General features: G+C 64.5%; 116 protein-coding genes and 2 pseudogenes (2 of these 118 only partly in view). 72 read left to right on the forward strand and 46 right to left on the reverse strand.

Features of this window, described 5'->3' with window-relative positions; translation table 11 throughout:
- Together V6U71_RS01495 and V6U71_RS01500 are read left to right on the forward strand one after the other, a co-directional pair.
- Positions 1-288, forward strand: the final stretch of a protein-coding gene (locus V6U71_RS01495; RefSeq protein ID WP_411340670.1) for a glycerophosphodiester phosphodiesterase. The gene continues 789 nt to the left of window position 1, outside the view; only the last 288 of its 1,077 coding nucleotides appear in the window; its start codon lies beyond the left edge, outside the window; its stop codon occupies positions 286-288.
- Positions 285-1,220: an aldo/keto reductase gene (locus V6U71_RS01500; RefSeq protein WP_411340671.1), complete on the forward strand. Its 936-nt coding sequence runs from the start codon at positions 285-287 to the stop codon at positions 1,218-1,220. Before V6U71_RS01495 ends, V6U71_RS01500 begins: the two co-directional genes overlap by 4 nt.
- A gap of 67 nt (positions 1,221-1,287) precedes the next feature.
- Here the strand turns inward: V6U71_RS01500 and V6U71_RS01505 are convergent, their stop codons facing one another.
- The 3 genes from V6U71_RS01505 to V6U71_RS01515 form a co-directional block, all read right to left on the reverse strand.
- The gene (locus tag V6U71_RS01505; protein WP_054724302.1) at positions 1,288-1,509 is read right to left on the reverse strand and encodes a helix-turn-helix transcriptional regulator; all 222 of its coding nucleotides are present in this window, start codon (positions 1,507-1,509) and stop codon (positions 1,288-1,290) included.
- Positions 1,502-1,927, reverse strand: coding sequence for a DUF2178 domain-containing protein (locus V6U71_RS01510; RefSeq protein ID WP_411340672.1), 426 nt, complete (start codon positions 1,925-1,927; stop codon positions 1,502-1,504). Before V6U71_RS01510 ends, V6U71_RS01505 begins: the two co-directional genes overlap by 8 nt.
- Positions 1,928-1,993: 66 nt before the next feature.
- Positions 1,994-2,413: a hypothetical protein gene (locus tag V6U71_RS01515; RefSeq protein WP_411340673.1), complete on the reverse strand. Its 420-nt coding sequence runs from the start codon at positions 2,411-2,413 to the stop codon at positions 1,994-1,996.
- Positions 2,414-2,541: 128 nt separating this feature from the next.
- On the opposite strand from V6U71_RS01515, the gene panB reads away from it, so the two are divergent.
- From panB to V6U71_RS01545, 6 genes are all read left to right on the forward strand, one after another.
- Positions 2,542-3,405, forward strand: a complete 864-nt coding sequence (gene panB / locus V6U71_RS01520; protein ID WP_054586593.1) for a 3-methyl-2-oxobutanoate hydroxymethyltransferase — start codon at positions 2,542-2,544, stop codon at positions 3,403-3,405.
- Positions 3,406-3,516: 111 nt separating this feature from the next.
- The gene (locus tag V6U71_RS01525; RefSeq protein WP_411340674.1) at positions 3,517-4,335 is read left to right on the forward strand and encodes a hypothetical protein; all 819 of its coding nucleotides are present in this window, start codon (positions 3,517-3,519) and stop codon (positions 4,333-4,335) included.
- 1 nt (position 4,336) lies between these two features.
- Positions 4,337-5,671: a PQQ-binding-like beta-propeller repeat protein gene (locus V6U71_RS01530; protein ID WP_054724308.1), complete on the forward strand. Its 1,335-nt coding sequence runs from the start codon at positions 4,337-4,339 to the stop codon at positions 5,669-5,671.
- Between the two features lie 47 nt (positions 5,672-5,718).
- Complete coding sequence (gene der, locus V6U71_RS01535) at positions 5,719-7,107, forward strand: ribosome biogenesis GTPase Der (protein WP_411340675.1); 1,389 nt, start codon at positions 5,719-5,721, stop codon at positions 7,105-7,107.
- Entirely contained in the window at positions 7,097-7,324 is a 228-nt protein-coding gene (locus tag V6U71_RS01540; protein WP_411340676.1) for a sulfurtransferase TusA family protein, read from the forward strand. The genes der and V6U71_RS01540 overlap by 11 nt, the downstream gene beginning before the upstream one ends.
- A gap of 116 nt (positions 7,325-7,440) precedes the next feature.
- A complete protein-coding gene (locus tag V6U71_RS01545) occupies positions 7,441-7,845 on the forward strand; it encodes an Hpt domain-containing protein (RefSeq protein ID WP_411340677.1) in 405 nt (134 codons plus the stop codon).
- Here V6U71_RS01545 and V6U71_RS01550 read toward each other — a convergent pair.
- Positions 7,839-9,089: a DUF418 domain-containing protein gene (locus V6U71_RS01550; protein WP_411340678.1), complete on the reverse strand. Its 1,251-nt coding sequence runs from the start codon at positions 9,087-9,089 to the stop codon at positions 7,839-7,841. The genes V6U71_RS01545 and V6U71_RS01550 overlap by 7 nt on opposite strands.
- A gap of 131 nt (positions 9,090-9,220) precedes the next feature.
- Here V6U71_RS01550 and V6U71_RS01555 point away from each other — a divergent pair, with 131 nt between their 5' ends.
- Positions 9,221-10,000: a Coq4 family protein gene (locus V6U71_RS01555; RefSeq protein WP_411340679.1), complete on the forward strand. Its 780-nt coding sequence runs from the start codon at positions 9,221-9,223 to the stop codon at positions 9,998-10,000.
- 63 nt (positions 10,001-10,063) lie between these two features.
- Here the strand turns inward: V6U71_RS01555 and V6U71_RS01560 are convergent, their stop codons facing one another.
- From V6U71_RS01560 to V6U71_RS01580, 5 genes are all read right to left on the reverse strand, one after another.
- Positions 10,064-10,474 carry a hypothetical protein gene (locus V6U71_RS01560; protein WP_411340680.1) on the reverse strand — a complete coding sequence of 137 codons (411 nt, stop codon included), beginning with the start codon at positions 10,472-10,474 and terminating at the stop codon, positions 10,064-10,066.
- Complete coding sequence (locus V6U71_RS01565; RefSeq protein ID WP_411340681.1) at positions 10,471-11,205, reverse strand: DUF72 domain-containing protein; 735 nt, start codon at positions 11,203-11,205, stop codon at positions 10,471-10,473. Before V6U71_RS01565 ends, V6U71_RS01560 begins: the two co-directional genes overlap by 4 nt.
- Before the next feature lie 110 nt (positions 11,206-11,315).
- Entirely contained in the window at positions 11,316-13,571 is a 2,256-nt protein-coding gene (gene purL, locus V6U71_RS01570; protein ID WP_411340682.1) for a phosphoribosylformylglycinamidine synthase subunit PurL, read from the reverse strand.
- A gap of 84 nt (positions 13,572-13,655) precedes the next feature.
- Positions 13,656-13,946 (reverse strand): hypothetical protein, encoded by a 291-nt coding sequence (locus tag V6U71_RS01575; RefSeq protein WP_054724322.1) that lies wholly within the window; start codon positions 13,944-13,946, stop codon positions 13,656-13,658.
- A 132-nt stretch (positions 13,947-14,078) separates the two neighbouring features.
- Positions 14,079-14,738, reverse strand: coding sequence for a hypothetical protein (locus V6U71_RS01580; protein WP_411340683.1), 660 nt, complete (start codon positions 14,736-14,738; stop codon positions 14,079-14,081).
- Between the two features lie 83 nt (positions 14,739-14,821).
- Here V6U71_RS01580 and V6U71_RS01585 point away from each other — a divergent pair, with 83 nt between their 5' ends.
- The 5 genes from V6U71_RS01585 to queA all read left to right on the forward strand — a co-directional run bounded on the left by V6U71_RS01585 (position 14,822) and on the right by queA (position 18,479).
- A complete protein-coding gene (locus V6U71_RS01585; RefSeq protein WP_411340684.1) occupies positions 14,822-15,085 on the forward strand; it encodes an exodeoxyribonuclease VII small subunit in 264 nt (87 codons plus the stop codon).
- 3 nt (positions 15,086-15,088) lie between these two features.
- Positions 15,089-16,006, forward strand: coding sequence for a polyprenyl synthetase family protein (locus V6U71_RS01590; RefSeq protein WP_411340685.1), 918 nt, complete (start codon positions 15,089-15,091; stop codon positions 16,004-16,006).
- Complete coding sequence (gene coaD, locus V6U71_RS01595; RefSeq protein ID WP_054724330.1) at positions 16,006-16,512, forward strand: pantetheine-phosphate adenylyltransferase; 507 nt, start codon at positions 16,006-16,008, stop codon at positions 16,510-16,512. Before V6U71_RS01590 ends, coaD begins: the two co-directional genes overlap by 1 nt.
- Positions 16,513-16,598: 86 nt before the next feature.
- Entirely contained in the window at positions 16,599-17,426 is an 828-nt protein-coding gene (locus tag V6U71_RS01600) for a peptidylprolyl isomerase (RefSeq protein ID WP_411340686.1), read from the forward strand.
- A gap of 24 nt (positions 17,427-17,450) precedes the next feature.
- The gene (gene queA / locus V6U71_RS01605; RefSeq protein WP_411340687.1) at positions 17,451-18,479 is read left to right on the forward strand and encodes a tRNA preQ1(34) S-adenosylmethionine ribosyltransferase-isomerase QueA; all 1,029 of its coding nucleotides are present in this window, start codon (positions 17,451-17,453) and stop codon (positions 18,477-18,479) included.
- 84 nt (positions 18,480-18,563) lie between these two features.
- Here the strand turns inward: queA and V6U71_RS01610 are convergent, their stop codons facing one another.
- From V6U71_RS01610 to V6U71_RS01630, 5 genes are all read right to left on the reverse strand, one after another.
- Complete coding sequence (locus V6U71_RS01610; protein WP_411340688.1) at positions 18,564-19,823, reverse strand: 5-methylcytosine restriction system specificity protein McrC; 1,260 nt, start codon at positions 19,821-19,823, stop codon at positions 18,564-18,566.
- Positions 19,824-19,835: 12 nt separating this feature from the next.
- Positions 19,836-20,657: an McrB family protein gene (locus tag V6U71_RS01615; RefSeq protein ID WP_411340689.1), complete on the reverse strand. Its 822-nt coding sequence runs from the start codon at positions 20,655-20,657 to the stop codon at positions 19,836-19,838.
- Positions 20,658-21,452 carry a hypothetical protein gene (locus tag V6U71_RS01620; RefSeq protein WP_411340690.1) on the reverse strand — a complete coding sequence of 265 codons (795 nt, stop codon included), beginning with the start codon at positions 21,450-21,452 and terminating at the stop codon, positions 20,658-20,660.
- A gap of 150 nt (positions 21,453-21,602) precedes the next feature.
- On the reverse strand, positions 21,603-22,688 hold the full coding sequence (locus V6U71_RS01625) for a DNA cytosine methyltransferase (RefSeq protein ID WP_411340691.1): 1,086 nt from the start codon (positions 22,686-22,688) through the stop codon (positions 21,603-21,605).
- Positions 22,685-24,007, reverse strand: coding sequence for a DNA cytosine methyltransferase (locus V6U71_RS01630; protein WP_411340692.1), 1,323 nt, complete (start codon positions 24,005-24,007; stop codon positions 22,685-22,687). The genes V6U71_RS01625 and V6U71_RS01630 overlap by 4 nt, the downstream gene beginning before the upstream one ends.
- 711 nt (positions 24,008-24,718) lie before the next feature.
- Here V6U71_RS01630 and V6U71_RS01635 point away from each other — a divergent pair.
- Together V6U71_RS01635 and V6U71_RS01640 are read left to right on the forward strand one after the other, a co-directional pair.
- A complete protein-coding gene (locus V6U71_RS01635; protein WP_411340693.1) occupies positions 24,719-25,648 on the forward strand; it encodes a DNA-processing protein DprA in 930 nt (309 codons plus the stop codon).
- A complete protein-coding gene (locus V6U71_RS01640) occupies positions 25,630-26,220 on the forward strand; it encodes an HAD family hydrolase (RefSeq protein ID WP_411340694.1) in 591 nt (196 codons plus the stop codon). Before V6U71_RS01635 ends, V6U71_RS01640 begins: the two co-directional genes overlap by 19 nt.
- Positions 26,221-26,410: 190 nt before the next feature.
- Here the strand turns inward: V6U71_RS01640 and V6U71_RS01645 are convergent.
- Positions 26,411-26,728, reverse strand: a pseudogene (locus V6U71_RS01645) (ATP-binding protein); the annotation flags it as partial.
- Positions 26,729-26,782: 54 nt separating this feature from the next.
- Here V6U71_RS01645 and V6U71_RS01650 point away from each other — a divergent pair.
- The 9 genes and pseudogenes from V6U71_RS01650 (at position 26,783) to tgt (ending at position 38,159) form a co-directional block, all read left to right on the forward strand.
- Positions 26,783-26,986 carry a plasmid partitioning protein RepB C-terminal domain-containing protein gene (locus tag V6U71_RS01650; protein WP_411340695.1) on the forward strand — a complete coding sequence of 68 codons (204 nt, stop codon included), beginning with the start codon at positions 26,783-26,785 and terminating at the stop codon, positions 26,984-26,986.
- Positions 26,987-27,166: 180 nt separating this feature from the next.
- Positions 27,167-27,310, forward strand: a pseudogene (locus V6U71_RS01655) (S-adenosylmethionine:tRNA ribosyltransferase-isomerase); the annotation flags it as partial.
- Positions 27,311-27,453: 143 nt separating this feature from the next.
- Positions 27,454-27,678, forward strand: coding sequence for a hypothetical protein (locus V6U71_RS01660; RefSeq protein ID WP_411340696.1), 225 nt, complete (start codon positions 27,454-27,456; stop codon positions 27,676-27,678).
- 109 nt (positions 27,679-27,787) lie between these two features.
- Positions 27,788-31,969 (forward strand): RHS repeat domain-containing protein, encoded by a 4,182-nt coding sequence (locus V6U71_RS01665; RefSeq protein ID WP_411340697.1) that lies wholly within the window; start codon positions 27,788-27,790, stop codon positions 31,967-31,969.
- A 644-nt stretch (positions 31,970-32,613) separates the two neighbouring features.
- The gene (locus V6U71_RS01670; protein WP_411340698.1) at positions 32,614-33,117 is read left to right on the forward strand and encodes an RNA polymerase sigma factor; all 504 of its coding nucleotides are present in this window, start codon (positions 32,614-32,616) and stop codon (positions 33,115-33,117) included.
- Positions 33,114-34,115: a FecR family protein gene (locus tag V6U71_RS01675; RefSeq protein ID WP_411340699.1), complete on the forward strand. Its 1,002-nt coding sequence runs from the start codon at positions 33,114-33,116 to the stop codon at positions 34,113-34,115. Before V6U71_RS01670 ends, V6U71_RS01675 begins: the two co-directional genes overlap by 4 nt.
- A gap of 151 nt (positions 34,116-34,266) precedes the next feature.
- On the forward strand, positions 34,267-36,453 hold the full coding sequence (locus tag V6U71_RS01680) for a putative bifunctional diguanylate cyclase/phosphodiesterase (protein WP_411340700.1): 2,187 nt from the start codon (positions 34,267-34,269) through the stop codon (positions 36,451-36,453).
- 48 nt (positions 36,454-36,501) lie between these two features.
- Positions 36,502-36,990, forward strand: a complete 489-nt coding sequence (locus tag V6U71_RS01685) for a hemerythrin domain-containing protein (protein ID WP_411340701.1) — start codon at positions 36,502-36,504, stop codon at positions 36,988-36,990.
- A gap of 44 nt (positions 36,991-37,034) precedes the next feature.
- A complete protein-coding gene (gene tgt, locus V6U71_RS01690) occupies positions 37,035-38,159 on the forward strand; it encodes a tRNA guanosine(34) transglycosylase Tgt (RefSeq protein WP_411340702.1) in 1,125 nt (374 codons plus the stop codon).
- 2 nt (positions 38,160-38,161) lie between these two features.
- Here the strand turns inward: tgt and V6U71_RS01695 are convergent, their stop codons facing one another.
- Complete coding sequence (locus V6U71_RS01695; protein WP_156343990.1) at positions 38,162-38,332, reverse strand: NepR family anti-sigma factor; 171 nt, start codon at positions 38,330-38,332, stop codon at positions 38,162-38,164.
- Positions 38,333-38,542: 210 nt separating this feature from the next.
- Between V6U71_RS01695 and V6U71_RS01700 the strand changes: the two genes are divergently transcribed.
- The 8 genes from V6U71_RS01700 (at position 38,543) to V6U71_RS01735 (ending at position 46,384) form a co-directional block, all read left to right on the forward strand.
- Positions 38,543-39,337 (forward strand): response regulator, encoded by a 795-nt coding sequence (locus tag V6U71_RS01700; protein ID WP_411340703.1) that lies wholly within the window; start codon positions 38,543-38,545, stop codon positions 39,335-39,337.
- 53 nt (positions 39,338-39,390) lie between these two features.
- Complete coding sequence (locus V6U71_RS01705) at positions 39,391-42,108, forward strand: bifunctional [glutamine synthetase] adenylyltransferase/[glutamine synthetase]-adenylyl-L-tyrosine phosphorylase (protein WP_411340704.1); 2,718 nt, start codon at positions 39,391-39,393, stop codon at positions 42,106-42,108.
- Positions 42,105-42,572 (forward strand): peroxiredoxin, encoded by a 468-nt coding sequence (locus tag V6U71_RS01710; RefSeq protein WP_411340705.1) that lies wholly within the window; start codon positions 42,105-42,107, stop codon positions 42,570-42,572. The genes V6U71_RS01705 and V6U71_RS01710 overlap by 4 nt, the downstream gene beginning before the upstream one ends.
- A gap of 17 nt (positions 42,573-42,589) precedes the next feature.
- The gene (locus tag V6U71_RS01715; RefSeq protein WP_411340706.1) at positions 42,590-43,381 is read left to right on the forward strand and encodes a ferritin-like domain-containing protein; all 792 of its coding nucleotides are present in this window, start codon (positions 42,590-42,592) and stop codon (positions 43,379-43,381) included.
- Positions 43,382-43,522: 141 nt separating this feature from the next.
- On the forward strand, positions 43,523-44,197 hold the full coding sequence (locus V6U71_RS01720; protein WP_411340707.1) for a M23 family metallopeptidase: 675 nt from the start codon (positions 43,523-43,525) through the stop codon (positions 44,195-44,197).
- An 88-nt stretch (positions 44,198-44,285) separates the two neighbouring features.
- A complete protein-coding gene (erpA, locus tag V6U71_RS01725) occupies positions 44,286-44,627 on the forward strand; it encodes an iron-sulfur cluster insertion protein ErpA (RefSeq protein WP_411340708.1) in 342 nt (113 codons plus the stop codon).
- A gap of 39 nt (positions 44,628-44,666) precedes the next feature.
- Positions 44,667-45,437, forward strand: coding sequence for an exodeoxyribonuclease III (xth, locus tag V6U71_RS01730; RefSeq protein ID WP_411340709.1), 771 nt, complete (start codon positions 44,667-44,669; stop codon positions 45,435-45,437).
- Between the two features lie 212 nt (positions 45,438-45,649).
- The gene (locus V6U71_RS01735; protein WP_411340710.1) at positions 45,650-46,384 is read left to right on the forward strand and encodes a TorF family putative porin; all 735 of its coding nucleotides are present in this window, start codon (positions 45,650-45,652) and stop codon (positions 46,382-46,384) included.
- A 45-nt stretch (positions 46,385-46,429) separates the two neighbouring features.
- Here V6U71_RS01735 and V6U71_RS01740 read toward each other — a convergent pair whose 3' ends face one another.
- Positions 46,430-47,995, reverse strand: coding sequence for a toll/interleukin-1 receptor domain-containing protein (locus V6U71_RS01740; protein ID WP_411342294.1), 1,566 nt, complete (start codon positions 47,993-47,995; stop codon positions 46,430-46,432).
- A 179-nt stretch (positions 47,996-48,174) separates the two neighbouring features.
- On the opposite strand from V6U71_RS01740, the gene creD reads away from it, so the two are divergent.
- The gene (gene creD / locus V6U71_RS01745) at positions 48,175-49,656 is read left to right on the forward strand and encodes a cell envelope integrity protein CreD (RefSeq protein ID WP_411340711.1); all 1,482 of its coding nucleotides are present in this window, start codon (positions 48,175-48,177) and stop codon (positions 49,654-49,656) included.
- A 45-nt stretch (positions 49,657-49,701) separates the two neighbouring features.
- On the opposite strand, the gene V6U71_RS01750 is transcribed toward creD, so the two are convergent.
- From V6U71_RS01750 to V6U71_RS01770, 5 genes are read right to left on the reverse strand one after another with little or no spacing between them, the layout of a single operon-like run.
- A complete protein-coding gene (locus V6U71_RS01750; protein WP_411340712.1) occupies positions 49,702-50,850 on the reverse strand; it encodes an alpha-hydroxy acid oxidase in 1,149 nt (382 codons plus the stop codon).
- A gap of 19 nt (positions 50,851-50,869) precedes the next feature.
- On the reverse strand, positions 50,870-52,141 hold the full coding sequence (locus V6U71_RS01755; protein ID WP_411340713.1) for an NAD(P)/FAD-dependent oxidoreductase: 1,272 nt from the start codon (positions 52,139-52,141) through the stop codon (positions 50,870-50,872).
- The gene (locus V6U71_RS01760; protein WP_411340714.1) at positions 52,138-52,971 is read right to left on the reverse strand and encodes a class I mannose-6-phosphate isomerase; all 834 of its coding nucleotides are present in this window, start codon (positions 52,969-52,971) and stop codon (positions 52,138-52,140) included. The genes V6U71_RS01755 and V6U71_RS01760 overlap by 4 nt, the downstream gene beginning before the upstream one ends.
- 4 nt (positions 52,972-52,975) lie before the next feature.
- Positions 52,976-54,622, reverse strand: coding sequence for an amidohydrolase (locus V6U71_RS01765; RefSeq protein ID WP_411340715.1), 1,647 nt, complete (start codon positions 54,620-54,622; stop codon positions 52,976-52,978).
- The gene (locus V6U71_RS01770; RefSeq protein WP_084758607.1) at positions 54,619-55,497 is read right to left on the reverse strand and encodes an NAD(P)-dependent oxidoreductase; all 879 of its coding nucleotides are present in this window, start codon (positions 55,495-55,497) and stop codon (positions 54,619-54,621) included. The genes V6U71_RS01765 and V6U71_RS01770 overlap by 4 nt, the downstream gene beginning before the upstream one ends.
- A gap of 57 nt (positions 55,498-55,554) precedes the next feature.
- On the opposite strand from V6U71_RS01770, the gene V6U71_RS01775 reads away from it, so the two are divergent.
- Positions 55,555-56,805 carry a threonine ammonia-lyase gene (locus V6U71_RS01775; RefSeq protein WP_411340716.1) on the forward strand — a complete coding sequence of 417 codons (1,251 nt, stop codon included), beginning with the start codon at positions 55,555-55,557 and terminating at the stop codon, positions 56,803-56,805.
- A complete protein-coding gene (locus V6U71_RS01780; protein WP_411340717.1) occupies positions 56,802-57,197 on the forward strand; it encodes an acyl-CoA thioesterase in 396 nt (131 codons plus the stop codon). Before V6U71_RS01775 ends, V6U71_RS01780 begins: the two co-directional genes overlap by 4 nt.
- A 27-nt stretch (positions 57,198-57,224) precedes the next feature.
- Here the strand turns inward: V6U71_RS01780 and V6U71_RS01785 are convergent, their stop codons facing one another.
- Positions 57,225-57,557, reverse strand: coding sequence for a hypothetical protein (locus V6U71_RS01785; protein WP_411340718.1), 333 nt, complete (start codon positions 57,555-57,557; stop codon positions 57,225-57,227).
- A gap of 154 nt (positions 57,558-57,711) precedes the next feature.
- Here V6U71_RS01785 and V6U71_RS01790 point away from each other — a divergent pair, with 154 nt between their 5' ends.
- The gene (locus V6U71_RS01790; RefSeq protein WP_411340719.1) at positions 57,712-58,140 is read left to right on the forward strand and encodes a VOC family protein; all 429 of its coding nucleotides are present in this window, start codon (positions 57,712-57,714) and stop codon (positions 58,138-58,140) included.
- Between the two features lie 68 nt (positions 58,141-58,208).
- Positions 58,209-58,415, forward strand: a complete 207-nt coding sequence (locus V6U71_RS01795; protein WP_411340720.1) for a hypothetical protein — start codon at positions 58,209-58,211, stop codon at positions 58,413-58,415.
- Positions 58,416-58,417: 2 nt separating this feature from the next.
- Here the strand turns inward: V6U71_RS01795 and V6U71_RS01800 are convergent, their stop codons facing one another.
- From V6U71_RS01800 to V6U71_RS01810, 3 genes are read right to left on the reverse strand one after another with little or no spacing between them, the layout of a single operon-like run.
- Positions 58,418-59,113, reverse strand: a complete 696-nt coding sequence (locus V6U71_RS01800) for a class I SAM-dependent methyltransferase (RefSeq protein ID WP_411340721.1) — start codon at positions 59,111-59,113, stop codon at positions 58,418-58,420.
- Positions 59,106-59,564 carry an Rrf2 family transcriptional regulator gene (locus tag V6U71_RS01805; RefSeq protein WP_411340722.1) on the reverse strand — a complete coding sequence of 153 codons (459 nt, stop codon included), beginning with the start codon at positions 59,562-59,564 and terminating at the stop codon, positions 59,106-59,108. Before V6U71_RS01805 ends, V6U71_RS01800 begins: the two co-directional genes overlap by 8 nt.
- A 32-nt stretch (positions 59,565-59,596) precedes the next feature.
- Positions 59,597-60,232, reverse strand: a complete 636-nt coding sequence (locus tag V6U71_RS01810; protein WP_411340723.1) for a class I SAM-dependent methyltransferase — start codon at positions 60,230-60,232, stop codon at positions 59,597-59,599.
- 258 nt (positions 60,233-60,490) lie between these two features.
- Between V6U71_RS01810 and V6U71_RS01815 the strand changes: the two genes are divergently transcribed.
- Positions 60,491-61,009: a GNAT family N-acetyltransferase gene (locus tag V6U71_RS01815; protein WP_411340724.1), complete on the forward strand. Its 519-nt coding sequence runs from the start codon at positions 60,491-60,493 to the stop codon at positions 61,007-61,009.
- On the opposite strand, the gene V6U71_RS01820 is transcribed toward V6U71_RS01815, so the two are convergent.
- The 7 genes from V6U71_RS01820 to V6U71_RS01850 form a co-directional block, all read right to left on the reverse strand.
- Complete coding sequence (locus V6U71_RS01820; RefSeq protein ID WP_411340725.1) at positions 60,988-61,764, reverse strand: esterase/lipase family protein; 777 nt, start codon at positions 61,762-61,764, stop codon at positions 60,988-60,990. The two genes, V6U71_RS01815 and V6U71_RS01820, sit on opposite strands and share 22 nt — an antisense overlap.
- A gap of 10 nt (positions 61,765-61,774) precedes the next feature.
- Complete coding sequence (locus V6U71_RS01825; RefSeq protein ID WP_411340726.1) at positions 61,775-62,950, reverse strand: PQQ-dependent sugar dehydrogenase; 1,176 nt, start codon at positions 62,948-62,950, stop codon at positions 61,775-61,777.
- A 74-nt stretch (positions 62,951-63,024) separates the two neighbouring features.
- Positions 63,025-63,438, reverse strand: coding sequence for a ribose-phosphate pyrophosphokinase (locus V6U71_RS01830; RefSeq protein WP_411340727.1), 414 nt, complete (start codon positions 63,436-63,438; stop codon positions 63,025-63,027).
- Entirely contained in the window at positions 63,405-64,232 is an 828-nt protein-coding gene (locus tag V6U71_RS01835; protein ID WP_411340728.1) for a DUF1295 domain-containing protein, read from the reverse strand. The genes V6U71_RS01830 and V6U71_RS01835 overlap by 34 nt, the downstream gene beginning before the upstream one ends.
- A complete protein-coding gene (locus V6U71_RS01840) occupies positions 64,229-64,861 on the reverse strand; it encodes a lysophospholipid acyltransferase family protein (protein WP_411340729.1) in 633 nt (210 codons plus the stop codon). The genes V6U71_RS01835 and V6U71_RS01840 overlap by 4 nt, the downstream gene beginning before the upstream one ends.
- A gap of 63 nt (positions 64,862-64,924) precedes the next feature.
- On the reverse strand, positions 64,925-65,743 hold the full coding sequence (locus V6U71_RS01845; protein ID WP_411340730.1) for a ferredoxin--NADP reductase: 819 nt from the start codon (positions 65,741-65,743) through the stop codon (positions 64,925-64,927).
- Positions 65,740-66,189: a hypothetical protein gene (locus V6U71_RS01850; RefSeq protein ID WP_411340731.1), complete on the reverse strand. Its 450-nt coding sequence runs from the start codon at positions 66,187-66,189 to the stop codon at positions 65,740-65,742. The genes V6U71_RS01845 and V6U71_RS01850 overlap by 4 nt, the downstream gene beginning before the upstream one ends.
- 229 nt (positions 66,190-66,418) lie before the next feature.
- Between V6U71_RS01850 and parC the strand changes: the two genes are divergently transcribed.
- Both parC and V6U71_RS01860 read left to right on the forward strand, forming a co-directional pair.
- Positions 66,419-68,722, forward strand: coding sequence for a DNA topoisomerase IV subunit A (gene parC / locus V6U71_RS01855; RefSeq protein WP_411340732.1), 2,304 nt, complete (start codon positions 66,419-66,421; stop codon positions 68,720-68,722).
- A gap of 89 nt (positions 68,723-68,811) precedes the next feature.
- A complete protein-coding gene (locus tag V6U71_RS01860) occupies positions 68,812-70,488 on the forward strand; it encodes a putative bifunctional diguanylate cyclase/phosphodiesterase (protein ID WP_411340733.1) in 1,677 nt (558 codons plus the stop codon).
- On the opposite strand, the gene V6U71_RS01865 is transcribed toward V6U71_RS01860, so the two are convergent.
- The 4 genes from V6U71_RS01865 to V6U71_RS01880 are packed head-to-tail and all read right to left on the reverse strand — an operon-like array spanning position 70,461 to position 73,387.
- Positions 70,461-71,669, reverse strand: a complete 1,209-nt coding sequence (locus V6U71_RS01865; RefSeq protein WP_411340734.1) for a CCA tRNA nucleotidyltransferase — start codon at positions 71,667-71,669, stop codon at positions 70,461-70,463. The genes V6U71_RS01860 and V6U71_RS01865 overlap by 28 nt on opposite strands.
- Positions 71,666-72,256, reverse strand: a complete 591-nt coding sequence (locus V6U71_RS01870) for a CoA pyrophosphatase (protein ID WP_411340735.1) — start codon at positions 72,254-72,256, stop codon at positions 71,666-71,668. The genes V6U71_RS01865 and V6U71_RS01870 overlap by 4 nt, the downstream gene beginning before the upstream one ends.
- Positions 72,256-72,840: a DUF1285 domain-containing protein gene (locus V6U71_RS01875; RefSeq protein WP_411340736.1), complete on the reverse strand. Its 585-nt coding sequence runs from the start codon at positions 72,838-72,840 to the stop codon at positions 72,256-72,258. Before V6U71_RS01875 ends, V6U71_RS01870 begins: the two co-directional genes overlap by 1 nt.
- 46 nt (positions 72,841-72,886) lie before the next feature.
- On the reverse strand, positions 72,887-73,387 hold the full coding sequence (locus tag V6U71_RS01880) for a GNAT family N-acetyltransferase (protein ID WP_411340737.1): 501 nt from the start codon (positions 73,385-73,387) through the stop codon (positions 72,887-72,889).
- A 90-nt stretch (positions 73,388-73,477) separates the two neighbouring features.
- Here V6U71_RS01880 and V6U71_RS01885 point away from each other — a divergent pair, with 90 nt between their 5' ends.
- Both V6U71_RS01885 and V6U71_RS01890 read left to right on the forward strand, forming a co-directional pair.
- Positions 73,478-73,861 carry a dihydroneopterin aldolase gene (locus tag V6U71_RS01885; protein WP_411340738.1) on the forward strand — a complete coding sequence of 128 codons (384 nt, stop codon included), beginning with the start codon at positions 73,478-73,480 and terminating at the stop codon, positions 73,859-73,861.
- Complete coding sequence (locus V6U71_RS01890; RefSeq protein ID WP_411340739.1) at positions 73,858-74,622, forward strand: SDR family oxidoreductase; 765 nt, start codon at positions 73,858-73,860, stop codon at positions 74,620-74,622. Before V6U71_RS01885 ends, V6U71_RS01890 begins: the two co-directional genes overlap by 4 nt.
- Positions 74,623-74,701: 79 nt before the next feature.
- On the opposite strand, the gene V6U71_RS01895 is transcribed toward V6U71_RS01890, so the two are convergent.
- Together V6U71_RS01895 and V6U71_RS01900 are read right to left on the reverse strand one after the other, a co-directional pair.
- The gene (locus V6U71_RS01895) at positions 74,702-76,135 is read right to left on the reverse strand and encodes an NAD-dependent succinate-semialdehyde dehydrogenase (protein WP_411340740.1); all 1,434 of its coding nucleotides are present in this window, start codon (positions 76,133-76,135) and stop codon (positions 74,702-74,704) included.
- Positions 76,136-76,289: 154 nt separating this feature from the next.
- Positions 76,290-76,889 (reverse strand): TIGR02466 family protein, encoded by a 600-nt coding sequence (locus tag V6U71_RS01900; protein ID WP_411340741.1) that lies wholly within the window; start codon positions 76,887-76,889, stop codon positions 76,290-76,292.
- 46 nt (positions 76,890-76,935) lie between these two features.
- Between V6U71_RS01900 and V6U71_RS01905 the strand changes: the two genes are divergently transcribed.
- Genes V6U71_RS01905 through V6U71_RS01915 form a run of 3 tightly spaced genes read left to right on the forward strand, consistent with a single transcriptional unit; the run spans position 76,936 to position 79,075 of the window.
- The gene (locus tag V6U71_RS01905; protein ID WP_411340742.1) at positions 76,936-77,856 is read left to right on the forward strand and encodes an SMP-30/gluconolactonase/LRE family protein; all 921 of its coding nucleotides are present in this window, start codon (positions 76,936-76,938) and stop codon (positions 77,854-77,856) included.
- Between the two features lie 27 nt (positions 77,857-77,883).
- The gene (locus V6U71_RS01910) at positions 77,884-78,348 is read left to right on the forward strand and encodes a GlcG/HbpS family heme-binding protein (RefSeq protein ID WP_411340743.1); all 465 of its coding nucleotides are present in this window, start codon (positions 77,884-77,886) and stop codon (positions 78,346-78,348) included.
- 37 nt (positions 78,349-78,385) lie between these two features.
- Positions 78,386-79,075: a VIT1/CCC1 transporter family protein gene (locus tag V6U71_RS01915; protein ID WP_411340744.1), complete on the forward strand. Its 690-nt coding sequence runs from the start codon at positions 78,386-78,388 to the stop codon at positions 79,073-79,075.
- On the opposite strand, the gene V6U71_RS01920 is transcribed toward V6U71_RS01915, so the two are convergent.
- Positions 79,072-79,455 carry a DUF488 domain-containing protein gene (locus tag V6U71_RS01920; protein ID WP_411340745.1) on the reverse strand — a complete coding sequence of 128 codons (384 nt, stop codon included), beginning with the start codon at positions 79,453-79,455 and terminating at the stop codon, positions 79,072-79,074. The genes V6U71_RS01915 and V6U71_RS01920 overlap by 4 nt on opposite strands.
- A 56-nt stretch (positions 79,456-79,511) precedes the next feature.
- Between V6U71_RS01920 and V6U71_RS01925 the strand changes: the two genes are divergently transcribed.
- Positions 79,512-80,633 carry a DUF2855 family protein gene (locus tag V6U71_RS01925; protein ID WP_411340746.1) on the forward strand — a complete coding sequence of 374 codons (1,122 nt, stop codon included), beginning with the start codon at positions 79,512-79,514 and terminating at the stop codon, positions 80,631-80,633.
- A gap of 43 nt (positions 80,634-80,676) precedes the next feature.
- Positions 80,677-81,336, forward strand: a complete 660-nt coding sequence (locus tag V6U71_RS01930) for an HAD-IA family hydrolase (protein ID WP_411340747.1) — start codon at positions 80,677-80,679, stop codon at positions 81,334-81,336.
- On the opposite strand, the gene V6U71_RS01935 is transcribed toward V6U71_RS01930, so the two are convergent.
- Positions 81,328-82,227, reverse strand: a complete 900-nt coding sequence (locus tag V6U71_RS01935; RefSeq protein WP_411340748.1) for a LysR family transcriptional regulator — start codon at positions 82,225-82,227, stop codon at positions 81,328-81,330. The genes V6U71_RS01930 and V6U71_RS01935 overlap by 9 nt on opposite strands.
- Positions 82,228-82,315: 88 nt before the next feature.
- Here V6U71_RS01935 and V6U71_RS01940 point away from each other — a divergent pair, with 88 nt between their 5' ends.
- The 6 genes from V6U71_RS01940 to V6U71_RS01965 all read left to right on the forward strand — a co-directional run bounded on the left by V6U71_RS01940 (position 82,316) and on the right by V6U71_RS01965 (position 87,547).
- A complete protein-coding gene (locus V6U71_RS01940) occupies positions 82,316-83,026 on the forward strand; it encodes a CoA transferase subunit A (protein ID WP_411340749.1) in 711 nt (236 codons plus the stop codon).
- A complete protein-coding gene (locus tag V6U71_RS01945) occupies positions 83,026-83,904 on the forward strand; it encodes an HAD family acid phosphatase (RefSeq protein WP_411340750.1) in 879 nt (292 codons plus the stop codon). The genes V6U71_RS01940 and V6U71_RS01945 overlap by 1 nt, the downstream gene beginning before the upstream one ends.
- Entirely contained in the window at positions 83,904-84,545 is a 642-nt protein-coding gene (locus V6U71_RS01950) for a CoA transferase subunit B (protein WP_411340751.1), read from the forward strand. Before V6U71_RS01945 ends, V6U71_RS01950 begins: the two co-directional genes overlap by 1 nt.
- Positions 84,546-84,555: 10 nt before the next feature.
- Entirely contained in the window at positions 84,556-85,836 is a 1,281-nt protein-coding gene (locus tag V6U71_RS01955) for a serine hydrolase domain-containing protein (protein ID WP_411340752.1), read from the forward strand.
- A gap of 65 nt (positions 85,837-85,901) precedes the next feature.
- The gene (locus V6U71_RS01960; protein WP_411340753.1) at positions 85,902-86,879 is read left to right on the forward strand and encodes an NAD-dependent epimerase/dehydratase family protein; all 978 of its coding nucleotides are present in this window, start codon (positions 85,902-85,904) and stop codon (positions 86,877-86,879) included.
- Positions 86,867-87,547 carry a glutathione S-transferase family protein gene (locus V6U71_RS01965; protein WP_411340754.1) on the forward strand — a complete coding sequence of 227 codons (681 nt, stop codon included), beginning with the start codon at positions 86,867-86,869 and terminating at the stop codon, positions 87,545-87,547. The genes V6U71_RS01960 and V6U71_RS01965 overlap by 13 nt, the downstream gene beginning before the upstream one ends.
- Before the next feature lie 105 nt (positions 87,548-87,652).
- On the opposite strand, the gene V6U71_RS01970 is transcribed toward V6U71_RS01965, so the two are convergent.
- A complete protein-coding gene (locus V6U71_RS01970) occupies positions 87,653-88,171 on the reverse strand; it encodes a sterol desaturase family protein (RefSeq protein ID WP_411340755.1) in 519 nt (172 codons plus the stop codon).
- Positions 88,172-88,380: 209 nt separating this feature from the next.
- On the opposite strand from V6U71_RS01970, the gene leuC reads away from it, so the two are divergent.
- The 5 genes from leuC to V6U71_RS01995 all read left to right on the forward strand — a co-directional run bounded on the left by leuC (position 88,381) and on the right by V6U71_RS01995 (position 92,142).
- Positions 88,381-89,811, forward strand: coding sequence for a 3-isopropylmalate dehydratase large subunit (gene leuC, locus V6U71_RS01975; protein ID WP_411340756.1), 1,431 nt, complete (start codon positions 88,381-88,383; stop codon positions 89,809-89,811).
- Positions 89,808-90,404, forward strand: coding sequence for a 3-isopropylmalate dehydratase small subunit (gene leuD, locus V6U71_RS01980; protein WP_411340757.1), 597 nt, complete (start codon positions 89,808-89,810; stop codon positions 90,402-90,404). The genes leuC and leuD overlap by 4 nt, the downstream gene beginning before the upstream one ends.
- A gap of 111 nt (positions 90,405-90,515) precedes the next feature.
- Positions 90,516-91,511 carry an NADPH:quinone oxidoreductase family protein gene (locus V6U71_RS01985; RefSeq protein ID WP_411340758.1) on the forward strand — a complete coding sequence of 332 codons (996 nt, stop codon included), beginning with the start codon at positions 90,516-90,518 and terminating at the stop codon, positions 91,509-91,511.
- Positions 91,512-91,543: 32 nt separating this feature from the next.
- Positions 91,544-91,786, forward strand: a complete 243-nt coding sequence (locus V6U71_RS01990; RefSeq protein WP_411340759.1) for a DUF167 domain-containing protein — start codon at positions 91,544-91,546, stop codon at positions 91,784-91,786.
- Between the two features lie 62 nt (positions 91,787-91,848).
- Complete coding sequence (locus V6U71_RS01995; protein ID WP_054588984.1) at positions 91,849-92,142, forward strand: hypothetical protein; 294 nt, start codon at positions 91,849-91,851, stop codon at positions 92,140-92,142.
- 278 nt (positions 92,143-92,420) lie between these two features.
- On the opposite strand, the gene V6U71_RS02000 is transcribed toward V6U71_RS01995, so the two are convergent.
- Positions 92,421-93,071 carry a sigma-70 family RNA polymerase sigma factor gene (locus tag V6U71_RS02000; RefSeq protein WP_411340760.1) on the reverse strand — a complete coding sequence of 217 codons (651 nt, stop codon included), beginning with the start codon at positions 93,069-93,071 and terminating at the stop codon, positions 92,421-92,423.
- Positions 93,071-93,325, reverse strand: coding sequence for a NepR family anti-sigma factor (locus V6U71_RS02005; RefSeq protein ID WP_054724460.1), 255 nt, complete (start codon positions 93,323-93,325; stop codon positions 93,071-93,073). The genes V6U71_RS02000 and V6U71_RS02005 overlap by 1 nt, the downstream gene beginning before the upstream one ends.
- A 168-nt stretch (positions 93,326-93,493) precedes the next feature.
- Between V6U71_RS02005 and V6U71_RS02010 the strand changes: the two genes are divergently transcribed.
- Together V6U71_RS02010 and V6U71_RS02015 are read left to right on the forward strand one after the other, a co-directional pair.
- A complete protein-coding gene (locus V6U71_RS02010; protein ID WP_411340761.1) occupies positions 93,494-93,898 on the forward strand; it encodes a BLUF domain-containing protein in 405 nt (134 codons plus the stop codon).
- A 142-nt stretch (positions 93,899-94,040) separates the two neighbouring features.
- A complete protein-coding gene (locus V6U71_RS02015; protein ID WP_411340762.1) occupies positions 94,041-94,595 on the forward strand; it encodes a sigma-70 family RNA polymerase sigma factor in 555 nt (184 codons plus the stop codon).
- Positions 94,596-94,800: 205 nt separating this feature from the next.
- Here V6U71_RS02015 and V6U71_RS02020 read toward each other — a convergent pair whose 3' ends face one another.
- Positions 94,801-95,592, reverse strand: coding sequence for a response regulator (locus V6U71_RS02020; RefSeq protein WP_411342295.1), 792 nt, complete (start codon positions 95,590-95,592; stop codon positions 94,801-94,803).
- A 250-nt stretch (positions 95,593-95,842) separates the two neighbouring features.
- Here V6U71_RS02020 and V6U71_RS02025 point away from each other — a divergent pair, with 250 nt between their 5' ends.
- The 8 genes from V6U71_RS02025 to V6U71_RS02060 all read left to right on the forward strand — a co-directional run bounded on the left by V6U71_RS02025 (position 95,843) and on the right by V6U71_RS02060 (position 105,488).
- A complete protein-coding gene (locus V6U71_RS02025; protein WP_411340763.1) occupies positions 95,843-97,318 on the forward strand; it encodes a sensor histidine kinase in 1,476 nt (491 codons plus the stop codon).
- A gap of 45 nt (positions 97,319-97,363) precedes the next feature.
- Positions 97,364-98,614: a putative DNA modification/repair radical SAM protein gene (locus tag V6U71_RS02030; protein WP_411340764.1), complete on the forward strand. Its 1,251-nt coding sequence runs from the start codon at positions 97,364-97,366 to the stop codon at positions 98,612-98,614.
- On the forward strand, positions 98,611-100,038 hold the full coding sequence (locus V6U71_RS02035; RefSeq protein WP_411340765.1) for a UdgX family uracil-DNA binding protein: 1,428 nt from the start codon (positions 98,611-98,613) through the stop codon (positions 100,036-100,038). Before V6U71_RS02030 ends, V6U71_RS02035 begins: the two co-directional genes overlap by 4 nt.
- Complete coding sequence (locus V6U71_RS02040) at positions 100,038-101,051, forward strand: ligase-associated DNA damage response exonuclease (protein ID WP_411340766.1); 1,014 nt, start codon at positions 100,038-100,040, stop codon at positions 101,049-101,051. Before V6U71_RS02035 ends, V6U71_RS02040 begins: the two co-directional genes overlap by 1 nt.
- Complete coding sequence (locus tag V6U71_RS02045) at positions 101,048-102,616, forward strand: cisplatin damage response ATP-dependent DNA ligase (RefSeq protein ID WP_411340767.1); 1,569 nt, start codon at positions 101,048-101,050, stop codon at positions 102,614-102,616. Before V6U71_RS02040 ends, V6U71_RS02045 begins: the two co-directional genes overlap by 4 nt.
- Positions 102,617-102,858: 242 nt before the next feature.
- Positions 102,859-103,473 (forward strand): superoxide dismutase, encoded by a 615-nt coding sequence (locus V6U71_RS02050; protein ID WP_411340768.1) that lies wholly within the window; start codon positions 102,859-102,861, stop codon positions 103,471-103,473.
- 173 nt (positions 103,474-103,646) lie between these two features.
- Positions 103,647-105,026 carry an L-serine ammonia-lyase gene (locus V6U71_RS02055; RefSeq protein ID WP_411340769.1) on the forward strand — a complete coding sequence of 460 codons (1,380 nt, stop codon included), beginning with the start codon at positions 103,647-103,649 and terminating at the stop codon, positions 105,024-105,026.
- 147 nt (positions 105,027-105,173) lie between these two features.
- Positions 105,174-105,488 carry a hypothetical protein gene (locus V6U71_RS02060; protein WP_137868563.1) on the forward strand — a complete coding sequence of 105 codons (315 nt, stop codon included), beginning with the start codon at positions 105,174-105,176 and terminating at the stop codon, positions 105,486-105,488.
- 27 nt (positions 105,489-105,515) lie between these two features.
- On the opposite strand, the gene V6U71_RS02065 is transcribed toward V6U71_RS02060, so the two are convergent.
- Entirely contained in the window at positions 105,516-106,409 is an 894-nt protein-coding gene (locus tag V6U71_RS02065) for a LysR family transcriptional regulator (RefSeq protein ID WP_411340770.1), read from the reverse strand.
- Between the two features lie 100 nt (positions 106,410-106,509).
- Between V6U71_RS02065 and V6U71_RS02070 the strand changes: the two genes are divergently transcribed.
- From V6U71_RS02070 to V6U71_RS02080, 3 genes are all read left to right on the forward strand, one after another.
- Positions 106,510-107,622, forward strand: a complete 1,113-nt coding sequence (locus tag V6U71_RS02070) for an S-(hydroxymethyl)glutathione dehydrogenase/class III alcohol dehydrogenase (RefSeq protein WP_411340771.1) — start codon at positions 106,510-106,512, stop codon at positions 107,620-107,622.
- A 71-nt stretch (positions 107,623-107,693) separates the two neighbouring features.
- The gene (gene purU / locus V6U71_RS02075; RefSeq protein WP_054724484.1) at positions 107,694-108,554 is read left to right on the forward strand and encodes a formyltetrahydrofolate deformylase; all 861 of its coding nucleotides are present in this window, start codon (positions 107,694-107,696) and stop codon (positions 108,552-108,554) included.
- Positions 108,555-108,608: 54 nt separating this feature from the next.
- Positions 108,609-108,668, forward strand: partial view of a VOC family protein gene (locus V6U71_RS02080; protein ID WP_054588964.1) — the 5' end (the start) only. 321 nt of this gene lie beyond the right edge of the window; only the first 60 of its 381 coding nucleotides appear in the window; it begins with the start codon at positions 108,609-108,611; the stop codon falls past the right edge of the window.

Consider the following 108,668-nt stretch of genomic DNA (forward strand, 5'->3'; position numbering starts at 1 on the left):
ATCGGCCCGAACAAGGCGATGGTGATCCCGCGCGGCGCGCTCGGAACGCTGGGCGAGCCGACGTCGCTGGTCCGCGATGCCCATGCTGCTGGGCTCAAGGTCCATCCGTGGACCTTTCGCCGCGAAAATTATTTCCTGCCGCTCGCCGACAAGGGCGGGATCAATCCGGCCGGACACGGCGATCTCGCGGCCGAGATCGAGACCTATCTGGCGTCAGGCATCGACGGATTGTTCAGCGACAATCCGCGCGAGGCCGTCGTCGCGGTGAAGAAAGGATCTGTACGATGACCGAACGCGCGCTGGGCCGGAGCGGCCTGTCGATCCGGCCTTTCGTCCTTGGCGGCAACGTCTTCGGGATGACCGCCGATCGGGCGGCGAGTTTCGCGATCCTCGACCGCTTCGTCGAACGCGGCGGCGGCATGATCGATACCGCCGACGTTTATTCGGCATGGGTGCCGGGGCACAAGGGCGGCGAGTCCGAAACGATGATGGGCGCCTGGCTCAAGGAAAGCGGCGCTCGCGACAGTGTGTTGATCGCGACGAAGGTGGGGATGATGCCGGGCGGGCTGCAGCCGGACAGCATCCGCAAGGCGGTGCAGGGTTCGCTCGACCGGCTCGGCACCGACGTCATCGACCTTTACTTCGCGCACAAGGACGACCCCGACGTGCCGCTCGACGAGGTGCTCGGTGCGTTCGGCGAACTGGTCGATGCGGGCACGGTGCGCGCGATCGGTGCGTCCAACTATTCGGCCGAACGGCTTGCCGAAGCGCTGCGTCTCGCCGACACCAAGGGACTGCCGCGCTTCACCGCGATGCAGCCCGAACTCAACCTGCTCGACCGCGACCAGTATGAAGGCGCGTTGCAGCGGCTGTGCATCGAAGAGAGGCTGGGCGTCGTCACCTATTTCAGCCTCGCTTCGGGCTATCTGTCGGGCAAATATCGCAGCGCCGACGATCTCGGAAAAAGCCCGCGCGGGGCGCGAGCGAAAGCCTATCTGGACGGCAACGGGCCGGCGGTGCTCGCGGTGCTGGACCGGATTGCCGCCGAAACCGGCGCGAGCCTGTCGCAGATCGCGCTGGCGTGGGTCGCGGCGCAGCCTGGCGTCACGGCGCCGATTGCGAGCGCGACATCGGTCGCACAACTCGATGATATCCTCGCCAGCGAAAATCTGGTTCTGACGGGCGACCAACTCGCGGCGCTGACGGCGGCTGGAGCCTAGGACGGCATATCGGCCCGGCATCTGCCCCGGGGAGAGCCTGATGCCGGGCCGGCGCGGCCGCGCGGTCTCAATTCGTACCTTCGCTCCACTGGAAAACGGCTTCGAGCGGCTTGTCGAAGCAGCGGGCGATACGGAAGGCGACCTCGAGCGACGGCGAATATTTGCCTTGCTCGATCGCCGCGATCGTCTGGCGTGTCACCCCGACCCGGTCGCCAAGCTCGCCCTGCGTCATTTCGCCGGCAAGAAAGCGCAAGGTGCGAATGTCGTTGGTGAAGGGAAGGCTAGCCATGCCAGCCCCTCCGGTAGCTCATGAGCACGACAAAGCTGTTTACCAGTTCGGCAACGACGATCGCGAACAGGCCGGTGTTCGCCAGCGGCACCCCGCTCTCGACGAAGGGCAAATAAACGCCGACGACCATCATTCCCACCAGGAGGACGTAATAGGCCATGGTGGCGCCGCGGCGACGGATGGCGCGGTCGCGCTCGTCGGCGCGCACGCGTTCGGACTTGGGTGCACGCGCCGACAGGATGATGGTGCCGACGATGACGATTACCGCATGCGCCACGGCGATCGATCCGAACAGCCACAGCATCGGAAACACCTCGCGCCCGGCGGGATGCCCCGAGAGGAGAAACCCGAAATAGACGCTGTAGGCGGCAAACATGGCGATGACGTTCAGCCAGGCGGTTTTTTCACGGAAGTTCATGGACGTATCTCCGGTATCGGCGTCGGCAAGCTGTCGTGGGGATGCGAGGATGGCGGGAGGCACGGTTCAATAGCCCCGGCGATAGAGATGAAGCTGGCTCGCGAGGCGCACGAGTTCGGCGGCGACGATCGATCCGAGCAGCCCGTTGAGGACCACGGCGAGATCTCCGATCCAATAACCCAACGCAAAGCAGCAGCTGGCCCCGATTATCAGCACATAATAGGCGCGTGTCGCCGCCTGGCGGGTAATCTCCCGGTCGCGTTCGTCGGCGGCGGCGTTCGCATCGCGCGGGCGGTGGAGCGCCAACAGGATTGCCGCGACGGTCAGGACCAACGACATCGCGACGAGCACGACGAGCAGCAGTCCCCCTTGCGCCGCAAGCGCGGGGACACCGCGCAGCCCCCAGGGAAAGACAATGGCGTACCAGCCGAAAGCAAGGGCGATCACCGTCATGGTCAGCCAGTCGATCTTTTCACGAAATACCATCTGCGAATCTCCTGATGTTCGCTCTGTATGACTTAATGTTAAAAATAACATACATAGAGTCAAGGAAAATTGACATTGGCGGAGTTCTGTCTTTCGCTGGGACGGGCAAAGGGCTAAGCCCCCGCCCCATGTCTACGCTCCCCAAAACGCTCACCCTCGACACCTCGACGAGCCGCGCCAATCCGACGCCGCAGCCGATGAAGCGGCTTACCGTGCCGCGCATCCGCCAGCGCAAGGGCGGCGAGCCGATCGTCATGCTGACGGCCTATACCGTCCGCATGGCGCAGTTGCTCGATCCGCATTGCGACATGCTGCTCGTTGGCGATTCGCTGGCGCAGGTGATCTATGGCCTGCCGCACACGGTCGGGGTGACGATGGATATGATGGCGCTGCACGGCGCGGCGGTCGTCCGCGGCAGCTATCATGCCGCGGTGATCGTCGACATGCCGTTCGGCAGTTATGAAGGCAGCCCGCAGCAGGCGTTCGACAATGCCGCGCGGCTGCTCAAGGAAACCGGCGCCGCGGCGGTGAAGGTCGAGGGCGGCAAGGTGCTGGCGCCGACGATCGAATTTCTGACCCAGCGCGGGATTCCGGTGATGGGGCATGTCGGTCTGACGCCGCAGGCGGTCAATATCCTTGGCGGCTATGGCGTGCGCGGCAAGAGCGAGGAAGAAGCGCGCTCGATCGTCGAGGACGCGGTCGCAGTTGCCCAGGCCGGCGCCTTTTCGATCGTTATCGAGGGCGTGCTCGAATCGATCGCGATCGAGATTACCGAGAAGGTCGCCTGTCCGACGATCGGCATCGGCGCGTCGGCCCAATGCGACGGCCAGGTGCTGGTGACCGACGACATGCTGGGCATGTTCGAACGCGTCCCGAAGTTCGTGAAGCGCTTCGGCGACATGGCGAGCGTCGTCAACGGCGCGGTCAAGGATTATGCCGACGAGGTCAGGTCCCGTTCATTCCCGACAGACGATCAGATTTACGCCGGTTGAAGCCCGGCAGCGCCGTCCCGGCGGGCCAAGCGTTTCGCTTGGCCTTTTTCGGCGTCGTCGCTAAAGGAAGCGACCGGCCCGGGGCCACGAACAGAGTTTATGGAGGTTTGATTGGCCCTGAGCCCGACGAACGACGCCGCGCTGTTACAGGAAGTCGACGAAGCCGTCCGCAAGGACCGGCTCGATACGATCATGCAGCGCTATGGCCGCTGGATCATCGGCGCGGTGCTCGCCGGCCTGCTGGCATTCGGCGGCTATCTCTACTGGTCGCACCGGCAGGACGTCGCACGCGGTGAAAATGCCGAAGTCCTCCTCGGCGCGCTCGACAAGGCTGAGGCAGGAACGAAGGACCTCAAGCAGCTCGAAGCCGGTAAGGCGTCGGCCTATCGCGCCGCCGCCATGATGCAGCAGTCGAACATGCAAGCCGGCAAGGGCGATCTCAAGGGCGCTGCTGCGCTGATGGCGAAGGTTGCGGCCGACACCAGCGTCGACAAGACGCTGCGCGATCTCGCGCTGATCCGCCAGACCGCGTTCGAATTCGACACGCTGAAACCCGAAACGGTGATCGCACGGATGAAGCCGATGGTCGATGCCAAGGACCCGGCGTCGAGCTGGTTCGCGAGCGCGGCCGAACTTTCGGCCATCGCGCATTACCAGCTCGGGCAATATGATCAGGCCGGCGCGCTTTACGGACGTATCGCCAAGCTGCCCGACGCCACCAAGACGCTGCAATCGCGGAGCGTCCAGATGGCGGGCATGCTGGGGGTCGATGCAGTCGCCGACCGGGCGGCAGACAGCGTCGCCGCCGAGAAGAAAGGGGCGGCGGAAGCCGCCGGGGTCGAAAAGAATGCGGCGCAGGCCGCCGCCGGGGACCAGAAAGGCGCCGCGCCGAAGGCAGCGGCCGCCGGAAACACTGAGGAAGCCAGATAATATGCTGAAGAGGCAGTATGTACTTTGCGCGGCGCTGTTCGCGTTGCCGCTCGCCGGTTGCGGCGTGTTCAAGGGTGACGGTGGCCCGAAGACGCCGACCGTCGGCGATCGCGTGTCGATCCTGTCGAACGACAACAGCGTCAAGGTCGACGATGCAACCGCGGCCATCGCCGTCGTCCTGCCCGAACCCGCCGTCAATGCCAACTGGAGCCAGTCGGGCGGCAATGCCTCTAAATCGATGGGGCATCCCGCGCTCGGCGCGACGCGTAGCCAAGTCTGGCAGGCGAGCATCGCCGGCAGCAACAAGAAGCAGCGCCTCGCCTCGTCGCCGGTAATCGCCGACAATCGCCTGTTCGTTGTCGATACGGATGCGGTGGTCACGGCACTGTCGGCCGACACGGGCGCGCCGCTGTGGCGGACGGCGATCGGCAGCACCGGCAAGGATTACAAGGATTCGCTGTTCGGCGGCGGCGCCGGCGTCGATGGCAATGTCGTTTACGCGACGAGCGGGGCTGGCGATGTCGCGGCGCTCAACGTCGCCGACGGTTCGGTGATCTGGAAGGTCAAACCAGCAGGCCCGCTGCGCGGTGCTCCGACTATTGCCTTCGGCGGCGTCTATGTGATCAGCCAGGACAATCAGATTTTCGCCCTGAACGCGGCCAATGGCGCGGTGCAGTGGCAGGCGACGGCGTCGCTCGAAGCCGGCAGCATCTTCGGCGCGGGCTCGCCCGCGGCGGGGCAGGGGACCATCGTCGCCGGCTTCTCGTCGGGCGAGGTGCAGGCCTATCGCTACGAGAACGGGCGCGATCTGTGGGAAGATGCGCTGGCGCGCACATCGATGGCGCTGTCGGTGTCGACCCTCTCGGACGTCGACGCCGATCCGGTCGTCGACCGCGGGCGCGTTTTCGCGCTGGGCCAGGGTGGACGCATGGCGAGCTATGAGCTCGTGACCGGCCAGCGCACGTGGGAAATCTCGATCGCCGGCATTTCGACGCCGTATGTGGTCGGCGAGTGGGTCTATGCGATGACCGACGACGGCAAGCTGCTGTGCGTTGCGCGCGGGACCGGCAAGGTGCGCTGGCTGCAGCAACTCGCGCGCTTCCGTGTCGAGACCGAAAAGAAGAAGAAGGACCCGATCCGCTGGACCGGTCCGGTCCTCGCGGGTGGCCGTCTGCTCGCGGTGAACAGCGAAGGACAGCTCGTCGAATTTTCGCCGACCGACGGGTCGACGCTCGCAACGACCGATTTCAAGTCGCCGCTGTCGCAGTCGCCGGTGGTCGCGAACAACATGCTGTACATCTTGGCGGACGACGGGCGGATCACCGCCTGGCGGTAACAGGGCGGAAGCGCGCAGGCGGTTCCGGCGAATGATAGGATAAGCAAATGTCGCGATTCGCGACGATCGCCATTGTGGGCCGCCCCAATGTGGGCAAATCGACGCTGTTCAATCGGCTGGTCGGCAAGCGCCTTGCGCTCGTCGACGACCAGCCGGGGGTGACGCGCGACCGGCGCGAGGGCGACGGCGAACTGTTGGGCCTGAAGTTCACGATCGTCGATACCGCGGGTTTCGAGGATTATGACGCCGCGACACTGCCCGGGCGGATGCGCGTGCAGACCGAAAAGGCGGTGCGTGAGGCCGATGCCGCGCTGTTCATGATCGACGGCCGCGCCGGGGTCACCCCGCTCGACGAGGAAATTGCCCGCTGGCTGCGCAGCGAGGACACGCCGATCATCCTGCTGGTCAACAAGGCTGAGGGGAAGCAGGGCGAAAACGGCCTCATGGAAAGCTATTCGCTCGGCTTCGACAATCCGATCGCGCTGAGCGCCGAGCATGGCGAAGGCGTCGTCGACCTGTTCGACGCGCTGCGTCCGATCGTCGAGGCCTATGATGCGGCCGAAGCGGAAGCCCTGCCGCCGCTGACGGAAGGCGAAGAGGATGAGGATGCGCCGCTTGGTCCGATGAAGCTCGCCATTGTCGGCCGTCCGAACGCCGGCAAGTCGACGCTGATCAACCGCATGATCGGCGAAGACCGGCTGATCACCGGGCCCGAGGCGGGGATTACGCGCGATTCGATCCGCGTCGACTGGCAGTGGGAACAGGACGGCGAGGTTCACGAAATCCAGTTGTTCGACACCGCAGGGATGCGCAAGCGTGCGAAGGTGGTCGACAAGCTCGAGAAACTGTCGGTCGCCGACGCGCTCCACGCAGTCGACTTCGCCGAGGTCGTCGTGCTGCTGCTCGATGCCACCAAGGGGCTGGAGGCGCAGGACCTGCGCATCGCCGACAAGGTGCTGCAGGAAGGCCGGGCGCTGATCGTCGCGCTCAACAAATGGGATATCGCCGAAGATCCTTCGTCGCTGTTCAACGGGGTGCGGGGTGCGCTCGACGACGGCCTGTCGCAGGTCAAGGGCGTGCCTGTGCTCAGCATTTCGGGGGCGACGGGCAAGGGGATCGATACGCTCGTCCGCGTCGCTTTCGAACAGCGCGCGATCTGGACCAATCGCGTTTCGACCGCGCGGCTCAATCGATGGTTCGAAGGTGCGGTCGAGAGCAATCCGCCGCCGGCGCCGGGCGGCAAGCGGATCAAGCTCCGCTACATCACGCAGGCGCGGACGCGGCCGCCAACCTTCGTCGTCTTCGGGACCCGCACCGATGCGCTGCCCGGCAGCTATGAGCGCTATCTGGTGAACGGTATGCGCAAGGAGCTGGGTTTTCAGGGCGTGCCCGTCCGGCTCAATTTCCGCAATTCGCGCAATCCGTATGACGAGTGACACGGCGGCGGTGATCGTCGATGCGCGCGGCATGCGTTGCCCGTGGCCGGCCTTGCGGCTGGCACGGGCGATGCGTACGGCGGCCGAGGTGCTGCTGATCGCCGACGATCCGCAGGCGGGCCGCGAAGTTGCGGCGCTTGCTGCCGAGCAGGGCTGGCGCTGGAGCCCCGAAACCGGTTCGACCGATGCGGAGCAATGGCGCGTCCGTCGCGACTGATCCCAATGGAGGCGGCATTCGTCGCTGCGGGGCGTCGGCGTAACCTCTTTTTTACCGGCCTTGGCGCATGGGATGTCCGGGACCACGGACCAAATAATTGCCAAGGAACGAAAGCAGTGGACGAAATCCTGGTCGATTGGGATGAATTTCGCGCCACGCGTACCCAGCTGGGGGCCGCGTTCGTGCGGATTCTCGGCTATTTTCGGGAAGACGGCATCAAGTCGGTCGCGGCGATCGAGGATGCGATGCGCGCCCGCGATGCACGCGGACTCGTCATGCCGGCGCACACGCTGAAAAGCGAAGCGCGGCAGTTCGGCGCCGAAAGGCTGGGCGCGCTGTCCGAAGATATCGAAATTTTTGCGCGCCATTGCCTCGAAAGCCAGATCAGCCCCGAAGAATATCTGCCGCGCGTCGTGACGCTGCGTCCGCTGTTCGAGGAAACGCTTGCCGCACTCGAGCGCGAGGCCAATCCGCTCGTCCAGCGTCGCGTGCCGGGTTTTGGACGCGCCGCCGGTTACTGAGTTGGCGAGCGCCGCATCGGCTGCCATTTTCCACGCGCAAGGCTGCGCCATAGCCATTCGAGTGGGCCATAATGGAAGCGGTCGAGCCACGGCTTCGACCAAAGCAGCATGAGGCCCCACGCACCGATGCAGACCAGATAAAGCGGCCAGCGCCCGACGTCGCCGAACAATCCAAGACCATAGCCGTAGAACAAAGTCGTCATCGCGATGCTGGTGCCGAGATAGTTGGAGAAGGCGGCGCGGCCCGCCGCCGCGACGCGGGCAAGCCATGCGCTGGCGTGCGCGTGCCGGATCAGGAGCAGGAGGAGCGCGGCATAGGCGACGGTCATCATCAGCCGTCCCGGTCCCGCCCACGCCATGAAGGCATTTACCCCGACAATATAGTCGAAGCCCGCCCGCCATTGGAGCCAGGCAATGGCGATGGTGAGCAGCAGCCCCGGCGGCAACCACCTCCACACGACCCGCCGGTAATCGCCCGGCGCCCAGCGGCCGGTCAGGAAGCCGTTCCGGAACAGCGCCATGCCGAGCATCATCAGCGGCAGCGTTTCGAGCATCGATATCAGCACCCCGACGAAGGGATTGGCGGCACTGTCCAGCCGTTTCTCCAGCATCGGCAGGTAGGGGCCGCGATAAAGCGCCAATTCCTCGATCACCTCATCGTCGATCTCGTCATAATCGTCGCGCAGTTCGCTTCCCGCCGCCGCAAAGGGCGACGCGGGATCGTCCGCAAAGCTGGCGAGCGCGAGCTGGCCACCGAAGAGGAGCGACGTCAGCAACGTCCCCAGCGTGAACAGCCCGATCGCCCATTTGATCAGCCGGCGCGCTTCCCAATGGCGAAAGCCAAAGGCGACGCAGCCGACGGCGGCGTAGAGAAACAGGATGTCGCCCCACCAGAGGAAGAAATAATGGCAGAGGCCGAAGATCGCGAGCCAGACCATGCGCCGGTAATGAACGGCGCCGGCGTCCTGTCCGGTAGCTTCGGCGCGGTCGACGATCAGGAGCATGCTGGCGCCGAACAGGATCGAGAACAGCCCGCGCATCTTGCCGTCGACGAGGATGAATCCGAACAGCCACGCCGCAATGTCGGCGGGCGTTTCGCCGCCATAGGCCTTGGGCGAGACATAGGCCATTTCGGGCATCGCGAAGGCGACGATGTTCATCGCGAGGATTCCCATCACCGCAAAGCCGCGTAACGCGTCGAGGGTGACGAGCCGGGTCGGTGCAATTTCCTGATCTTCGCGCATCGCTCCCGCTCACTGTATTATTAATATATAACAGTCAAGCACGCTCCCGCAGCCGATGCTGCAAATCACTATTGACATCACTGTCAGTAATGCTAGATGGGCAGCATCAACTGATTCGAACGAGAGCGACCATGACGCCGACCATCTTCTCCCATCCCGATCGCCAGCCCGCCAAATTTCGTCCGTTCAAGGCGCTGGGGCACTTCCGCAAGCTCATCAAGGACAAGGAAGACACCGAACAGGTCTTCCACATCTTCGAGAACCTGCCGCGCAAGGGTTTCCTCGACGACGCTCGCGCCTTTGTCGAAAGCGATCTCGGCAAGCGGCTGATCGCCAGCGAGCCCTATCTGCCCGACCTGCTCGACGATCATGCCTGGATCGACGAACTGCCCGAGGGGAGCGTCGGCCATGCCTATGTGACCTTCATGCGCCGCGAAGGCCTTTCGGCCGCCGGGCTCGTCGCCGAAAGCGACAAGATGGGGCGCCCGAAGTTCGACGACCAGCTCCAATGGTATGCGAACCGCCTGCGCGATACGCACGACCTGTTCCACATCCTGACCGGCTATGGCCGCGATGCGCTCGGCGAACAGTGCGTGCTCGGATTCACCTATGGTCAGACGGGCAATTACGGCAATGCCTTCATCGCCTATGCGGGTGGTTACGAGGTGAAACGCAGCATCAAGAGCGATGCCCCGGTGATGGGCGCGATCCGTCAGGGCCAGCGTCACGGCAAGGCGTCGAAGGCGATCATCGAGCAGGACATCCGCGCGCTGCTCGCCGAACCGCTCGAAGCGGCACGGGCGCGGTTGGGGATCGGGGAACCGACGCTCTACAAGGAAGCGCACCGGGCGTACCGCAGCCGCGGGATCGATCCGTACAACTTCCTCGCGGCAGAGGCCGCGATGGCTTGATTGTTCCCCGGCCAAGGCCGGGGTCCGTTTCACAGTTGCATGGGCCCCGGCTTTCGCCGGGGTTCACCTTATTCGGCGCAGCTCTTTCCGGATCATCAATTTGAGGCCGGACCAGGTCGCGTCGATCGCACAGACTTTCACATCGACCCATCCCATGGGCAGACAGATTTCGCGAATGACGTCCTCGGTGATGTCGGTCGGAACCTTCGATGCCTTTTTGGGCCAACTGACCCAGAGGAAACCGGCGGGGTCGATCAGCGTGCGCAAATCGGCCAGCAGGCGTTCGAGTTCGGTGCGGTCGGTCGTAAAGATATGCGCGACCTGCAATCCCGGTTCGGGTGCGGGGCGTTCATCGAGAATGACTTCACCGACTTCGGTGCGTACGCTCTCCGGCATCGCGTGGAACCACGCCCGCATGCCGTCTTTCAGCGACAGCTTCTTTATGAGCGGGGTGCCCGAATAGCCCGCGGTCATAGCCGCGCGATCAGCGCCTGCGCGGCGGCCGGGTTGCGCACTTTCGCGCCGGCGATGAAGAAGAGGAAGACGTCGCGGTCGCCCTTCGCCCAATCCTTCGCCTGGCTGGCCCATGTGTCGAGCGCTTTGGCATCGTAGCCGGTCTCGACATCCTCCTGCGACCGTTGCAGCCGGGCGTAGGTGAAGTCGGCGGTCTGTTCGTCGATACAGGGAAATTCGTCGCTGTCGGCATAGACGACCGCCATGTTGCGTTCGCGCAGCATGTCGATGAAGGCCTGATCGCGAAAGCTTTCGTGGCGGACCTCGATCGCATGGCGCAGCGGCAGGCCGTCCTGCGTGTCGGGAAGCAGGTCTAGGAAGCCCGCGAAATCGTCGCGGTCGAACTTCTTGGTCGCCATGAACTGCCAGTGGATCGGGCCCAGCCGGTCGCCGAGCCGGGTGAGCCCCTGCGTCAGGAATTTCTCGATCGAGGCGGCGCCTTCGGCCAGCACCTTGCGGTTGGTCGTGAAACGTGACGCCTTGACGCTGAACTTGAAGCCGTCGGGGACCGAGGCTGCCCAATTGGCGAAGCTCTCGGGCTTCTGGCTGCCATAGTAGGTGCCGTTGATCTCGATCCCGGTTAGATGCTGTCCCGCATATTCGAGCTCGCGCTTTTGCGCGAGGCCGGCGGGGTAGAAGGGACCGCGCCACGGTTCGAAGGTCCAGCCGCCGATTCCGACATGGATGCTCATGGACCTCTCACCTCCGTGCAAATAGCTCCTCGTCATTGCGAGCGTAGCGAAGCAATCCAGAGCATGCGTACACCGCTCTGGATTGCTTCGCTACGCTCGCAATGACGAAGTTAAGCTAAGGCCGCGTCGGCGCCCATCAAGTTCGGGAAGAAGCCTTCATGCGCTTCGCGAAGTTCGGCGAGCGTCACCTGATGGTCGCTGCCTTCGAGTTCGAAGACGATGCGGTCCTTGATCGTGCGGCCGACCGGATCGACCGGCACGTCGGCGCGGCCTGCAGCGTCGAGGAAGTCGGCGAGGCAGGTGTCGCAGACGGTGACGAGATAGAGGCCCTGATCCTCGCCGAAGAAGCTTTCGGCCACGCCGAACGGCTGTTCTTCGCTGACCAGCACGCCGATGTTCGACTTCAGGGCCATTTCGGCGAGCGTTACCGCGATACCGCCGTCGGAGACGTCGTGGCAGGCGGTGATCCAGCCGGCGTTGATCGCGCCGCGGATGAAGTCGCCGGTGCGCTTTTCGGCGCGCAGATCGACGGACGGCGGCGGGCCTTCCTCGCGGCCCAAAATTTCGCGCAGCCACACCGACTGGCCGAGGTGGCCGGCGCGTTCGCCGACCGCGAGCACGATGTCGCCGGTGCGCTTGAAGCCGATGCCGACGGCGTGGTTCAGATCCTCGATCACGCCGACGCCGCCGATCGCCGGGGTCGGCAGGATCGCGCTGCCGCCGCCGGTCGCCTTGGATTCATTGTACAGACTGACATTGCCCGAGACGATCGGATAGTCGAGCGCGCGGCACGCCTGTGCCATGCCGTCGAGGGCGCCCACGATCTGCCCCATGATTTCGGGGCGCTGCGGGTTGGCGAAGTTGAGGCAGTTGGTGATCGCGAGCGGGGTGGCACCGACCGCGCTGATGTTGCGCCAGGTTTCGGCGACCGCCTGCTTGCCGCCCTCAACGGGGTCGGCGTAGCAATAGCGTGGGGTGCAGTCGGTCGACATGGCGAGCGCGCGGTTGGTGCCGTGGATGCGGACGAGCGCGGCGTCGCCGCCGGTCTGGACCGTGTCGGCGCCGACCTGGCTGTCATACTGCTCCCAGATCCAGCGGCGGCTGGCGATGTCGGGGGTGCCCATCAGCGTCTTGAGGTCGGCGGCGACGTCCTTGGTTTCGGGGAGGTTGGTCAGCTCGGCCTGCTTCGGGGTCGGGACATGTGGGCGGTCGTAGAGCGGGGCATCGTCGGCGAGCGGGGCGAGCGGGATGTCGCAGACGATCTCGCCATGATGTTCGAGCACCATGCGGCCGGTGTCGGTGACGGTGCCGATGACCGCGAAGTCGAGTTCCCATTTGTGGAAGATCGCTTTCGCAAACTCTTCCTTGCCGGGCTTCAGGACCATCAACATGCGTTCCTGCGATTCCGACAGCATCATTTCATATGCCGTCATGCCGGTTTCGCGCTGCGGCACGTCGTCCATCTTGAGGTGGAGGCCGACGCCGCCCTTCGACGCCATCTCGACCGACGAGCTGGTGAGGCCCGCGGCGCCCATGTCCTGGATCGCGACGATCGCGTCCGACGCCATCAGTTCGAGGCACGCCTCGATCAGCAATTTTTCGGTGAAGGGGTCGCCGACCTGCACCGTCGGGCGCTTTTCCTCGGCATCCTCGCCGAAATCGGCGCTCGCCATGGTCGCGCCGTGGATGCCGTCGCGGCCCGTTTTCGATCCGACATAGACGATCGGATTGCCGACGCCGCTGGCGGCCGAATAGAAGATCTTGTCCTGCTCGGCGACGCCGACGGTCATCGCGTTGACGAGGATATTGCCGTCATAGGCCTTGTGGAAATTGACCTCGCCGCCGACCGTCGGCACGCCGACGCAATTGCCGTAGCCGCCGATGCCGTGGACGACGCCCGAGATGAGATGCTTCATCTTCGGATGGTCGGGGCGGCCGAAGCGCAGCGCGTTGAGGTTCGCGACCGGGCGTGCGCCCATGGTGAAGACGTCGCGTAAAATGCCGCCGACGCCGGTCGCCGCGCCCTGATAGGGCTCGATGTACGACGGGTGGTTGTGGCTCTCCATCTTGAAGATCGCGGCGAGCTTCTTGCCATCCGGGCCTTCGCCGATGTCGATGACGCCGGCATTCTCGCCGGGACCGCAGATCACCCAAGGCGCCTCGGTGGGGAGCTTCTTGAGGTGGAGGCGCGAGCTTTTATAGCTGCAATGTTCGGACCACATGACCGAGAAGATGCCGAGCTCGACGAGGTTCGGCTCGCGCCCGAGCGCGTGCAGGACGCGCTCATATTCTTCCGGAGACAGGCCGTGTTCGGCGACGATCTCGGGGGTGATGACGGAGGCGGGCGCGGTTGCGGTCTGAGTCATGGCGCGCCTTTAGCGACACAGGCGCAAAACGAACAGACCCCATGATGCATTTTGCACCACGGGGCCTGCGACCGGAGCCGATTATCAGCGTGAGGCGACAGTGGTGACGGGTGCGGCCAGCGGTTCGACGTCGCGGAGCGGGAAGCTGACCTGTTGCGACCCGACGGTACCGCGAACGCGATGTTCGCCGACGCGCAGCCTGAAGGGCTTGCCCGTGCGTTCCTCGACACCGCTGATGATGCGATGCTCGCCGACCTTGGTGACGGTATAGCTGTAGGTCACGCCGCGATGTTCGAAGCGGTGCGTTTCTTCGGCATGCGCCGCAACTGGCACCAGCGCAAACAGGCCGAGGGCAGGAAGAATGACATTTTTCATAGCGCAAGTCCTTGTCTGAATGAACAAAACTTGCCTTTACGCCCCTCTCTCTTGTGCAGCGCAACATGACTCGCATGCCGGGCAGCAGCAATTGCAAAAAACCGAATTGCGATTGCGCCGCAGCGCAGACATTCAAGCGGCCGCGAAGCTCGACCGGCGGTTCCAGCCCGCCCAGCAGGCGGCAACGCAGAGCAGCGCATAAGCGCCGAGCATTGTTGCCGGAATGGCAAGCGAATAGCTTGCCTCCTTCGGCCCGAACCAGTCGACCGCCTGTGCAAAGACGAGAAGTGCCGCAAGCACCCACAGCCGCCGATTGCCTGACGGTGCCGCGGTGCGCCGGGCGTAATAAACGAGCGCGCCGCCGATCAGAGCAATTTCCAGCGGCATTGCGATGGCGGGATGATCCCAGAGGCCGAAGCCGAGCTTTGGCGGCGCCCCGGCGAGCGTCAGGTCGGGGATATGGACGGGCAGGTCGACGAACCAGTGCGAAACGACGACCAATGCAGCGCCGATCGCGGCCTCGCGCCGTTTGGTGGCGAACCAGATCAGCGCGCCGAAGATGGCGCCCCACAGCAGCGCGCCGAGCAGGCTGTGCGTGTAGGGCATATGATAGAGGTCCATCGGGTTCATGGCCGCTATACCCGGCACGATCCGCATCTTCTCGATGCCGGGCACGAGCAGCGCGGCAAAGCCGACATCGACGAGCTGAGCGGCGACGAACAGAGTCCCGAGTCCCGCCGCTTTCGGGCGGGCAGCGGCGACCAGCGCCGGAGCGAAATGGCCGATGAACATGCGCGCGATGCTATCGCCGCGGGCCGCGGCGTCAAGCTCGACGCACTTGACCATCGGGGGGCGAAAGGGCCAAAGCAGGCGCCATGACGGACATTCCCGAACCTTCCGCCGAACCGGCTATCGCCTCGCTTTCGTTCGAGGCCGCGATGGGCGAACTGGAGACGATCGTGCGGCGGCTCGAAAGCGGCGACGTCAGTCTCGAGGAATCGGTGACGCTTTACGAGCGCGGCCATGCGCTGCGCGCCCATTGCGAGGCGCGGCTTGCCGCGGCGCAAGCGCGGATCGAACAAGTCAGCCTTGGTGCCGACGGTCAGCCGGCGGGAACCACGCCTTTCGGCGAAAGCTGAGCGGTGGCGAGCGCCGACGGCGATTCGGGCGAGACCCGGTTGCTCCTTGCCACGCAGGCCGAGGTCGTGGCCGGAATCGATCGCCTGTTCGACCAATTGCTGCCCGTGCCTGCCGATCCGCGCGAACGTTTGTATCAGGCGATGCGCCATGCCGCGATTGCGGGCGGCAAGCGGCTCCGCCCGTTACTCGTCCGTGCGGCGGGCGACCTTTTCCATGTCGACCACAGGCTTTCGCTGCGCGTCGGCGCCGCCGTTGAGGCGATGCATGTCTATTCGCTGATCCACGACGATCTGCCGTGCATGGACGATGACGATATGCGCCGCGGCAAGCCGACCGTGCACAAGGCATATGACGAGGCCACCGCAGTGCTCGCGGGCGATTCGCTCCATGCGCTGGCATTCGAATGGCTTTGCGATCCGGCGACCAGCGCCGACCCGTTCATCCGCAGCGAGCTTTGCTGCGAACTGGCGCGCGCTGCCGGGCCGGGGGGCATGGCGGGCGGTCAGATGATGGACCTTGCCGCTGAGACGTCGGACTTCGACCTGCGCACCGTGACGCGGCTCCAGCAGCTCAAGACCGGGGCGCTGATCGCCTTTTCGGTCGAGGCAGGGGCGATCCTGGCGCGCATCCCGCCCGAGGGGCGGACGCCGCTGCGCGGCTATGCGCGCGACATCGGGCTCGCCTTTCAGATCGCCGACGACATCATGGATGTCGAGGGCGACGAGACGCTGGCGGGCAAGGCGCTACACAAGGACGACGCGGCGGGCAAGGCGACCTTTGTCACGCTGATGGGACTGGAGCGTGCGCGCGAACAGGCAACGGCGCTGGTCGAGCAGGCGATCGGGCATCTGTCGGCTTATGGCGAAGAGGCGGCATTGCTGCGCGCGATCGCACGTTATGTGGTGGAAAGGGACCATTGATGCGCATTGGGGTTTATCCCGGAACATTCGATCCGATCACGCTCGGGCATATGGACATCATCCGCCGCGGCGCGAAGCTGGTCGACCGGCTGGTAATCGGCGTCACCACCAACATCACCAAGTCGCCGCTGTTCGACGATGACGAGCGGATCGAGATGGTGCGGAACGAAGTCGCGGACATCGACGGTGATATTCGCGTCGTCGGCTTCAACGCGCTGCTGATGGATTTCGCCGAACGCGAGGGGGCCAGCGTCATCGTCCGCGGGCTGCGCGCCGTCGCCGATTTCGAGTATGAATATCAGATGGCGGGAATGAACCAGCAGCTCAACGACCGCATCGAGACCGTCTTCCTGATGGCCGACGTGGGGCTGCAGCCGATCGCGTCGCGCTTGGTCAAGGAAATCGCGATTTTCGGCGGGGCTATTCACAAATTCGTCACCCCCGCGGTATGCGAAGCGGTGGTAAGCCGGATCGCCGAGCGGGGACTCCGTCAGGGCGAAGGCTGATCCCAATCATTGAGCGTTCAGCTTTTTCCCGCTAGGGCGCGCCTGACGGGGCGCAAACCGCAATTTATGACAAGGGCCGATCCAGCATGAAATTCACCTTCCGCCCCCTGGTTTTGACGGCGATGGCGCTCGGTCTTGCGGCTGCGGCCGTTGCGCAAGAAGCACCGCCCCCCCCGGGGCCGACGCCTGAAGAGATGTCGGCGCCGACCGAAGTTCCGGCCCCGACGCCGCCCGTCGAAACGCCCCCCGCGCCGCCTGCCGAAGCACCTGCTCCGGCCGCCGAGGCGGCGACCGACGCGACGGCCGCAGTCGAGCCGCCGGTGATCCCCGCGATGCAGCCCGAGCAATATATGGGCGTCCCCGAATATATGCTGAACATAGACCTTTCGACCGGCGGCCGGGTGGTCATCCAGCTTTATCCGAACGTCGCGCCGAACCATGTCGAACGGGTCAAGCAGCTCGCGCGCGCCGGTTTCTACGACGGGGTGAAATTCCATCGCGTGATCGACGGCTTCATGGCGCAGACGGGCGATCCGACCGCGACCGGGCAGGGCGGCTCGCAGCTTCCCGACCTCAAGGCCGAATTCAACCCGACCCCGCATCTGCGCGGCACCGTGTCGATGGCGCGCGCCGAGAGCGAGGACAGCGCGAACAGCCAGTTCTTCATCATGCTGCAGCCGCGCTTTGCGCTCGACCGCCGTTACACCGCGTTCGGCCGCGTCGTGTCGGGCATGCAATATGTCGATGCGATCGCGAAGGGCGAGCCGCCCGCGGTGATGTCGCGGATGGTGCAGGTGTCGGTCGCCGCCGACAACAAGCCCGTGCCGCCGCCCTCGATGCTGACCGAAACGCCGCCCGCGCCGGTAGCGCCCGAGGTCAGCGTCGACGAGCTCAACGCGCCGATCAAGCAGTAAGCGCGGGGACGCGCCCCCGCAGCCATGCGCGTCGACGCCTTCGATTTCGAACTGCCTGGCGAGCGTATCGCGCTGCGCCCGGCGCGGCCGCGCGATGCGGCGCGGATGCTGGTCGTCGCCGGTAACGAGATGGCAGACGCCGGCGTCGCGGAGCTGCCGAAATGGCTGCGCCCCGGCGATTGCCTCGTTTTCAACGACACCCGCGTCATTCCGGCGCAGCTCGAGGGCCGCAGAGGAGACGCCAGGATCGGCGCGACGCTGCACAAGCGCATCGACCTTCGCCGCTGGCAGGCGTTCGTGCGCAATGCGAAGCGGCTGCGCGTCGGCGAAACGGTCGATTTCGGCGCGGGGGTCGCGGCCATTGCCGAGGATCGGCTGCCCGACGGCAGCTTCATCCTCGCCTTTGGCGGCGATGAACCGGTCGAGGTGCTGCTCGAACGCGCCGGCACGATGCCGCTGCCCCCCTATATTGCGGGCAAGCGCGCGACCGACGAGGAGGATCGCGCCGATTACCAGACGATGTTCGCGCGCGAGGACGGCGCGGTTGCCGCACCGACAGCGGCGCTGCACTTCACGCCCGGGTTGCTCGACGCGCTGGCGGCGGCGGGCGTCGCCAGCGAAACGCTGACCTTGCATGTCGGTGCCGGTACCTTCTTGCCGGTGAAGGCCGACGATACGGAAGATCATGTCATGCACGCCGAATGGGGGCGGATCGAAGCCGATACGGCAGCGCGGCTCAACGCCGTCCGCGCTGCCGGCGGCCGGGTGATCGCGGTCGGCACGACCAGCCTCCGCCTGCTCGAAAGCGCCGCCACGGCCGACGGAACGATCGAACCTTTCGCCGGCGACACGTCGATCTTCATCACTCCCGGCTATCGCTTCAGGGCTATCGACGGGCTGATGACCAATTTCCACCTGCCGCGCTCGACCTTGTTCATGCTGGTCAGTGCGCTGATGGGATTGGAAACTATGCAATCAGCTTACAGGCATGCAATCGAGGAAAGCTACCGCTTCTACAGCTATGGGGATGCAAGTCTGCTGCTACCAAAATGATGAGGTGAAAGGCGCTTTCGCCTATACCCATCGACTTCCCATCATTCGTGCTCGTGCGTTCAAGCGTTTAATCCGCCACCCTAGTCAAAGGACCCGCGCTACTGGCGTCAAGCCGAGTGAACCGCCGTCCGTTGGCGAGAGGAGAGGGAATAGTGCTTCTAAGTCAGTGGAAATCCTCTGGGGCCTAACCTGAGCAACTTGGATGTTTACTCCCGAACGGGTGGTCCCGAGGGATCTATTCCGCGGCACATCTCCGGGATAAACCAGAATCGCCATGCGGGCTTCGAGTGCTTGGGCGTGAGCTTCGAGTTGATACAAGTCTGAGTGGCTAGGATAGTCCGAAATGTCCTTGTATTTGCAGTCAATTACGGTGATTTCTTCGCCAATAATTACTACGTCCGGATCGACGATGTATCTGTTAGGTATTTTCGAAAGCAAAGGAGTGTTTAACTCTGATCCCTTTTTGACGCGGCGCTTTCCGTGAGTTTCTTCCATCTCTGCGCGCACCGCATTCTCAAAGAGCGATTCCAGATTAAGAAAATAGGAGTGTGGGGTTCTAATGCTCGCATCGTCCGCGGCCCAAGAACCGAGATGCAAAATGAGGGCGCGGGCATAACCTAGCGCAACGTAAAGGTCTGTGCCCTTGCGGACCTCCGAGAAGGCTGCCGCAAAAAGCCGATCCCGAGAGGTGGCATTCTTTCTGTTCACCCCACGCCAGTCTACGTCTTCGAAGAGGCGAGCGTACGAGCGGCATAAACCAAGCAATTCTAAATATTTCGGGTCTGCGGAAAGGAGTGCTTCAGCGAACGCCAGTGAAAGCCCGATAATTTGATTTGATGGCAAATCGGCAGATAGTACCTGTTGGGTGCAAACCAACTTACCCTTGGAGCCGCGGGCAGAGAGCGTTAAGCTCGCTCGCAAGTCTATGCGTCCCACAGGACGGCTATGCTGCTTCGTTTCGCTGACATAGGCTTTTACGCGGCCGTGGCTAATATAGCGGCCAACTGCCCTCGTGAGATGCTTCGCATACTCAGGAAGGAGGAGCTCATCTTGCCCGTGTAGCGATTCTGACAGTATTGAGCGCAGATCGTCTGGCGCTGACAATCGTAGAAGCCCGGCTACCGAGCCTTGAACTTTTTCAATGACATGAACGTGTAAATCATCCCCAGCAGAAAATTGGCCGACGTAGGCATTTGCTCGGAGGCCAAATGACTTCCCCTTGCTTCGAAGGAGGACGAAAATTCCCTCGTCGACCAGTTTCCAGAAATCCGATGAGTTCTCCAAAGCGCGATAGACGTCCTCGCCAATCTCTATTGAGCTTCGCTCTCGCAGAGTGATTTTCACCTAATCTGCAGCCTACGTGTTGACTTCAACGGTAGGAGACGTCTTCCAGAGATATAACTCCTCGATATCTTGCGTGTAAGGGTGCGGAGCAACCTGCGGATTGCGTCTCAATAGATATCTAATTTGGCTCTGCCAAAGATCTACTAAATCTTCTTCGGAAGAAACACCTGAGAAGATGCCGTGACCGAAGGGCATCAAATCGGAAAAGGTCTCAGCATGTCGGGTCCTGCACCCCTCAAACAGCTTCACCAAGCCGTCTACAATGGGCTGGGGGGCTTTTGCTAGCGTCTCCCGAAGTTGATCGATAGACGGTGGACATTCGATAATGCGTAGTCGCCTTATGAGCGCGTCATCAACTTCCAAAGCGCTCCGATCTTGCGGATTCATCGTCGCCAAAAGCGTCAGGTTTCGGGCAACCTTAATCCGCCTACGAGTTAGAGGCGTCTCGAATATACGATCACGGTACTCAAGGTACGTCATCAATTCACCGAGGACTGCCGATATATTTGCTCTGGTAAATTCCTCGATCAGCAAAACATAACGATTGCTTGGATCGCGAGTTGCCTGATCATTCCACTGGAGAAAAACTCCGGGGCGAGGTTCAAAACCGCCGCCAACTGTTGGGTGCAGTCCCTCAATAAAGTCTTCGTATGAAAACGACTGGTGAAATTGAATGCATTTCACAAAGTAGGGGTGTCCTGCATGCGACTGCGCCGCGGCGAGTCCTAGATAGGTCTTCCCCGTCCCGGCCACGCCTGAGAGCGTGATAATTTCCTTCGAGCCATGTCGTTCGCAGGCATGGGAAATTTGCGAAATTTTTGATGCGGTATCCATTTAGATAACTGCCTGGGGTGCGCAAGCGTAATCTGACATCAACTGAGCAGTGTCAGGAGAAGTTCCAGCGATGAGGTCTGGCAAGTCTTGAATCAATGCTTGGTCAATTAAACCCACTGCCCACTCTTCAATGATGCGCCTATCATCCTCCATCTTTACGAAAAGTCTTCCGCCTCCTGCTAGTAGAAATAGCGGGTTAATTGCTTTTCGTTGATCGTTCGGTGTCGTTGTAAACTTTGTTTCCTCGTAAAGACGCGGCCCAATTGCGGTCGGATCATTCATGGCCCTCGCTTTGCGAATCGAAGAAGCAGCCTCCGGTACGGAAGCAACTACGTCCAATCTTGCCATGCCGCGGTTCAATTCCTCATTCGTGAGCACGTTTCCGCACTGGCGCCACAGCGCCCAAATGGCACGATATTCCAGGACAACAGACAATGCTCTAATGACGTATTCGGCAGCCAGCCGCCGATTTCCCTCTACCGCAAATCTGCCTGCTTCTCCGGGTAACAGAAATGAAAAAAGACTGCTGCCGTGTCCTGTCAATCTCAACCGCGGTGGACTGCCTTCTCGCATCGCAAGTCCGCTTAAGGCCATTATTTCAAATGTATTGCGTACCGAACGCGTATCGCTGGCCTCTTTGCCACCGCCAAAGGAGGAAATTTTATCCAACAAGGCTTCTTCATCGTACGGCTCACCATCGCTTTGCGCTAGTGCTGCGATATTGGGAGCTACTTCCGGCCAGAGGATAAGGTTGGCACGAAGGTTTGTCCTCCAAACAAGTTGACGCCCTGACATCAATCTCTCCGCTGGCGGGGCAGTCATTCCCCAGAAATTCTCAGAGGCAGATGACCTCTCCACCCTCATTCAGCTAGCGTCATAATGTCGCAAATTTCAAGAACCCGTTGCGAGCAAACGACGGGGCCTATTTGCGAGGGGTAGCCTTGCCTATGCGTGAATTGCGAATTCGGGATCTCTATGTCCCCGGGCAGGCCCGTCTTTTTCACCTTCTAAAGCTAACGCGATTGATCGGGCGACTGACGCTGCCAAGGGATAGGGAATAGCATTCCCAATCTGCTTAACAATTTCCCGTTTACTACCTACGAATAAGTGCGAGTCAGGAAACGACTGCAGACGCGCGCCCTCACGCAATGTCAAATTTCTTGGTTCATTAGGATGGCCAAACCGTCCCCGCGTGAAGCTGTCAAACATCGCAGTAATAGTGCCAGCTGGCCGTTCCGGATGAAGTCTTCCGTAGACAGAGCGGTGGCCAATTCGAGCGGCACCGTTTTTATGGCAATTTGCACGCAGTTCCACAGGGAGATCTTCAAACCCCCCTCCTGGCGGGACAATTGCGATTCGTTGACGGTTTAATGGACTCAATGGAGTTTCGACATGCAGCGGATCTGGCGGAGAGATGGAGCCGATCTCGCTTGCAGGCGGGAGGTCTTGTAGGGCCTCTTGGACAGTCCTCCAGCGATCAGCTGTCGGTGTAGGGAAGGAGAAATGGTCTACGTTATTGGAGCGCAATCCAACGACGAACACCCGTTGGCGATTCTGAGGCACGCCAAAATCAGCGGCGTCGAGAGTTTTTATTTCGACACAATACCCCGAGCTTTCCATCAGCGTAACAAATCGAGCTAAGACTGCACGGCCACGAGCGCCAAGCAGTCCCCGGACGTTTTCCATCATGAATGCCCGAGCGTTAGTGCCAATAACCACTCGTCCAAAGGCTAGGATAAGATCATTCCGGCTGTCTTCATCTTCGCCGATTCGTTGAACGCTAAAACCCTGACAAGGTGGACCGCCGGCGACAAGGTCAATATGGTTGGGAAGACCAAGTTCCGATATCCGATCGGACGTAAGATTGCTGACGTCCTCTAAAAAGCAAGGGTGCTCTCGGAAATTAAGGCGATAGCTTGCTACGGCGGGACGCCAGCTGTCGAACGCGCCAACAACTTTGAAGCCGGCCGATTGGAGACCTAGAGTTAAGCCTCCCGCTCCGCTGAACAAATCGAGGGCCGTCAACGTCATCTCGCCACCTGCGGATCGTATGCATTGCGTCCGTCCTGCTTTAGAGAAGAAATTCTCCTCGCAAAGCTTGAGCCTAGAGATTCTTTGATATCCACCTCATCATCGTGGTTATCCACTGGATTGCCAAGTAGCTCCCCTAAAAGGTGAGTCGCCAAAAAAGACGCGAAGGTAGGAGGGACAGCGTTGCCAACCTGAAGAAATGCTGGGCCAAGTCCTCCGGAAAAAGCCCAGTCATTGGGGAAGCCTTGTAGCAATGCGGCCTCCCTAAGAGAAAGGCCGCGATGCTGCTCTGGGTGTACGTAGCGTCCGCTAGCCGGGTTCCTGGCATGGCCCGTGATCGTAATCGAGGGCTTGTCCCACCAGAGACGGCCGTAAACATCCTTAAAGGCGAGTCCACCGGTCCGCTGGGCGAAGCGTCGGAGGCTCTCAGGTCCAACGTCGAAGGGTCGCCGACCACCATCTTGGGAGACAGACTTTATGGTTTCTATCGTTGAAATGCGATGCGTCGCTGTGAAATGCATTGGATCACTGGAGCACACTTCGCCCGGTTTGATCGCTGGCAAGCGGCCGATTGCGTCACGTACCGTGCGCCTAGTGCGTTCGTCGAGAAAGCCTCTAGGCATGGAGAACGGGCGGCGCATACCTACCATCACCGCACGAAAGCGATTTTGAGGAACGCCAAAATCAGCCATGTTGTGAGCAGTCAGCACCGTTTTATAGCCTGCGCGCTCAAGTATCTTCCGAGCTTCTGCAACGACCGGCCAATATCGATCCGTCGTGACCTCCGGAACATTTTCTATCACAACTGCGTCGGGCTGGATGGCCGCCGCCGCCTTCGCGAAGGTGAGGAACAAATTGTTGCGGCGATCGCTCTCGCCTGCCGCGTTCCTATGGGAAGAGAAGCCTTGGCAAGGCGCACAACCAATCAATATAAGCGGCGCCGTTGAACTGCGGCGTGTGCTAGCGACAATGTCAACCAAATCATCCTGACGGCTCGCATAATTGTGGAGGTCAAGTTTGGTTGATTTCACCCCCAAATTTTGTTCGTACGTCATCATCGCTAAGTCATCGATGTCGACCGCCATCGCCAGCCGGTAGGCGGGCAGCAAAGAGTTCACTGCCACGAAGCCCGCCGACATGCCACCGCATCCCGAAAACATATCAACCACGTCGATAGGGCCTGTTGGCGCCGTTCGCGCACGTGGCCACGCGCGGTCCAAATTCGACGCCAATTTTATCCCCGCATCGCGGACCTTCTGCCGGCATGCTGAAAATTCGGCCAACTCTTCAAAGCCGGGCTGGCTGCGATAGTCGGTCATTGGATCATTTCCTCCCTTGCGGGGCAAAAGCGCAGCTAAGCAACTGAGTTGTCCTGTCCCGAGGGAGTTCGAAATGGCTCGCGCCACCTGAGCACGCCTTCACCGGTGGGTGCCAAGAGGCTCGGGCGCGCGGAGCTCGGGTTGGTAGGCGAAACATTCGCGATCCAAATGCTCGCGAATAAGTCGGGCAGCCAAAGTGCTTTTTTTAAAGCCCTGCGAGGCGCAATATGCTGAAAAACGCTCGCTTTCGGTCTCAGTTAGAAGCACTTGGAATCGTGACATTTTCAACCATTCTCCGCCAATCCGGCCGGCTTAAGCTAAAGGCGGGTGACATGCAAGAGTGTGTAGTTGTGAGCATACTTGCGCCTATCATCTGAGTTTTGGCGGTCTTTCATTCGGCCGTGCGGTGTCTGCAGTTCGTGAGTCTCTTTCCGGGCTAGCGGATCCTTTGCTTGCTGAGGGAATCCGCTAAAGAGTTGCGATGCAATTTTCGGACGATCAGATTATCGAAGGAGCAGCACTGATGTTGCTGGATCGATTTGGGGATCGAGCATACGATGTTGCTGTAGGCAGGGGGACACAATGTCGGACCAGCACGATGCCTTGGCCGCGGCGATCTGGAAATTGATCGCTAATCGGTTATTCGAACTCAGACGATCTTCCTTGCGCCATTAATTTCTTGTTTCTATCGTATTTAACCATGGGTGAAATATGCTGACAACGCCACCGCTCGATGCCCTTACGGATATTTTTACGTTTGAGGCGGTTAAGGGCTTTGGCCCGCAGAAATTCAAAGAGCTGTTTGTTGATAATGTAAGCTTAGCTGACTTGTTATCACAGCCTCGCGAGATGCAGCGTTTTGGCAAGCGTGGTAAAGACTTCCAAAAGCAGCTTGACGAATTAGGTAGCGTAGGTCGCGACAAGGCGCGTGAAAGAGCCCGGAAACAAATTGAATATGCTAGGGAAAACGGCGCTTGCATATTGACCTATCAGGATCGGTCATATCCAAAAACTCTGTTTGATAGTAATATTCCAGTTCCAGTGCTGTACGTCCGAGGAGACGTTCGCTCATTAGAGGGAAAGAGTACAGTTGCGGGAGTGGGATCTCGAAACATCCGACAGCCCTATGCAAGTGCTCATGACAAATTTTGTAGACTCGCGATCAGTCGTGGCTTTACGATCGTATCTGGATTTGCGACGGGTGCCGATATAATTGGTCATCTTGCGGCAGAAGGAGATGGCGGCCATACTATTTGCGTCATGCCTTCGGGGCTGGATCGTCCCTTTCCTCCAGAGCACAAAGACATTTGGCGACGTTTTCTTGAAGGCACTGGGGCTGTTTTCGTTTCTGAGTTCGGATTTGGCGTAGGCGCGAACGCCTTAAACCTCCGAAAACGCAACAAAATGATAGCCGGTTGTGCGCAGGGAGTGCTCGTTAGCCAATCAGCGGATGATGGGGGTGCAATGAATGCCTATCGCTTCGCCATGGAGCAAAAAAAGCCGGTCGCTACTTTTCAAGAAGATGGCACGCCCGATACTTCTGGAAATGATTTAATTGGAGATAGCGCAGCCAAGGTAAATTCTACCGTGTTGCCGATCGAAAAAGGCCGGGAATGGGACGCGTGGCTGCAGAAGCTCTAATTTTTGATCTGGACGGGACGATATGGGACAGCGCGAGCTGGTTCGCCCGCGGCTTGGAGGAAACCGTCGCAGCATCTCCTCAAGATGTCCGTGATCGGTTAGTCGGCTCGGGCAACATCATCGCAGAGATCAATCGGGCCGGCATTTCGAGATCGAAATTGCTCAATTCGGCGTTCGCCGTTGCTGGGCCGCCGCCACTTTTCGATGGGATCGGCGAAGCGCTGGACGAATTGAAAGTTAGACGCGTTCCTTTGGCGGTCGCGACGAATCTTCCCGGAACTCTCGTTACGCCGATGTTGGAAATGACAGGCTTGAACGCACACTTCTCTTCAGTCGTTCATGCGGGAGTATGTCGAACTCCAAAGCCGCACCCGCGTTCAATCCTTCTGACATTAGGAGAGTTGGGAATTAGTCCGAGCCTGGACGTGGTCTATATCGGCGATCGAAATTCCGATGCAGAAGCTGCTGCTAGAGCCGGTGTCAGCATGGCTTGGGTGACTCACGGGTATGAACCAGTTTCAGTTCGAGCAGGTGTTCGCGCCATTTCTGCACAGGAGATTTCTGACCTGTGAGGTATCTCTATATGTCAAACGGCGTTCAAAAGGGACCCCCGATCGGCGTCGAAGAGGGACCCCCTTTTCGGATAATATGATGCTGGTTTGTTGAAGATGGCCTTGCGCTGCGTGCGGCGGAGGGCGGGCGTAGCCCGACCGGAGGCGCGCGCAGCGCAAGATAGATTTTTGAAGGCGCCGAAGGTGGCTGTCAGCTGCGGTTTTTGAAGCGCCAGCTGTCGTTGCCCGTCTCGACGATATCGCAGTGGTGGGTGACGCGGTCGAGCAGCGCCGTGGTCATCTTGGGATCGCCGAACACGGTCGGCCATTCGCCGAAGGCGAGGTTCGTGGTGATGATGACGCTGGTCCGCTCATAAAGCTTGCTGATGAGGTGGAACAGCAACTGCCCTCCCGAGCAGGCGAACGGCAGATAACCGAGCTCGTCGAGCACGATCAGGTCGAGCCGCGACAGCTGCGCCGCCAGGGTCCCGCCTTTGCCGATCCGGGTCTCCTCTTCGAGGCGTGTCACCATAGCGAGCAGCGGAAAGAGATTCGTGGTCTTAGCGAAGAGCAGATCGAACATATGGAACGGGAGTCGTCGAACGTCGATCGCGAGTTTCGGATGATCGAGCAGTCTTACGGGACCGACCATCTCGACCTTGTTCTGGCCATGGGATACGTCAGCCGCCTCATCGATAACGTCAGGGTGGTTCACCATTTGGCGCGGAACCACCCCGAAATATTGGCGGAATTCCAACGTATCGTCCAGTTGCGCGATGCTGCCTGATGACCGTTTCGAGTGGGAAAAGGGTGGGGCGCTTTTCAATCCGCCCATCCGACCAAAATCTTTTCACCTTATAATCCGGTGAAACCCGATTTCCGCTGCGCGTGGGAATTTGGTGGGGAACGGCTTTGCGAATGCAATCCGCCTTAGTCTAACCAATGGAAATAATAGGAAAATGTCTTCCCGATTCTAAATTTGTTCATGCTGGTCAGTGCGTTGATGGGGCTGGAAACGATGCAGGCGGCCTATGCGCATGCCATTGCCGGAGGCTATCGCTTTTACAGCTATGGCGACGCCAGCCTGTTGTTGCCCGAGCGTTCTGCCTGAGCGTAGCGCGTGCTTGCGCGGTCATGTGACGAAATAGGAACATAAAGAGAACATTTTCTCTTTCCTACATTATTCCAGCACCATAGCTTTTCCCCATTCCGACGCGAAACGGCGCCTTTCCGGCGCGAATCAGGGGAATGCTCATGAAGAAGATTTGCGGGCCCGCGCTGGCGCTGGCGGTATTGGCAACAGGGTGGCCGGCGACGGCGGCCGAGACAATCACCTATAGCTACGACGGCAAGGGGCGTGTGGTGAAGGTCGTCCGCACCGGCACGGTGAACAACAATGTTACCGTCGAATATACCCACGACAAGGCCGACAATCGCACGCGATTGAAGACGACGAACTCGCCCAATCCGCCACCCTAGAGCTTCCCTTCGGCACGTTAAATTCAGGCGAATTCAGGAGGCATCTGTGGCTATCATCAAGAATAAATATGCAATTGTATCAAGGGCAGCGCTTTGCGCATCGACGATTTTGGGCGTCGGCCTTGCTCCGCAACTCTGGGCACAGGCTACCCCGCCGCCCATCCGGTCGGCTATCGACGAAAATGGCGTCGATGTTATCACGGGCAATCTGAATCTGGCCCAGACCGATTTGTCGATCGGGGCCGATGCGCGCCAAGGCGTGGTTTTCCGGCGAACCAACAACGGCACCGGGTGGTGGAACAATCTCGTCGGCTCGATCGACAAGCAGGGCATTGCCTTTACCGTTTCATTTGACGGATTCACCGATCGCTTCCTGTTGTCGGGATCGACCTACACGCCGACTGAAGCCAATGGCGCGACCCTGACGAAAAGCGGCACAACTTATACCTATACGGGCCGCGACGGGACGGTCGCGACATTCGCTGCACAAGGCGACAAGTTTCAGGTTTTCAGCGGCAACGAGGCGCGGATCACCAGCATCGTATACCCCAATGGCGCGAAACTCAGTTTCGACTATGAAACCGGAGTCTATTGCGAAGGCGGAATCGAAGGTGGCGGGTGCGTTGGGCAAATTGTCAAACTCGCGCGATTGACGTCGGCCAATCATAGCAATGGTTACCGGCTCGTCCCGAGCTACGCGACAGACTTTTTCTCGGAAGAAACGGCCCCGAGCTGGCTCAAAGTGCAATCGGTCAAGGCGATCAACCTTGGCGTCGAATATTGCTCGTCGTCTTGCACGAATAGCTGGCCGACGGCGAGTTACTCCAACTCGTCGCCCGGGGGCGGGCTGACCTATAATTTCGTGACCGACGCCGGCGGCGAGCAAACGCGTTACACGACGAGCGGCGGCAAAATCGTCGGCATCAAGCGCCCCGGCGCGTCGGCCGACAATGTTCAGGTGACCTATACGTCGAACCGCGTGTCGTCGATCACCAGCGAGGGCGTTACCTACGGCTATAGCTATGCCGACAGCGGCGCGACGCGCACGACGACGGTGACGGCGCCGGACAGCAGCCAGCGCGTCTATGTATCGAACACGACGACGGCCCGGCTGACCTCCTTCACCGACGAACTCAGCCGCACGACCAGCTATCTTTACGATACGGACGGCCGCGTGACGCGCATCACCAGCGCCGAGGGGAATTATACCCAGCTTACCTATGATGGTCGCGGCAATGTCACTCAGACGCAAAATGTCGCCAAGTCCGGTTCGGGCCTTGCGGCAATCACGACGTCGGCGAGCTTCCCGGCGTCGTGCACCAATTCCAAGACCTGCAACCAGCCCGCGACGAGCACCAATGCCATGGGCGATGTCACCGACTATACCTATAACAGCACGCATGGCGGGGTGGCGACAATCACGCTGCCGGCCGCGGCGTCGGGGGGCATTCGCCCGCAGCAGCGCATCAGCTACACGGGACTGACCGCCTATTTCAAGAACAGCGCCGGATCGATCGTCTCCTCGGGCCAGACGACCTATGTTCCGACGCAGAGCGCCGCGTGCCAGACGACCGCGTCCTGTACCAACGGCGCCGACGAAACGAAGACGGTCGTCGGCTACGGGCCCCAGACGGCCGGGACCGCGAACAATCTTTTGCCGGTCAGCATCACGACCAGTTCGGGCACTGGCTCGGTCAGCTCGGCGACCGCTCTCGGCTATGACATGGTCGGCAACCGGATCACCGTCGACGGGCCGCTGACCGGCACCGCCGATACGACCCGATATCGCTATGACGGCGCGCGCCGCGTCGTCGGCGTGGTCGCGCCCGATCCCGATGGCGCGGGCAGCCGCGTTCACAAGGCCGAAAAGCTCACCTATAATGACGACGGTCAGGTGACCCTCGCCGAAATCGGGACGGTGGCGAGCCAGACCGATCCTGCCTGGGCGGCTTTCTCGTCGCAGCAGCAGGTCGCCACCACCTATGACGCCAATGCGCGCCCCGTCCGCTCCGAATTGAAGTCGGGCGGCACGACCTATGCCGTGTCCCAGACCAGCTATGATGCGCTCGGGCGTGTCGATTGTTCGGTGACGCGGATGGACCCGGCGCAATGGGCGAGCCAGCCCAACGCCTGCTTGCCTCAGACGAGCAACACTACCACCGGCCCCGACCGGGTCGTCAAGACGAGCTACACCGACGCTGGTGAGGTGGCGCAGGTGCAGACCGCCTATGGGACGGCTGCGGTCGCGAACGAAGTGACCAACACCTACAGCAACAACGGTCGGCTTGCGTCGGTCAAGGACGCCGAGAATAATCTGACGACCTATATCTACGATGGTCATGACCGTCTGTCGCAGACGCGCTTTCCGTCGACGACCAAGGGGGCGGGGACGAGCAACGCGGCGAATTACGAGCAGCTTACCTACAATGCCAATGGCGCGGTAACGCAGCTTCGGCTGCGCGATGCCCAGACGATCGCCTATAGCTATGACGATTTGGGCCGGGTTACGCTCAAGAATCTGCCGGGGACCGAGCTCGATGTCAGCTATAGCTACGACCTGCTCGGCCGTCCGACGCAGGCGAGCCAGACGGGCAATATACTCGGCTTCACCTATGATGCGCTGAGCCGCAACCTGACGCAGAGCGGGCCGCTCGGTACCACCACTTACACCTATGACGCTGCAGGTCGGCGGCTGACCATGGCCTATCCAGGGGCCACGGCGCTGACGCTGAATTATGATTATGATGTGACCGGGAACGTCACCAAGATCCGCGAGAATGGCGCGACGTCGGGTGCGGGTGTGCTCGGCACCTATGCCTATGACAGCCTCGGACGCCGGACGACGCTGACGCGTGGCAATGCGACGGTTACCAGCTACAGCTTCGACCCCGTATCGCGGTTGTCGAGCCTGACGCAGAATCTGGCGGGCACGGCCTCCGACCTTACCATCGGGTCGATCGCCTATAATGCCGCCTCGCAGATCGTCAGCCAGCAGCGCAGCAATGACGCCTATGCCTGGACGGCGCATTATAACGTCGATCGTTCTTATGTGGCGAACGGGCTCAACCAGACGACTTCGGCGGGTGGTACAGCGGTTGGCTATGATACGCGGGGTAACCTCACGAGTTCGGGGACCGACAGCTACACGTACAGCTCGGAGAATCTGTTGAAGACCGGTCCGGGCAGCGCAACGCTGGCCTATGACCCGGCGCTGCGGCTGTACCAGACGGTGGGGTCGGCGACGACGCGTTTCCAATATGACGGGACGAGCCTGATCGCCGAATATAATGGGTCGAACGCCCTGCAACGGCGCTTTGTTCATGGTCCCGGCGTCGACGAGCCGCTCGTCTGGTACGAGGGGACGGGGCTGATCGACCGGCGCTGGTATCACGCCGACGAGCGCGGCTCGATCGTCGCGGTGTCGAACGGCACCGGCGCGGCGCTGGGCATCAATGCTTACGACGAATATGGCATTCCGGCGTCGGCCAATCTTGGCCGGTTCCAATATACGGGGCAGACTTGGCTGCCCGAACTGGGGCTTTATTATTACAAGGCGCGCATCTACTCGCCAGCCTTGGGGGGGTTCATGCAGACCGATCCGATTGGCTATGCGGATGGCATGAACTGGTATAATTATGTCGGTAGCGATCCGGTGAACGGGACTGATCCAACGGGGCTCTTGAATGCATGCGACGCGAACCGAGATTGCCCGAAGCCCGCAGGCTATGATCTCGACTACGGCGCGAAGGAGACGTTACAGTGGGGTCGAGACCTCGTGGTAAACGGAACGCTGCCGGGTAAAGGTCCGTCAGACCCAACCCCTGTATATGCTGGCGGAGGGCTTAACTCGAATGGGGTCGGTTATGCCGGCGGAGATAATGGCGAAGCCATCGACGTTTTCGCAAATTGCCGTAAGGGAGTAAACTGCCGGGCTTATGTGCAGGCTAGCGGAGCTTGGCATGCCCCTATGCTAGTGCCGCCTCAGCCCCCTCTCGTTGTGCCAAAGGCCTGGCCAAAAGAAACAGATGAAATGAAACGAGCTCGACTTAAGAGAGAGCAAAAATATTATGAGAATCTGTCTGAAGAGGCGCAGCGTAGTCTTTGCGCGGCATCTGTGGGACAAGCCATGAAGGACTCGATGGGATGGTCTATAGCGACTGGCGTTGCGGGTGGAGCAGCCGGCGCCATGGCAGGAGAAGGCTTTGGACCAGTTGGTGCGATGTATGGTTATCTATTTTCAGTGTGGGGATCGGGTGCTCAAGCCTATGCTCAAGGTCCTCTTTGTAAATAGGAATTTATCATGCCGCTTGTTGTGTTTCTCGTTTTATATATAGTATTATTTATGTCATTTTCTTATTTTGGTGTTGAATTAAAATATGCCATAATTTTCTCTTCTTTAATAGATATTGCTTTTGTTTGCTTAATTTTCAGAGGTCGATTAATGAGGCGACGAAAATAAAGCCTACATTGGCGGACCTACGAATTACGGTGACAGGTGCAACAACTCCCGAATACAGGGAGATTGGGGCGCCTGTCGCCTTGTTTCGATTTTTTCCGGAGGCCCCCAATTGATCCGATCCGGCGACAACGGCGATACGATCGGTTGAGTTTGCCGTGCCGTTTCGCTAATCCATGGCATGGTACGGCTTCCCCGTATCGTCCTTCCCGGGATTCCGCATCATTTGACCCCGCGTGGCAATCGCCGCGAGCGTCTATCCTTTTAGGACGGCGTTTATGCGCTTTTCCGCGATATGCTCGCGGACACGGCGAGCAGGGCGCGATAGGGCATAAGAGCCGCTCATCCATGGCGGACCGTCCGCGACCGCCAAGCCCCTGCCAACCTAAGCCTAAGACGGAAAATTTCTAATGTCCGTCGCGCGGGGTGGTGCGTCTATAGGCTCATGCTTCTAAATTCGCAGGACATGCCGGCCGGCCATGCAGCCCTCAAGAGACCAGCTCGATCTGGGGCGCCGTTGGCGTCCTGCGCTCCTGTCCTATTTCCTCCGGCGGGTGCGCGATCATGCCGAGGCGGAGGATCTGACGCAGGAACTGCTTGCGAAGCTGCTGAAGCATGACGGCGACGAGTTCGCCTCGCCCGAAGCCTATATCTTCCAGATGGCGTCGAACCTGCTGGCCGACCGCGCGCGGCGGCACAAGGTGCGCGCGCAATATCGCGAGTTCGTCGGCCGCAGCGAGGATGCGGGGATCGATCCGATCGATCCGTTCCGCATCACCGCCGGGCGCGCCGAACTGGCCGACCTGGCGCGCGCCCTGGGCGCGCTGCCCGAACGGACGCAGACGATCTTCATCCTCTACCGGCTCGAAAACCTGTCGCAGGACCGGATCGCCGAGACCTTCGGTATTTCGGTGAGCGCCGTGAAGAAACATGTCGCGCGCGCGATGGCGGGGCTGATGAAAGCCATGAGGAGCGCGCCATGAGCGCCGGCGACGATGCGATCGAAGCCGCGGCACTGTGGTGCGTGCAACTGTCCGAGGGCGAACTGGGCGAGCAGGAATGGCGCCGGTTCGAGGCGTGGCTCGAAACCCCCGGCCACGCCGGCCTGTTCCAGGATGCGGCGGCCGTCTGGCAGGCGTCGGGGGCGGTCGGCGACTGGCCCGAGGTCATCGCGCTGCGGACCAGGGCGCTCAATCGCTTCGGCAGCGCAAAGCAGCGGCGCTGGCCCGTCGCCTCGCCGGGGCGGCTCAAATGGGCGATGGGCTATGCGGCTGCGCTGCTGCTCGTCGTGACGGCGACATTGTTCTGGTACGGCAACCGGCCGCGGCAATATGAAACGGGGATCGGCGAGCGGCAGGTCGCGGTGCTCGCCGACGGGTCGCATGTCTCGCTCGACGCGGTGACCGCGATGAAGGTGCGGATGAAGGACGAGGGGCGGCAGGTCGAACTCGTCGAAGGGCGCGCCAAATTCGACGTCGCGAAGGACCCGCTCCGCCCGTTCACCGTCGCCGCGGGCGACAAGCTGATCGTTGCGGTCGGCACGTCGTTCAGCGTCGAGCTGATCGGCGGACAGGTGCGTGTCGTCCTGTACGAAGGGCAGGTCGAGGTTCGCGACCGCGCCGATACGGCGCGCGTGGCGGGGGCTGCGGCGCGGCGGCTGGTAATGCGGCCGGGCAGCGAGCTGGTCGGGGCGGTTGGCTCCAGCGAGCCCGCACAGCTCACGCGGCCCGACCTGTCGCAGTCGCTGAGCTGGGAGCAGGGGCTGGTCAATTTCGAAGGCGAGCCGCTGGCCAGCGCGGTCGAACGGATGAACCGCTATTCGGCCAAGCGCATCCGCATCGCCGACCCGGCGCTCGGCGCGATAAAGGTCGACGGCGTCTATCGCGCTGGCGATCTCGACGCCTTCGTGGAAGGGATCACCGCGCTGCACCCGGTACGGCAGAATGCCTTGGGCGACGAGATCGTGCTGCAGGGCAAATGACAAATGCGGCGGCCAGTGCCGGACGGGACAGGCAGCGCGATGGTCAAGAAAGTTTACGGCCGGGAAACTGGCAGATCGTCAAATTTACCTAATCGCAATTCATTATCGCCATAGCGAACCTAGGAGTGGGGCCAGCAAGAGACAGTATTTGATGGAAATGCCAGCGCGGATCGAATCCGACGACGGGGGAGACGTCGCCAACGAGAGCGTTTCGCGCGGCTTTTTCGGCAAGCTCGGCGCGCGTAAGGCGTCGCAAGGTGCCGCGACCGCGACCCTGCCGACCCACGAAGCGCTGCTCCTCCTCCGGAATTACGAGGAAAGCGGGCAAGGCTGGTTCTGGTCGACCGACGCGCATGGCCGCATCACCTATATTACCGATGCGACAGCGGCGCTGATGGGGCGAACCGGCAGGCAGTTGCTCGGCACCGCCTTTACCGAATTGTTTCTGCCGGTCGACAGTCAGGGCGAGCGGCAGCGGACCTTGCCCTTCCTGCTGACGAAGCAATCGAAGTTCGAGGAGCTGCCGCTGCGCAGCGCGTTCGAGGGCGACGACCGCTGGTGGGCGGTATCAGGGCGGCCGCAGTTCGATGGCGCGGGCAATTTCGCCGGCTATCGCGGCAGCGGGATGGACATCACCGCTCAGCGGCGGTCGGCCGAGGATGCCTCGCGGCTGGCGCTTTATGACTCGCTGACCGGCCTCGCCAATCGCTTCAACATCTCGAAAACGCTCGAAACGACGCTTTCCGCCTTTGCCACCCAGCAGCGTTCATGCGCGATCATGCTGCTCGACCTCGACCGCTTCAAGCAAGTCAACGACACGCTCGGCCATCCGGCGGGCGATGCCTTGCTCAAACAGGTTGCGGAACGGCTGCTCAAGATCGTCGGCGACAAGGAAATGGTCAGCCGCCTTGGCGGCGACGAATTCCAGATCATCCTCCCCGATCAGGAGGACCGCGGCAAGCTGGGCGATCTGGCCGCCGACATCATCGCCAGCCTGTCGCAGCCCTATTCGGTCGAAGGCAGCCGCTGCATCATCGGCGCCTCGGTCGGCGTCGCGATTGCGCCGTTCGACGGGACGAGCCGCGACGATCTGGTGCGCAATGCCGACCTTGCCCTCTATGCGGCGAAGGGCAACGGCCGCGGCCGCTTCCGTTTCTATTCGAGCGACCTCCATCAGGCGGCCGAAGATCGCCGCGCGCTCGAGGACGATCTGCGCGATGCACTGTCGCGCGGCGAGATGCAGCTCGGATATCAGCCGGTCGTCCAGTCCAAATCGAACATGGTGACCGGGGTCGAAGCACTGGTCCGCTGGAACCATCCCGAACGTGGGATGATTTCGCCTGCGACCTTCGTGCCGATCGCCGAAGAGGCGAACATGATCTGGGCGCTCGGCGAATGGGTGCTCCGCAAGGCGTGCGAGGACGCGGCAAGCTGGCCCGGCGACATGCGCGTTGCGGTCAATGTTTCGCCGATCCAGTTCGCGAACGAGGAATTGCCGAAGATCGTCGCGAGCGCGCTCGCCTCGACCGGGCTGCCGCCCGACCGGCTCGAACTCGAAATCACCGAAAGCGTCTTCCTCGGCGATTCGGCCGAGACGGCGCGCATGTTCAAGGCGCTGAAGGGGCTCGGCGTTCGTCTGGCGCTCGACGATTTCGGCACCGGCTATTCCTCGCTCGGCTATCTGCAGTCGGCGCCGTTCGACAAGATCAAGATCGACCAGAGCTTCGTGCGCGGGGCGACGGTGCCGGGATCGCGCAATGCCGCGATCATCGCCGCGATCGTCGCGCTCGCCGAAGCGCTCGACATGGAAACGACCGCCGAGGGCATCGAATCGCTCGACCAGCTCGATCTCGTCCGCAAGCTGGGGGTCAGCCATGTGCAGGGCTATGTCTACAGCAAGGCGGTGGCGCACGACGAACTGCTCGAACACGCCGAGGCGCGATCGTGGACCATCAAGCCGGCCGGCCCGGCCAAGCAGCGCAACGACCGTTTCCAGATGTTCCGCAAGGCTGGTGCGATCCACGACAATCATCGCTATGCCGTGGTCATCCGCAACCTGTCGGCAACGGGCGCCTTTATCGAAGGCATTATCGACGTGCCGACCGGCACCCGGTTCGTCATCGATTTCGGCGAAGGGCAACTGGCGACCGCGACGGTGCGGCGGTCGATGAAGCACCAGCAGGGCGTCGAATTCGAACAATCGCTGGTAAGCGACGGCAATGGCGGGCTGTGCACGCGCCATCGCGTCTCACCCTACCTGATTGCCGCAGCCACCCAGCAATCGGGCGGTTTGTCGGTTCCGCTGTTCTCGACAACCAGCGACTATACCGGAACCTGATCTTCCGCTGCCCGTTCCTTCTTCGGCTATTGATGACGGAGAAGAAGAATGGCGGAAACGAAAATCTTTGCGCGGCTGAAAGCCGACCATGACCGGCATCGCAAATTGCTCGACCAGATCGATGCGACGCGCGGCGACAGCGACGATCGCGAAAAACTGTTCGAGGCGTTTCGCGTCGAGGTGACCGCGCACGCGGCGTCGGAGGAAATGTCGCTTTATGCAACGATACTTGCCGATCCCGACCTCCGCGAGGATGCCCAGCACAGCGTGTCCGAGCATAAGGAAATCGACGACCTGCTCACCGAACTCTACGAGATGGATTTCGCCTCGACCGGCTGGCTGACGCGCTTTCGTACGATGAAGCACCGCTATCTCCACCATATCGACGAGGAGGAGGAAGAGATGTTCCCCGCCGCGGAGAAGGAATTGTCCGATGCGCGGAAGAAGGAACTGATCAGGATCTTCGAAAAGGAAAAGCCGAAGGAAAAGGCAAAGGCTGCCGCCGAGGAGCCGTCGAGCGAAGAGGCGCGGGACTAACCCCGCCTCGACTTTCCGCGTCTTCCCCGTCATAGGCGCGCGCCATGACCGACAGATTCGCCTTTCGGGTCGCCGCGACCGACGGCGCCGCGCGCACCGGCGTCATCGCCATGCAGCGCGGCGAGATCCGTACCCCCGCCTTCATGCCCGTCGGTACCGCCGCGACGGTCAAGGCGATGCGCCCCGCCGAAGTGCGCGCGAGCGGCGCCGACATCATCCTCGGTAATACCTATCATCTGATGCTGCGGCCCGGCGCCGAGCGGATGGCGCGGCTCGGCGGCCTCCACAATTTCATGGGCTGGGACCGCCCGATCCTGACTGACAGCGGCGGCTATCAGGTAATGAGCCTGTCGGCGCTGACCAAACAGAGCGAGGAAGGCGTCGCGTTCAAGAGCCACCTCGACGGCTCGCGGCATATGTTGACCCCCGAACGCTCGATGGAGATCCAGCGCCTGCTCGGCAGCGACATTGTGATGGCGTTCGACGAATGCCCGCCGAACGGCGTCGATGCGAAACGCGCCGAAGCGAGCATGGAGCGTTCGATGCGCTGGGCGGCGCGCAGCCGTGCGGGCTTCGACGCGGGCGGAGAACATGCGGCGCGATCGGCATTGTTCGGCATCCAGCAGGGATCGCTGGACGAGACATTGCGCGCCCGCTCGGCGGCGGCGCTGACCGATATCGGCTTCGACGGCTATGCGATCGGCGGACTTGCCGTTGGCGAGGGGCAGGAGGCGATGTTCGGCGTGCTCGATTATGCGCCCGGCCAGCTACCCGCCGACAAGCCGCGCTATCTGATGGGGGTCGGCAAGCCCGACGACCTTGTCGGCGCGGTCGCGCGCGGGGTCGATATGTTCGATTGCGTCCTGCCGACCCGCTCGGGGCGCAACGGGCAGGCTTTCACCTGGGACGGCCCGGTCAATATCCGCAATGCGAAGCATGCCGAGGACATGGCGCCGCTTGACGCCGATTGTTCCTGTCCGGTCTGCACGACCTGGTCGCGCGCCTATCTCCACCATCTCGTCCGCGCCGGCGAGATGCTCGGCGCGATGCTGATGACCCAGCACAACCTGCATTTTTATCAGGCGCTGATGCAGCGCATGCGCGATGCGATCACGGCGGGAAGCTTTGCGGCGTTCCGGAGCGATTTCGAGGCGCGCTATCGGCGCTGAGATCAGCTCAGCTTGTTGAGAAGGTCGATCATCGACTGCGGGATCGATTCATCGACCGCAGTATCATAGGCCCGGCGCAGCGCGAGGTTTACATCCTGCGCCTTGCGGGGATTTTTCTTTTCGGCATCTTTCCCGGCCGGCTTTTGGGGCGACGAACCGGGTTCAGATGGCATTATCGAAGCATCCGCTGGACATGGGGCCTTGTGCTAAACGTGCGTTCGCCAAACTGCAATGGCGCGTTTGTTCCTTCCGCAGGAAACCAATTTGCGGCTAAATCGTTCCGTTACGGCGTAATTTGTCCGGCGCAGGATGCGTCGTGACCGGGTTTCGCTTGGTTTCGTGCGGGTTTCGGGGCAGGCTCTGCCTGTATCAGGAGGTTTAATATGTCATTGGGTCAGGCGATCGCGCCGCATCTTCCCTATCTCAGGCGCTATGGCCGGGCGATTTCGGGGAGCCAGCAGAGCGGCGATGCGCTCGTCGCGCGCCTGCTCGAGACGCTGGTCGCCAACCCCGGGTCGGTCGATACGGAGGCTGACCTGCGCATCCAGCTCTACCGCATGGTCCACGACAATTTCGGCCTGATGAATCAGGAAGCGGCGAACGACGACCAGAAGGCGCTGTCCGAAATCGCGATCGCCGACGCGCGGCTGCGCCGGATCCCCTCGCTCGCACGGCAGGCGCTGCTGCTGACCGCGGTCGAAGGGTTCAGCGCCGAAGACACCGGCCGCATCATCGGCCGCGACGCCGGCGCCGTCGATGCGCTGATCGCCGAGGCGACCGACGAGATCGACCGCCAGACGCGCGCGCGCATCCTGATCATCGAGGATGAGCCGATCATTGCGATGGACATCGAAATGATCGTCCGTGACCTAGGGCACGACGTCGTTGCGGTCGCGACGACGCATCGCGAGGCGGTCGACGAAGCGCAAAAGCATCAGCCGGGGCTCGTGCTTGCGGACATACAGCTCGCCGACAACAGCTCGGGGATCGAGGCGGTGCAGGAGATCCTTTCTGATGTGAAGTTGCCCGTCATCTTCATCACCGCTTTTCCCGAACGGCTGCTGACCGGCGACCGGCCCGAGCCGGCGTTCCTGCTGACCAAGCCCTATCAGCCCGCGACCTTGCGCGCCGCGATTTCGCAGGTGCTGTTCTTCGACGAAAGCACGGTTCCGGCCTGAATAGCCGAGGCGGGGGTTGATACCTTGCCGGCGGCGGGCGATAGCCGCCGTCGATGACTGCTACCGAAGCTTCCGCCCGCCAGTCGGCGCTCGACCGCCTGACCGCCCATGCTCCTTTTCTTGCGCGGCTGGCGGATATCAATCCCGATGATATTCAGCGTTTCCTTGCCGAAGGAGCCGATGCTGCGCTGGCTTCGGTCACGCCGCCGCCGGTCGATGACGATATCATGCGCAGCCTTCGCCAGTGGCGCGGGCGGATGGCGCTGCTCCTCGCGCTCGGCGACCTGTCGGGCGAGCATGATGTGGCGACGACGACGCGCTTGCTCACCGCCTTTGCCGACGCCGCGTGCGACGCGGCGCTCGCTGCCGCCTTTGCCGAACGTGTGCCCGGCGAGGAGCCGCGCGGACTCGCGGTGATCGCGCTCGGCAAGCTCGGCAGTCACGAACTCAACTATTCGTCGGACATCGATCCGATCCTGATCTTCGATCCCGACACCATGCCGCGGCGCCAGCGCGACGACCCCGACGAAGCAGCGGTGCGGATCGCGCGGCGGATGGTCGAAATCTTGTCGGCGCGCACGGGCGACGGGCATGTGCTGCGCGTCGATCTGCGTTTGCGGCCGCATCCCGAAGTCACACCGATCGTGCTGCCGGTGAATGCCGCCATCTCCTATTATGAATCGGAAGCGCTGGCGTGGGAGCAGGCGGCGTTTATCCGTTCTCGCGCGTCGGCTGGTGACCGGGTGCTCGGCGAGCGTTTCCTTGGCGCGATCCAGCCCTTTATCTGGCGCCGCAGTCTCGACTTCCGCCAGCTCAAGGAAATCGGAGCGATGAGTGATCGCATCCGCGACCATTTCGCGCAGGGGCAGGCGTTCGGTCCGGGTTACGACCTGAAGCGCGGTCGCGGCGGAATTCGCGAGATCGAATTTTTCACACAGGTCCATCAGCTCATCTACGGCGGGCGCGATCCGTCGCTGCGCCCGCCCGCCACGGTCGATGCGCTCGCGGCGCTCGCCGAGGCGGCGCGGATCGAGGCTGAAATCGCCGAGCGCCTGTCGGGCCATTATGCGACGCTACGCCGTGTCGAGCATCGGCTGCAAATGATCGAGGATCAACAGACGCATAGTCTGCCGGTGCAGCCGGCGGCGCTCGATTGCGTCGCCCGGCTCGACGGGCATGCCGACGGTGCGGCGCTGCTCGCGATGCTGGAGCCCGTCGTGAGCGATGTCGGCGCCTGCTACGACCGGCTCGTCGCCGAACGTGCAGTGACCGCTGGCCTGCCGAAGGGCGAAGGCGAACTGGCGGCGCAGCTCATGGGTGCCGGGTTCGACCCGCCCGATGCGGCGCTGCGCACGATCGCCGAATGGCGCGGCGGCAAACAGCGCGCGCTGCGCAGTCCGGCGGCGCTCGACGCGCTGGAAACGGTGCTGCCCGAATTAGTGAAGGCGCTGGGCGCCGCGCCCGACCCCGACGGCGCGCTGCTCCGCTTCGACAAACTTGTCGCCGGCCTGCCGAGCGCGGTCAATTTCTTCCACCTGCTCGCGGCGCAGCCGGCGCTCGCAAAGGTCGCGACGCGGGTGCTGTCGCTGGCGCCGACGCTTGCCGATGCGCTGGCGATCCGGGTCGAATTGATCGAAGGGCTGATCGACAGTCGCGCGTTCGATGCGCCCCCCGACACCGAGGCCCTGCGCGCCGAATGGGCGCCGGGGCTGGCGGGCCTCGACTATGAACGATTGCTCGACCGGGTGCGCGATCGCGTCGGCGAGCGGCGCTTCGCCTATGGTGTGCAATTGATCGCCGGCTCGACCGATCCGCTGGTCATCGCACGAGGCTATTCCGATCTTGCCGAGGCGGCGCTCGGGGTGCTTGGCGACGCGACGGTTGCCGAATTCGTCGCGGCGCACGGACGCATTGCTGACAGCGAGCTGGTCGTGCTGGCGCTCGGCCGGCTGGGTGGGCGGGCGCTGACCCATGCGTCCGACCTCGACCTCATCTATCTCTTCACCGGCGATCATCTCGCCGAATCGGACGGCCCGCGACCGCTCGGCGCGACGACTTATTACAACCGTCTCGCGCAGCGGGTGACCGCAGCGATGTCGGTGCCGACCGCGGCGGGGAAGCTGTATGACGTCGATACAAGGCTGCGCCCGTCGGGGGAGCAGGGGCCGCTCGTCGTCACGCTCGACAGCTTCGAACGCTACCAGCGCGAGGAGGCGTGGACGTGGGAGCATATGGCGCTGCTCCGCGCGCGTCCCGTCTATGGATCGGCCGGGGCCCGGGCCGAGGTCGGCCGGATCATCGCCGAACTGCTCTCGATGCCGCGCGATCCCGCGAAGCTGGCACAGGACGCGGCAGAAATGCGCGACAGGATAGCGGCTCATAAACCTCCCAAGGGGACGCTCGATATCAAGGGGGGACCCGGCGGGCTCGTCGACCTCGAATTCGCGATGCAGGTGACGCAGCTTGTCAGCGGGCAATGTCACGACCCCAATATCGCCGCCGCGCTGGCGTGTCTGAAGGCCGCGGGTCTTGCGCCAGCGGAGGTGTGCGACGCGCACGGGCTGCTGGCGCGAATGCTCGTGATGCTGCGTCTCACCGCACCCGAGGGCGAGCCCGCCACCGCAGCGGCGCGGCAACTTGTGGCGAGCGCGTGCGGCGAGCCGGGCTGGCCGCAACTGCTTGCCGCGCACGATGCGGCACGGCAGGAGGTCGCAAACTGGTGGGCGTCGATTCGCCCCGTAGCCTCGGCACAGCAGGAGACAGGATCATGAGCGGCCCGCAAATCGGAGATGCCATTCCGGCAGTCAAACTTCTCGACGCCGACGGCGCGACGATCGACGTCGCCGCGATGAAGGGGGCGCCGCTGGTCGTCTATTTCTACCCCAAGGCCGATACGCCGGGGTGCACGATCGAGGCACAGGATTTCACCCGCCTCGCCCCCGAATTTGCGCATCTGAACGCGCAGGTGCTGGCGGTGTCGCGCGATGCACCGGCGAAGCTCTGCAAGTTCCGCGACAAATATGGCCTCACCGTCCGCCTTGCTTCGGACGAGGACGGCGCGGTGTGCGAAGCGTTCGGGACGTGGGTCGAAAAGCAGAATTACGGCCGCAGCTATATGGGGATCGAACGCTCGACCTTCCTGTTCGGCGCCGACGGCAAGCTGGCGAAGGAATGGCGCAAAGTGCGCGTTAAAGGTCATGCCGAGGCAGTGTTGGAGGCGGCGAAAGCGCTCTGACATGGCGGATTTCTGAGATGGCGAGTTTGGGCGAAGCCGCGCGGGCGGTGCTGCTGACGCCGGACCCGCACGACAAGCGCCGCGCCGCGCGCAGCCTGGCGCGCGCGTGGCGGCAGGGGCGGCTCGGCCATCGCTGCGACGTCGCGATGCCCGACCAGCCGGCCTGGCCGGCGACGCCCGAACTGCTGCCGCCGAACCAGATGCCGCGGCGGCGCAAGGGCGGGTCGGAGCGTGGCCGGATCGCGCTGCTCCACGCCCTCGCGCACATCGAATTCGTCGCGATTGATCTGGCGGTCGACCTGATTGGACGTTTCGGCGGCGAATTTCCGCGCCGTTTCGTCGACGACTGGATCGGCGTCGCCGCCGACGAAGCGATGCATTTCGCTCTGCTCGACCGTCGTTTGCGGGCGCTCGGCAGCCATTATGGCGCGCTGCCCGCGCATGCCGGATTATGGGAAGCGGCGCAGCTGACCGTGGACGATGCGCTGGCCCGGCTGGCCATCGTGCCGATGGTGCTCGAAGCGCGCGGGCTCGACGTCACACCGGCGACGATCGACCGGTTCCGCGCGGCCGGGGATGAGGCATCAGCGCGGATATTGGCGCGAATCTATAGCGATGAGATTCGCCATGTGAGCGCGGGCACAGTCTGGTTCGGCTGGCTGTGCGACGAACGGGGATTCAACGTCGTCGAAACGTGGCAAAGCCTCGTAAAATCGCGATTCCGGGGGGCGCTCAAACCGCCGTTCAACGACTCGGCGCGCCGTGATGCCGGTTTAACGCAAGAATTCTACGCCGTTATTGCTTCGTAAGGATTGGAACAGCACACAGGCTTCGCGGGGGATGAGCAATCATCCAAACCAACAAACACCGGCGCCAAAGCCCTTTTGTGACTTTGGCGACATGGCAAATGCGGGGTCGTCGTTTTGATAAACACTCTTCTGGCGCAGAAGTTGCACCAAGTCGCAATCGTCTGCGCGGCAGCATGTTTCGGACTGGCCACTCCCGCCGTCCACGCCGCCGACACCAGCGCCGATGCCAGCATCAATGTTCCCGACGAACCCGATGACGACGGTTTCACTGCCGGCCGCGTTTCGCCGAGCGAGGACACCGAGGCCCGCGCGATCTTCCAGGCTTGGAAGCGTCTCGACACCGGCCTGACCGCGTCGATCGGCGTTGCGGTTCCGTCGCGCCGCCCGATCGAACAGATGTCGCTTTCGTCCTCCTATGGCATGCGCGTCCACCCGATCACCGGCAAGGTCGCGCGCCACAACGGCATCGACATTCCGGCGCCGCACGGCACCCCGATCTATGCCACCGCCGACGGCATCGTCGGCCGCGCCCAGCGCTTGGGCGGCTACGGCAATTATGTCGAAATCGAACATGGCAATGCGATCCAGACGCGCTACGGCCATATGTCTTCGTACATCGTCACCCCCGGCCAGTCGGTGAAGAAGGGCCAGATCGTCGGCTATGTCGGCTCGACCGGACGTTCGACGGGCAACCACCTCCATTATGAAGTCCGCATCGAAGGCGCGCCGGTCAATCCGATGCCTTTCGTCCGTTCGGATTCGATGGCGATCGCCGCACTGACGGGCGACAAGCTCGCAATGGGCGGTCCCGAGTAAGAAATTCAGGGTCGGAGAGGAGGGGGCGTCAGCCGGCCATAGGCCGGGGCGCCCTTTTCATTTGCGATAAAGCGCCTATCTAAGCCCCATGGCCACCCAGCTTTCCGATATCACCCTGTCGCCCGCTGCCGCGGCGCGCGTCCGCTGGATCGCCGAGCGCAAGGGCGGGGCCGCCCCGGCGCTGCGCCTCGCCGTCGATGGCGGCGGCTGTTCGGGCTTCACCTATCGCTTCGGCTTGGCCGAGAGCATCGAGGGCGATGACATCGTCAGCGAAACCGACGGGGTGAAGCTGGTGGTCGATCCGGTCAGCATCGACCTTGTCCGTGGCTGTCTCGTCGATTTTGTCGATTCGCTCGGCGGATCGTCGTTCAAGGTTGAAAATCCCAATGCGGCCTCGGGCTGCGGTTGCGGGTCCAGCTTCTCGATCTGACGCCTTTCTAAGCTGCCAGCTTGCTGGCATAGGTGCGCCATGAAAATCGCGACCTTCAATATCAACGGGATCAAGGCCCGTCTGCCGCGCCTCGTCGAATGGCTCGAGGAAACGCAGCCCGATATCGCCTGCTTGCAAGAACTGAAGTCGAGCGACGAGACGATGCCGACGAAGGAGATCGAGGCGGCGGGTTACGGCTTCCTCTATCACGGGCAAAAGGGGTTCAACGGTGTCGCGATCCTCGCCAAGGGGACGCAGCCTGTCGAGGTGCAGCGCGGGCTTGCCGGCGAAGCCGAAGACGAGCAGTCGCGTTATCTCGAGGCTGACGTCCACGGCCTGCGCGTCGCGTCGATCTACCTCCCCAACGGCAATCCGCAGCCGGGGCCGAAATTCGATTACAAGCTGCGCTGGATGGCGCGGCTGCGCGAGCGCGCCAAAGCATTGCTGGCGGCCGAAATCCCGACGATCCTGACCGGCGACTATAATGTCATCCCGCACGACGACGATGTGTGGGATCCGCGCGCGATGGCGACCGACGCGCTGATGCAGCCCGAATCGCGCGATGCCTGGTTCCGCCTGCTCGGCGACGGCTGGACCGACGCCATCCGCAGCCGCCATCCGGCGGGCGGCGTGTGGACCTTCTGGGACTATCAAGCCGGGGGATGGCAACGCGATCATGGTTTCCGGATCGATCACCTGCTGCTCAGCCCGGCGCTGGCCGACCGGCTGGTCGATGCCGGCGTCAACAAGGATCATCGCGGCCGCGAAAAGGCGAGCGACCATGCGCCGACCTGGGCGGTGCTTTCCTGATATCGACGCGCGCCGGCCAGTGCCAGCGGTTGCATCGACTGTTGCAAAAAAGTCGCAGCGCTTCGTTTTACACGGCGCGCATCGACTTTTCGTTTGTGCGCCGCAACAAATTCGCTGACAGGTTGGTCACGCGAGACCGGACTGGCCCGAAAAGAGGCTGGCCGTCGCGCGGCAGGCAGGGACGATCCGTTTAACCAATCAGGGATCTGTCCATGAAAAATCTCTCCCGTGCATGCTTCGGCGTGCTTCTCGCCGCTTCGGCCCTCTCGACCCCCGCTTTCGCACAAGACGCCGAAGAAAATAGCGACGGTATCACCATCACCGGCAGCGCGACCGTCGTCAGCGACTATCGTTTCCGCGGCTTCAGCCAGTCGAACGAAGAGGCCGCGATCCAGGGCGGCTTTACAATCGGCCACGACAGCGGCCTGTATGTCGGTACCTGGGGATCGAGCATCGGCTTCAACAACGGCACCGAAATCGACGTCTTCGCGGGCTTCGCCAAGGAGGTCACGCCCGGCCTGACCGCCGACATCGGCGCGACCGTCTATCTCTATCCCGGCGCCAACAACACGACGGTGATCGAACCTTATGCCTCGCTGACCGGCGCGATCGGCCCGGCGACGGTCAAGGGCGGCATCGCCTGGGCACCCGGCGGCCAGAATTCGCTCGGCGATGCGAGCGGCGTCTATCTCTACAGCGACGTCGGCGTGCAAATCCCCGACACCCCGTTCAAGCTGAAGGGCCATGTCGGCTATGCCAAGAGCGACAGCTTCCTCGGCGGGCTCGACGGCGAAGTGTTCGACTATTCGGTCGGCGTCGATGTCACGTGGAAGGTGCTCACGCTGGGCGTCGCCTATGTGAATACCGACGCGCCGAAGTTCGGCGGTTACAAGGAAGCGGTCGGCGCCGACGGCGCGGTCGTCTTCTCGCTCGGCGCAGCGTTCTGACGCCGGGCCGGAGGCGGCCTCTGGGGGGAGGCCGCCTCCACCAATCTAGCGCTTTCCGAAGGCGAGCGCATCGCGGGCGCCGCGCCAGCCCATATATTGTTCGGCGAGCATCCAGTCCTGCCGTGCAAGCTGCGGGTCGGAGAGGCTGATCGTTCCGGCCTGATCGAGCAGGCGCTCCGCCTTCGCCGCCGCATCGCCCGCGAGAAGCGGGTAGCTCTTCGCTAGCGCGTGGACCTCCCACCCGGCCGGAACATGGCGATAGGTATCGACATAGGTCTCGCCATCGGCACGCGTCACCATGATGTCGGTCGAGAAATTGGTCTGAATCGGCGACAGCCTGTCGATGCCCGCGACGAAGTCGGCGGCGAGGCCCTTCGCTTCGGCATCGCCGACCTCCGGGATCAGCGCGAGCGTCGCCATGGCGGAGATCGACGGCGTCTCGGTGCGCAGGCTGTTGTCCGGATAGTCGGCCCAGTTGACCCCCGCTTTCGGCCGTCGCCGCATCAGCCATTCGACCGCCCGGCTCCGCGCCGTACGCACCTTTTCCTGTAACGCCGGTTCGCTTTTCAGGGCGGCATCGATCTCGCGCAGGGCGATGACCGCGAAGGCGGTGACATAGGTCGCGGCATTGTCGGGCCGGTCGGCGGCGTCCATCGCGCTCGACCACCAGCCTTCGCGATTTTGCGCCGCGAGCAATGCTTCGACGACGGGCACGGGAGGCGGCCGGTCGGCGGCGCCATAGGCCTTGAGCGTCCACAGCGACACGACGGTAAAGGGCGCGCCTTCGACCATGACGCAATGGCAGCCGCCGCCCATGAACTTGGCGACCATCGCGTCGAAGCGCGACAATTTGTCGGCGGCCGTGGCCTTGTCGACCGCGATCAACTGCGCGAGTCCCCAGAAAATCTTGCCGTTGGTCGCCTTTTCGGTGTCGCCCAGCGCGCTGACCACGGCGTTGGCGATCACCGGTTCGGTTGCCGTCACCGTCTTGTCGAAGCCCGCCTCGACCGCCGCCTGGTCGAAGGCAGCCGAATGGGCCGTATAATACCAGCCGCTGCCAGCCAGTGCCGCGACCGCGAGCGCCGCGGCGGTTCCCACGGCAAGCGGGGAGAAACGCCGCCGGGATACGGTCGCGCGAGCGGGCTCCTCCGCCGGCGCGGCGGCCGGGCCGCCTCCGCCCAGACGCCGGTCGATCGCCGCCAGCACCCGCTGCCAGGCCGGATGCGTCGCGCTGCCGTCGAATTTCGACAGGTCGACGACGTTGACGTTGTAAAATTCGGCGGGCAGCGCCTCCGGATCCATCTTCTCGAGCCCGATCGCGACGAGCGAACCGCGATCGAGGCCGATGCGGCTTTCGATACGGACCCAGCGGCGCTGGATCGCGGCGGGTGTCCAGCACCCCAGCACGACCTTGGCGCCCTTGACCGCGCGGTCGATGACGTCGGGAAATTCGGCGCCGGCGTCGATTCCCTCGGCGTCGAAAAAGACATGATGGCCGCGCGCGGTCAGCAGGTCGCGAATCTGCGCCGCCTTGACGGCGTCGGCGCGGCTGTAGCTGATGAAAATATCATAGGGGCGTTCGGCCGCGTCATCCGCTGCATTTGCCGTCATCGTCACTGCAGTCCCGCAAATTTTCGCTTGTGCCGCGAAATCGTCTTGCAGCGATAGCAGCCCCGCCGATGTTGGCAAGCACCGGCAATCACAGGCGCAATCCACCGCAAGCTGCTTGACCATGTCGATGAAGCGTGCAAATCCATCGACGAATTGAACCGATAGGAGAACTCATTCCCATGGCTCAAGCCCCCCGAAACGCCTCCGTTCCCGCCGCCGCGCCGCCCAATCCTCCGGCGCGCGGCGAGCGCAGCCCCGGCGTCAAGCTGGTCATTGCGGTGCTGATTGCCGTCGCGCTGATGGTCCCGCTCCTGATGGTCTATGGCCTGCTCTGGGACCGCCAGCAGCAGGCCGAAACCGCGCAAGCCTCGATCGGGCAGGGTTGGGGCGGGCAGCAGACGATCGCCGGGCCGGTGATCGTCATTCCCTATCGCGCCACCGAAACGCAGACGGTCACCGAAAACGGCCGTGATGTGACGCGTTCGGTCAACATGATCCGCAACCTCTATCTCTCGCCGCAGAGCAACAAGGCCGAGGTGACGATCAAGCCCGAGAAGCGGAAAAAGGCGATATATGAAACCGTCGTCTATGAAAGCCAGATCGCGGGGAGCGCCGAATTCGTCCTGCCCGCCGATATCGCGCGCTATGGCGTCACGCGCGAGGCGCTGATGCTCGACCGCGCCGAGGTGCGGCTGGGGGTCAGCGACGCGCGCGGGCTGGTCGACGGCAACAGCCTGAGCGTCGACGGCACGCCGTTGGCGCTCCAGCCGGGCAAGGGGCTACTCTCGACCGGCAATTCGGGTACCTTCGCCTTCGTCGACTGGAGCGCCGCGGCGCCGATGAAGGTCGATTACCGGATCGGGGTGCGCGGGCTCGGCGATTTCAAGTTGATCCCGCGCGGGGTGGATACGCGCTGGACGGTCAAGTCGAGCTGGCCCAACCCGAGCTTCGGCGGCGATTTCCTGCCAGCGAAGCGCAATGTGACAGGCAGCGGCTTTACCGCGACCTATGCGATCCCCAACCTCGCGCTGGGGCAGGCGCAGGTGCTGACCGGCGATCTGTCGCCGCCGGTGACGACCAGTTATGGCGGGCGCGGCTACGCCGAATCGGTGCCGGTCGAGGTCGCAGCGGCCGCCGACGGCGTAAGCGAGGCGTCGGGCGGCACGGCAAAGGCGGTCGCGATCAGCCTGATCGAACCCGTCGACCTGTACAGTCAGGTCGATCGCAGCATCAAATATGGCTTCCTGTTCATCGGCTTCACCTTCGTCGCCTTCCTGATGTTCGACATCATTGCGGGGGCGCGGGTCGCGGCGGCCGAATATCTGCTCACCGGCGTCGCGCTGGTGCTGTTCTTCGTGCTGCTGCTCGCCTTTGCCGAAGTGATCGGCTTTACGCCCGCCTATCTGCTGGCGTCGGCGGCGATCATCGGGTTGCTCGCGGCGTATAGCGCGGCGGTGCTCAAGAGCTGGAAGCGGGCACGCTTCCTCGCCGCGATGCTGATCGGGCTCTATGCCTTGCTCTATGTCCTGCTCAACCTCGAGGCCTATTCGCTGCTGATCGGGTCGGTGCTGATGTTCTTCGCGCTCGCGGGCGTGATGTACATGACGCGCAACATCGACTGGGGCGGATTGGGGAAGAAGGAGGAGCCGGTAGCGGCCTAGCGTTTCGCGATCCTCCCCATCGACTTGCGATGGGGAGGATATTTTCTACCGCCAGCGCAGATTGTGGGGGCCGAGATCTGCGAGGGTCTTGGCCCCCATCAATTTCATTCCGCGTTCGATCTCGGCGCGGAGCAGCGCCACCGCACGGCTGACGCCGTCTTCGCCCGCCGCGGCGAGCGCGTAGAGATAGAGCCGGCCGCCCGAGCAGGCTTTCGCGCCGACCGACAGCGCCTTCAGGACATGCGTACCGCGCGTGATGCCGCCGTCGCAGATCACCTCGATCCGGTCGCCGACCGCGTCGACGATTTCGGCGAGCGCGTCGAAGGGCGAAATACTGCCGTCGAGCTGGCGTCCGCCGTGGTTCGACACCATGATCGCGGTGGCGCCGATATCGACCGCGCGCTTCGCGTCTTCGACTGCCGCGATGCCCTTGAGGCAGAAAGGGCCGTCCCATTGCTTGCGGATCGCCTCGGCGCGCTGCCAGTCGAGGCTCTGGTCGAGCATCGAGGTAAAATATTCGGCGACCGATTTGGGGACGCTCGACCCTTCGGAGACATGCGTCGCGAGATTGGGCAGGCTGAATTTCTCGCGGAGGACATAGTTCAGCCCCCAGCCGGGCTTGATCGCGTAGCTCAGCATGTTGCGCGCGGTAAAGCGCGGCGGCGAGGTGAATCCCGACCGCAGGCAGCGTTCGCGGTTGCCGCCGACGATCGTGTCGACGGTGAGCGCGACGGCGTCGAACTTCGCGGCGCGCGCGGCGTCGAGCATCGCCTTGTTGAGCCCTTCGTCGTGGTGGACATAGAGCTGGAACAGCTTGGGGCCGTCGGTGAGCGCGCCCGCTTCGGCAAGGCCGATCGTCGCGAGGCTGGAGATGCCCGCGACGGTGCCGGCGTTCGCGGCGGCGCGGAGGACGGCGCGCTCGCCCTGCCAGTGGAAGAGGCGCTGGAGCGCGGTCGGCGAGAGGAACAGCGGCATCGCCATCTCGCGCCCGAAGAGCGTCGTGCGCATGTCGATGCTTTCGACCCCGGCGAGGACGCGCGGGATCAGGTCGCAGCGGTCGAACGCATCGCGGTTGCGGCGGCGAGTTACCTCGTCGTCAGCCGCCCCGTCGATATAGTCGAACACCGGCCAGGGCAGGCGGCGTTTCGCCAGCGCGCGAAAGTCGTCGATATTGTGGCAGTCGGTCAGGCGCATGCTTCCCCCCGGAGCGAAATCAGGATGGCGGCGGGGGCGGCGTGACGATGCCGCCCGTCAGCCGGGCGAGCGCCCAGCGCGGCTCGACCGGGCGTCCGGCGTCGGCGACATGCGCCGCGACGCGCGCGCCGATCGCGGGCGCCAGCGCGAAGGCGCGTCCGGCCGCGCCGCCGACGACCCACGCGCGCGGATGGTCGGGCAGGCGGTCGAGCAGCAGGTCGCCGGTGACGGTGCGGCAATCGTGCACCGCGGCGCTGGCGACGACCGGCGCGGTGCCGATGCGCGGCAGGCGGCTGGCAAGCCACTGGCGGACATCGGCGAGCGCGCGTTCGTCGGCGCGGCGGTCGAAGCTGTCGGGATCGACGCTCGCATCGCCGAGGCTACGCCAGCAGCGCACACCCTCACCCTCGATGTCGGGAAGCGCGGTAAAGCCATAGGCGCGGTCGATGAAGGCGGGCATCGCGGGCGGGCGATATTGCAGGTCGCCCTGTCCGGGTCCGAAATGAAAAACCTGGCTGCGCACCGCCGAAAGCCGCTGCGGCGTCAGCAACTGCGGGAAGAGTTCGGTGAGCCAGGCGCCGCAGGCATAGACGATGCTGCCCGCAGTGCCGCCGTCTGGCAGGGCATAGACGTCGCGGCGCTTGTCGCGGAGCGGCGCGGGCATCACTACCGCCTCGGGTTCGACCTGTGCGTCGAGTAAGGTTTCGAGGACGCCGCGGCGCCCCGCCAGCATGGCAGCCTTTTCGGCGATATAGGCGGCCTCGCCGGCGTGCCATGCGATCTGGGTAAAGCGGTTTTTGAGCTTGTCGCCGCTTTCGCGGTCGCTGCCGCGCGGTGCAACGGCCGGGTCGGTTGCGGCGAGCGTCGTCAGCGCCTCGCACGGCGTCAGGATCGGCAGGCTGGCGGTGTCGGAAAGCTTGTCCCACGCTGCATAGCTGTCGGAGACAAGCCCGGCATAAAGCGCGTCGCCGCCCTGCGCCGGGTCGAGCAGCATCGACGGCAGGTTCGACGCGGCGCGGCCGTTGCCCGCGCCATAGGCGTCGAACAGCCGGACGCTTTTGCCTTGCCGGACGAGGTGCCAGGCGGTCCACGCACCGAGCGCGCCGGCGCCGACGACCGCGACGTCGACATGGCTCTCCGGCGCCTTGGCGCCCCTGCGCTTGCGCGATTTGCGCGGCTCGGGCGGATCCTTCGGTTTCGGTTCCTTCTTCTCCCGCGCCGCGGCGCCGACCGCGAGTGCAGCGGGGACGGCGGCGAGCGATGCGAGCAGCTTGCGGCGATCGAGGCTCATGCGGCGGTCGCCCCCTTGATCACCCAGGCAATGAGGGCGCGGCCGCTGCCGGCGAGCATGGCGAGGTTCGCGGCATCGTCGAACAGCCAGCATTCGCCGGGCTGCCACGGCTTGCCTTCGACCTCCCCCGAACCGTCGACGGGGATGAACCAGACGGGGCCAGAGGCGCAGAGATCGGGGAGCGCGGCGAAATCGTCGAGGTGCGCATCGACAAGGCCGAATTTCGGGCCGTCGACGAGGCGGTCGATGCCGACCGCGATCGGCGTGCGCAGGTTCGGGGTCAGATAGGGACCGGGATCGGCGCAGGCCATCGCCTCCGCAAGATGCAGTTCGCGCGGGCGGCCATAGTCGTAGAGGCGATAGGTGATGTCGGCATATTGCTGCACTTCGATGAGCGCGAGCCCGCCGCCGATCGCGTGGATCGTGCCGGGGGTGACGTGGAAATGATCGCCCGGCGCGACGGGTTTCCAGTCGATCAGTTCCTCGATGCTGCCGTCGAGCGCGGCGTCGCGCAGCTCTTCGGGCGTGACGCGCTGTGCGAGGCCGAGGCCGATCGCCGCGTCGTCGTCGGCATCGAGGATCACCCACGCCTCTTCCTTGCCCTGCCGCGCGCCGACCGCTTGCGCCCCGGCGTCGTCGGGGTGGACCTGCACCGACAGCGCGTCGGAGGTGAAGAGATATTTGATCAGTAGCGCCGGTTCGGGGCACCCTGCCGGAAGTTCGAACCAGATTTCGCCGATGCGCTCGCCCGCGGCATCGAACAGCGGGCCGATGTCGGTGCGGCCCCACGGCTTGGCGACGCGGCGAGGGATGAGGCGGGTTACAGGCATCGGGTCACTCCTTCCGCTTGTAATAGCGATATCCCCCGATCCAGGTTTCGAGCGGCGCCATGCGGCGGATCTCGTCGGGGCTCGCCATCAGCGGATCGCCGTCGACGATCAGGAAGTCGGCGCGCATCCCGGGCATCAGCGTGCCGAGCCGGTCCTCGGCGAAGGCGGCGAAGGCGGCGGTGCGGGTAAAGCCGTCGAGCGCGGTTTCGCGCGTCACCGCTTCTTCGGGATGCCAGCCGCCGAACGGCTGCCCCGCGGCGTCGGTGCGCGAGATGGCGGCGGCGATGCCGGGAAAGGGGTTCGAACTTTCGACGGGCACGTCGGAGCCGAAGGCGAGGCGGACGCCCGCGTTTTCGAGGCTGCGCCACGCATAGGCGCCTTTGAGGCGGTCTGGACCGAGGCGGGCCTCGGCCATCAGCCGGTCCGACGGCTGGTGGATCGGCTGCATCGAGGCGATGACCTTCAATTGCGCGAAACGCGCAATGTCGGCGGGGTCGATGACCTGCGCATGTTCGATCCGCCAGCGCCGCTCGCCGGGCAGGTCGGCGGTCAGGTCGCCGATTGCGGCGAGCGCTTCGGCGTTGGCGGCATCGCCGATCGCGTGGATCGCGACCTGGAAATTGTCCATCGATGCGCGGACCATCTTGTTGCGGAGCTGGGCGGGGGTGAGCAGCGGCAGGCCCTTCTGCCCCGGCGCGTCGCTATAGGGTTGTTTCAGCCACGCGCCGCGCGAACCGAGCGCGCCGTCGAGATAGAGCTTGACCCCGACCATGCGCAGCCGGTCGTCGTACAGCCACGGCGTCGGTTCCTGTCCGGCGATGATCGCCATATTGTCGATGTCGGCGCCGTAGCTCAGAATACGGATCGCGAGCTGTTTCTTGTCGCCGGCGCGGCGAAACGCCTGCCAGTCGGCGATCGTCGTGCCCATGTCGGCGATGCTGGTGATGCCCTGTTCGAGCAGCTTTTGCTGCGCGAGATAGAGGGCGCGGTCGAGGTCGCGCGCCAGCGGCTTGGGCTTGGCATTGTTGACCAGCGCCATCGCCGCATCGACGAACACGCCGCTCGGCCTGCCGTCCGCCATCTCGATGCGGCCGCCCTCGGGCGCCTTGCTCGTCGCGCTGACCTTTGCCGCGTTCATCGCCGCGCTGTTCGCCCAGCCGGCATGGCCGTCGATGCGTTCGAGCCAGACGGGACGGTCGGGAACCGCGGCGTCGAGGTCGGCGGCGGTCGGGAAACGGCCGAGGCCCCATTTTTCCTGATTCCAGCCCGACCCGATGATCCACGGCATTTCGGGGTTCGCCGCGGCATATTTGCGGATTGCCGCCTGTGCCTCGGCAAGCGATTTCGTCCCCGACAGATCGAGCAGCATCAGCGAGAAGCCGAAGCCCATGACGTGGCCGTGGGCGTCGATCATGCCCGGAATCAGCGTGCGGCCTTTGCCGTCCTCCTTGAAATCGGGGCGTTCGGGGCGCTTGTCCTTGCGGTCGAGGAGCTGTTTGACCTTGCCGTCTGACGCGATGACCAGTCCGGTGAAGCGGACGAGCTTGCCGTCCTTGTCGAGCGTGATGCCGTTGACATTGTCGACGAGTGTATCGGCCTGCGCCGGTACGGCGACGAGCGACAGCAGCGCGGCAAGGGCGAGGCGTTTCACTTGGGCAGCCTTGTCACCAGCGAACTCGTGTCGCGGCGGCCATGGCCGGCCTTTTGAACGTCGGCATAGAATTGGTCGACGAGGCTCGCGACGGGCAGCGTCGCGCCGTTGAGGCGCGCTTCTTCGAGCGCGAGGCCGAGGTCCTTGCGCATCCAGTCGACCGCGAAGCCGAAATCGAATTCGTCCTTCGCCATCGTGCCCCAGCGGTTGAGCATCTGCCAGCTCGCCGCAGCGCCGCCCGACACCGCTTCGAACACCTTGTCGGTGTCGAGGTCCGACGCCTGCGCGAAGCGGAGCGCCTCGGACAGCCCCTGCAACACGCCGGCGATCGCGATCTGGTTGACCATCTTTGTCGTCTGTCCGGCGCCGGGGCCGCCGATATGGACCATGCGCGCGGCATAGGCGCGCATCACCGGCTCGGCGGCGGCAAAGGCCTCCGGCGTGCCGCCGCACATGATCGACAAGGTGCCGTTCTGGGCGCCGGCTTCGCCGCCCGAGACGGGAGCGTCGAGAGCAAGCAGCCCGAGCGATTCGGCCTCGACCGAAAGCTGGCGAGCGATGCGGGCGGAGACGGTGGTGTGGTCGACGAACAGCGCGCCCTTGCGCATCGCCGCAAAGGCGCCGTCGCGGCCCAGCGTGACCTGTGCGAGGTCGTCGTCATTGCCGACGCACGAGAGTATGACGTCGGCGTCTTTCGCGGCTTCGGCCGGCGTCGATGCCGCCGCGCCGCCATGCTGCGCCACCCAGGCGTCTGCCTTGGCACGGGTGCGGTTATAGACGGTGAGGTCATGCCCCGCCTTGACGAGATGGCCCGCCATCGGTCCGCCCATGACGCCGGTGCCGATGAAGCTGATACGCAATTTTTGTTCGCTCATGCGCGGTCCATAGCATTGTTTGCTTCGCGCGCTAGATGCGGTAGGGCGCCTGTCGTTATGACAGATCAACTCACCCTGACCCCCGCTGCCGATTTACCGGCAATCACATTGGACGATGTGCGTGCGGCGGCGGGGCGAATTAACGGCGCGGTGGTGCGGACACCTACGCTGAAGTCGCAGACCCTGTCCGATCTGGTCGGCGCCGAGGTGTGGCTGAAATTCGAGAATCTGCAATTTACCGCTGCGTATAAGGAGCGCGGCGCGCTCAACGCGCTGCTGTTGCTCGACGACGCGGCGAAGGCGCGCGGCGTGATCGCGGCCTCGGCGGGCAATCATGCGCAGGGCCTTGCCTATCACGGCAAACGGCTCGGCGTGCCGGTCACCATCGTAATGCCGAGCACGACGCCGCAGGTAAAGGTGTCGCAGACCGCGGGCCATGGCGCGACGATCGTGCTGTTCGGTGAGAAGTTCGATGACGCTTATGCCCATGCCCGCGAACTGGAAGTCGAGCGCGGGCTGACCTTCGTCCATCCGTTCGACCATCCCGATGTCGCGGCGGGGCAGGGGACGGTGGCGCTCGAAATGCTCGAGGATGTGCCCGAGATCGACACGCTGATCGTGCCGATCGGCGGCGGCGGCCTGCTTGCGGGCATGGGCACCGCGGCGCGCGGGATCAAGAATGACGTGCGCCTCGTCGGGGTGCAGGCCGAGCTGTATCCGTCAATGTATGCCGAGCTGAACGGCGTCGATATGGCGTGCGAAGGCGACACGCTGGCCGAGGGTATCGCGGTGAAGGAACCGGGGTCCTATACGCGAAAGCTCGTCGCCGAGCTCAACGACGATATCGTACTGGTCGCCGAGCGTCACCTCGAGCGTGCGGTCAGCCTGCTGCTCCAGATCGAGAAGACGGTGGTCGAGGGTGCGGGCGCGGCGGGACTCGCGGCGATGCTCGCGCATCCCGAGGAATTTGCCGGGCGCAAGGTCGGGCTGGTGCTGACCGGCGGCAATATCGATACGCGGCTGCTCGCCAATGTGCTGCTGCGCGACCTCGCACGCTCGGGCCGCATCGCGCGGCTGCGCATCCGCCTGCAGGATCGCCCCGGCGCGCTGTTCAAGGTGATGAAGCTGTTCGACGAGAAGCAGGTCAACATCATCGAAATCTATCACCAGCGCATTTTTACGACGCTGCCGGCCAAGGGCCTGATCACCGACATCGAATGCGAAGCGCGCGACCGCGAGCATCTCGACAGCCTCGTCGCCTCGCTCCGCGAGGCGGGCTATATGGTGACCACCGTCGAACTCGCATGAGGGAATTTACGCGCGAGTTCGTTGCGACGCCCGAGAGCATCGACGAGCTTGGCCATGTCAACAATGCCGTCTGGGTGCAGTGGATCCAGCAGGTCGCGACCGGCCATTGGGACGCTGCCGCGCCGAAATCACATAAGGACGCCTATATCTGGGTCGTGGTGCGGCACGAGATCGACTATCTGCGCGCGCTCGGCCCCGGCGAGACGGTGATCGCGCGAACATGGGTGGCCGACATCCCGCAGGGGGCGAAGTTCGACCGCTTCATGGAGTTCACCGGCGCCGACGGCAAGGTCCATGTCCGGGCGCGAACGGTGTGGGCGTTGCTCGACAAGGCGAGCGGCCGCCCGCTCCGGGTAACCGATGAAATTGTGGCGCCTTTCCTGGACGATTAGCGGACGGTTGGGCGGTGCACGCCGCGATCAGCGCGCCGCTACCGCCACGCGGTGCCGTTCGACCCAGCCTTTGGCGCAGGTCGACGCATAGCGGACATCGAGGCCGTTTGCCGTCCCGCGACAGCTGTGGCGCCCCTGTGCGAAATGCACCCACAGCCAGTTGCCGCGTGCGCCGCAGACGAACACCGGGGTGCCGCGGGTGAGCTTGCCGACCTTCCCCGACGCGATCGTAGGGGTGCGGTGGACGTTCGTCTTGCGGCTGCTCGCATCGCCCGCGATCACCGCATAGGAACAGACGCCCGCTGGCGCGGCCGCGCCGCTTTGTGCCGCGAACAAGAGGGCGAGGGGAGCGAGGATCATGGTGCGGACCTTCCTGTCGATACGGCAGACGTGTCCCGCGCAGGACACCGGCCATCCATATTCGGATGCGCGCCGATCCACCAGCGTGAAGCGTTCGTGTCGACGGTGGAACTTTGGGCAGTCCGATCGGTAAGTCCGCCGAAGGAGAAGCGGAATGGAAACGATGGAACTGCATCGCGGCCGGCTGATCGATCATATCCAGCTCGTCGTTGCCGACCTTGCCGCGAGCCGCAAATTCTATGGCGCGATTTTCGATGTCTTGGGAATCCCGATCGGCGGTGAGGCGGCCGAGCATTTCTGGTTCGACGAGTTGTTCGTTTCGTCGGTCGGCAGCAAGGAATCGCTCGGGGAATTGACCGGACGCCATCACCTCGCCTTTCAGGCCGCCGATCATGCGATGGTCGACGCCTTCTACCGGGCCGGCCTTGGCGGGGGCGGCCGCGACAATGGCGCGCCGGGCAAGCGATCCTATCATCCGGGCTATTATGCCGCCTTCCTTCTCGATCCCGACGGGAACAATATCGAGGCGGTCCACCATGGCGCGGCCAAACGCAGTGCGGGGTCGGTGGTGATCAATTTCTAGCCGCGATTATCGGCACGGCTTCGCTTCGTGCTGGACAATGTCGGCGGCGCATCGCTACCGCGCGCGGCATGGGTATCGTTGCGACAATCATGAACACCGCCACCGGCCAGCCGATCCAGAAGATGAGCTTTGGCCGCATGCCGAAACCATGGGCGAGCTTTACGCTCGAGACCGGCGAGCTGGTCACCGCCGAACGGGTCGACGTCGGCAAGCCGGCGCCCGGAAAATTTGCGGCGCCGGTCAGCGTGTGGGTGACGGTGAAACCGCGCGGCTGACCCTAGACATAGCCCACCCAGCCGCGCCAAGTGAAGGCGGCGTAGAATTGCTCGACGCCCGTGAACCCCGCGGCGCGAAGAACCTCCTCGTCAGCTTCGGGGCTCAGCATCGCGACGTGGGTCGCGACGGCTTCGCGCCCCTTGGCGACCTGATCGGGGTCGCCGCCCGAGGCGATGGCATAGGAGGCATAGCGGTCGAGCCAGCGGTCGCGGTCGCCCGCGCCTTGCGGAAAGCTGCCGTGCGCGGCGACGAAGGGCGCGCGGGGCTTTAGCCGGGCGCGGATTTCTGACGCGGTACGGATACGCTCTTCGCGTTCGAGGAAATGCAAGGTCAGGAGGCAGGTGGCGCCATCGAACGGGCCCGCAGGCGCGTCGTCGATATAGCCTTCAATGAACGCGGCGCGCGCCGCGTGCGGCCCCATGACCCTGGCCGCCAGATCGAGCATCGGTCCCGCCGGATCGACGCCGGTGAAACGCCAGCCCGGATGTGCCTCGGCCATCGCCTTCATCTCGCTGCCGCCGCCGGCGCCGAGCACGAGGATATGCGCGTCCTCCGGCACGCGCTCGGCGAGCAAGAGTCCGGTCATGCGGTGCAGCCCGTCGAGCCCGGGGACGAAGCGCCGCGGCCCTTCGGTATAGCTTTCGACCGCGGCCGGGTCCTTGAAGCTGTCGAGGAAATGCTGGGCGCCCTTAGTCATGAATATGCTCCTGTTCTGTCATGTGCCGCGCGGCCATCCGCGCGTGAAAATCGGCGGCGAGTTCGGCGAGCGTGACCCCGGCGAAGCGGTCGAGCAGCAGGGCCTCGGCGTCGCGGAAGCTGGTGTCGAGCGCGGCATTGACCGCCTGTTCGACAAGGCAGCCCGGCGCGTCGGTGCGGTTGCCCATCGCCATCAGGTGCGGGCGGCCGATCGCCTCATAAACGTCGCGCATCGTGATAGAGGCAAGATCGCGCGCGATCGTCCAGCCGCCGCCATGGCCCTTTTCGCTGTGGACGAAGCCGGCATCGCGCAGTCCGGCAAGGATGCGGCGGATGACGACGGGATGCGTCTGCATCGCCTTGGCGAGCTGGTCGGAGGTCAGCGGCTCCGCCTGTTCGGCCATATGGAGGAGGACGTGGAGCACGCCCGACAATCGGCTGTCGCGTTTCATGTAACTTTACATATTACGTGACCGGCTCGGGTTCAAGGGGGGCGGTGCAAAAAACGGAAGACTCCGCCGGGTTTCGTCGTTCTTCCCGATTCGGCGACATCGTAGCGCGCGATTTCCCGAAGGCGCGTCAGAGGCAGCGAGCGGCGCCATGGGTCGCCGATCAGCGCGTCGATGCGGCAGCGATCGAGGAAAGCGACGACCATGCTGGCGAGTTCCTCCGAATAGAAGAGATCGCCGGCGAGGATGAGGTCGGCATCGGGCGTATCGAGGCCGGCGACGTCCCCGGCGCGGATATCGAGCTGAACCCCGTTGAGCGCTGCATTGAGTTCGATCGCTGTGACGGCATAGGGATCGGTATCGATCGCCGTCACCTGCCGCGCCCCGGCTTTGGCCGCCGCGATCGCGACCAGCCCCGATCCCGCCCCGAGATCGAGGATGCAGCGCCCGGCAACACATTCGGGATGGTCGAGAATATGGCGCGCGAGCGCGAGACCGCCGGCCCAGTAATGCGCCCAATAGGGAGCACCGAAACCCTCCGCATCGCGCGCGGCAAGGTGGCCGAGGCCGCTGTCCGGCGCCGCCTTGTGCAGGAGGATTTCGGGGACGCCCGGGACCGGCGCGACCGGCAGATTGTCGCGGATGAAAGCTTTTGTATCGGCGGGCGTCATATGTGGAGGGTAGCGTGCCCCGATGCCGCGCGGCCAGTGTTTCCCGGAGAGCGTTGATCGCCGCGCATAAAGCTGATAGGCGCTACGGCGATGACCAACGACCGATCCCTTCGATTCAAGGCGTATTGGCGCTCCTTTACATAGGAGCGGCATGGCATCACCCTATGACCATCGCCGCCGTGTCCGGAAGGCGAATGGTTGTCATCACATCATCACCCCCTCGGTTCGCGGCGTGCGCTTTTTTGAAGAAGACGCGACATGATCGATACCCTGCTTGCCCTGTCGACCGACCATTGCCGCATCACGCCGCTCACCGCCGATGATGCGCGCGCGCTCGCTGCGATCACCGACGAAACGGTGACCTCGCGAATCCATTTCCTGCCCGCGCCGTTCACCGAGGCCGATGCCCGCGCACTGATTGCCGGATCGGGCGGCGGCGACGTGTTCCACGCCGTGCGCGACGAAAGCGGCCTCGACCTCAACGGCGTGATCGGTGTCCACCGGCGTTTGGGACAGGAATATGAGATCGGCTACTGGTTCGCTGCCCGCGTGCGGGGCAAGGGCATTGCGACCGAGGCGGTGCGTGCGGTCGTCGAAGCGCTCGCCTCGTCGCGGCCGGGCTGTTCGATCGTCGCCGAATGCCATCCCGACAACGAACGCTCGCGTGCGCTGCTGCGCAGGGTTGGTTTCGTCTCGACCGGGCGTGCGGGGCGGCGGCCGGGGCGGATGCTGCTGTCGTGGCGCGCCGCGCCCGCCTATCGCATCGATGTGTGCTGAGCCGATATGTTCGCGGCGTCGACCTCTTCGGTCAGCGCCTTGACGATCGCCGCCACCGAGTTCGGCGCATAGGCAAAGCCCATGTGGCCGCAATCGACCTCGACCTGCCGGTCGCTTTCGTGCGGCAGGCCGCGTGCGCTGCCGGCGGCGATGACGCCATCGTGCTTCGACCATAGCGCGAAGGTCGGCATGCTGGGGCGCGGCGCGGGGTGAAAGTCGATGGGGGGATTGTCGACGGGGTGGCGCGCGACGAGGTGATAGAGCCGCCAAGCGCGGTTGGCGCGGCGGGAGCCCGAGAAGGGCGAACCGAGCGTGACGACGCGCGCGACCTTGTCGGGGTGGTGCTTGGCATATTCGCGGGCGTAAATCCCGCCGAGCGACCATCCCACCAGCGCGGGCGCGTGGCCGGTGCGGTCGATGATCCACTGGACGCGGCTATCGATGCGGTCGACGATGTCGGCAGTCGCGCCGCGGTTGAAGCCGAGGCCCCACGCATAGCAGCGAAAGCCGGCGCGGCGGAGGTCGGCCCGCAGCGCCTTCGTCGCCCAGTCGCCCGACAGGAAGCCCGGCAGCACCATTACCGGCGGATGGTCGCTGTCGGGGTTGGGCTCGGGCGGCATCGGGCGGATGCGTCCCGATATCGCGCGCAGCAAGGCGCCCGCCTCGCGCCACAGCAGCGACAGGGGCGGCGGCGCGTCGGGATCGGGGATGCGCGCGGGCCATTCGGCCCGGCGGGTGAGAAAGCCGCGGATCATGGGCCTGATATTAGCGCTTCGGCACCAGTTTCAACAGCTTGCCCTTCTCACCGTCGGTGAGCAGCCACACCGTACCGTCTTCGCGGGCCTCTACCTCGCGGATGCGGGTACCGAAATCCCAGCGGTCCGACTTGTGGAGCGCGTCGCCGTCGATGGCCATGCGAATCAGCCCCTCGCCTGACAGCGCACCCATCAGCAGGCTGTTCTTCCAGCCCGGATAGGCATCGCCGCCATACCAGACGAGCCCGCCGGGCGAGACCGAGGGGTTCCACCACAGTTTCGGCGCGGCGAATTCGGGGCGCGTGGGATGATCGGGAATATCCTTGCCGTCATAATGATCGCCGTTCGACACGATGGGATAGCCGTAATTGGCCTTGGCTTCGACGAGGTTGACCTCGTCGCCGCCCTTCGGCCCCATCTCCTGATTCCACAGCCGGCCGGTGCCATCGAAGGCGAGCCCGAGGATATTGCGATGGCCGAGCGACCAGATTTGCGCGGTGACGCCCGCTTGATCGGCAAAGGGATTGTCGGCGGGCACGCTGCCGTCGGGGTTCAGGCGCAATATCTTGCCGAGATTGGCCTTCATGTCCTGCGCCGGATCGAACTTCTGGCGTTCGCCCGAGCCGATGAACAGGTATCGGCCGTCGGGCGAGAAGGCGAGGCGATGCGAGAAATGGCCGCGGCCGGTGACCTTGGGGTCCTGTTTCCAGATGATCTGGAGGTCCGAAAGCTTCGGCGCGCTGCCCTGTTCGAGCTTTGCCTTGCCGACGACGGCGCCGAAGGTGCCGCCGGCGCCAGCCTCGACCCAGCTCAGATAGACGGTGCCCGACTGCGCAAAGTCAGGTGCCAGAATGACGTCGCCGAAGCCGCCCTGGCCGCCGTAGGCGACCGAGGGGACGCCCGCGATATCGAGGGTCGATCCGCCTTCCTGCCATAGTTTCAGCTTGCCCGACCGCTCGGTGACCAGCGCCAGCTTCGTGCCGGGGATGAAGGTCATCGCCCAAGGTTCGTTGAAATCGGCGATCTCCTGCACCGTGAAGGGCGCGTCGGCGACCGGTGTCGCGGGCTGGTCGCCCGAGGCGTCGAGTTTGGCGGTATCGGCCGGAGCGGCCTCGCTGGGCGCGGTACCCGCCGAGCAGGCGGCGATGACCAGCGCGGCGAAGGCAAGTGTCGGGACATGTTTCATGGGGGGCTCGCTTTGGTTGGGGGCAGCGGCAATTTGCCGTTCCGCGCGGGCAAAGTCGAGGGGCTTGGCCGGACTTACCGCCCGGCCCAATAATCGAATGCCAGTTGCTGCTGTTCGCGAATGAAGCGGGCCGCCGCCGCGCCTTCCCACGGCCCGTCATATCCGAGCAGCAGCGCGGTCCCGCCGACCCACCAGCCCTGCCCGGGCAGGCGGTCGCTTTCGCGCACGACCAGCACCGCAAGATCGGGTTCGCCATCGAGCGCGCAGAGCCGGTCGACTTCGCCCAGCGTCCGGCACACGGCGCGCATTTTCGGGCGGGTGAAGCGGAAACCCAGATCGCCGAGCAGTTCGGAGTAGCTGACGCTGCGCCCCTCGCGCGCCGCAGCGGTCAGGATGTTGCGGATGCGTGGCGCGTCGCCGAGCGCGGTGGCATCGGCCGCAGCGGCTTCGCCGCCTAGCCCTTGGTCGCGGGAGCTTTTGGCGGCCATGGAATGAATCCGGAGGTGCGCTGGACATAATCGGCATAATCGGGGCGTGTCTTGTGCAGCCCTTTTTCGAGCAGCGCCTTGCCCGACCAGCGCGTCAGGGTGAAGGTGAGGAAAATCGGGCCGATGACGCTGGCGGCGGCAAGCTCCCACCCCGCGTCGGCGGCGACAAGCCAGATGCCCCACCAGGTCAGCGCATCGCCGAAATAATTGGGATGGCGCGTGTAACGCCACAGGCCGGTATCGAGCACCTTACCCTTGTTCGCCGGGTCGTTGCGGAACTTATTTAGCTGGAGATCGCCGATGGTTTCAAAGGCGATCCCGGCCAGCGCGGCGAACATGCCGATCCTGGCGAGCCAGCCGATGGTTGCGGGCGGGAAGCTCGCACTCGCCCAGATGCCGAGTTGGGCGGGAAGGCAGGTCAGGAACAACAGCGGCGCCTGCGTCAGGAACACCGAGAGCAGCGCAGTCTTGCCCCAGCTCCATCCTTTCGTTTCCATCGTCCGGCCGATGATCCGGACATAGCGCGGATCTTCTCCGGTCGCGCGCCAACGCAGGAGAAGATGGGTCGCCAGACGAATGCCCCAAAGCGTCACGAGGACGAGGATCAATTGGGTGCGCAGCCCGCCGAAGCCGGCCTGCACCGCCGCGCCCCATGCGAGCAGGACCATGCCGAATGCCCAGAAAGCATCGATGAACGACACATCGCGGATTGCGACCGCTGTGCGCCACAACAGCAATATGACGCCGATCAGGACGACGAAATTGACCGCCAGCAATATCGCCGCATCGCTCATCCGCGCTCTCCTGCTTCGACATCGCTGCCGACGATATCATCGATCGAGCGCACCGCGCGATCGGGGAATTTCGGAACGCAGCTCTTATAGACCTCCAGCACCTTCAGCATGTCGGCGCGAAAATCGCCGGTCGGCCAGATCAGCGGGCCGAGCCCGCCGGTCCTGGTGCGATAATCCATCATTCCGACGACCATCGGCACCTTGGCCGCGAGCGCGATCTGGTAGAAGCCGGTTCGCCATTTCGCTGCCTTGCCGCGTGTTCCCTCGGGGGCGACCGTCAGCATGAATTCAGCGCGGCGCGCGAATTCGTCGACCATCTGTTGCACGACCTGCCCGCTGTTGCGGCGATCGACCGCCACGCCGCCCATCTGGCGGATGAAACCGCCGAGCGGCCAGCGGAAAAGCGACAGCTTGGCCATGAAATGCGGCCGGATGCCTTTGTCGGCGGTGAGCCCGAGGAAGTTGACGAAGTCCCAGTTGCTGGTGTGCGGCGCGGCGATGAGGACGAAGCGCCGCGGTTCGGGCACCTCGCCGACGGCCTTCCAGCCGCGCAGGCGGTACAGCAGCAACAGCAACCGGCGAACCGCTCGCGCCGCGAGCCCCGGCGGATCGTCTTCGATACGCGCCACTTGTTTTTCCCCTTCCGCCGAGCGACTTGCGCGAAAGCGCGGGGGGATGCAAGCGCGGGTGCGTCAGCCGACGAAGGCGCGTTCGATCACGAAATCGCCCGGTGCGGCGTTCGAGCCTTCGGTGAACCCCAGTTCCCCGAAACGCGCCTGGAGGTCGCGGATCATCGCCATGCTGCCGCACATCATGATGCGGTCGCCGGCCGGATCGAACTCCAAGGGGCCGGTGAGCGGATGGCCGAACAACTGACCGCCCGCGATCAGCGCGTCGATCCGCCCCTCGGTCCGGAACGGCTCCCGCGTCACCGTCGGCAGATAATGGAATTGCAGCAAGGCCTGATCCTGCACCAGCGGGTCGCCGGCGAGCTGGCTTTCCAGTTCGTCGCGGAACGCAAGGTCGCTGACCCGCCGCACGCAATGGACGAGCGAGATTTGGTCGAAGCGCTCGTAGATGTCGGGGTCGCGCGCGAGGCTGAGGAACGGCGCCAGCCCGGTGCCGGTCGACAGCATGAACAGCCGCTTGCCGGGGAGCAGCGCGTCGGCGACGAGCGTCCCGGTCGGTTTGCGCCCGAGATAGACGGGGTCGCCGGGCTGAATCTTCTGCAGCCGCGAGGTCAGCGGGCCGTCGGGCACCTTGATCGACAGAAATTCCAGTTCTTCGGCATAGGCCGGGCTGGCGATCGAATAGGCGCGCAGCAGCGGACGCCCTTCGCCGCCGGGCAGCCCGATCATCACGAATTCGCCCGAGCGGAAGCGGAAGCTGGACGGGCGCGTGATCGTGAAGCTGAACAGATGTTCGTTCCAGTGGCGGACCGAGCGCACCTCCTCGACCGTCAGCGAGGCGGAGGGGGCAAGCGTTGCGGCGGCGGCGATACGGTCGCTCATGATCGGTTTTCCTGATGGTTCATGCTGTGAGGGGAGAGGGTGAAGCCGGCGGCGGCGAGCTTGAGCGACGCGGCGGCGAGCGCGGTGCTGGCGGGGACGACGCAGTCGGGCTCGACAAGCAGCGCGAGCGTCGCCTGGGCCGCGGCGACGCGATCCTGCGCCATGTCGTGCCAGAGGGCGATCAATATCGCCTCGTCCTCGCCGATCTGCCGGCAGCACATCGGCGCGAGGGTAATTTCCTCGCGAGCACCGGCGCCGAGCGATATCATCGCGGCATGGAATTCGGAGAGCGCCGGCGAGGCGCCGACCGCCGCAAAGCCGTTGTGCAGCGCCCGCGGCGGGCAATTGCGGCGTGCGACAGCCGCCGTCCAGCCGCGCATCGCCCAGAGCAGGAAACGGCCGCTGTTGCAGAGAGTTTCGACGGGGCGGTCGACGAACGCGTACATGGGCTTCCCTGAATCATCGCGCAAGATCGCATGCGATGTGCACGCGGGCATAGGTTATTGCGAATGGTTCGCAACCAAGAAATTCTATCGGCGACCATATCGACGGCTGATTCAGGGTTGGCCAGTGGCGAGGTCACCGATCGGACGCGGCAGCAGGCGCGCAAGGAATTTCGCGCCGCCTGCATCCCCCTTTGCCTTGGCGCGCGAGCCTTGCTATCGGCAGCCGGGCATGGCGAATACCACCGACGATCCCGACCATAACGAACCCGTCCCCGGCATGATCGATACCCCGTTCGACAGCGCGCTGTCCGAACGCTATCTCGTCTATGCGCTGTCGACGATCACCGCGCGCTCGCTGCCCGACCTGCGCGATGGCTTGAAGCCCGTTCACCGCCGCCTGCTGTGGGCAATGCGCGCGATGCGGCTCGACCCGTCGCAGGGGTACAAGAAGTCGGCGCGCGTCGTCGGCGACGTCATCGGCAAGTTCCATCCGCACGGCGACACCGCAGTCTATGACGCGATGGTCCGCCTCGCGCAGGATTTCTCGCTCCGCTACCCGCTCGTCGACGGGCAGGGCAATTTCGGCAATATCGACGGCGATAACGCCGCCGCATACCGCTATACCGAGGCGCGGCTGACGCGCGTCGCGATCGACCTGATGCAGGGGCTCGACGAAGGCACCGTCGATTTCCGGCCGACCTATAATGGCGAGGACGAAGAGCCAGAAATCATGCCGGGGCTGTTCCCGAACCTGCTCGCCAACGGCGCGAGCGGGATCGCGGTCGGCATGGCGACGAACATCCCGCCGCACAATGCCGCCGAGGTGATCGACGCGGCGCTGGTGCTGATCGAAAATCCGCGCGCCGAGCTGTCCGAACTGCTCGAACATGTGAAGGGCCCCGATTTCCCGACCGGCGGCATCGTCGTCGACAGCGCCGAGACGATCGCGCACGCCTATGAAACCGGTCGCGGCGGCTTTCGCGTCCGGGCGCGTTTCTCGACCGGTAAGGGCGCCGACGGCGCGTGGGAAGAGAGCGGCATCGAAAAGCAGGCGGGCGGCACCTGGCAGCTTGTGATCAGCGAAATTCCCTATGGCGTCGCCAAGGGCAAGCTGATCGAGCAGATCGCGCAGCTGATCGCCGACAAGAAATTGCCGATCCTCGAGGACGTCCGAGACGAGAGCGCCGAGGACCTGCGCATCGTCCTCGAACCCAAGAGCCGCAATGTCGATCCCGATGTGCTCAAGGAAAGCCTCTACCGGCTGACCGATCTCGAAAGCCGCTTCGCGCTCAACCTCAACGTCCTCGACGCGACGCGGACGCCGAAGGTGATGGGGCTGCACCAGCTTCTCACCGAATGGCTGCAGCACCAGATCATCGTCCTCGTCCGCCGCGCCGAGCACCGGATCGGCAAGATCGACGACCGGCTCGAACTGGTTGGCGGCTACCTCATCGCTTTCCTCAATCTCGACCGCATCATCGAGATCATCCGCACCGAGGACGAGCCGAAAGTGGTGATGATCGCCGAGTTCATGTTGACCGACCGGCAGGCCGAAGCGATTCTCAACATGCGGTTGCGGTCGTTGCGCAAGCTCGAGGAAATGGAGTTGAAGCGCGAGCAGGCCGACCTGATCGCCGAGCGCGAGGAGCTGGCCAAGCTGGTCGCGAGCAAGGATCGCCAGAAGACGCGACTGCGCAAGGATCTGGAAAAGCTGCGCGCCGTCTATGGTCTCGACACGCTGCTCGGGGCGCGACGGACGACGATCGCCGAAGCCGCGCCGGCGCGCGAAATTCCGCTCGACGCGATGATCGAGAAGGAACCGGTGACGGTGATCCTGTCGAAGCGCGGCTGGATTCGCGCCCAGCGCGGCCATGTCGCCGCCGACCAGTGGGGCGAGTTCAAGTTCAAGGAAGGCGACGAACTCGCCTTCGCGGCGCATGCCCAGACCACCGACAAGCTGCTGATCGCGGCGAGCGACGGGCGGTTCTTCACCGTCGGCGCCGACAAGCTGCCCGGCGGGCGCGGGTTCGGCGAGCCGCTCCGGCTGATGGTCGACATCGACCCCGAGGCGCGGATCGTCGCGATGGTCCCCGCGACCGTTGACGGCCGTCTGCTGCTCGCCTCGTCGAGCGGCCACGGCTTTATCGTCCAGATGGGCGAGGTGATTGCCGAGACGCGCAAGGGCCGCAATGTCGTCAACCTGAAGCCGAAGGCGCAGCTTTCCGTCGTCCGCAAGATCGCGGCCGGCGACGATAGCGTCGCGGTGGTTGGCGAGAACCGCAAGCTCGTCGTCTTCCCCGTCGCCGAGGTGCCGGTGATGGCGCGCGGGCAGGGTGTCATGCTGCAACGTTACCGCGACGGCGGCCTGTCCGATGCAGTGAGCTTTGCCTTCGCCGATGGGCTGAGCTGGGCGATGGGCGGCGATACCGGCCGCACCCGGACCGAAACCGACCTTGCCCCGTGGCGCGTCGCGCGCGGTGCGGCGGGACGAATGCCGCCGACGGGCTTTCCCCGCAACAATCGTTTCGGCTGACCGATATTCCATGTTGCCGTAAATAGCTTCTTTACCCCCGCTACTTTACGCATTGGGTAATGGGGAAAGGTCGGTCAAAACCCGCTATTATGCCTATCGACAGAACCGGTGCGGACCGGCCCTCTCTTTACGTCGGCTGGATCGACGCTCTTCCTGTACCGGCGGCGCTGATCCGTCCGATGGAGCGCGGCAATTTCAGCCTGCACGCGAGCAATGCCGCGTTCGACCGGCTGCGCCTGTCGCCGGCGGGCGCCAATGCCCCGATCGAGCTGCTGCGGGCGATCGAACGCGCGGCGCGTCACCCCGACGATACGCAGGAATTTTCGTGCCAGCTTGGTGAAGGGCCTGCGGCGCGCGACCTGCGCGGGTCGATCGGACCTTTGTCGGAGGAATGCGGCGACGACTCGCTGTTCCTCCTGACCCTGATCGACCGCACGCAGGAAATGATGACCGAGCGCAACCTGCGCCGCGAACTTATTTCCGACAGCCTGACCGGCCTGCCCAACCGCGCCGGCTTCGAGGAGCTCGTCGAACGGCGTTCGGCCGGCGACGCCGCCGGCGACCATGCGATCCTGCTGCTCGACCTCGCGCGGTTCAGCCGCATCAACGAACATATCGGGCCGCTCGCGGGCGACGAGCTGATCATCACGGTGGCGCGGCGGCTGAAGTCGAGCTTGCGCAGCGGCGACATATTGGCGCGGACCGGCGGCGACGAATTCGCCATTTCGTCGCGCGTGTCGGGCGGGCGCGCCGATGTGCGCGAAATGGCGCGGCGTATCCGCGGCTGCTTCGATCACCCCTTCCGCATCGGCACGCTCAAGGTCAGCGTCGACTGCGCGCTCGGCTGTGCGATTCAGCCGGCGATTGACACCGATATCGGTGACCAGATCCGCCACGCGCAGATTGCGCTCAAGCGGGCGAAGCAGACCGACCGGATCGAGATTTACGAACCCGAAGCGGCGATGCTGTCGGACAATCGCTTCGGGCTCGAAACCGAACTGCGCAACGCGATCGAGGAAGACCGGTTGCACCTCGCCTTCCAGCCGCTGATCGAACTGGCGAGCGGCAAGGTTGCGGGGTTCGAGGCGCTGGCGCGCTGGGATAACAGCGAGGGCAAGTCGGTGCCGCCGACCGAGTTCATCCCGATCGCCGAGGATTCGGGGCTGATCGTCCCGCTCGGCCAGCGGGTGATCAGCAAGGCGGCCGCGGTGCTCGCCGACTGGGACCGGCAGAACGGCGCGCCCGTCGATTGCTATTTTTCGGTCAATGTCTCGGCGATCCAGCTCGTTCGCGACGATATCGCCACGGTGGTGCGGCAGGCACTCACGGCGCACGAGATCGGCGGCGAACGGCTGATGATCGAACTCACCGAAAGCGCGATCATCGGTGATCCCGACCTCGCGCTGTCGGTGCTGAGCGAATTGAAGGCGCTGTCGACCCGTGTCGCGATGGACGATTTCGGCACCGGCTATTCGAACCTTGCCTATCTCCAGCGGCTACCGATCGATGTGCTCAAGATCGACCGCAGCTTCGTCGAGCATATGGTCGACGACCGCGACAAGGTGGCGATCGTCCGGACGATCCAGAGCCTTGCCGAAGTGCTGGGGATGAAAACGACTGCCGAGGGGGTCGAGACCGCCGATCAGGCCCGGCTGCTGTCGGCGCTCGGCTGCGATTTCGGGCAGGGCTTTCTGTTTGCGCGGCCGATGGAGGGCAAGGCGGCGCTCGATTACTGGCGTCAGTCGCTGGTGCGGCCGATCTTCTGATCGGCGATTTCGGCGACGCGCGCGGCATCGGGAAAATCCTCCGTCACCCACTCAGCCTCGACCGCTTTCAGGATGCGGGCGACTTCGGGGCCCGCCGCGATGCCGCGCGCGACAAGGTCGCCGCCCTTAAGCGGCAGGGCCGGAACGTCCCAGCCGGCCAATGCCTCTGTTGCGGCAGTGGCAGAGGCTGGATTGCCTGCGAGCAAATGGACATCGCGCGCCGCATCGATGCCGATCGCATGGGCCAGCTGGCGCGGCGGGCGCGCCGTGTCGCTGCGATACGCGGCGAGGGCTGCCAGATGCTTGCGCTGCCGGGTCGACAGGCGGAGCCGGCTTGCGACCTGTTCCGCCACGGCGGCGTTGGCGGGAAGGAGAGCGGCCAGGCGGCGGAGCGGCGCGGGCGCCACCCCTGCCGCGTCTTCATTGCCATGCAGCCGGTCGAGCGCCGCGGCAAATCCCGGATCGAGTTCGGGGAGCATGACGGCGAAGATCCCGTCGTCCGCCATCTGCCCCACGATCGCGCGCGGGTCGGGCAAAGCCAGTATCTTGGTCAGTTCGTCGGCGATGCGTTCGCGCGACAGGCTTTTGAGCGAATGGCGCGCGGCGACGACCGCCGCATGGCTCGCGGCATCGAGTTCGCCCCGCCCGAAGCGCGCCGCGAAGCGATAGAAGCGCAGGATGCGCAAATGATCCTCGGCAATCCGCGTCGCGGCATCGCCGATGAAGCGGATGCATCCGGCATCGAGGTCGGCAAGGCCGCCGAAATAATCGTCGACCTGCCAATCGGCGGGGTCGGCATAGAGCGCGTTGATCGTGAAATCGCGCCGCGCCGCATCCTCGCACCAGTCATCGGCGAAGGCGACCGTCGCGCGGCGCCCGTCGGTTTCGACGTCGCGGCGCAGCGTCGTGATCTCGTGATGGTCGCCGCTGGCAATTGCGGTGACGGTGCCGTGAGCGATGCCGGTCGGGATCACCTTGACGTCGGCGGCTTCGAGCCGCCGCACGACCTCGTGCGGCAACAGCGGCGTCGCGAGGTCGATGTCGGATACCGCAAGGCCGAGCAGCGTATCGCGCACCGCGCCGCCGACGACCCGGACCGCGCCGCCATCGGCGGTGAGCGCCGCGACGATGCGATGCAGCCCCGGCCGATCCTGCCACTCGGCGGCGGGCAGCCGGGTCACCGGTGCCAGCCCGCCGGCATCCGCCGCGCCAGATTGATGATGATCCCCGCCGTCACGCCCCAGATCCGCCGTCCCTGCCAGTGCATGTCATAATAATGCCGATCGTGGCCCTGCCAATGGGCGTGCTGTTGGATATAATTTTCCGGGTCGAACAGGACGTCGAGCGGCACTTCGAACCAGTCCTCGACCTCGTCGGGGTTGGGGTCGAGCGGCAGGTCGGGCGGGATCACCCCGAGCACGGGGGTGATGTGGTAACCGCTGCCCGAGCGATAGGCTTCGGTCGTCCCGGCGATCATGACGTCGCGGCGGCTGAGCCCGATCTCCTCCTCGGCCTCGCGCAGCGCGGCGTCGATCGCGTCGCGGTCGCCGGGGTCGATCTTGCCGCCCGGGAAAGCGACCTGCCCGGCGTGGCTGCGCAGCCACTGCGGTCGCTGGGTCAGGATGACGCCGGGGTCGGGGCGGTCGGTGAAAGCGATCAGCACTGCGGCATCGCGCAGCGTCGGCAGGCCGTCCATCAGATAGGTTTCGTCCTCGCCCGCTTCGGGGAGCAGATTGTCGAGCGCAGCGCGCAGCTTTTCGGACAGCATCAGGCGTCCACCAGCGGGAAGCGCGTGCCGTTCGACCAGATCGCGGGCGGCTCGCCCCCGTCCGCCAGCGCCATGTCGACGATCTCGTAATAGAGCGCGCGGTCGATCCGCGCTTCGAGCCCGTTGCCGATCGTCCCGCGCGCATGCAGGCGCGGATCGGGGTTGTCGGGATCGCTGCCGAAGCCGAGCGGATGATCGGCGCCCGCGATCACGAGATCGTCGGTGTCGAGCCGGAAAACGAGTTTGCGGGTATCGCCTTCGCCCTCGCTCTTCATCTCGACGGCACGGAAGGGCGTGTCCTCGACCGCAATCGACAGCTTTTCGGCCGGGGTGACGAGGACATGGCCGCCATCGGGCTCGCGGCGGAGGATGGTCGAGAAGAGTTTGACCATCGCCGGCCGGTTGATCCGTCCGCCCTCGTGATACCAGCTCCCGTCGGCGCGAATCTCCATCGCGCTGTCGCCGGTGCGTTCGGGATGCCACTGATCGACCGGCGGCAGCTTGCGCGCCGCGAGCAGTTCGGCCGCCTCGGCGAGCGACAGTTGTGCGAAGTCCTTCGGAAGCGAGGGGGCGGGAGTGACCATCCCACCGACATAGGCGGGCGGGCGGATGGTGCAACCCCGCGCGGCGTCAGCGCGGTCCGATCATCCCCGCGGCTGTCGGCAGGCCATGCCCGTTGACCGCCCGGGCGAGCAGGCGCCGCCGTTCGAACGGGCCCGGCAAATCCCACGCCGCGGTCGCGTCGGCGGTGAAGCCGAAGAAGCGGCCGTAATATTCGGGATCGCCGATCATCATCAGCGCGCTGTCGGCCTGCGTTTCGGCCGCTTCCAGCATCTGCGCCATCAGCGCGCGGCCGTGGCCGCCGCGCTGGACGTCGGGACGGACCGCGACGGGGCCGACCATGACGAGCGGGACGGCGCCGTTCGCCGAACGGTGCGCCACCGGCCAGCACTGGATCGTGCCGACCAGCACCCCGTCCTCGACCAGCGCAAAGCTGAGAGCCGGCACCGCCTCCGCGCCCTCGCGCAGACGGTAGGCGGTTCGTCCAAAGCGATCCGTTCCGAAAGCGGCGTCGAGGAGATCCTCGACGGCCTGCGGCTCGATATCGGACAATGGAAGTAACTCGACCAACGCGCACCCTTTCGCTAATGCGGCGGCGCTTTAGGGACCGGGGTCGTCGTTGCAAAGCCGAATGTCGCCCCCGATGGACAGGAATTTCTTGTGATCGATACATTGTGGCTGGAGGTGGCGGGTCTGACGACCCAGGTGCTGACCGGCATTTATTCCGAAGAAACCCACCTGCCGCAGCCGCTGCGCATTTCGGTGCGCGCGAAACTGGCGATGGCGGACCATTATGATCCGGTGACGCCGCTCAGCCATTCGAAAAACTATATGCACCTCAAATTCGCGGCGACCGAGGGCATCCCGAACGACGTGCATTTCGTGCTGATCGAAAGCGTCGCCGATCATATCATCGACACCCTGTTCCTGCAGGACGACAAGGTCGAGGAGGTCGAGGTGAAGATCGTCAAGCTGGCGATCGCCGAGGATGGCGAGGAGATCGGCATCACGATGCGCAGAAGCCGGCCGGGCGGGCGCAAATGACGCGGAAGCTGGCGCTGGTCACGGGCGGATTGCACCGGGTCGGGGCCGCGATTTCGGCGCGGCTGGCGCGCGAAGGTTATGAGCTGGCGCTGCACAAAAGGTCGGCGGCCGAGGCCGATCCGGTGCTTGCCGACGCGCTCGCCGAAACCGGCGCGCGGAGCCATCGTTTTGCCGCCGACCTTGCCAATCCCGCCGAGGTCGACGCGCTGCTGCCGGCGGTGATCGACAAGTTCGGCCGCGTGCCCGATCTGCTCGTCAACAATGCGGCGTTGTTTGCCGAGGGCGAATGGGCCGATCTGTCGGCGGCCGCGCTGGCCGAGATGATGCAGGTCAATCATCATGCGCCCGTGATGCTCGCCAAGGCGCTCGTGGCGGCGAGCGAAGGACGGCGCCCGGCGATCGTCAATATCGTCGACCAGCGCGTCGTCCATCCGGTGCCCGACCAGATCGCCTACAGCCTGTCGAAATCGGCGCTGTGGCAGGCGACGGCAACGCTGGCCGTGGCGTTCGGGGGCCGCGCACGGATCAATGCCGTCGCGCCGGGGCTGACGATGGCGACCGACGATTATTCGGACGCGCAGGTCGAACGGCTGGCGCAGCGCATGCCGCTCGGCGCGCTGCCGACGCCGGCCGAGATCGCCGATGCGGTCGCCTGGCTAGCGCGCGCCGGGGCAGTGACCGGGCAGACGATCTTCGTCGACGGCGGTGCGCATCTGGCGCCGATGGGGCGCGATTTCGTTCAGTTGGAGCGGGATCAATAGCGTTATCCCGGCGAAAGCCGGGATCTCCATCGTCCTGTCAGAACGATAGCGGCCCCAGCTTTCGCTGGGGCGACGATTATCAATAAATATGCACCGCCTTGGTGGCGAGATAGCCGTCGAGGCCCTCGGGGCCGCTTTCGCTGCCGAAGCCCGATTCCTTGATCCCGCCGAACGGTGCGTCGAGCGCCGAGATGACGAAGCTGTTCACGCCGACCATGCCGCTTTCGATCTGGTCGGCGATGCGGTTGATGCGGCGGCCGTTCTCGGTGAAGGCGAAGGCGGCGAGGCCGTAGGGCAGGCGGTTCGCCTGTTCGAGCGCCTCGTCCTCGGTGCCGAAGGGACGGATCAGCGCCATCGGGCCGAAGGGTTCGTGGCTCATCGCATCGGCTTCGAGCGGCACGTCGGCAATCGCGGTCGGCTGGAAGAAATAGCCGTCGCCCGTCGCCTCGCCGCCCGCGATCACGCGCGCACCCTTGGCCTTCGCATCGGCAACCAGCGCTTCGAGCGCGGGAACGCGGCGCGCGTTGGCGAGCGGGCCCATCTGGGTGTCGGCGTCGAGGCCGCTGCCGATCTTCACCTTCGCCGTGCGTTCGGCGAAGCCCTTGACGAAGGCGTCGTAGATGCCCTGCTGGACATAGAAGCGCGTCGGCGAAATGCAGACCTGCCCGGCGTTGCGGAACTTCTGCCACACCACCTTGTCGAGCGTGGTTTCGAGGTCGCAATCGTCGAAGATCAGCACCGGCGCATGGCCGCCGAGTTCCATCGTGATCCGCTGGACGCGGTCGGCGGCGAGCTTCATCAGATGCTTGCCGACCGCGGTCGAGCCGGTGAAGCTGACCTTGCGGATCACCGGGCTGCCGAGCAGGTGGCGACTGATCATGTCGGGGTCGCCATAGACGAGCTGGACGACGTCGCCCGGCACCCCGGCGTCGGCGATGCAGCGCATGATCGCGCTGGTGCAGCCCGGCGTCTCCTCGGGCGCCTTGGCGATGACGACGCAGCCCGCGGCGAGCGCGGGGGCGATTTTTTTCGCCATCAGATTGACCGGGAAGTTCCACGGGCTGAACGCCGCGACGGGGCCGACGGGCTGTTTCAGCACCATCGCGCGCTGGCCGACCGGACGCTGGAGCACCCGCCCTTCGATGCGTTTGCCCTGTTCGGCGAAATAGTCGAACAGCCCCGCCGCCGACAGCACCTCGCCGCGCGCTTCGCCGATCGGCTTGCCCTGTTCGAGCGTCATCAGCGTCGCGATCTGTTCGACCCGCTCACGGATCGTCGCTGCGACCTTGTGCATCAGCGCGGCGCGCTCGTCGGGCGTTTTTGCGCGCCACACCGGCCAGCCGCGTTCCGCCGCGGCGAGCGCCTCGTCGAGGTCGGCGGCGGTCGCGACGGGCAGCCCGGCGATCGTCCCCGCGGTGGCGGGATTATAGACCGGCCGCTCGTTGCGCCCCTCGCCGCTCCGCCAGGCACCGTCGATGAAAAGCTGGAGATCGGCGTCGTAGGTCGCGGTCATGGGGGTGCTTTCGTTACGCCCTCGAAATCCGTTCGTGTCGAGCGAAGTCGAGACACCCATCGGTTTAGCGCAAGGCCGAGAGGCGTCTCGACTTCGCTCGACGCGAACGGGAAGAGGGGCTTGGTCTAACAGGTGACGCCCATATAGGACCGGCTCAGCGATAGTTAAAGCTGATGCTGATCCGTTCGCCCTTGCCCGAATGCGGCATCACTTCGTGCCGCAGCCAGCTCTCCCAAAGGAAGACACGGCCCGCCGCGGGTTCGGCGTAGACGAAGGGGAGGAGATGCTCGGGCGCGTCGTCGGTACGGCCGGGCGCTGCCATCAGCATCGCGAGGCGCGGGTCTTCGAGCTTGAGCACACCCGAACCCGGCGGGACAGCCACATAGAAGGTCCCCGAGACGATGCTGTGCGGATGGATATGGCCGCTGTGGGTGCCGCCGGGTTTCAATATGTTGACCCACAGGCTGTCGAGCTTGAGCGGTTTGGCGAGATCGAAGTGGCACGCCTTGGCGAAAGCCTTGACCTCCTTGTCGAGCAGGCGCTTGAGGCCGTGGAAGGCCGGGTCGCGTTCGGGCAGGTCGCCGAGGCTCGCGTAGCTGGTGTAGCCCTTATAGCCATGCTCGCGGCTCCAGCGCCGTCCCGCGCCATCCTCTTCGGCGAACAGGCGGCTGCTTTCCTCCAGCTCTTCGAGCAGGTCGGGGGTGCCGATGTCGGCCTCGTAGAAATTTGTGGCGAAGAGCGTGCGAACGGGCATGATGGGCGCAAAGCACAGCGGATAGCGAAGAGCAAGGGAGACGAGGATGGCCGAGTTTGAACTGATCGCCGACGGATTGCGCTTTCCCGAGGCGCCGGTGGTGATGGACGACGGCAGCGTCATCGTCGTCGAGATCGAGGCGAAGCGGATCACGCGTTGCTGGCCCGGCGGCAGGAAGGAGGTCATCGCGACCCCCGGCGGCGGCCCTAACGGCCTTGCGATCGGTCCCGATGGCAAGCTTTATTGCTGCAACAACGGCGGCTTCAACTATGTCGAATCGAACGGCTATCTCGCGCCGCACGGCATCGCCGACGATTATTCGGGCGGGCGGATCGAGCGCATCGACATCGAGACGGGCGAAGTCGAGGTCCTCTACAAGAGCGGCGACCACGGCGTCGTCCTGCGCGGCCCGAACGACATCATGTTCGACGCGCATGGCGGCTTCTGGTTCACCGATCACGGCAAGGTCGATTATGCCGCGCGCTGTCACGACATCGTCGGCATCTTCTACGCCAAGGCCGACGGCAGCTTTATCGAGGAAGTGATCTTCCCGAGCTATAATCCCAACGGCATCGGCATCTCGCCCGACGGCACCAAGCTGTATGCTGCCGAAACCTACACCTGCCGGCTGACCCAGTTCAATATCGTCGCGCCGGGCAAGGTCGACGACAGCGCGGGGCCGGGCGGCCCGGGCATCCCGCTCTATCGCCCCGCGGGCTATAAATTCTTCGACAGCCTCGCGATGGAAGCGAACGGCAATATCTGCGTCGCGACGATCGGCGAATGCGGGATTTCGGTCGTCGGTCCCGACGGACAGCTCGTCGAATTTGTCGAGACCGACGATATCTTCACCACCAACATCGCCTTCGGCGGGCCCGACCGGCAGGATGCCTATATCACCCTGTCGGGAACGGGCCGGCTCGTGAAGACGCGCTGGGCCAGACCGGGGTTGCAGCTCCAATACTGACCCGCGCCCCGGGAGGGAGAGGCGAGGATGAGGATGATATGGGTCGCGGCGCTGCTGATCGCGGCGCCGGCAAATGGGCAGGTGCTGAACGCCGAACAGGCCGATGCGATCGTCAAGGGCTGCGCCGCGCACGCGCGCGCCAAGGGGCAGGGGCATGCGATCGCGGTCGTCGATCTGGGCGGCCACCCGGTCGCCACCTGGCGGATGGACGGCAATGCGTTCGGCATGATGGACTTCTCGCTCGCCAAGGCGCGCGCGGTCGCGGCGTGGGGTTTCGCGACGAGCGGGATGGAGGAAGCGGTGAAGGGCACGCCGGGCTTTGCCGACGCGCCGCACGTCGTCACCGTGCCGGGCGGCGTACCGATCTTCAGCGCCGACGGACGCACGCGGCTCGGCGGCGTCGGCGCGTCGGGCGAGGCGCCGGCGGACGATGCCGGTTGCGCCGCCGCCGGGATCGCGGCAGCAGGTCTGAAGTCGGAACGCGCCCGCTGATTGTCGTCGCGCGCGGCCCGCAGCAGGGAGCGCCGTCATGCACGAGGAAACCCACGCCGTCACGCGGATCGGCTGGCTGCGCGCCGCGATCCTCGGCGCCAACGACGGCATCGTGTCGACCGCGAGCCTGATCGCCGGGGTCGCCGCGGCGGGCGTGTCGCAATCGTCGATCCTCGTCACCGGCACTGCGGGACTCGTCGCAGGGGCGATGTCGATGGCGGCGGGCGAATATGTGTCGGTGAGTTCGCAGGGCGACGCCGAGAAGGCCGATGTCGAGCTGGAGAAACGCCACCTTGCCGCCGACCCCGAGTTCGAGCTCGAGGAACTGACGCAGATATACGAGCAGCGCGGACTGACCCGCGCGCTCGCCGAACAGGTCGCGGTCGAGCTCACCGCGCATGACGCGCTCGATACCCATCTGCGCGACGAACTGGGGATGACCGATGCGATGGCGGCGCGGCCGGTGCAGGCGGCGGCGGCTTCGGCGGCGAGTTTCGCGATCGGCGCGGCGCTGCCGCTGGGGACAGTGCTGGTCGACAGCGGCGATTCCTTGCCCTTCACCGTCTCGGCGGCTTCGCTCGTCTTCCTCGCCATCCTCGGCGCGCTGGGGGCATGGGCGGGGAAGGCGCCGATGCTGCGCCCCGTCGTCCGCGTGACCTTCTGGGGCGCGGTGGCGATGGCGGTAACGATCGCGATCGGATCGCTGCTCGGAACGACGGTGGGTTAGCGGCGCTCCAGCCATTCGCGGAGCGCAACGGCATTGTTCCGCTCCTCGCTCTTCGCCGCATAGAGCAAGGTCACCGGACCCGCCTCTGCCGCCGCGTCGAGCGTGAAGAGCGCGGCCTTCGTCTCGTCGCCGCCGGCATCGAGTTCGGCGAAATAGTCGAGCCGGAAGGCATCCCACGCTTCGTCCGAATCGGCGGTCTCGCCGTGATAGCGTTTGCGCAGGGCGTCGCTGGGCGACAGCGGTTTCAACCACGCCGCGAGCGCCGCCTTTTCCTTCGACACGCCGCGCGGCCAAAGCCGATCGACGAGGAAGCGCATGCCGTCGCCGGGACCGGCCGGTTCGTGGATGCGTTTGACCGCGATTGTCAGGGGCAGCGCCATCTGTATGACTATCGTCCATCCCGCAGCCGCGGGCAAGCCAATCGGAGGGGTCGGACATGAGCAGAGCTGGCTGGGCGATCGATATCGATCGTGACGATATCACGAAGGCCGATCTGGTCGAGGGTGTCGCTGCGCCGCTCGCGCCGGGGCAGGTGCGCGTCCACCTCGACAGCTATGCGATGACCGCGAACAACATCACCTATGCGGTGTTCGGCAAGCCGGCCGGGCTGTTCGGCCCAGATAAAAATGGGAGGGACCAGGGCTATTGGGATTTCTTTGCCGAGCGTGGCGAGCCGGGGCGGCTGCCGGTATGGGGTTTCGCGACCGTCACCGAGAGCGCCGCCGAGGGCGTTGCCGCCGGCGACCGCTTCTACGGCTATTATCCGATGGCGAGCGACGCCGTGCTGACCGTCGGCAAGGCGGGGCCGGGCGGCTTCACCGACGTGACGCCGCGGCGGATGACGCTGCCGCCGATCTATAACAATTATCAGCGGATCGAGGCGCTGGCCGACTATCGCGCCGCAGACCATGATTATTGGCCAGTCTTCCGCCCGCTGTTCCTGACCGGCTGGCTGATCGCCGACCAGTTCGACGATGAGGGCGACTATGGCGCAAGCCAGATCCTGATCGCGAGCGCATCGAGCAAGACCGCGATCGGGCTCGGCTTTTCGATCGCCCGGCGCGCCGAGCATCGCCCCGAAACGATCGGCCTGACCAGCAAGGCCAATGTCGCCAGCCTTGCGGAGCAGGGTATCTACGATCGCGTCATTGCCTATGACGACATCATGACGCTCAATCCGGGGACGCCCTCGGCGCTCGTCGACATGGCGGGCAATGGCGCGGTGACCCGCGCGGTGCACAGCCATTTCGGCCATAATCTCCAAGCCTCGATCATCGTCGGCAAGTCGCACTGGGACGCCGACGCTGGGGAAGCCGCGCTGCCCGGTCCCGAACGGCAAGGCTTTTTCGCGCCGGGGCGCAGCCAGAAGCGCATCGCCGACTGGGGCGGGCCGGCGTTCGGGCAGAAAATCGCCCAGGCCTGGCTGGGTTTCATGGATGTGGCGCCGCGGCTGACGGCGATCGACAAGCGGCAGGGGAGCGAGGCGGCGCTCGCCGCGTACCACGACATGCTCGCGGGTCGCGCCGACCCAAGGGCGGGGATCGTCGTCGAACCCTGACCCGGTGGTTGACGTTAACGTCAATCTGCGCTCTAGCCGCGCCATGTCTCGCTACACCCATGTCATCTTCGACTTCGGCGGCGTCATCACCGCCTCGCCCTTCGAAGCGTTCAACCGGCTGGAGGAGGAGCGCGGGCTGCCGCGCGATTTCGTCCGCCGCGTCAATGCGACGAACCCCGACGACAATGCCTGGGCGAAATTTGAACGCGCCGAGATCGACGCGGCGAGTTTCGACACCGAATTTGCCGCCGAAGCGCGCGCGCTGGGGCACGAGCTCGAAGGCGAAGCGGTGCTCGCGGTCATTGCGGGCGCCGTCCGCCCGGCGATGGTCGCGGCGCTCGACACGCTGAAGGCGCAGGGTTTTACCATCGCGTGCATCACGAACAATGTCCCCGGCGGCAAGGGCATCAAGGGCGCCGGGATGACGCGCAGCGAGGAAGCCGCGAACGAGGTCGCAAGCATCATGGCGCGCTTTGCGCATGTCATCGAATCGAGCAAGGCGGGCGTCCGCAAGCCCGACCCCGCCATCTATCTGATGATGTGCGAAGCGCTGGGCGTCGAACCGGCGAACTGCATCTACCTCGACGACCTCGGCATCAACTGCAAACCCGCGAGCCAGCTCGGCATGCACGCGATCAAGGTGACGAGCGGCGAACAGGCGCTCGCCGACCTGTCGGCGGCGCTGGGGGTGCCGCTAGGCTGACGCTTCCGCGAGATCGAGCTTTGCTGCTTCATCGAAAATCCGCGTCAGCACCGGTTCGGTGTCCGAAACGCGCATGGCGACGTGGAACTCGACGGGCGCGAGGGCGGGCATGTCGGCGATCGGGGTGAGCGTGCCGCCGGCGATTTCGGCGCGGACCATCGGTTCGGGAAAGATACCGATGCCGCCGCCGACCTTGGCGATGTCGATCATCGTCCGCGCATTGTTGCAGAGGTTGAGCGACTTTTGCGTAATGCGCGACGCCTGGATCGCGTCGCGCATCCGGCCGTGGATCGGCGAATGGCTGGCGAGCGACCAGACGGGGACGGGCTGGCTGCTGTCGCCGCGACCGAAGGCGGCGGCGACCGCCGGACTGGCGAGCCAGACCAGCGCGACCTCGCCGATCGGCCGTGTCTTGAGCGCGGGGTGCGCGATCGGACCCGCGGCGAAGGCAATGTCGGTGCGGCCGGTGAGCAGTTGCTGGATGAGGTTGGCGGTCAGGTCGATCTCGATTTCGAGCCCGACGTTCGGCATGTCGGCCTTGAGCGCGGCGACGAAGGCGGGCAGGCAGCTTGCTGCGGCAATCTCGCCCGCCCCGATCCGCACGACGCCGCTCGCTTCGGCGAAACCGCCGCTGCCGAGTAGCGCGACCTGCATGTCACGAAGCAGCGGGTCGCAGTCGCGCACCAGCTTGCGCCCCGCCGCGGTCAGCGACATCGTCCGTCCGTCGCGGCGGAACAGCGTCGTGCCCAGCCTCTGCTCCAGCTCGCGCATCCGCGCTGACACCGCGGGCTGCGTCGTGTTGAGCCGCTCTGCGGCGGCCGAAAAAGTGCCGAGGCGGTCGATCCAGAGCAATGTTTCGAGGTGATAGATCGAGATGCGATTGATAGACATTGTTTATGTATAATCGAAAAATAGAGTAATTAGAATTGATGGATTTTATCCGCCAAGGTCGCCGCCGCCAGCAGTGAGGAGTGTGTTCATGGGTAACAAGCGATACGCCGACGCAGCCGCCGCACTCGAAGGACTGCTCTTTGACGGCATGCATATCTGCGCCGGCGGGTTCGGCCTGTGCGGCATTCCCGAACGGCTGATCGACGCGATCCGCGATGCGGGCACGAAAGAGCTGACGATCGCCAGCAACAACGCCGGCATCGATGGCGAAGGGCTGGGCAAGCTGCTCCGCACCAAGCAGGTCAAAAAGATGATCAGCAGCTATGTCGGCGAGAACAAGGAGTTCGAGCGGCAATATCTGGCGAGCGAGCTCGAGGTCGAATTCTGCCCGCAGGGCACGCTCGCCGAACGTTGCCGCGCCGGCGGTGCGGGCATCCCGGGCTTCTACACCAAGACCGGCGTCGGCACGCTCGTCGCCGAGGGCAAGGAAGTGAAGAATTTCGACGGGCAGGATTATATCCTCGAACGCGGCATCTTCGCCGACCTTGCGATCGTCAAGGGGTGGAAGGCCGACGAGAGCGGCAACCTCATTTTCCGCAAGACCGCGCGCAACTTCAACCAGCCGATGGCGACCGCCGCGAAGATCTGCGTCGCCGAGGTCGAGGAAATTGTGCCCGTCGGCAGCCTCGACCCCGACAGCATCCACCTGCCCGGCATCTATGTGAAGCGAATGATCGTCGGTGCCCCTTACGACAAGAAGATCGAGTTCCGCACGACGCGCCCGCGCGAGACGGCGTGATGCGTAGTCTTGCCCTGACGGCCGGGCTGCTGCTGGCCGGCTGTGCGAGTGCTCCGGCCGAGGTGGCGACAACGCCGCCGCCGCCCGCCGCTGCGGCGCCTGCCGAAGCCGGCAAGCCGCCGGTGCCGCTGCAATTTCTCTATGGCTCGGCCGAGGCCGCGATCGCAGTGCGGGCGGTCAATGCGCGGATCGCCGGCTATGGCGTGTGGCGGGTCAAGGAGCGGCCGCGCGACAGCGTGGTCCTTGCGCCGGGCGCGACGATGGACGCGCCGCGCTTCGAACCGTGCGGCGACAAGCCCTTTGCTGCGGTGTTCGATGCCGACGAAACGTTGATCTGGAATATCGCGCCGATGCGCCTGTTCGCCGAAAAAGGCGGCGCCTTCGACCTTGCGGTCTGGGATCAGTGGGAAAAGACCGGCGCGGGCAAGGCAAAGGCGATGCCCGGGACGGTCGAGATGGTGAACGCGCTCCGCGCCGCGGGGATCACCGTGATCGCCAACACCAACCGCAGCGCCGGTAATGCCAAGGGCAGCGAGGACACGCTCCGCGCCGCCGGGCTCGGCGAATTCCGGCATGGCGAAACGCTGTTCCTGATGGGCGACGACGCCGGGGGTTCGAGCAAGGACCCGCGCCGTGCGACGATCGCGTCAAAATATTGCGTGATCATCCTCGGCGGCGACCAGCTCGGCGATTTCAGCCAGCAATTCAATGCGAAGGAGCTCCCAGCCGCGCAGCGCATGGCGCTTGCGACAGGGCCCGCCGCGACCGCACTCTGGGACAAGGGCTGGTTCCTTTTTCCCAACCCCGTCTACGGCCCCTGGCAAACGCTGGGCCAGGACGATGTTTTCTCCACCGACAGCGAATGGAAACCCCGATAATGCCTTGGACCCGCGACGATATGGCGGCACGCGCCGCGAAGGAACTGCAGGACGGCTATTACGTCAACCTCGGCATCGGCATCCCGACGCTGGTCGCGAATCATATCCCGGCCGGGATGACGGTGACGTTGCAGTCGGAAAACGGCATGCTCGGCATCGGTCCCTTTCCCTATGAGGGCGAGGAAGACCCCGACCTGATCAACGCGGGCAAGCAGACGATCAGCGAACTGCCGCAGTCGGCCTATTTCGGGTCCGAACAGAGCTTTGCGATGATTCGCGGCGGGCATATCGACCTCACTGTGTTGGGCGCGATGGAGATTGCCGAAAACGGCGACATCGCCAACTGGATGATCCCGGGCAAGATGATCAAGGGCATGGGCGGCGCGATGGATCTCGTCGCCGGGGTCAAGAAGATCATCGTCGTGATGGAGCACAACGCCAAGAACGGCAGCCCCAAGTTCATCCCCGCCTGCACACTGCCGCTGACCGGCAAGAATGTCGTCGACATGATCATCACCGACCTCGCGGTGTTCCGGCGCGACGACCATGACAGCCCGTTCAGGCTGATCGAACTCGCGCCGGGGGTGACGGCGGCGGATGTCGCCGCTAAGACGACGGCCAATTATGAGGTCGCCATCTAAACAAAGGTCGATGACGCGGGTTCTGGCCTGCCTCGTCGCGGTCGTCGCACTGGGAGTCGCAGGCTGGTTCGGTTTTCACGCGCTGGGCGGCACGCGGACGCTGGCCAGCGTCGCGATTCCGTTCAAGGCAGCCGAAAACCTGCCCGACACGCCCGCCGAATGGCGTGGGCGGATCGACTATGTTGCGTTCGACCGCGAGCTTGCCGCGCTCGCGCAGCGCCCCGAGATGGCGGGGCTGGCGGTTGCGGTGGTCGAGGATGGCGAAATGCGGTTCGTCCGCACCTATGGCGTCGCCGACCGGTCGACCGGGGCGCCGGTCACCGCGCATACATTGTTCCGCTGGGCGTCGGTTTCGAAAACCGCGACCGGCGCCATGGCGGCCGCGCTGGCTCATGACGGCGCGGTCGATCTCGACCGCCCGGTCGCCGACTGGCACAGTTCGCTGCGCCTGCCCGGCGGCGCCGAGCAGCGGATTACGGTGGGCGACCTGCTGGCCCAGCGTACCGGCCTGACCAAGAATGCCTATGACGAGAAGCTGGAGGAGGGGCAGGACCCAGCCGTGCTGCGGCAGGGGCTCGCCGCCGCGCCGCTGCAATGCGAACCGGGCACCTGCCATACCTATCAGAATATCGCCTTCGATGCCGCGAGCGAGATATTGGCCAAGGCAGCGGGCAAACCCTTCGCCGATAGCGTCGAGGATCGCTTCTTCCTGCCGCTCGGCATGGTCAGCGCGGGATATGGGATGAACCGGCTGACCGGTGCGAAGGACTGGGCGAGGCCGCACAACGGCGCGCAGGTCAGCCCGCTCAAGGAGGCCTATTGGCGCGTTCCCGCAGCCGCCGGCGTCGAAAGCGATATCGTCGATTTCGCCACCTGGATGCAGGCGATGATGGGCAGCCGCCCCGATGTGCTGCCCGAGGCGGTGTTGCAGATCGCGCATCGCCCGCGCGTCGGCACGGCGCATCTTTACGGCGGCGCGCTGCGTCAGGCGAACAAGGATGCGGCCTATGGCCTTGGCTGGCGAAGCTTTACCTATGGCGGCCACCGGCTCGAAGGCCATTCGGGTGCGGTCGCGGGCTATCGCGCGACGATGATCTTCGAACCGGCGACGCGGACGGGTGTCGTCGCCCTGTGGAACAGCAATTGGGGCTTTCCCTTCCGCATCCCCTTTGCGGCGATGGACAGCTATCACAAGCGCCCCGATGCACGCTGGCTCGACCTCAGCGAATTGCCGCCGGCGAAACGCGAACCCACGCGGGCCGGTCCGATCGTCGCGGTGCCGAAGGGGTAGCACACTTGCCCGCCTGTCCGCGGCCCGTGTATCAGGCGCGCCGGGGACCGAGAGGAGAAACATCGATGCGCGTGCTGCTGACCGGTTCATCTGGCTGGCTGGGGCGTTATCTTGCGCCCCTGCTCGCCGATAACGGCCATGCGGTCACCGGGCTCGATGTCGTTCCCGGCGCGCATACGGGGGTGGTCGGCACGGTTGCCGACCGGGCGCTCGTCGACCGTGTCATGGCCCAGCATGGCATCGAGGCCGTCATTCATGGCGGCGCGCTGCACAAGCCCGACATCGTGCGTTATCCGCGGCAGGCGTTCGTCGATGTCAATGTGACGGGGACGCTGAACCTGATCGAGGCGGCGGTCGCGGCGGGCAACGACCGTTTTCTCTTCACCTCCACCACCTCGCTGATGGTGCGCGCCGACGTGCGCGAAGGGGCTGGCGAGGCGGGGGCGTGGTGGATGGACGAGGATTTCGGGCCGCTCGAACCGCGCAATATCTATGGCATCACCAAGCTCGCCGCCGAACAGGCATTGAAGCTGGTCCACCGCGAACATGGCATCAACATCGCGATCCTGCGCACCGGACGTTTCTTCCCGGAGGATGACGATACGCATGTCAGCCCGAGCGGCGAGAATCTGAAAGCGAACGAACTGCTCAATCGGCGCCTGACGGTCGAGGATGCCGCCGCGGCGCATCTCGCCGCGCTGGAGGCCGCGCCTGTGATCGGCTGCGACAGCTTCATCCTCTCCGCCCCGCCGCCGTTCGGGCGCGAGGAAGCCGAAGAGCTGGCGCGCGATGCGCGCGCGGTGATCGCGCGGCATTATCCCGATGCGGCGGAGCTTTACGCCGCGAAGGGGTGGGTGCTGCCCCAGACGATCGAGCGCGTCTACGACCCGTCGCGTGCCGAGCGCCGCTTCGGCTGGCGGGCGGAGAGCGATTTCGGCAGCGTGCTCGCTGCGCTGCGCGAAGGCGGCCCGCTGCCTTTTGCGCACGACCCCGATTACACATCCCCCATCGTCCGACAGGAGCGCGAAGCATGTATGTGCTGATCACCGCCAATCGCAATTATTCGAGCTGGTCGCTGCGCCCGTGGGTGCTGATGAAAGGCCTCGGCATCGCGTTCGAGGATCAGATCGAGCCGTTCACCAACCCGATCAACTATGACGAATTCCGCAGTTTCTCGCCGACCGGGCAGGTGCCGGCGCTGCTCGACGAAGGGCGGACGGTTTACGATTCGCTCGGGATAACGCTTTATCTTGCCGACCGGCACGAGGGTGTGTGGCCGGCCGATCCCGATGCGCGCGCCTGGGCGCAATGCGCGGCCGCCGAAATGCACAGCGGCTTTGCGGCGCTGCGCAGCGATTGCACGATGAATGTCGGCGTCCGGGTGACGCCAAAGCCGCCGTCGGGCGCGCTCCGGCTCGATGTCGCGCGTATCCGCGAACTGTTCGCCGAGGGGCTGTCGCGGTTCGGCGGGCCCTATCTGGCCGGCGCCAGCTTTACCGCCGTCGACGCTTTCTTCGCCCCGGTCGCCTTTCGCATCCGCACCTATGGTCTCGAAGCCGGGGCCGGGCAGGCGTGGGTCGATCATATGCTGGCGCATCCGGCGATGCTCGACTGGGAGCAGCAGGCACTCGCCGAAAGCTGGCGCGAGGAAAGCCATGAGGCCGAACTGGCGGCGGCGGGGGCGGTTACCGCGGATTACCGAACGGCTTGACCGAACCTTGTCATTGCGAGGAGCGGAGCGACGAAGCAATCTCCAGCCCACGTTATGCTGGAATGAGGGCTGGAGATTGCTTCGCTGCGCTCGCAATGACGGCAATTAGTCGGCGAGCGCCTCGCGCACCACCGCGATCCCGGCCTCGCGCTGCGCCTTGAGTTCGGCCTTCAGCTTCGCCGGATCGCGGGCAAAAACGAATCCGAAGCTGACCCCGCCTTCCTTGCCGATCGTCGCATGGTGGAGCTTGTGCGCCTGCACCAGCCGCTTGGCATAGCCGCGTCGCGGCACCCAGCGGAAATAGCGCTGGTGGACGAGCCCGTCGTGCACCAGCGTGTAGATGATGCCATACAGAAGGATGCCGAGGCCGATCCATGTTCCCGGCTCCCACGCCGCCGCGCCCATGATCATCGGGCTGCCGACGGCGAACATTGAAATGCTCATCGCGGCGCCGACGATCGCGAACAGGTCGTTCTTTTCCAGCAGCTTGTCGTGCGGCTCGTGATGGTCGCGGTGCCAGGCCCAGCCGAAACCGTGCATGATATATTTGTGGCTCGCCCAGGCGATGCCCTCCATCGCCACTACAGTGGCAAGGATGAGCGTGAGGATGGCGAATGGCGACATGGGCCGAGTATAGGCGCACCGGGTCATGCAGACTACCACCCCTTTTTCGTCATGCCGGGCTTGATCCGGCATCCATCACAGCGGCGGCGGCCATGGACCCCGGATCAAGTCCGGGGTGACGAAGGAAAGGGTAGATAGCCGACGAACGGAAATTGCGTTTTTGACCGCCACTCGCTTGCATTGTTATCGCACAGGCGTAAGTGCACCGCATGACCCGGCCCCGCACCCTTTACGAGAAAATCTGGGACGCGCATGTCGTCGAACAGCGCCCCGATGGTACCGCCCTGATCTTCATCGACCGCCACCTCGTCCATGAAGTCACCAGCCCGCAGGCGTTCGCCGGGCTTCGCGCCAGCGGCCGCACCGTGCGCCGCCCCGACCTGACGCTCGCGGTGCCCGATCATAATGTGCAGACGACGGCGCGACTCGACGCGGCCGGCAACCGCCTGCCGATCGCCGATCCCGAGAGCGCGGCGCAGCTCGCCGCGCTCGAGAAGAACGCGCCCGAATTCGGCATCCGCTATATCGACGCGGTCGCGCCCGAACAGGGCATCGTCCATGTCGTCGGCCCCGAACAGGGCTTTTCGCTGCCCGGCACGACGATCGTCTGCGGCGACAGCCACACCGCCTGCCACGGCGGCATCGGCGCGCTCGCTTTCGGTATCGGGACGAGCGAGGTCGAGCATGTGCTGGCGACGCAGACGCTGTTGCTCCAGCCGTCGAAGACGATGGAAGTGCGCGTCGAGGGCGATGTTGGTCCCGGCGTGTCGGCGAAGGACATCATCCTCCACATCACCGGGGTCATCGGCGCCGCGGGCGGCACTGGCCATGTCATCGAATATACCGGCAGCGCGATCCGCGCCCTGTCGATCGAAGGCCGCCTGACCGTCAGCAACATGGCGATCGAGGGCGGCGCGCGGGCGGGCCTGATCGCGCCCGACGAGACGACGTTCGAATATCTGAAGGGACGCCCCTATGCGCCGAAGGGCGCCGACTGGGACGCCGCGGTCGCCTGGTGGAAAAGCCTCGCGACCGATGCAGGCGCCAGTTACGACAAGGTTGTCGTCATCGACGCCGCCGACATCGCGCCGAGCGTCACTTGGGGAACTAGCCCCGAGGACGTCGTTCCGATCACCGGCGTGGTTCCCGATCCGGCGAGCTTTGCCGATCCGTCGAAGCAGACGGCCGCCGCCAAGTCACTCGCTTATATGGGACTCGAACCCGGTACCCGGATGCAGGACGTGCCGGTCGAGAATATCTTCATCGGGAGCTGTACCAACAGCCGCATCGAGGATCTGCGTGCCGCCGCCGCGGTGATCAAGGGGCGCCACAAGGCCGACAATGTCCGCTGGGCGATCGTCGTTCCCGGTTCGGGGCTCGTCAAGGCGCAGGCCGAGGCCGAAGGGCTGGATCGCATCTTTACCGAAGCGGGGCTCGAATGGCGCGAGCCCGGCTGTTCGGCCTGCCTCGCGATGAACCCCGACAAGGTGCCCGCGGGCGAACGCTGCGCGAGCACCAGCAACCGCAACTTCGTCGGCCGTCAGGGCCCGGGCAGCCGCACCCACCTCGTCAGCCCGGCGATGGCGGCGGCGGCGGCGGTGACCGGGAAGCTGACCGATGTGCGGGAGTTGATGGCATGACCCCGATCGAAAAGGTCGAAGGCCGCGCGATCCCGCTGGGCCTCAAGAATGTCGACACCGACGTGATCATCCCCGCCCACTGGCTGAAGACGACGAGCCGCGAGGGCATGGGGCGCGGCGCATTCGAGACGCTGCGCGCCGATCCCGGCAATCTGTTCGACAGCGCCGAGTACAAGGGCGCGCCGATCCTGATCGCGGGCGATAATTTCGGTTGCGGATCGAGCCGCGAACATGCCGCATGGGCGATCGGCGACTTGGGCATCCGGGTCGTCATCGCACCCAGCTATTCGGACATTTTCTCGGGCAATGCGGTGAAGAACGGCATATTGCCGGTGGTGCTGCCGCAGGCGGCCATCGACCGGCTGATGGAGGTCGCGGCAACCGATCCGATCCATGTCGACCTCGACACCCAGACGGTGACGACGCCGTTTCAGGACCGCTTCGCGTTTGAGATCGACCCGTTCCGCAAGATGTGCCTGCTCGAAGGCCTCGACGAGATTTCGCTGACCGAAAAGAGTGATGCCGCGATCGGCGCCTATGAGCAGAAGCTCGACGCCGATCGCCCGTGGCTGCGGCCGCAAGCCGCCGCATGAATTAACGGTACCGGCCCGCTCCCCCTCCCGGCCTCCCATAGGCTACTATCGTTGGGGAGGCCGGGAGGGGGAGCGGGCCGGTACCGCAACAACGCAGAAGAGGAGAAGATGATGAAGGCTCTCTTGTCGACCGCAACCGGTGGTCCCGAAACGCTGACGCTGGGCGAACTGCCGCGCCCGACCGCGGGCAAGGGCCAGATCGTGATCGATGTGAAGGCCTGTGCCGTCAACTTCCCCGACGTGCTGATCATCGAGGATAAATATCAGTTCCGCCCCGAACGCCCCTTTGCGCCCGGCGGTGAAGTCGCGGGGCTGGTCGCCGAGGTCGGCGAGGGCGTGACCGAGTTCAAGGTCGGCGACCGGGTCATCGCGGGCTGCGGCAATGGCGGCATGTCGGAAGCGATCGCGGTCGGCGTCCACAATGTCTATCACCTGCCCGAAGGCCATGATTTCGCCGAGGGCGCATCGCTCCTCATGACCTATGGCACCAGCATCCACGCGCTGGTCGATCGCGGCCATATCGAAGAAGGCGACACGCTGCTCGTGCTCGGCGCATCGGGCGGTGTCGGCATTGCGGCGGTCGAGCTGGGCAAGGCGTTCGGTGCGCGCGTCGTCGCGGGCGTGTCGAGCGAGGAAAAGGCCGAAATTGCGCGCCAGGCGGGTGCCGACGAGGTCGTCGTCTATGGCCGCCAGCCGTTCGACAAGGACCAGTCGAAGGAGCTGGCGAACAAGTTCAAGGCGGCGGTCGGCGGCGATGGCGCGAACGTCATCTATGACGCGGTTGGCGGCGACTATGCCGAGCCGGCGCTGCGTTCGATCGCGTGGGAAGGGCGCTATCTGGTCGTCGGTTTCCCGGCCGGCATCCCGCGCCTGCCGCTCAACCTGACGCTGCTCAAGAGCTGCGACGTCGCGGGCGTGTTCTGGGGCGCCTTCGTTGCGCGCGAACCGGAGCGCAATCGCGCCAATATCGCGCGGCTGTTCCAGCTTTGGGAACAGGGCAAGATCAAGCCGCGGGTCACCGGAAGCTTCGCGCTGGCCGACGGCGGCAAGGCGATCGCCAAGCTGGGCGACCGCAGCGCGGTCGGCAAGCTGGTCGTCACCATCTGAAATATCGTCCCGACCCCGCGCTGGCCGCCGCTTTGGCCGCTCTGGCGGAGCAGGGCCGGATCGAGGTGCGGGTGACGCCGGGCGCCGGCCGCGACACGGTCGCGATCGTCGATGGCAGCGTGCACGTACGCGTTACCGCGCCGCCCGCCGATGGCGCTGCGAACGCGGCGGTACTCCGCGTGCTGGCCGCGGCGCTGGACAGGCCGCCACGCGATTTGACGCTGCTCCGTGGTGGAAAAGCACGGTTGAAGCTGATCGGAATTGCCGAAGGTTAACCCTTTATCAGGGGGTGCAGCCTATCCCTGCTATCCGATTAGCTGGGCCAAGGGTGTCTGCAATGGCGACTCGCCGTTCGACGAGTGATGAGCATGCCGCGAGTCTCGCGAACATTTCGCGTACCCGCCGCGCGCAGCTTATCGCCGAGTTCGAGGGCGAGCTGGGCATCGACCACAAGGCACGCGCCCGCGCGGCCTATGAGGCGAAGCGCTGGGAGGTGATCAAGACGATCATCGTCTGGACGATCGCGGTGATGTTCTTCACCATCGCGTGCCACAAATTATGGCTGATGGGGCAGGATGTCGACGAGCCTTTCTCCGACATCAATCCGGTCGAAAGTCTGTTCGGCGAATAGCGCGCTAGGGTCCGTACTCAATTACAGCGGCGTCGAGGTTTGAAGCAAAATGGCCCAGTGCGAGGAGCGAAGGCGAAGGAATATGTCGATATTTCAAGCCTTCTCGACGAAGCAATGGGCCATTTTGATCAAATCCCTTCGGGACGCCCAAATGGCTTCCATCTCGGCCCGAAAGCCGCTTGGAAAGGCCACCAGCCTTCCCGGCGCGTCTTTCGGCCCGACCTGTTCGCCATTTGGGCGCCTCGACGCCGCTGTAATTGAGTACGGACCCTAACTGTTCAGCGGTTTTCGGCTTCGCGCCGCGCGGTAATGATTTCGACGCTGTCCATGATCGCCGCCATCGCTTCGCTCGCCGGAGCGGCGTCGGAGCGTTTGCGCGAAAACTGGCCGCCGGCCATGATCTCCTCGAGCGCGGCGCGGGCGCGCGAGACGCGGCTTTTCATCGTGCCGAGCGCGCAATCGCAGATATTTGCCGCTTCCTCATAGGACATGCCGCCCGCGCCGACGAGGATCAGCGCCTCGCGCTGGTCCTGCGGCAATTCCATCAACCCGCGCTGGAGGTCGGCCATTTCGCCCGAATCCTCCTGCACTGCCGGGGTCGATAGCGTCCGTTCGACAACGCCTTCGTCATATTCGCCGCGAAATTTGTTGCGGCGCATCTGCGACAGGAAGGTATTGCGCAGGATGACGAAGGTCCAGGCCTTGATCGAGGTGCCGCGCTCGAACCGGTCGCGCGACGCCCACGCCTTGACCATCGTATCCTGCGTCAGGTCGTCGGCGAGATCCGGATTGCCCGACAGGCTGCGGCCATAGGCGCGCAGATGCGGGATGACGGCCGCGAGCAATGTCTTGAACTCCTGATCGGAGAGCGGATCGGAGGGCGTGTCCGTTTCATCCCGCGACTGCGGCGCGGCTTGGGGAAGAGCCATTATTGTTTCGGGCTTTTCTGGTCGAGCTGCGAAAGAAGATCGAGCATGTTGTCGGGCAATTGCTCGGCGACGATGTTGCCGTAGATCATGCGCAGCTTGGCGCTCACCGGTTCGGGCGCCTGCCGTCCGGTCAGCGTGCGGTGCCACTGGTCGCTGCCCGTGCCGGGGAAGCTGCCCTGCGCCCGCTGAGGCGCATCGGGGCCGGGGCGCGGGGGCCCCTTGCCGTTGATCCTGTTGTTGCCGTGCGTAGCCATGCCGAAGCAACGACAGAAAGGGCGTCAGGTTCCCGCGACTTTTTCTTTTTGCGACGAAAGCGTTGCCAAGAAACAACAGTTTGCCTAATTTCGGGATAAGCGGGTGTTCAGGCCTGCGGCGAGGGGTCGCCAATTTTCCTGTCAAAGGACAGGACGGGGGAGCATCGCTTGCTTTCGGTTATCTATGTGAGCGTCGCCGATCCGTTGATCGGCGCAGAGGAGATTGCCGCAATCGTCGGTGAGGCCCAGCGCAACAATGCGCGCGACGGGCTGACGGGTGCGCTGATTTATAACGGCCATAATTTCATGCAGCTTCTCGAAGGGCCGGCCGACAAGGTCGAAGCATGCCTCCGGACGATCCGTGACGATGCGCGTCATAGCGGGATGGTCGAAATTCGCCGCCGCGATGTCGACCGGCGCGATTTTGCCGAATGGTCGATGCTCTACACCGGGGATTTTAGCGGTCATGACGACGCCTTGCATCGGCTCGCTGCCGGGGCCGGGCTCGATCCGCAGGACGAACGGATGATGAGCAATTTCATGGCTTTGGGCCGGCGGGGCGGAGACGGTTGAAGCGGTTCCGGTTGCATCGGTGACGCGACGCGCTAAGCCGGACAGGAATTTTTGCCGAAACAAATCAAACAAAGGCTATATTATCAGCGACCTAACACCTCAACCGCTCGACGACGACAGCTTCAAGCATGAGCTGGCGGCGATGCTGCCGCACCTGCGCGCGTTCGGGCGCAGCCTGACTGGCAACGCCGATCTGGCGGACGATCTGGTGCAGGAAACGATGCTGAAGGCGTGGAAAGCGCGTGCGCAATATATTCCGGGGCCATCGAGCATGAAAAGCTGGGCCTTCGTCATTTTACGCAACTGTTTCCTGTCGCAGATGCGGCGTAAGAAATTCACCGCCGATTATGACGAAATGGCGGCCGAACGGATGCTTGTCGCGCCCGACGATCAGGACGACAGCCTGCATCTCGCCGACGTCCAGCGCGCGCTGCTGATGCTGCCCGTCGACCAGCGCGAGGCGCTGGTGCTGATCGGCGCCGGCGGCCTCAGCTATGAAGAAGGCGCCGAGATTTGCGGTTGCGCGGTCGGGACGATGAAAAGCCGCGTGTCGCGGGCGCGCACCGCGCTGCACGCCATCCTCGAAAGCGGCACGATGCCGCTGCGCAGCGGTGACGTGCTGCCGTCGAGCGACGTCTTTCGCGCGATCATGGACGACGTCGACCATCTGACTGCGAACGGCCCGGCCGGCGACTGAGTTTGCGTAGCTGGAATGGCGGTTAACGGCTGGGAGTTTCCTCATCCATCATCGTCACCCCGGACTTGATCCGGGGTCCATGACTTCAGCGCGGCGATGGATCCCGGATCAAGTCCGGGATGACGAATGGGAGCAAACGAACGCCCGCTCCCCACCCCAATGCCGACTTGGCTTCGGAGCAGGCTGATACCGTCCGGACCCTGGATCAGGCCGCGAGCTGCGGAGTGAACAGCAGGCTCTGGCTGATCGCCGCGCGGACGGTATTTTCGCGGAACGGCTTCGAGATCAGGAAGGTCGGTTCGACGCGGTGGCCGGTGAGCAGGCGTTCGGGAAAGGCGGTGATGAAAATTGCCGGCACCGGCGCCCGCGCCAATATATCCTGTACCGCGTCGATCCCCGACGATCCGTCGGCGAGTTGGATATCGGCGAGGACGAGGCCGGCATCGGTCGCCTCGAATGCCGCGACGGCATCCTCATGCGTGGTCGCGATGCCCGCGACGTCGTGACCAAGCCCGCGGACGATCGATTCGAGTTCCATTGCGATCAGCGGTTCGTCCTCGATGATCAGCACCGACGTCCGCGATTCGCGGTCGATCTCGCCCACCGCATCGGCGAGCAAAGATTCGACCGTGTCGTTGTCGGCGCCGGTGATGATCGCCGTTTCCTCGACCGAGAAGCCTTCAAGCGCGGTGAGGAGGAGCATCTGGCGGCCGAGCGGGGTGATCGCCGCGAGGCGGCGGTTGGCGTTGCGGACGAGCATATCCTCTTCGTCGTCGCCTTCGCCGTCGTCGATATAGGCGCTTTCCCAGATGCGGTGGAAGTTGCGGTAGAGATCGATCCGCGTGCCGTTGCCGGCGCTGAATTCATCGGGCGCGGCGACGATCACCTCCAGCGTCGTGTGAACGAAATTGTCGCCATGCTGCTGGCTACCGGTCAGCGCGCGCGCGTAGCGGCGCAGGAACGGCAGGTGTCCGCGGATTTCTTCGCCCAATGTCATGATCAGCATGCTCCCTCTTGAACAATGCATACGCGGCGCGGGGGAAGCGGTTCCCGTTTTTTGCTGCAACCAGTCGGTCCGCGATGCGTAGAGTCAGCCGGGACGCAATAAAGCAATGCCGTAAGCGGATGGAAAGGTGCGACTTTCCTGCGTTTTTGGCCTTCAGGCTTTTTTAGGGACCAGATTCATGGCAGAGCGCCCCGGGGGACAAATTGGCGATAAGCCGTCAACCGGCGCAGAGGGGAAAATCTTGGCAGATGCAGGGGAGGGCGATGCGACACAGCGTGAACGGCTGAGGCTCGATACCCTGCGCGAATATCGCCTGCTGGATACCCCGCCCGAGCAGGCCTTCGACCGGGTGACCAAGCTCGTCGCCGACCTTTTCGATGCCCCGATCGCCCTCGTCTCGCTCGTCGACGACTGTCGCCAGTGGTTCAAGTCGGCCTATGGCCTCGACGTCGCCGAAACGTCCCGCGACATCAGTTTTTGTCAGTTCGTCGTTGCCGACGAGCAACCGTTGATCGTCACCGATGTGCTTGGCGATGCGCGGTTTCGCGACAATCCGCTGGTTACCGGCGACCCGTTCATCCGTTTCTACGCCGGCGTGCCGCTGCGCGCCTATAACGGGACGGTGCTCGGCACCCTGTGCCTCATCGATCGCAAGGAGCGCGCGATGCTGGACACCGCCGAATTGACCCGGCTGGAGGACCTTGCGGCGATCGTCATGGCCGAGGCCGACCTGCGCCGCATCGCGGCCGAGCGCGACGATGCCCGGCACATGCTCGAACGCGCGCTCGACTTTTCGGGTATCGCGACCTGGCAATATGATGCCCGCGATGGCAAAATCCGCTGGCGCGGCGCGGTGGCCGAACTCTGGGGCGGCGACTATCGCGAGGCGCTGACGACGATCGACGGCTTCTTCGAGCGGCTGCACGCCGACGACCGCGAGCAGGTGCGCGCGATTCTGGAGGAATCGGTCGCAAACGGCGCGCCCTATGCGACCGAATATCGCATCGTCCATCCCGAACGCGGCGTGCGCTGGGTCGGCGTCCGCGGCGATTGGGACGTCCGCGCCGACGAGGCGCTGCTGACCGGGGTGAGCATCGACATCACCGAGCAGAAGAGCCGGCAGGAAAATGCCAATCTGCTGATGCGCGAACTGCACCACCGGATGCGCAACCTGTTCGCTACGGTCAGCGCGATCATCTCGCTCACCCGCCATTCGGCGACCGATGTCGACGATTATGTCGAGCGAATCAGCAGCCGCCTCGACGCGCTCAACCGCGCGCAGAATGTCCTGCTCGGCGCCAATTTCATGACCGGGTCGATGCATGCGCTGATGCGCGAGGTCGAAGCGGCGTTTCCGCGCATCCGCTGGACCGGCCCCGACCTGCTGCTCCCCGAAAATGCCCTTGTTGCGATGGCGCTGCTGTTCAACGAGCTCGCGACCAACGCGGTCAAGCATGGGGCGCTGACCGGCGACGACGGGCGCGTCGAGGTGAGCTGGACGCAGGACGAGGAAGGTGCCGAGCCGCGGCTGTTCCGCCTCCACTGGTCCGAGACGGGCGGTATCGCGGAGGTCGTCGAGCCGACCCGCACCAGCTTCGGCACCCTGCTGATCGAGCGCAGCGTCCGCAACAATCTGGGCGGCACGATCGAACGGCGCTGGGAGCCGACCGGGCTGGTCGTCGATATCGCGCTCCCGGCAAAGTGGCGCGACGCCTAACCCAGGTTATTTTGTTCTTTCTTTGTTCCATGCTAGACACGGGACATGTCGACCAAGCCGATTCTGGAAAAGCTCGCCGTGCTTGCGGACGCGGCCAAATATGATGCGTCGTGCGCGTCCTCGGGAACGGTGACGCGCGACTCGACGGGCACGAAGGGGATTGGTTCGACCGAGGGCATGGGCATTTGCCACAGCTATGCTCCCGACGGACGCTGCATCTCGCTGCTCAAGATCCTGCTCACCAATTTCTGCATCTACGACTGCCGCTTCTGCATCAACCGCGCGTCGAGCAATGTCGAGCGGGCGCGCTTCAACCCGCAGGAGGTCGTGCGGCTGACGCTCGATTTCTACAAGCGCAACTATATCGAGGGGCTCTTCCTGTCGTCGGGCATCATCCGCTCCGAGGATTATACGATGGAGCAGCTCGTCGAGGTCGCGCGCATCCTGCGCGAAGAGCATCGCTTTCAGGGCTATATTCACTTGAAGACGATCGCGGGCGCAGACCCGGGGCTGATCGCGCTGGCGGGGCTCTATGCCGATCGTCTCTCGACCAATGTCGAACTGCCGACCGAGGCCGGCCTGCAAAGTTTCGCGCCCGAGAAGAAGCCCGCGACGATCCGCAAGACGATGGCATCGGTGCGCGTCGGCGAATCCGATGCGATCGACGCGGCGAAGAGCCGGCTGATCGGCAAGGCGAAACCGCCGCGCTTCGCGCCGGCGGGACAATCGACGCAGATGATCGTCGGCGCCGATGCCGCGCGCGACGACGATATCTTGCAGACCGCGACGAACCTCTATTCGGGGTACCAGCTCCGCCGCGTCTATTATTCGGCGTACAGCCCGATCCCCGACGCGAGCAGCGACCTGCCGCCGGTGCGGCCGCCGCTGATGCGCGAACACCGGCTGTATCAGGCCGACTGGCTGCTGCGCTTTTACGGTTTCGAGCGCGCCGAGATCATGGAAGGCGCGAGCGGAGGTATGCTCGATCTGGCGATCGATCCCAAGCTCGCCTGGGCGCTCCAGCGGCGCGAGGCCTTTCCGGTCGACATCAACCGCGCGCCGCGCGAGTTGCTGCTGCGCGTGCCGGGGCTGGGAACGAAGGCGGTCGACCGGATCGTCGCGGCGCGGCGGCTGGGCAAGCTCAGGCTCGGCGACCTCGCCAGACTGACGGCGTCGGTGAAGAAGCTGCTGCCCTTCATCGTCACCCCCGACTGGCGGCCGGGCAAGCTTACCGACAGCGCCGACCTGCGCGCGCACTTCGCGCCGCCGGCGGAACAACTGGCGCTCGCGCTGTGAGGGAGGTGGTCCTGACGGAGCCAGGCGATTTTGCCGAATGGCGGCGCGCGGCGCGCGGGCTGCTCGCCGGCGGCGTGGCGCCGGACGAGGTGAGCTGGCGCGGCAGCGCGGAGGGCGCGTCGCTGTTCGGCGATGCGGTTGCGGCGGCGCCGGTGGGGCAGCTCAGCCTGCCGCGCGAGCTGGTCGAGATCGCCGAACGCGTCATCTGTCACCGCGATCCGGAAGTGCCGGCACGGCTTTATCGGCTTGTCTGGCGCGTGTTGCACGACCGGCATTTGCTCGCGCGGACGACCGACGCCGAGGTCGCCTGGCTGCGGGGCGCCGACAAGGCGATCCGCCGCGACGTCCACAAGATGCATGCCTTCGTCCGCTTCCGGCGGCTGGGCGAGGAAGCGGGCCGCGAAAGCTTTGCGGCGTGGTTCGAGCCGACGCATCGCATCTTGCGCTTCACCGCGCCTTTCTTTCAGCGCCGCTTTTACGGGATGGACTGGGCGATCCTGACCCCCGATGCGCGCGCGATCTGGCAAGGCGAGACGCTGAGCTATGGCCCGGGCGGGACGAAGAACGACGTGCCCGACAGCGATGTCGTCGAGGACCAGTGGCGTACCTATTATGGCGCCATCTTCAACCCGGCGCGGGTGAAGATCGACGCGATGCGCGCCGAGATGCCGAAGAAATACTGGAAAAACCTGCCCGAAGCGCAGGATATCGCGCCGTTGCTCGCGGGCGCCGAAGCGCGGGTGGAACGCATGCGCGAGGCCGCCGTTTCGCTTGCGAACCCGTTGACCGACAAATGGCGGACGCGCGTGCCCGACGAATTGCTCCTCGACGACGATGTGAAGACGCTGGGCGACGTCGCGCGCGCGGTCGATCGCTGCACGCGCTGCCCGCTCTATTGCAACGCGACGCAGGGCGTGGCGGGCGAGGGGCCGGCGGCGGCGCGTATCATGGTCGTCGGCGAGCAGCCGGGCGATCAGGAGGATCTGCAAGGGCGGCCCTTCGTCGGCCCCGCGGGGCAGGTGCTGGACGCGGCGCTCGACGAGGCGGGGCTCGACCGGCGGCGGCTGTTCCTCACCAATGCGGTCAAGCATTTCAAGTATGAGCCGCGCGGCAAAAGGCGGCTGCACCAGAATCCGACGACGGGCGAAATCGATATCTGTCGCTGGTGGCTCGACAAGGAGCGTGCCTTCGTCCAGCCCGAGCTGATCGTCACGCTCGGTGCGAGCGCGCTGCGCGGGGTGACAGGGAAAAGCGCGAGCATCAAGTCGATGCGCGGTGCGGTGCACGAATTGGCCGGGGGCACGAAGCTGATCGCGACGATCCATCCCTCCTTCCTGCTGCGCCTGCCCGACCGCGAGCGCGCGGCCGAGGAGCGCAAGATGTTCGTCGCCGATCTGGCGCTGGCGCGGAAACTCACCGCCTGATGGCGAAGACGAAGACCTGGATCGAGCCGCACCCGGGCGGCATCTATGTGAAGCCCGCCGACCTGTGGATCGACCCCTCGCGCCCCGTCGAGCGCGCCGCTGTGACCCACGGTCACGCCGACCATGCGCGCAGCGGCCATAGCGCGGTCTTCGCGACGCCCGCGACGCTGGCGATCATGGCGCTGCGCTATGGCGTCGATGTCGAGGCGAGCCATAATCAGGCGTATGAATATGGCGACGGCTTCGAACGCGGCGGGGTGCGCTTCAGCTTCCATCCCGCCGGGCATGTGCTCGGTAGCGCGCAGATATTGATGGAATATGCGGGCGAACGGATTGTCGTTACCGGCGACTACAAGCGGCGTGCCGACCCGACCTGCGCGCCGTTCGAGGTGGTGCCGTGCGATATCTTCGTTACCGAGGCGACCTTCGGCCTGCCGGTATTCCGTCACCCGCCGACGGCCGACGAGATCGCCAAGCTGATCGGCGCGGTGCGCGCCGAGCCCGATCGCTCGGTGCTTGTCGGCGCTTACGCGCTCGGCAAGGCGCAGCGGGTGATCGCCGAACTGCGCGGCGCGGGGTGGGACGCGCCGATCTATATCCACGGCGCGCTCGAGCGCATGTGCCAGCTTTATGCGCTGCACGGGGTCGACCTTGGCGAACTGCGGCTCGTTTCGGAAACCGACAAGGCAGAAATGGCAGGGCAGATCGTCCTCGCGCCGCCCTCGGCGCTGAACGACCGCTGGTCGCGGCGGCTGCCCGATCCGGTGACCGCGATGGCGTCGGGCTGGATGCGCGTGCGCCAGCGCGCGCGGCAGCGGATGGTCGAACTGCCGCTCGTCATTTCGGACCATGCCGACTGGGACGAGCTGACGACGACGATTTCGGAGGTGAACCCGAAGGAGAGCTGGATCACCCACGGCAGTGAGGACGGCCTGCTGCGCTGGTGCGAACTCACCCAGCGCAGGGCGCGCGCGCTGCACCTCGTCGGTCGCGATCTGGAGGAAGAGGCGTGAAGCGCTTCGCGGCCCTGATCGACCGGCTGATCTACACGCGTTCGCGTAATTCGAAGCTGGCGCTGATCGTCGATTATCTGCGCCATACGCCCGATCCCGACCGCGGCTGGGCGATCGCGGCGCTGACCGAGAGTCTCGACTTTCCGGCGGTGAAGGCGGGGACCGTGCGGGCCTTGCTCGCGACGCGGGTCGACGAGGAACTGTTCCGCCTGTCGCGCCATTTCGTCGGCGACACCGCCGAGACGGCGGCGCTGCTGTGGCCCGACGCGCCCGGGAAGAAAGCCGACCTCAGCGTATCGGAGGCGGTCGATGCGCTGGCGGCAACCAGCCGCAGCGATGCGCCCGCGGTCGTTGCATCCCTGCTCGACCGGCTCGATGCCGACGGGCGCTATGCGCTGCTCAAACTGGCCTTGGGCGGAATGCGTGTCGGGGTGTCGGCGCGGCTCGCGAAGCAGGCGTTTGCGCAAGCGTTCGACGTGCCCGTCGACGATGTCGAGGAGCTGTGGCACGCGATCCCGCCGCCTTATGCGCCGCTCTTCGCGTGGGGCGAGGGGCGGTCCGAGCGGCCGGACCTTAAGGACGTTGCTTTCTTCCGTCCCTTCATGCTCGCGCATCCGCTCGAGGAGGAGAGCATCGACCTTGCCGACTATGCCGCCGAATGGAAATGGGACGGCATCCGCGTGCAAATTGTCCGCGGGGGCAGCGAGACGCGCATCTACAGCCGCGGTGGCGAGGAGATCAGCGCGGCGTTCCCCGAGCTGATCGCCGCCTTCGATCAGGAGGCGGTGATCGACGGCGAACTGCTCGTGCGCGGCGAGGTGCAGGGCGGCGAGGCGGCGAGCTTCAACGCGCTGCAACAGCGGCTCGGGCGCAAGACGGTGTCGAAGAAGATGCTCACCGAATATCCCGCGTTCGTGCGCGTCTATGACCTGCTTGGCGTCGATGGCGACGATTTGCGCGCCCTGCCATGGACCGAGCGGCGGCGGCAGTTGGAGGCCTTCGTCCCGCGCCTCGCGACCAGCCATTTCGACCTGTCGCAGGTGATCGACGCGAAGGATTTCGACGACCTCGCCGAACGCCGCGCGGGCGCGCGCGATGCGGCGATCGAAGGGGTGATGCTCAAGCGCCGCGACGCACCCTATGTGGCGGGGCGCCGCGCCGGGCTGTGGTACAAGTGGAAGCGCGACCCGCTCACCGCCGATTGCGTGATGATGTATGCGCAGCGCGGCAACGGGCGCCGCGCGAGCTTCTATTCGGATTATACCTTCGGCTGCTGGTCCGACGCGGGTGAACTGCTGCCGGTGGGAAAGGCCTATTCGGGTTTCACCGACGAGGAGTTGAAGTGGCTCGACAAGTTCGTCCGCGACAACACGCTGAACCGCTTCGGCCCGGTGCGCGAGGTCGAAAAGTCGCTGGTGCTCGAGGTTGCGTTCGATTCGATCCACAGCAGCAAGCGCCACAAATCGGGGCTGGCGATGCGTTTTCCGCGCATCGCGCGTATCCGCCGCGACAAGCCCGCCGAAGAGGCCGACCGGCTCGCGACGCTGCAGGCGATGGTGACGTAGGGTCCTGACCCTAGCCTCTTTTGCCTCATCATCCCGGACTTGATCCGGGATCCATTCAGCCAGCGTCGCCGGTGGATCCCGGATCAAGTCCGGGATGACGAAAGAGTATATGCGTCGGCAGAAGCCAATGCGTGGGAAATCTATCGATTATCCAAAGAAAAATTCCGCGTCACGGCCTTGCAACCCGGCTAGGCGATCACGAGTTTAACGCCGCAAACCGCCAAGAAAAAATGGAGACTGTCATGACGATCGCCCATCCTCCTCTCCCCTATGCTCAGGACGCGCTGGAGCCGCATATTTCGGCCGACACGCTGGCGACGCATCATGGCAAGCACCACAAGGCCTATGTCGACAAGGTCAACGCCGCGATCGAAGGCACCGACCTCGCCGACAAGCCGCTCGAAGAGATCGTTCACCACGCCGAAGGGTCGGGCAACAAGGGCCTGTTCAACAATGCGGCGCAGTCGTGGAACCATGCTTTCTATTGGGAAAGCCTGAGCCCGTCGAAGACCACGCCCGCGGGCGACCTTGCCGCCGCGATCGACCGCGATTTCGGCTCGCTCGACGAGCTCAAGAAGAAGCTCAAGGAAACCGCCGTCAACCATTTCGCCTCGGGCTGGGCGTGGCTCGTCTCGCGCGACGGCACGCTGTCGGTCACCGACACGCATGATGCGGGGACCGAACTGACCGCGGGCATCAAGCCGCTGCTCGTCATCGACGTGTGGGAGCATGCCTATTATATCGACCGCAAGAACCTGCGCCCGGCCTATGTCGATGCGGTGGTCGACGAACTGCTGAACTGGGATTTCGCGGCCGAGAATCTGGCGCGCGATACGACCTGGACCTATCCGGCGTAAGCCGATGATCCTCCCTGTGCCGCAGGCATGGGGAGGTGGCAGCGCGAAGCGCTGACGGAGGGGTAATGGCGCCACGTCGCGGCCCCTCCGCCATCGCTGCGCGCCAGCGAGGACCCCGAGTGTTCATGCGCTTGGACCTATCCCGATGATCGCGATCCGCCTATAGGGCCGCCATGACGATCAGCCTGTTCGAACTCTTCAAAATCGGTGTCGGTCCCTCCAGCTCGCATACCGTCGGGCCGATGGTCGCCGCGCGGCGGTTCACCGTCTGGCTCGACGAGCAGGCTTTGCTGACCAAGACCGTCCATGTCGAAGCCGACCTTTACGGGTCGCTCGCGCTGACCGGGAAGGGGCACGCCGCCGACACCGCGGTGGTCGCGGGGCTGGCGGGCGAAATTCCCGCCTCGACCAGCCTTGCCGCGATCAAGGCGCATTGGGATCGTGCCGAGAGCGAGGGCTTTATCTATCTGCTCGGCCGGCAGCGGGTGCGCTTCCTGCCGAAAAGCGACCTGCATTTCCAGATGCGCCAGCGCCAGCCGTTCCACAGCAATGCGCTGAGCTTCACCGCGCGCGACGGCGACGGCGAGATTTTGGCGAAGCGCATGTATTTCTCGATCGGCGGCGGCTTCGTCGTCGACGAGGACGAGGCGGGACGCAACAGCCGCGGGGCGGAGGATGAGGTCGAACTGCCCTATCCCTTCACCTCGGGCGCCGACTTGATCGCGATGGGCAAGGCGTCGGGCCTCAGCTTTGCCGAAATGATGTTCGCCAACGAAGTACGTCACCGCCCGCCGAACGAGGTGACGGCGGGTATCGATGCGATCGCCGAGGCGATGGATGCCTCGATCGATGCGGGCTGTTCGAGCACGGGCATTCTGCCCGGGGGGCTCAAGGTCAAGCGCCGCGCGCCGCAGATCGCCGACGACATCCGCAACCGCCACGAGACCAATCTGATCGACCCGCTCGCGATGATGGACTGGATCAACCTGTGGGCGATGGCGGTGAACGAGGAAAATGCTGCGGGCGGCAAGGTCGTGACCGCGCCGACCAACGGCGCGGCGGGGATCATCCCCGCGGTGATCCGCTTCTACCGCCGCGGCTATCGCGGCGACGCCGCCGGGGTGCGCACCTTCCTGCTCGCGGCGGGCGCGGTCGGCGCGCTGTATAAACGCAACGCCAGCATCTCGGGTGCCGAGGTCGGCTGCCAGGGCGAGGTCGGCGTCGCCTGTTCGATGGCGGCGGCGGGGCTGACCGCGGCGCTCGGCGGCACCAACGCGCAGGTCGAGAATGCCGCCGAGATCGGCATGGAACATAACCTCGGCCTTACTTGTGATCCCATTGGAGGGCTGGTCCAGATCCCGTGCATCGAACGCAACGCGATGGGCGCGATCAAGGCGATCGACGCCAGCCGCATCGCGATGATCGGCGACGGCACGCATGTGGTGAGCCTCGACACGGTGATCGCGACGATGCTGCAAACCGGCCGCGATATGCGGGATAAATATAAGGAAACGTCGAAGGGCGGACTGGCGGTTAGTGTGGTGGAGTGTTGAGGACTACGCTTCTTCCTTCGTCACCCCGGACTTGATCCGGGGTCCATTCACGCCAGCGCCGGAATAGTGGATCCCGGATCAAGTCCGGGATGACGAAGGCGTGAAAGCCTCGGTTGCACTGGTGCTGGAACACGCTAGCCTCGTCGAATGAGCTTCTTCGTCTATCATCGTTACGGGGCATCGCAGCGCGATCCGTCACCGTCCATTTTCTCCGAATTGCTTGATGAGTTAGAAGAGCGGCTAGACGATACGGAACATGTCGCCGTCTCTGTAGTGCACGAAAGCGAGTGGGGTCTTAGTATATCCCACGGTGGATATGTCGCCTTCGAGAACGTCGAAAGTGACGATGAACCCCGACACATGAAGGGTTTGTCTCGCGAGAAACTGATTAGCTTGATGGAGAATCTGGCTGCCGGAAATCTCGACGAACTTGAGAATGAGCGCTGGCAAAGCGGATATTGAGTTTCGTTCGACCAATATTTCCTCGCGTTACGCCGCTTCACTCCGCTGCAACGCCCCGGGCAACTCCTCGCGCAATTTGTCGATCAGCAACCGCACCTTCGGCAGCAGGTGGCGGCGCTGCGGATAGACCGCCCAGATCGGCTCCTCTTGCGGGCGGAGCGGGTCGAGGAGCGAGACGAGCGCGCCGCTTTGCAGATGCGGCATCACATAGAAATCGGGAAGCTGGCAGACGCCATGGCCCGCGAGCGCGGCTTCGGTGACCGCGGTGCCGCTGTTGCAGCGCCAGCGGCCGGCGGGGCGGTGGGTGATTTCCTTGCCCTGCGCGCGGAAGTGCCAGGCGGGGGCGGTGCCGAGCAGGCATTCGTGGCGCGCGAGGTCGTCGATCGACGCGGGCGTCCCGGCGCGCGCGAGATAGGCGGGCGCGGCGCAGAGATAGAGGCTGCGCGAGGCGATGCGCGTCGCGACCAGCCCCGAATCCGGCAGCGTGCCGGTGCGGATCGCGAGGTCGAAGCCCTCGGCGAGCAGGTCGACGACGCGATTGGTGAGTTCGAGCGTCACCGTCACATCGGGAAAGGCGAAGGCGTAATCGCGCGCGATCTGCGCGACGAAGCGCTCGCCCATCGCGATCGAGCAGGTCATCCGCACTTCGCCGCGCGGCGCGCCATCGTCGCTGACCGCCGACAGCGCATCGTTGCGCGCGGCGATGAGGCCGCGGAACTGTTCGATCAGCGTGCGGCCCGCAGGGGTGGGGACGACGCGGCGCGTCGTGCGCACGAAGATCTGCGCACCGATGCGGTTTTCGAGGCGGATCACCGCGCGGCTGATGTGCGAGGTCGAGGTACCGAGTCGCGCCGCCGCGGCGACGAAGCTGCCCGCGTCGGCGATCGCGACGATCTCGTCGATGCCCTCCCATGCGCCCATTATCTCACCTTTGGGATAATATATTGCCGATTGGCCCCTTTATCGTGCTTTGGATCGGTGTACAGCGGGCGCAATCAATTTCTCGCAAGGAGTGCTCCCCATGAAGACCCGCGCCGCCGTTGCGTTCGAAGCGAAGAAGCCGCTCGAAATCGTCGAACTCGACCTCGAAGGCCCGAAGGCGGGCGAGGTGCTGGTCGAGATCATGGCGACGGGCATCTGCCACACCGACGCCTATACGCTCGACGGGTTCGACAGCGAGGGCATCTTTCCGAGCGTGCTGGGGCATGAGGGCGCTGGCATCGTGCGCGAGGTCGGCGCGGGCGTTACCAGCGTGAAGCCCGGCGACCATGTGATCCCGCTCTACACCCCCGAATGCCGCCAGTGCAAAAGCTGCCTCAGCGGCAAGACCAACCTCTGCACCGCGATCCGCGCCACGCAGGGCAAGGGGCTGATGCCCGACGGCACGACGCGCTTTTCGTACAAGGGACAGCCGATTTTCCACTATATGGGCTGCTCGACCTTCTCGAACTTCACCGTGCTGCCCGAAATCGCGGTCGCCAAGATCCGCGAGGACGCGCCGTTCCAGTCGAGCTGCTACATCGGCTGCGGCGTGACCACCGGGGTCGGCGCGGTGATCAACACCGCGAAGGTGCAGGTCGGCGACAATGTCGTCGTCTTCGGGCTCGGCGGTATCGGGCTCAACGTGATCCAGGGCGCGCGGCTTGCCGGCGCCGACAAGATCATCGGCGTCGACATCAACCCCGACCGCGAGGAATGGGGCCGCAAGTTCGGCATGACCGACTTCCTCAACACCAAAGGCATGAGCCGCGAGGATGTCGTCGCGACGATCGTACAACTGACCGACGGCGGCGCCGATTATACCTTCGACGCGACGGGCAATACCGAGGTGATGCGCACCGCACTCGAAGCCTGCCACCGCGGCTGGGGCACCTCGATCATCATCGGCGTGGCCGAAGCGGGCAAGGAAATCGCGACGCGCCCGTTCCAGCTCGTCACCGGCCGCAACTGGCGCGGCACCGCGTTCGGCGGCGCCAAGGGCCGCACCGACGTGCCGAAGATCGTCGACATGTACATGACCGGCAAGATCGAGATCGACCCGATGATCACCCATGTCATGGGGCTGGAAGAGATCAACAAGGGCTTCGACCTGATGCATGCCGGCGAGAGCATCCGCAGCGTCGTCGTTTTCTGACGATTTCGCCTTCCCGCCACGCCCTTCTTCCGCCATGCGCCACGGCGGAAGACGGGTGAGGGAGTGACGATGTGACCGGACCTTATGTCCTGACGTTCAGCTGTGTCGATGCGGTCGGCATCGTTTCCGCGGTGACGGGGCTGCTCGCGGAACGCGACGGCTTCATCCTCGACAGCCAGCAATATGCCGACCTCGATTCGGGGCGCTTTTTCATGCGCGTCGAGTTTCGCGGCGCGGGCGAGCGTTTTCCCGCCGACTTTGCGGGGGTGCAGGCGGCGTTCGCGCCGGTCATCGCGCGCTTCGCGATGGACGCGCGGCTGAGCGATGCGGCGGTCAAGCCGCGCTTCGTGATCGCCGTGTCGCAGGGCAGCCACTGCCTCAACGACCTGCTCCACCGCTGGTCGACGGGCAATCTCGCGATCGACATCGTCGGCGTCGTGTCGAACCACGAGGCGCAGCGACGGCTTTCCGAATGGCATGGCGTGCCGTTCCATTATCTGCCGGTCAGCGACGCGAACCGGGAAAGCCAAGAGGCGGCGATCCTGGACATCATGGCGCGCGGCGGGGCGGAATATCTGGTGCTGGCGCGCTACATGCAGGTGCTGTCGCAGGATTTGTCGAGCAAGCTGTCGGGGCGCTGCATCAACATCCATCACAGCTTCCTGCCGGGCTTCAAGGGCGCGAAACCCTATCACCGGGCGCAGGAGCGCGGGGTCAAGCTGATCGGCGCGACGGCGCATTTCGTGACGAGCGATCTCGACGAAGGGCCGATCATCGAACAGGCGGTCGAGCGCGTCGATCATCGCGACAGCGTCGACGAACTGATCCGCATCGGCCGCGATACCGAGGCGCAGGTGCTGGCCCGCGCGGTGCGCTGGGTCGCCGAACAGCGGGTTTTGATCGACGGCCGCAAGACCGTGGTCTTCCGTTAGGCACGCGGGCAGGATAGGTTCCGATTCGCAACCAAAACCGGAGGAGCAAAGGCGATGTACAGTCACAATATGGTCGGGGCGAACGACCTCGAAGCCGCGAAGAAATTCTATGAT

Origin of the sequence: Sphingopyxis sp. J-6, assembly GCF_046603995.1 — a bacterium.
Classification (GTDB): Bacteria; Pseudomonadota; Alphaproteobacteria; order Sphingomonadales; family Sphingomonadaceae; genus Sphingopyxis.

What these genes read in the sequence shown, in the direction of transcription:
- V6U71_RS02000 (WP_411340760.1), bottom strand. Translation starts at nt 93,071, where the DNA reads ATGGCTCTTCCCCAAGCCGCGCCGCAGTCGCGGGATGAAACGGACACG.
- V6U71_RS02005 (WP_054724460.1), bottom strand. Translation starts at nt 93,325, where the DNA reads ATGGCTACGCACGGCAACAACAGGATCAACGGCAAGGGGCCCCCGCGC.
- V6U71_RS01510 (WP_411340672.1), bottom strand. Translation starts at nt 1,927, where the DNA reads ATGAACTTCCGTGAAAAAACCGCCTGGCTGAACGTCATCGCCATGTTT.
- V6U71_RS01850 (WP_411340731.1), bottom strand. Translation starts at nt 66,189, where the DNA reads ATGTACGCGTTCGTCGACCGCCCCGTCGAAACTCTCTGCAACAGCGGC.
- V6U71_RS01580 (WP_411340683.1), bottom strand. Translation starts at nt 14,738, where the DNA reads ATGTTCATCGGCCATTTCGCTCCGGCGCTGGTCGCCGCTGCCCGCCCG.
- V6U71_RS01700 (WP_411340703.1), top strand. Translation starts at nt 38,543, where the DNA reads ATGTCATTGGGTCAGGCGATCGCGCCGCATCTTCCCTATCTCAGGCGC.
- V6U71_RS01540 (WP_411340676.1), top strand. Translation starts at nt 7,097, where the DNA reads ATGACGAGTGACACGGCGGCGGTGATCGTCGATGCGCGCGGCATGCGT.
- V6U71_RS02070 (WP_411340771.1), top strand. Translation starts at nt 106,510, where the DNA reads ATGAAGACCCGCGCCGCCGTTGCGTTCGAAGCGAAGAAGCCGCTCGAA.
- queA (WP_411340687.1), top strand. Translation starts at nt 17,451, where the DNA reads ATGCGCGTCGACGCCTTCGATTTCGAACTGCCTGGCGAGCGTATCGCG.
- V6U71_RS01935 (WP_411340748.1), bottom strand. Translation starts at nt 82,227, where the DNA reads ATGTCTATCAATCGCATCTCGATCTATCACCTCGAAACATTGCTCTGG.
- V6U71_RS01685 (WP_411340701.1), top strand. Translation starts at nt 36,502, where the DNA reads ATGGCGGAAACGAAAATCTTTGCGCGGCTGAAAGCCGACCATGACCGG.
- V6U71_RS01705 (WP_411340704.1), top strand. Translation starts at nt 39,391, where the DNA reads ATGACTGCTACCGAAGCTTCCGCCCGCCAGTCGGCGCTCGACCGCCTG.
- V6U71_RS01555 (WP_411340679.1), top strand. Translation starts at nt 9,221, where the DNA reads ATGACGCCGACCATCTTCTCCCATCCCGATCGCCAGCCCGCCAAATTT.
- V6U71_RS01760 (WP_411340714.1), bottom strand. Translation starts at nt 52,971, where the DNA reads ATGCCTGTAACCCGCCTCATCCCTCGCCGCGTCGCCAAGCCGTGGGGC.
- V6U71_RS01670 (WP_411340698.1), top strand. Translation starts at nt 32,614, where the DNA reads ATGCAGCCCTCAAGAGACCAGCTCGATCTGGGGCGCCGTTGGCGTCCT.
- V6U71_RS01940 (WP_411340749.1), top strand. Translation starts at nt 82,316, where the DNA reads ATGGGTAACAAGCGATACGCCGACGCAGCCGCCGCACTCGAAGGACTG.
- V6U71_RS01805 (WP_411340722.1), bottom strand. Translation starts at nt 59,564, where the DNA reads ATGAAACGCGACAGCCGATTGTCGGGCGTGCTCCACGTCCTCCTCCAT.
- V6U71_RS02050 (WP_411340768.1), top strand. Translation starts at nt 102,859, where the DNA reads ATGACGATCGCCCATCCTCCTCTCCCCTATGCTCAGGACGCGCTGGAG.
- V6U71_RS01945 (WP_411340750.1), top strand. Translation starts at nt 83,026, where the DNA reads ATGCGTAGTCTTGCCCTGACGGCCGGGCTGCTGCTGGCCGGCTGTGCG.
- tgt (WP_411340702.1), top strand. Translation starts at nt 37,035, where the DNA reads ATGACCGACAGATTCGCCTTTCGGGTCGCCGCGACCGACGGCGCCGCG.
- xth (WP_411340709.1), top strand. Translation starts at nt 44,667, where the DNA reads ATGAAAATCGCGACCTTCAATATCAACGGGATCAAGGCCCGTCTGCCG.
- V6U71_RS01810 (WP_411340723.1), bottom strand. Translation starts at nt 60,232, where the DNA reads ATGACGCCCGCCGATACAAAAGCTTTCATCCGCGACAATCTGCCGGTC.
- V6U71_RS02030 (WP_411340764.1), top strand. Translation starts at nt 97,364, where the DNA reads ATGTCGACCAAGCCGATTCTGGAAAAGCTCGCCGTGCTTGCGGACGCG.
- V6U71_RS01615 (WP_411340689.1), bottom strand. Translation starts at nt 20,657, where the DNA reads ATGGATACCGCATCAAAAATTTCGCAAATTTCCCATGCCTGCGAACGA.
- V6U71_RS01560 (WP_411340680.1), bottom strand. Translation starts at nt 10,474, where the DNA reads ATGACCGCGGGCTATTCGGGCACCCCGCTCATAAAGAAGCTGTCGCTG.
- V6U71_RS01920 (WP_411340745.1), bottom strand. Translation starts at nt 79,455, where the DNA reads ATGGCGCTGCCCCTGACAATCGCGGTCAAACGCATCCACGAACCGGCC.
- V6U71_RS01965 (WP_411340754.1), top strand. Translation starts at nt 86,867, where the DNA reads ATGTATGTGCTGATCACCGCCAATCGCAATTATTCGAGCTGGTCGCTG.
- V6U71_RS01875 (WP_411340736.1), bottom strand. Translation starts at nt 72,840, where the DNA reads ATGGTCACTCCCGCCCCCTCGCTTCCGAAGGACTTCGCACAACTGTCG.
- V6U71_RS01770 (WP_084758607.1), bottom strand. Translation starts at nt 55,497, where the DNA reads ATGAGCGAACAAAAATTGCGTATCAGCTTCATCGGCACCGGCGTCATG.
- panB (WP_054586593.1), top strand. Translation starts at nt 2,542, where the DNA reads ATGTCTACGCTCCCCAAAACGCTCACCCTCGACACCTCGACGAGCCGC.
- V6U71_RS01660 (WP_411340696.1), top strand. Translation starts at nt 27,454, where the DNA reads ATGAAGAAGATTTGCGGGCCCGCGCTGGCGCTGGCGGTATTGGCAACA.
- V6U71_RS01565 (WP_411340681.1), bottom strand. Translation starts at nt 11,205, where the DNA reads ATGAGCATCCATGTCGGAATCGGCGGCTGGACCTTCGAACCGTGGCGC.
- V6U71_RS01785 (WP_411340718.1), bottom strand. Translation starts at nt 57,557, where the DNA reads ATGATCCTCGCTCCCCTCGCCCTCTTGTTCGCGGCACAAAGCGGCGCG.
- V6U71_RS01845 (WP_411340730.1), bottom strand. Translation starts at nt 65,743, where the DNA reads ATGAGCGACCGTATCGCCGCCGCCGCAACGCTTGCCCCCTCCGCCTCG.
- V6U71_RS01870 (WP_411340735.1), bottom strand. Translation starts at nt 72,256, where the DNA reads ATGCTGTCCGAAAAGCTGCGCGCTGCGCTCGACAATCTGCTCCCCGAA.
- V6U71_RS01500 (WP_411340671.1), top strand. Translation starts at nt 285, where the DNA reads ATGACCGAACGCGCGCTGGGCCGGAGCGGCCTGTCGATCCGGCCTTTC.
- V6U71_RS01825 (WP_411340726.1), bottom strand. Translation starts at nt 62,950, where the DNA reads ATGAAACATGTCCCGACACTTGCCTTCGCCGCGCTGGTCATCGCCGCC.
- V6U71_RS01995 (WP_054588984.1), top strand. Translation starts at nt 91,849, where the DNA reads ATGGCGACTCGCCGTTCGACGAGTGATGAGCATGCCGCGAGTCTCGCG.
- V6U71_RS01830 (WP_411340727.1), bottom strand. Translation starts at nt 63,438, where the DNA reads ATGGCCGCCAAAAGCTCCCGCGACCAAGGGCTAGGCGGCGAAGCCGCT.
- V6U71_RS01505 (WP_054724302.1), bottom strand. Translation starts at nt 1,509, where the DNA reads ATGGCTAGCCTTCCCTTCACCAACGACATTCGCACCTTGCGCTTTCTT.
- V6U71_RS01625 (WP_411340691.1), bottom strand. Translation starts at nt 22,688, where the DNA reads ATGACGTTGACGGCCCTCGATTTGTTCAGCGGAGCGGGAGGCTTAACT.
- V6U71_RS01780 (WP_411340717.1), top strand. Translation starts at nt 56,802, where the DNA reads ATGAGGGAATTTACGCGCGAGTTCGTTGCGACGCCCGAGAGCATCGAC.
- V6U71_RS01905 (WP_411340742.1), top strand. Translation starts at nt 76,936, where the DNA reads ATGGCCGAGTTTGAACTGATCGCCGACGGATTGCGCTTTCCCGAGGCG.
- V6U71_RS01950 (WP_411340751.1), top strand. Translation starts at nt 83,904, where the DNA reads ATGCCTTGGACCCGCGACGATATGGCGGCACGCGCCGCGAAGGAACTG.
- V6U71_RS01970 (WP_411340755.1), bottom strand. Translation starts at nt 88,171, where the DNA reads ATGTCGCCATTCGCCATCCTCACGCTCATCCTTGCCACTGTAGTGGCG.
- V6U71_RS01960 (WP_411340753.1), top strand. Translation starts at nt 85,902, where the DNA reads ATGCGCGTGCTGCTGACCGGTTCATCTGGCTGGCTGGGGCGTTATCTT.
- V6U71_RS01680 (WP_411340700.1), top strand. Translation starts at nt 34,267, where the DNA reads ATGGAAATGCCAGCGCGGATCGAATCCGACGACGGGGGAGACGTCGCC.
- V6U71_RS02020 (WP_411342295.1), bottom strand. Translation starts at nt 95,592, where the DNA reads ATGACATTGGGCGAAGAAATCCGCGGACACCTGCCGTTCCTGCGCCGC.
- erpA (WP_411340708.1), top strand. Translation starts at nt 44,286, where the DNA reads ATGGCCACCCAGCTTTCCGATATCACCCTGTCGCCCGCTGCCGCGGCG.
- V6U71_RS01930 (WP_411340747.1), top strand. Translation starts at nt 80,677, where the DNA reads ATGTCTCGCTACACCCATGTCATCTTCGACTTCGGCGGCGTCATCACC.
- purL (WP_411340682.1), bottom strand. Translation starts at nt 13,571, where the DNA reads ATGACTCAGACCGCAACCGCGCCCGCCTCCGTCATCACCCCCGAGATC.
- V6U71_RS01715 (WP_411340706.1), top strand. Translation starts at nt 42,590, where the DNA reads ATGGCGAGTTTGGGCGAAGCCGCGCGGGCGGTGCTGCTGACGCCGGAC.
- V6U71_RS01790 (WP_411340719.1), top strand. Translation starts at nt 57,712, where the DNA reads ATGGAAACGATGGAACTGCATCGCGGCCGGCTGATCGATCATATCCAG.
- V6U71_RS01650 (WP_411340695.1), top strand. Translation starts at nt 26,783, where the DNA reads ATGGAACGGGAGTCGTCGAACGTCGATCGCGAGTTTCGGATGATCGAG.
- V6U71_RS01820 (WP_411340725.1), bottom strand. Translation starts at nt 61,764, where the DNA reads ATGATCCGCGGCTTTCTCACCCGCCGGGCCGAATGGCCCGCGCGCATC.
- coaD (WP_054724330.1), top strand. Translation starts at nt 16,006, where the DNA reads ATGCGCATTGGGGTTTATCCCGGAACATTCGATCCGATCACGCTCGGG.
- V6U71_RS01635 (WP_411340693.1), top strand. Translation starts at nt 24,719, where the DNA reads ATGCTGACAACGCCACCGCTCGATGCCCTTACGGATATTTTTACGTTT.
- V6U71_RS01600 (WP_411340686.1), top strand. Translation starts at nt 16,599, where the DNA reads ATGAAATTCACCTTCCGCCCCCTGGTTTTGACGGCGATGGCGCTCGGT.
- V6U71_RS02040 (WP_411340766.1), top strand. Translation starts at nt 100,038, where the DNA reads ATGGCGAAGACGAAGACCTGGATCGAGCCGCACCCGGGCGGCATCTAT.
- V6U71_RS01630 (WP_411340692.1), bottom strand. Translation starts at nt 24,007, where the DNA reads ATGACCGACTATCGCAGCCAGCCCGGCTTTGAAGAGTTGGCCGAATTT.
- V6U71_RS01800 (WP_411340721.1), bottom strand. Translation starts at nt 59,113, where the DNA reads ATGACTAAGGGCGCCCAGCATTTCCTCGACAGCTTCAAGGACCCGGCC.
- V6U71_RS01835 (WP_411340728.1), bottom strand. Translation starts at nt 64,232, where the DNA reads ATGAGCGATGCGGCGATATTGCTGGCGGTCAATTTCGTCGTCCTGATC.
- V6U71_RS01985 (WP_411340758.1), top strand. Translation starts at nt 90,516, where the DNA reads ATGAAGGCTCTCTTGTCGACCGCAACCGGTGGTCCCGAAACGCTGACG.
- V6U71_RS01530 (WP_054724308.1), top strand. Translation starts at nt 4,337, where the DNA reads ATGCTGAAGAGGCAGTATGTACTTTGCGCGGCGCTGTTCGCGTTGCCG.
- V6U71_RS02055 (WP_411340769.1), top strand. Translation starts at nt 103,647, where the DNA reads ATGACGATCAGCCTGTTCGAACTCTTCAAAATCGGTGTCGGTCCCTCC.
- V6U71_RS01735 (WP_411340710.1), top strand. Translation starts at nt 45,650, where the DNA reads ATGAAAAATCTCTCCCGTGCATGCTTCGGCGTGCTTCTCGCCGCTTCG.
- V6U71_RS01910 (WP_411340743.1), top strand. Translation starts at nt 77,884, where the DNA reads ATGAGGATGATATGGGTCGCGGCGCTGCTGATCGCGGCGCCGGCAAAT.
- V6U71_RS01955 (WP_411340752.1), top strand. Translation starts at nt 84,556, where the DNA reads ATGACGCGGGTTCTGGCCTGCCTCGTCGCGGTCGTCGCACTGGGAGTC.
- V6U71_RS01750 (WP_411340712.1), bottom strand. Translation starts at nt 50,850, where the DNA reads ATGCGCCTGACCGACTGCCACAATATCGACGACTTTCGCGCGCTGGCG.
- creD (WP_411340711.1), top strand. Translation starts at nt 48,175, where the DNA reads ATGGCTCAAGCCCCCCGAAACGCCTCCGTTCCCGCCGCCGCGCCGCCC.
- V6U71_RS01710 (WP_411340705.1), top strand. Translation starts at nt 42,105, where the DNA reads ATGAGCGGCCCGCAAATCGGAGATGCCATTCCGGCAGTCAAACTTCTC.
- V6U71_RS01815 (WP_411340724.1), top strand. Translation starts at nt 60,491, where the DNA reads ATGATCGATACCCTGCTTGCCCTGTCGACCGACCATTGCCGCATCACG.
- V6U71_RS01895 (WP_411340740.1), bottom strand. Translation starts at nt 76,135, where the DNA reads ATGACCGCGACCTACGACGCCGATCTCCAGCTTTTCATCGACGGTGCC.
- V6U71_RS01890 (WP_411340739.1), top strand. Translation starts at nt 73,858, where the DNA reads ATGACGCGGAAGCTGGCGCTGGTCACGGGCGGATTGCACCGGGTCGGG.
- V6U71_RS01740 (WP_411342294.1), bottom strand. Translation starts at nt 47,995, where the DNA reads ATGACGGCAAATGCAGCGGATGACGCGGCCGAACGCCCCTATGATATT.
- V6U71_RS01900 (WP_411340741.1), bottom strand. Translation starts at nt 76,889, where the DNA reads ATGCCCGTTCGCACGCTCTTCGCCACAAATTTCTACGAGGCCGACATC.
- V6U71_RS02060 (WP_137868563.1), top strand. Translation starts at nt 105,174, where the DNA reads ATGAGCTTCTTCGTCTATCATCGTTACGGGGCATCGCAGCGCGATCCG.
- V6U71_RS01915 (WP_411340744.1), top strand. Translation starts at nt 78,386, where the DNA reads ATGCACGAGGAAACCCACGCCGTCACGCGGATCGGCTGGCTGCGCGCC.
- V6U71_RS01620 (WP_411340690.1), bottom strand. Translation starts at nt 21,452, where the DNA reads ATGTCAGGGCGTCAACTTGTTTGGAGGACAAACCTTCGTGCCAACCTT.
- V6U71_RS01795 (WP_411340720.1), top strand. Translation starts at nt 58,209, where the DNA reads ATGGGTATCGTTGCGACAATCATGAACACCGCCACCGGCCAGCCGATC.
- leuD (WP_411340757.1), top strand. Translation starts at nt 89,808, where the DNA reads ATGACCCCGATCGAAAAGGTCGAAGGCCGCGCGATCCCGCTGGGCCTC.
- parC (WP_411340732.1), top strand. Translation starts at nt 66,419, where the DNA reads ATGGCGAATACCACCGACGATCCCGACCATAACGAACCCGTCCCCGGC.
- V6U71_RS01585 (WP_411340684.1), top strand. Translation starts at nt 14,822, where the DNA reads ATGACGGACATTCCCGAACCTTCCGCCGAACCGGCTATCGCCTCGCTT.
- V6U71_RS01515 (WP_411340673.1), bottom strand. Translation starts at nt 2,413, where the DNA reads ATGGTATTTCGTGAAAAGATCGACTGGCTGACCATGACGGTGATCGCC.
- V6U71_RS01550 (WP_411340678.1), bottom strand. Translation starts at nt 9,089, where the DNA reads ATGCGCGAAGATCAGGAAATTGCACCGACCCGGCTCGTCACCCTCGAC.
- V6U71_RS01775 (WP_411340716.1), top strand. Translation starts at nt 55,555, where the DNA reads ATGACAGATCAACTCACCCTGACCCCCGCTGCCGATTTACCGGCAATC.
- der (WP_411340675.1), top strand. Translation starts at nt 5,719, where the DNA reads ATGTCGCGATTCGCGACGATCGCCATTGTGGGCCGCCCCAATGTGGGC.
- V6U71_RS01695 (WP_156343990.1), bottom strand. Translation starts at nt 38,332, where the DNA reads ATGCCATCTGAACCCGGTTCGTCGCCCCAAAAGCCGGCCGGGAAAGAT.
- V6U71_RS01755 (WP_411340713.1), bottom strand. Translation starts at nt 52,141, where the DNA reads ATGAGCCTCGATCGCCGCAAGCTGCTCGCATCGCTCGCCGCCGTCCCC.
- V6U71_RS02015 (WP_411340762.1), top strand. Translation starts at nt 94,041, where the DNA reads ATGCTGCCGCACCTGCGCGCGTTCGGGCGCAGCCTGACTGGCAACGCC.
- leuC (WP_411340756.1), top strand. Translation starts at nt 88,381, where the DNA reads ATGACCCGGCCCCGCACCCTTTACGAGAAAATCTGGGACGCGCATGTC.
- V6U71_RS01925 (WP_411340746.1), top strand. Translation starts at nt 79,512, where the DNA reads ATGAGCAGAGCTGGCTGGGCGATCGATATCGATCGTGACGATATCACG.
- V6U71_RS02065 (WP_411340770.1), bottom strand. Translation starts at nt 106,409, where the DNA reads ATGGGCGCATGGGAGGGCATCGACGAGATCGTCGCGATCGCCGACGCG.
- V6U71_RS01575 (WP_054724322.1), bottom strand. Translation starts at nt 13,946, where the DNA reads ATGAAAAATGTCATTCTTCCTGCCCTCGGCCTGTTTGCGCTGGTGCCA.
- V6U71_RS01675 (WP_411340699.1), top strand. Translation starts at nt 33,114, where the DNA reads ATGAGCGCCGGCGACGATGCGATCGAAGCCGCGGCACTGTGGTGCGTG.
- V6U71_RS01860 (WP_411340733.1), top strand. Translation starts at nt 68,812, where the DNA reads ATGCCTATCGACAGAACCGGTGCGGACCGGCCCTCTCTTTACGTCGGC.